116 protein-coding genes and 2 tRNA genes (2 of these 118 only partly in view) are annotated in these 111514 nt (G+C 67.3%); 65 read left to right on the top strand and 53 right to left on the bottom strand.

The genetic code is table 11. The features are described from left to right. Nucleotides 1-176, bottom strand: partial view of a hypothetical protein gene (locus NS334_RS00275; protein WP_058753972.1) — the 5' portion only. The gene continues 70 nt to the left of window position 1, outside the view; 176 of the gene's 246 nt are visible here — the first part of the coding sequence; the start codon lies at nt 174-176; the stop codon falls past the left edge of the window. 76 nt (nt 177-252) lie between these two features. Next, entirely contained in the window at nt 253-1011 is a 759-nt protein-coding gene (locus NS334_RS00280; RefSeq protein WP_058753973.1) for a metallophosphoesterase family protein, read from the bottom strand. A gap of 167 nt (nt 1012-1178) precedes the next feature. On the opposite strand from NS334_RS00280, the gene galU reads away from it, so the two are divergent. Continuing rightward, the gene (galU, locus tag NS334_RS00285; protein ID WP_058753974.1) at nt 1179-2048 is read left to right on the top strand and encodes a UTP--glucose-1-phosphate uridylyltransferase GalU; all 870 of its coding nucleotides are present in this window, start codon (nt 1179-1181) and stop codon (nt 2046-2048) included. 3 nt (nt 2049-2051) lie between these two features. Here galU and NS334_RS00290 read toward each other — a convergent pair whose 3' ends face one another. The 7 genes from NS334_RS00290 to NS334_RS00320 are packed head-to-tail and all read right to left on the bottom strand — an operon-like array spanning nt 2052 to nt 8094. Further along, nucleotides 2052-2816, bottom strand: a complete 765-nt coding sequence (locus tag NS334_RS00290) for a HesA/MoeB/ThiF family protein (protein ID WP_058753975.1) — start codon at nt 2814-2816, stop codon at nt 2052-2054. Continuing rightward, nucleotides 2813-3172: a hypothetical protein gene (locus tag NS334_RS00295; RefSeq protein ID WP_058753976.1), complete on the bottom strand. Its 360-nt coding sequence runs from the start codon at nt 3170-3172 to the stop codon at nt 2813-2815. The genes NS334_RS00290 and NS334_RS00295 overlap by 4 nt, the downstream gene beginning before the upstream one ends. Further along, nucleotides 3172-3621: a dUTP diphosphatase gene (gene dut / locus NS334_RS00300; RefSeq protein ID WP_058753977.1), complete on the bottom strand. Its 450-nt coding sequence runs from the start codon at nt 3619-3621 to the stop codon at nt 3172-3174. Before dut ends, NS334_RS00295 begins: the two co-directional genes overlap by 1 nt. Beyond that, on the bottom strand, nt 3611-4792 hold the full coding sequence (coaBC, locus tag NS334_RS00305) for a bifunctional phosphopantothenoylcysteine decarboxylase/phosphopantothenate--cysteine ligase CoaBC (protein WP_058753978.1): 1182 nt from the start codon (nt 4790-4792) through the stop codon (nt 3611-3613). Before coaBC ends, dut begins: the two co-directional genes overlap by 11 nt. Further along, the gene (locus NS334_RS00310; RefSeq protein ID WP_153002522.1) at nt 4789-5823 is read right to left on the bottom strand and encodes a hypothetical protein; all 1035 of its coding nucleotides are present in this window, start codon (nt 5821-5823) and stop codon (nt 4789-4791) included. Before NS334_RS00310 ends, coaBC begins: the two co-directional genes overlap by 4 nt. 7 nt (nt 5824-5830) lie before the next feature. Next, on the bottom strand, nt 5831-7366 hold the full coding sequence (gene ubiB, locus NS334_RS00315) for a 2-polyprenylphenol 6-hydroxylase (protein WP_058753980.1): 1536 nt from the start codon (nt 7364-7366) through the stop codon (nt 5831-5833). After that, the gene (locus NS334_RS00320; RefSeq protein WP_058753981.1) at nt 7363-8094 is read right to left on the bottom strand and encodes a class I SAM-dependent methyltransferase; all 732 of its coding nucleotides are present in this window, start codon (nt 8092-8094) and stop codon (nt 7363-7365) included. Before NS334_RS00320 ends, ubiB begins: the two co-directional genes overlap by 4 nt. A gap of 46 nt (nt 8095-8140) precedes the next feature. Here NS334_RS00320 and mutM point away from each other — a divergent pair, with 46 nt between their 5' ends. The 3 genes from mutM (at nt 8141) to dnaA (ending at nt 11160) form a co-directional block, all read left to right on the top strand. Further along, nucleotides 8141-8956, top strand: a complete 816-nt coding sequence (gene mutM, locus NS334_RS00325; protein ID WP_058753982.1) for a bifunctional DNA-formamidopyrimidine glycosylase/DNA-(apurinic or apyrimidinic site) lyase — start codon at nt 8141-8143, stop codon at nt 8954-8956. Between the two features lie 97 nt (nt 8957-9053). Next, the gene (gene rpsT, locus NS334_RS00330) at nt 9054-9317 is read left to right on the top strand and encodes a 30S ribosomal protein S20 (protein WP_058753983.1); all 264 of its coding nucleotides are present in this window, start codon (nt 9054-9056) and stop codon (nt 9315-9317) included. Between the two features lie 427 nt (nt 9318-9744). Further along, entirely contained in the window at nt 9745-11160 is a 1416-nt protein-coding gene (gene dnaA, locus NS334_RS00335; RefSeq protein ID WP_058754101.1) for a chromosomal replication initiator protein DnaA, read from the top strand. 152 nt (nt 11161-11312) lie between these two features. Here the strand turns inward: dnaA and NS334_RS00340 are convergent, their stop codons facing one another. From NS334_RS00340 to secB, 4 genes are all read right to left on the bottom strand, one after another. Then, nucleotides 11313-11597 (bottom strand): PspC domain-containing protein, encoded by a 285-nt coding sequence (locus tag NS334_RS00340; protein WP_058753984.1) that lies wholly within the window; start codon nt 11595-11597, stop codon nt 11313-11315. 145 nt (nt 11598-11742) lie between these two features. Next, on the bottom strand, nt 11743-12750 hold the full coding sequence (gene trpS, locus NS334_RS00345) for a tryptophan--tRNA ligase (RefSeq protein ID WP_058754102.1): 1008 nt from the start codon (nt 12748-12750) through the stop codon (nt 11743-11745). A 5-nt stretch (nt 12751-12755) separates the two neighbouring features. After that, nucleotides 12756-14345 carry a murein biosynthesis integral membrane protein MurJ gene (gene murJ / locus NS334_RS00350; RefSeq protein ID WP_058753985.1) on the bottom strand — a complete coding sequence of 530 codons (1590 nt, stop codon included), beginning with the start codon at nt 14343-14345 and terminating at the stop codon, nt 12756-12758. 27 nt (nt 14346-14372) lie between these two features. Beyond that, nucleotides 14373-14876: a protein-export chaperone SecB gene (gene secB, locus NS334_RS00355; RefSeq protein WP_058753986.1), complete on the bottom strand. Its 504-nt coding sequence runs from the start codon at nt 14874-14876 to the stop codon at nt 14373-14375. Nucleotides 14877-15024: 148 nt separating this feature from the next. Here secB and NS334_RS00360 point away from each other — a divergent pair, with 148 nt between their 5' ends. From NS334_RS00360 to NS334_RS00370, 3 genes are read left to right on the top strand one after another with little or no spacing between them, the layout of a single operon-like run. Beyond that, a complete protein-coding gene (locus tag NS334_RS00360) occupies nt 15025-15669 on the top strand; it encodes a Tim44/TimA family putative adaptor protein (protein ID WP_153002527.1) in 645 nt (214 codons plus the stop codon). Between the two features lie 22 nt (nt 15670-15691). Further along, nucleotides 15692-16996, top strand: a complete 1305-nt coding sequence (gene mltA / locus NS334_RS00365; RefSeq protein WP_083500146.1) for a murein transglycosylase A — start codon at nt 15692-15694, stop codon at nt 16994-16996. Nucleotides 16997-17039: 43 nt separating this feature from the next. Continuing rightward, nucleotides 17040-17498: a Smr/MutS family protein gene (locus tag NS334_RS00370; RefSeq protein ID WP_083500158.1), complete on the top strand. Its 459-nt coding sequence runs from the start codon at nt 17040-17042 to the stop codon at nt 17496-17498. Here NS334_RS00370 and dapE read toward each other — a convergent pair. Continuing rightward, on the bottom strand, nt 17481-18614 hold the full coding sequence (gene dapE, locus NS334_RS00375; protein WP_058753989.1) for a succinyl-diaminopimelate desuccinylase: 1134 nt from the start codon (nt 18612-18614) through the stop codon (nt 17481-17483). The two genes, NS334_RS00370 and dapE, sit on opposite strands and share 18 nt — an antisense overlap. A 14-nt stretch (nt 18615-18628) precedes the next feature. Here dapE and NS334_RS00380 point away from each other — a divergent pair, with 14 nt between their 5' ends. Then, entirely contained in the window at nt 18629-19060 is a 432-nt protein-coding gene (locus NS334_RS00380) for a cupin domain-containing protein (protein WP_058753990.1), read from the top strand. A 2-nt stretch (nt 19061-19062) separates the two neighbouring features. On the opposite strand, the gene NS334_RS00385 is transcribed toward NS334_RS00380, so the two are convergent. Beyond that, nucleotides 19063-19725, bottom strand: coding sequence for a glutathione S-transferase family protein (locus NS334_RS00385; RefSeq protein WP_058753991.1), 663 nt, complete (start codon nt 19723-19725; stop codon nt 19063-19065). Between the two features lie 161 nt (nt 19726-19886). Here NS334_RS00385 and NS334_RS18475 point away from each other — a divergent pair, with 161 nt between their 5' ends. Further along, nucleotides 19887-20063, top strand: a complete 177-nt coding sequence (locus NS334_RS18475) for a hypothetical protein (protein WP_193752960.1) — start codon at nt 19887-19889, stop codon at nt 20061-20063. 19 nt (nt 20064-20082) lie between these two features. On the opposite strand, the gene yihA is transcribed toward NS334_RS18475, so the two are convergent. From yihA to NS334_RS00415, 6 genes are all read right to left on the bottom strand, one after another. Further along, entirely contained in the window at nt 20083-20715 is a 633-nt protein-coding gene (gene yihA, locus NS334_RS00390; protein WP_058754104.1) for a ribosome biogenesis GTP-binding protein YihA/YsxC, read from the bottom strand. Nucleotides 20716-20732: 17 nt separating this feature from the next. Next, nucleotides 20733-22436, bottom strand: a complete 1704-nt coding sequence (gene yidC / locus NS334_RS00395; RefSeq protein WP_058753992.1) for a membrane protein insertase YidC — start codon at nt 22434-22436, stop codon at nt 20733-20735. 18 nt (nt 22437-22454) lie between these two features. Further along, nucleotides 22455-22667, bottom strand: a complete 213-nt coding sequence (gene yidD / locus NS334_RS00400; protein WP_058753993.1) for a membrane protein insertion efficiency factor YidD — start codon at nt 22665-22667, stop codon at nt 22455-22457. Beyond that, the gene (gene rnpA, locus NS334_RS00405) at nt 22664-23017 is read right to left on the bottom strand and encodes a ribonuclease P protein component (RefSeq protein ID WP_058753994.1); all 354 of its coding nucleotides are present in this window, start codon (nt 23015-23017) and stop codon (nt 22664-22666) included. The genes yidD and rnpA overlap by 4 nt, the downstream gene beginning before the upstream one ends. Before the next feature lie 47 nt (nt 23018-23064). Beyond that, the gene (rpmH, locus tag NS334_RS00410) at nt 23065-23199 is read right to left on the bottom strand and encodes a 50S ribosomal protein L34 (RefSeq protein WP_028056723.1); all 135 of its coding nucleotides are present in this window, start codon (nt 23197-23199) and stop codon (nt 23065-23067) included. An 87-nt stretch (nt 23200-23286) separates the two neighbouring features. Next, complete coding sequence (locus NS334_RS00415) at nt 23287-23562, bottom strand: hypothetical protein (RefSeq protein WP_241491758.1); 276 nt, start codon at nt 23560-23562, stop codon at nt 23287-23289. 100 nt (nt 23563-23662) lie between these two features. On the opposite strand from NS334_RS00415, the gene NS334_RS00420 reads away from it, so the two are divergent. Then, nucleotides 23663-25171 (top strand): YifB family Mg chelatase-like AAA ATPase, encoded by a 1509-nt coding sequence (locus NS334_RS00420; protein ID WP_058753996.1) that lies wholly within the window; start codon nt 23663-23665, stop codon nt 25169-25171. Between the two features lie 75 nt (nt 25172-25246). On the opposite strand, the gene NS334_RS00425 is transcribed toward NS334_RS00420, so the two are convergent. Continuing rightward, the gene (locus NS334_RS00425; protein ID WP_058754105.1) at nt 25247-26569 is read right to left on the bottom strand and encodes a dicarboxylate/amino acid:cation symporter; all 1323 of its coding nucleotides are present in this window, start codon (nt 26567-26569) and stop codon (nt 25247-25249) included. A 75-nt stretch (nt 26570-26644) separates the two neighbouring features. On the opposite strand from NS334_RS00425, the gene NS334_RS00430 reads away from it, so the two are divergent. Next, nucleotides 26645-27901: a M24 family metallopeptidase gene (locus NS334_RS00430; RefSeq protein WP_058753997.1), complete on the top strand. Its 1257-nt coding sequence runs from the start codon at nt 26645-26647 to the stop codon at nt 27899-27901. Here the strand turns inward: NS334_RS00430 and NS334_RS18995 are convergent. Then, entirely contained in the window at nt 27898-28599 is a 702-nt protein-coding gene (locus tag NS334_RS18995; RefSeq protein ID WP_241491759.1) for a choice-of-anchor E domain-containing protein, read from the bottom strand. The two genes, NS334_RS00430 and NS334_RS18995, sit on opposite strands and share 4 nt — an antisense overlap. Nucleotides 28600-28799: 200 nt before the next feature. Between NS334_RS18995 and alaS the strand changes: the two genes are divergently transcribed. Continuing rightward, nucleotides 28800-31463, top strand: coding sequence for an alanine--tRNA ligase (gene alaS, locus NS334_RS00440; RefSeq protein ID WP_058753999.1), 2664 nt, complete (start codon nt 28800-28802; stop codon nt 31461-31463). An 84-nt stretch (nt 31464-31547) separates the two neighbouring features. Here alaS and NS334_RS00445 read toward each other — a convergent pair whose 3' ends face one another. Further along, entirely contained in the window at nt 31548-32252 is a 705-nt protein-coding gene (locus tag NS334_RS00445) for a hypothetical protein (RefSeq protein ID WP_193752961.1), read from the bottom strand. Nucleotides 32253-32414: 162 nt separating this feature from the next. Here NS334_RS00445 and radA point away from each other — a divergent pair, with 162 nt between their 5' ends. The 7 genes from radA to NS334_RS00480 all read left to right on the top strand — a co-directional run bounded on the left by radA (nt 32415) and on the right by NS334_RS00480 (nt 39464). Further along, nucleotides 32415-33782: a DNA repair protein RadA gene (radA, locus tag NS334_RS00450; RefSeq protein ID WP_058754000.1), complete on the top strand. Its 1368-nt coding sequence runs from the start codon at nt 32415-32417 to the stop codon at nt 33780-33782. Nucleotides 33783-33833: 51 nt separating this feature from the next. After that, complete coding sequence (locus NS334_RS00455; RefSeq protein WP_058754001.1) at nt 33834-34397, top strand: CvpA family protein; 564 nt, start codon at nt 33834-33836, stop codon at nt 34395-34397. Continuing rightward, nucleotides 34394-34828, top strand: coding sequence for an iron-sulfur cluster assembly scaffold protein (locus NS334_RS00460; RefSeq protein ID WP_058754002.1), 435 nt, complete (start codon nt 34394-34396; stop codon nt 34826-34828). Before NS334_RS00455 ends, NS334_RS00460 begins: the two co-directional genes overlap by 4 nt. After that, nucleotides 34828-36591, top strand: a complete 1764-nt coding sequence (locus NS334_RS00465) for a cation:proton antiporter (protein WP_058754003.1) — start codon at nt 34828-34830, stop codon at nt 36589-36591. Before NS334_RS00460 ends, NS334_RS00465 begins: the two co-directional genes overlap by 1 nt. 11 nt (nt 36592-36602) lie before the next feature. Continuing rightward, nucleotides 36603-36920 (top strand): DUF423 domain-containing protein, encoded by a 318-nt coding sequence (locus NS334_RS00470; RefSeq protein ID WP_241491760.1) that lies wholly within the window; start codon nt 36603-36605, stop codon nt 36918-36920. 22 nt (nt 36921-36942) lie between these two features. Next, nucleotides 36943-39033: a prolyl oligopeptidase family serine peptidase gene (locus NS334_RS00475; RefSeq protein WP_058754005.1), complete on the top strand. Its 2091-nt coding sequence runs from the start codon at nt 36943-36945 to the stop codon at nt 39031-39033. An 89-nt stretch (nt 39034-39122) separates the two neighbouring features. Then, nucleotides 39123-39464, top strand: coding sequence for a hypothetical protein (locus NS334_RS00480; protein WP_058754006.1), 342 nt, complete (start codon nt 39123-39125; stop codon nt 39462-39464). Nucleotides 39465-39523: 59 nt separating this feature from the next. Here NS334_RS00480 and NS334_RS00485 read toward each other — a convergent pair whose 3' ends face one another. Both NS334_RS00485 and NS334_RS00490 read right to left on the bottom strand, forming a co-directional pair. Next, nucleotides 39524-41158 carry an inorganic phosphate transporter gene (locus NS334_RS00485; protein ID WP_058754007.1) on the bottom strand — a complete coding sequence of 545 codons (1635 nt, stop codon included), beginning with the start codon at nt 41156-41158 and terminating at the stop codon, nt 39524-39526. Nucleotides 41159-41304: 146 nt separating this feature from the next. Then, nucleotides 41305-41619: a UrcA family protein gene (locus NS334_RS00490; RefSeq protein ID WP_058754008.1), complete on the bottom strand. Its 315-nt coding sequence runs from the start codon at nt 41617-41619 to the stop codon at nt 41305-41307. Nucleotides 41620-41812: 193 nt separating this feature from the next. Here NS334_RS00490 and NS334_RS00495 point away from each other — a divergent pair, with 193 nt between their 5' ends. From NS334_RS00495 to NS334_RS00505, 4 genes are all read left to right on the top strand, one after another. Beyond that, complete coding sequence (locus tag NS334_RS00495; RefSeq protein ID WP_428835026.1) at nt 41813-44131, top strand: ATP-dependent helicase; 2319 nt, start codon at nt 41813-41815, stop codon at nt 44129-44131. A gap of 50 nt (nt 44132-44181) precedes the next feature. Further along, nucleotides 44182-44355 carry a hypothetical protein gene (locus NS334_RS18795; protein WP_206542622.1) on the top strand — a complete coding sequence of 58 codons (174 nt, stop codon included), beginning with the start codon at nt 44182-44184 and terminating at the stop codon, nt 44353-44355. 185 nt (nt 44356-44540) lie between these two features. Beyond that, complete coding sequence (locus NS334_RS19240; RefSeq protein ID WP_275044666.1) at nt 44541-44669, top strand: hypothetical protein; 129 nt, start codon at nt 44541-44543, stop codon at nt 44667-44669. 257 nt (nt 44670-44926) lie between these two features. Continuing rightward, complete coding sequence (locus NS334_RS00505; protein WP_058754010.1) at nt 44927-46189, top strand: MFS transporter; 1263 nt, start codon at nt 44927-44929, stop codon at nt 46187-46189. Here the strand turns inward: NS334_RS00505 and rsmD are convergent. Both rsmD and NS334_RS00515 read right to left on the bottom strand, forming a co-directional pair. Next, nucleotides 46176-46715, bottom strand: coding sequence for a 16S rRNA (guanine(966)-N(2))-methyltransferase RsmD (rsmD, locus tag NS334_RS00510; RefSeq protein WP_058754011.1), 540 nt, complete (start codon nt 46713-46715; stop codon nt 46176-46178). The two genes, NS334_RS00505 and rsmD, sit on opposite strands and share 14 nt — an antisense overlap. Next, nucleotides 46712-47740, bottom strand: coding sequence for a pseudouridine synthase (locus tag NS334_RS00515; protein WP_058754012.1), 1029 nt, complete (start codon nt 47738-47740; stop codon nt 46712-46714). Before NS334_RS00515 ends, rsmD begins: the two co-directional genes overlap by 4 nt. Before the next feature lie 93 nt (nt 47741-47833). On the opposite strand from NS334_RS00515, the gene NS334_RS00520 reads away from it, so the two are divergent. Then, the gene (locus NS334_RS00520) at nt 47834-48268 is read left to right on the top strand and encodes a response regulator (RefSeq protein WP_058754013.1); all 435 of its coding nucleotides are present in this window, start codon (nt 47834-47836) and stop codon (nt 48266-48268) included. Between the two features lie 76 nt (nt 48269-48344). Then, a complete protein-coding gene (locus NS334_RS00525) occupies nt 48345-49679 on the top strand; it encodes an AmpG family muropeptide MFS transporter (RefSeq protein WP_058754014.1) in 1335 nt (444 codons plus the stop codon). Here NS334_RS00525 and NS334_RS00530 read toward each other — a convergent pair. From NS334_RS00530 to phhA, 11 genes are all read right to left on the bottom strand, one after another. Continuing rightward, complete coding sequence (locus tag NS334_RS00530) at nt 49676-50113, bottom strand: DUF6628 family protein (protein ID WP_058754015.1); 438 nt, start codon at nt 50111-50113, stop codon at nt 49676-49678. The two genes, NS334_RS00525 and NS334_RS00530, sit on opposite strands and share 4 nt — an antisense overlap. A 68-nt stretch (nt 50114-50181) precedes the next feature. Further along, a complete protein-coding gene (locus tag NS334_RS00535; RefSeq protein ID WP_058754016.1) occupies nt 50182-51516 on the bottom strand; it encodes a bifunctional folylpolyglutamate synthase/dihydrofolate synthase in 1335 nt (444 codons plus the stop codon). 30 nt (nt 51517-51546) lie between these two features. After that, entirely contained in the window at nt 51547-52413 is an 867-nt protein-coding gene (gene accD / locus NS334_RS00540; RefSeq protein ID WP_058754017.1) for an acetyl-CoA carboxylase, carboxyltransferase subunit beta, read from the bottom strand. Further along, the gene (trpA, locus tag NS334_RS00545) at nt 52410-53210 is read right to left on the bottom strand and encodes a tryptophan synthase subunit alpha (protein WP_058754018.1); all 801 of its coding nucleotides are present in this window, start codon (nt 53208-53210) and stop codon (nt 52410-52412) included. Before trpA ends, accD begins: the two co-directional genes overlap by 4 nt. Next, the gene (trpB, locus tag NS334_RS00550) at nt 53207-54436 is read right to left on the bottom strand and encodes a tryptophan synthase subunit beta (RefSeq protein WP_058754019.1); all 1230 of its coding nucleotides are present in this window, start codon (nt 54434-54436) and stop codon (nt 53207-53209) included. The genes trpA and trpB overlap by 4 nt, the downstream gene beginning before the upstream one ends. Further along, nucleotides 54433-55071 (bottom strand): phosphoribosylanthranilate isomerase, encoded by a 639-nt coding sequence (locus NS334_RS00555; protein ID WP_058754020.1) that lies wholly within the window; start codon nt 55069-55071, stop codon nt 54433-54435. The genes trpB and NS334_RS00555 overlap by 4 nt, the downstream gene beginning before the upstream one ends. Before the next feature lie 150 nt (nt 55072-55221). Next, on the bottom strand, nt 55222-55896 hold the full coding sequence (gene pyrF / locus NS334_RS00560; RefSeq protein ID WP_058754021.1) for an orotidine-5'-phosphate decarboxylase: 675 nt from the start codon (nt 55894-55896) through the stop codon (nt 55222-55224). Further along, a complete protein-coding gene (locus NS334_RS00565; RefSeq protein ID WP_058754022.1) occupies nt 55896-56225 on the bottom strand; it encodes a lipopolysaccharide assembly protein LapA domain-containing protein in 330 nt (109 codons plus the stop codon). Before NS334_RS00565 ends, pyrF begins: the two co-directional genes overlap by 1 nt. Nucleotides 56226-56270: 45 nt before the next feature. Beyond that, entirely contained in the window at nt 56271-57566 is a 1296-nt protein-coding gene (gene hmgA / locus NS334_RS00570; RefSeq protein ID WP_058754023.1) for a homogentisate 1,2-dioxygenase, read from the bottom strand. Between the two features lie 155 nt (nt 57567-57721). After that, nucleotides 57722-58780, bottom strand: a complete 1059-nt coding sequence (gene hppD, locus NS334_RS00575; protein WP_058754024.1) for a 4-hydroxyphenylpyruvate dioxygenase — start codon at nt 58778-58780, stop codon at nt 57722-57724. Nucleotides 58781-58806: 26 nt separating this feature from the next. Beyond that, nucleotides 58807-59658 (bottom strand): phenylalanine 4-monooxygenase, encoded by an 852-nt coding sequence (phhA, locus tag NS334_RS00580; RefSeq protein ID WP_058754025.1) that lies wholly within the window; start codon nt 59656-59658, stop codon nt 58807-58809. Nucleotides 59659-59752: 94 nt separating this feature from the next. Here phhA and NS334_RS00585 point away from each other — a divergent pair, with 94 nt between their 5' ends. Continuing rightward, on the top strand, nt 59753-60223 hold the full coding sequence (locus NS334_RS00585) for an Lrp/AsnC family transcriptional regulator (RefSeq protein ID WP_058754106.1): 471 nt from the start codon (nt 59753-59755) through the stop codon (nt 60221-60223). 86 nt (nt 60224-60309) lie between these two features. Here the strand turns inward: NS334_RS00585 and trmFO are convergent, their stop codons facing one another. Continuing rightward, nucleotides 60310-61680 (bottom strand): methylenetetrahydrofolate--tRNA-(uracil(54)-C(5))-methyltransferase (FADH(2)-oxidizing) TrmFO, encoded by a 1371-nt coding sequence (gene trmFO / locus NS334_RS00590; protein WP_058754026.1) that lies wholly within the window; start codon nt 61678-61680, stop codon nt 60310-60312. A gap of 59 nt (nt 61681-61739) precedes the next feature. Here trmFO and NS334_RS00595 point away from each other — a divergent pair, with 59 nt between their 5' ends. Beyond that, a complete protein-coding gene (locus tag NS334_RS00595) occupies nt 61740-62183 on the top strand; it encodes a DUF488 family protein (RefSeq protein ID WP_058754107.1) in 444 nt (147 codons plus the stop codon). A 287-nt stretch (nt 62184-62470) separates the two neighbouring features. On the opposite strand, the gene NS334_RS00600 is transcribed toward NS334_RS00595, so the two are convergent. The 4 genes from NS334_RS00600 to yaaA form a co-directional block, all read right to left on the bottom strand. Further along, nucleotides 62471-62824, bottom strand: coding sequence for a DUF952 domain-containing protein (locus tag NS334_RS00600; protein WP_058754027.1), 354 nt, complete (start codon nt 62822-62824; stop codon nt 62471-62473). Next, complete coding sequence (gene gyrA, locus NS334_RS00605; protein ID WP_058754028.1) at nt 62821-65592, bottom strand: DNA gyrase subunit A; 2772 nt, start codon at nt 65590-65592, stop codon at nt 62821-62823. Before gyrA ends, NS334_RS00600 begins: the two co-directional genes overlap by 4 nt. Nucleotides 65593-65673: 81 nt before the next feature. Continuing rightward, the gene (locus NS334_RS00610; protein ID WP_058754029.1) at nt 65674-66330 is read right to left on the bottom strand and encodes an SDR family NAD(P)-dependent oxidoreductase; all 657 of its coding nucleotides are present in this window, start codon (nt 66328-66330) and stop codon (nt 65674-65676) included. Continuing rightward, complete coding sequence (yaaA, locus tag NS334_RS00615) at nt 66330-67076, bottom strand: peroxide stress protein YaaA (protein WP_058754030.1); 747 nt, start codon at nt 67074-67076, stop codon at nt 66330-66332. Before yaaA ends, NS334_RS00610 begins: the two co-directional genes overlap by 1 nt. 161 nt (nt 67077-67237) lie before the next feature. Between yaaA and NS334_RS00620 the strand changes: the two genes are divergently transcribed. Continuing rightward, nucleotides 67238-68503, top strand: coding sequence for a tetratricopeptide repeat protein (locus tag NS334_RS00620; RefSeq protein WP_058754031.1), 1266 nt, complete (start codon nt 67238-67240; stop codon nt 68501-68503). Nucleotides 68504-68563: 60 nt separating this feature from the next. On the opposite strand, the gene NS334_RS00625 is transcribed toward NS334_RS00620, so the two are convergent. Further along, a complete protein-coding gene (locus tag NS334_RS00625) occupies nt 68564-69025 on the bottom strand; it encodes an Lrp/AsnC family transcriptional regulator (RefSeq protein WP_058754032.1) in 462 nt (153 codons plus the stop codon). Nucleotides 69026-69222: 197 nt separating this feature from the next. On the opposite strand from NS334_RS00625, the gene NS334_RS00630 reads away from it, so the two are divergent. The 4 genes from NS334_RS00630 to NS334_RS00645 all read left to right on the top strand — a co-directional run bounded on the left by NS334_RS00630 (nt 69223) and on the right by NS334_RS00645 (nt 72973). After that, nucleotides 69223-70830 (top strand): histidine kinase dimerization/phospho-acceptor domain-containing protein, encoded by a 1608-nt coding sequence (locus NS334_RS00630; protein WP_058754033.1) that lies wholly within the window; start codon nt 69223-69225, stop codon nt 70828-70830. 59 nt (nt 70831-70889) lie between these two features. Continuing rightward, nucleotides 70890-70965: transfer RNA gene (locus tag NS334_RS00635), tRNA-Ile, on the top strand. Between the two features lie 176 nt (nt 70966-71141). Continuing rightward, nucleotides 71142-72668: a diguanylate cyclase gene (locus NS334_RS00640; protein ID WP_058754034.1), complete on the top strand. Its 1527-nt coding sequence runs from the start codon at nt 71142-71144 to the stop codon at nt 72666-72668. 101 nt (nt 72669-72769) lie between these two features. Then, complete coding sequence (locus tag NS334_RS00645) at nt 72770-72973, top strand: DUF5818 domain-containing protein (RefSeq protein ID WP_058754035.1); 204 nt, start codon at nt 72770-72772, stop codon at nt 72971-72973. Nucleotides 72974-73017: 44 nt separating this feature from the next. Here NS334_RS00645 and NS334_RS00650 read toward each other — a convergent pair whose 3' ends face one another. Beyond that, nucleotides 73018-74238, bottom strand: coding sequence for an NADP-dependent isocitrate dehydrogenase (locus NS334_RS00650; RefSeq protein WP_058754036.1), 1221 nt, complete (start codon nt 74236-74238; stop codon nt 73018-73020). Between the two features lie 107 nt (nt 74239-74345). Between NS334_RS00650 and NS334_RS00655 the strand changes: the two genes are divergently transcribed. Both NS334_RS00655 and NS334_RS00660 read left to right on the top strand, forming a co-directional pair. After that, nucleotides 74346-75068, top strand: coding sequence for a phosphatidylserine decarboxylase (locus NS334_RS00655; protein ID WP_058754037.1), 723 nt, complete (start codon nt 74346-74348; stop codon nt 75066-75068). A gap of 14 nt (nt 75069-75082) precedes the next feature. Further along, the gene (locus NS334_RS00660) at nt 75083-75892 is read left to right on the top strand and encodes a CDP-alcohol phosphatidyltransferase family protein (RefSeq protein ID WP_058754038.1); all 810 of its coding nucleotides are present in this window, start codon (nt 75083-75085) and stop codon (nt 75890-75892) included. On the opposite strand, the gene NS334_RS00665 is transcribed toward NS334_RS00660, so the two are convergent. After that, complete coding sequence (locus tag NS334_RS00665; protein ID WP_153002523.1) at nt 75831-76070, bottom strand: hypothetical protein; 240 nt, start codon at nt 76068-76070, stop codon at nt 75831-75833. The two genes, NS334_RS00660 and NS334_RS00665, sit on opposite strands and share 62 nt — an antisense overlap. A gap of 292 nt (nt 76071-76362) precedes the next feature. Here NS334_RS00665 and rpsB point away from each other — a divergent pair, with 292 nt between their 5' ends. The 14 genes from rpsB to NS334_RS00735 all read left to right on the top strand — a co-directional run bounded on the left by rpsB (nt 76363) and on the right by NS334_RS00735 (nt 89527). Then, nucleotides 76363-77139, top strand: a complete 777-nt coding sequence (gene rpsB / locus NS334_RS00670) for a 30S ribosomal protein S2 (RefSeq protein ID WP_058754109.1) — start codon at nt 76363-76365, stop codon at nt 77137-77139. A 117-nt stretch (nt 77140-77256) separates the two neighbouring features. Further along, complete coding sequence (tsf, locus tag NS334_RS00675; protein ID WP_058754039.1) at nt 77257-78192, top strand: translation elongation factor Ts; 936 nt, start codon at nt 77257-77259, stop codon at nt 78190-78192. A gap of 204 nt (nt 78193-78396) precedes the next feature. Beyond that, on the top strand, nt 78397-79140 hold the full coding sequence (gene pyrH, locus NS334_RS00680) for a UMP kinase (RefSeq protein ID WP_083500148.1): 744 nt from the start codon (nt 78397-78399) through the stop codon (nt 79138-79140). Continuing rightward, nucleotides 79127-79684: a ribosome recycling factor gene (frr, locus tag NS334_RS00685; RefSeq protein WP_058754040.1), complete on the top strand. Its 558-nt coding sequence runs from the start codon at nt 79127-79129 to the stop codon at nt 79682-79684. Before pyrH ends, frr begins: the two co-directional genes overlap by 14 nt. A 28-nt stretch (nt 79685-79712) precedes the next feature. Next, entirely contained in the window at nt 79713-80444 is a 732-nt protein-coding gene (locus NS334_RS00690; RefSeq protein ID WP_058754041.1) for an isoprenyl transferase, read from the top strand. Nucleotides 80445-80454: 10 nt separating this feature from the next. Then, on the top strand, nt 80455-81288 hold the full coding sequence (locus tag NS334_RS00695) for a phosphatidate cytidylyltransferase (RefSeq protein ID WP_058754042.1): 834 nt from the start codon (nt 80455-80457) through the stop codon (nt 81286-81288). Continuing rightward, the gene (gene dxr / locus NS334_RS00700) at nt 81285-82442 is read left to right on the top strand and encodes a 1-deoxy-D-xylulose-5-phosphate reductoisomerase (RefSeq protein ID WP_058754043.1); all 1158 of its coding nucleotides are present in this window, start codon (nt 81285-81287) and stop codon (nt 82440-82442) included. The genes NS334_RS00695 and dxr overlap by 4 nt, the downstream gene beginning before the upstream one ends. Beyond that, entirely contained in the window at nt 82439-83572 is a 1134-nt protein-coding gene (gene rseP, locus NS334_RS00705) for an RIP metalloprotease RseP (RefSeq protein ID WP_058754044.1), read from the top strand. Before dxr ends, rseP begins: the two co-directional genes overlap by 4 nt. A 139-nt stretch (nt 83573-83711) precedes the next feature. Then, nucleotides 83712-86372 (top strand): outer membrane protein assembly factor BamA, encoded by a 2661-nt coding sequence (bamA, locus tag NS334_RS00710; protein ID WP_083500161.1) that lies wholly within the window; start codon nt 83712-83714, stop codon nt 86370-86372. After that, complete coding sequence (locus NS334_RS00715) at nt 86372-87028, top strand: OmpH family outer membrane protein (RefSeq protein WP_058754045.1); 657 nt, start codon at nt 86372-86374, stop codon at nt 87026-87028. Before bamA ends, NS334_RS00715 begins: the two co-directional genes overlap by 1 nt. Continuing rightward, complete coding sequence (fabZ, locus tag NS334_RS00720; RefSeq protein WP_058754046.1) at nt 87025-87513, top strand: 3-hydroxyacyl-ACP dehydratase FabZ; 489 nt, start codon at nt 87025-87027, stop codon at nt 87511-87513. The genes NS334_RS00715 and fabZ overlap by 4 nt, the downstream gene beginning before the upstream one ends. A 93-nt stretch (nt 87514-87606) precedes the next feature. Continuing rightward, a complete protein-coding gene (gene rpmE / locus NS334_RS00725) occupies nt 87607-87837 on the top strand; it encodes a 50S ribosomal protein L31 (RefSeq protein ID WP_028965840.1) in 231 nt (76 codons plus the stop codon). Between the two features lie 51 nt (nt 87838-87888). Then, entirely contained in the window at nt 87889-88212 is a 324-nt protein-coding gene (locus NS334_RS00730; RefSeq protein ID WP_058754047.1) for a PilZ domain-containing protein, read from the top strand. A 412-nt stretch (nt 88213-88624) separates the two neighbouring features. Beyond that, nucleotides 88625-89527 carry a LysR family transcriptional regulator gene (locus NS334_RS00735; RefSeq protein ID WP_083500149.1) on the top strand — a complete coding sequence of 301 codons (903 nt, stop codon included), beginning with the start codon at nt 88625-88627 and terminating at the stop codon, nt 89525-89527. Here NS334_RS00735 and NS334_RS00740 read toward each other — a convergent pair. Next, nucleotides 89483-90742 (bottom strand): cation:dicarboxylate symporter family transporter, encoded by a 1260-nt coding sequence (locus NS334_RS00740; protein WP_153002524.1) that lies wholly within the window; start codon nt 90740-90742, stop codon nt 89483-89485. The two genes, NS334_RS00735 and NS334_RS00740, sit on opposite strands and share 45 nt — an antisense overlap. Nucleotides 90743-90902: 160 nt before the next feature. Between NS334_RS00740 and NS334_RS00745 the strand changes: the two genes are divergently transcribed. The 6 genes from NS334_RS00745 (at nt 90903) to NS334_RS00770 (ending at nt 97298) form a co-directional block, all read left to right on the top strand. Further along, on the top strand, nt 90903-91736 hold the full coding sequence (locus NS334_RS00745; protein ID WP_058754049.1) for a substrate-binding domain-containing protein: 834 nt from the start codon (nt 90903-90905) through the stop codon (nt 91734-91736). Beyond that, nucleotides 91733-93043, top strand: coding sequence for an MFS transporter (locus NS334_RS00750; RefSeq protein ID WP_058754050.1), 1311 nt, complete (start codon nt 91733-91735; stop codon nt 93041-93043). Before NS334_RS00745 ends, NS334_RS00750 begins: the two co-directional genes overlap by 4 nt. A 94-nt stretch (nt 93044-93137) precedes the next feature. Beyond that, the gene (locus tag NS334_RS00755; RefSeq protein ID WP_083500150.1) at nt 93138-94589 is read left to right on the top strand and encodes an OprO/OprP family phosphate-selective porin; all 1452 of its coding nucleotides are present in this window, start codon (nt 93138-93140) and stop codon (nt 94587-94589) included. 161 nt (nt 94590-94750) lie between these two features. Beyond that, complete coding sequence (locus tag NS334_RS00760) at nt 94751-95842, top strand: GGDEF domain-containing protein (RefSeq protein WP_058754052.1); 1092 nt, start codon at nt 94751-94753, stop codon at nt 95840-95842. A 58-nt stretch (nt 95843-95900) separates the two neighbouring features. Further along, nucleotides 95901-96320: an acyl-CoA thioesterase gene (locus tag NS334_RS00765; RefSeq protein WP_058754113.1), complete on the top strand. Its 420-nt coding sequence runs from the start codon at nt 95901-95903 to the stop codon at nt 96318-96320. Nucleotides 96321-96473: 153 nt separating this feature from the next. Next, on the top strand, nt 96474-97298 hold the full coding sequence (locus tag NS334_RS00770) for an NIPSNAP family protein (protein ID WP_206542623.1): 825 nt from the start codon (nt 96474-96476) through the stop codon (nt 97296-97298). A 27-nt stretch (nt 97299-97325) separates the two neighbouring features. Here NS334_RS00770 and NS334_RS00775 read toward each other — a convergent pair. Beyond that, a tRNA-Ser gene (locus NS334_RS00775) sits at nt 97326-97415 on the bottom strand. Between the two features lie 139 nt (nt 97416-97554). On the opposite strand from NS334_RS00775, the gene NS334_RS00780 reads away from it, so the two are divergent. The 8 genes from NS334_RS00780 to NS334_RS18480 all read left to right on the top strand — a co-directional run bounded on the left by NS334_RS00780 (nt 97555) and on the right by NS334_RS18480 (nt 104715). Then, nucleotides 97555-98583 (top strand): lytic murein transglycosylase, encoded by a 1029-nt coding sequence (locus tag NS334_RS00780; RefSeq protein WP_058754053.1) that lies wholly within the window; start codon nt 97555-97557, stop codon nt 98581-98583. Nucleotides 98584-98660: 77 nt separating this feature from the next. Beyond that, nucleotides 98661-99836 (top strand): D-alanyl-D-alanine carboxypeptidase family protein, encoded by a 1176-nt coding sequence (locus NS334_RS00785; protein ID WP_058754054.1) that lies wholly within the window; start codon nt 98661-98663, stop codon nt 99834-99836. 2 nt (nt 99837-99838) lie between these two features. Beyond that, nucleotides 99839-100468 carry a dTMP kinase gene (tmk, locus tag NS334_RS00790; protein WP_058754055.1) on the top strand — a complete coding sequence of 210 codons (630 nt, stop codon included), beginning with the start codon at nt 99839-99841 and terminating at the stop codon, nt 100466-100468. Continuing rightward, a complete protein-coding gene (locus tag NS334_RS00795) occupies nt 100465-101454 on the top strand; it encodes a DNA polymerase (RefSeq protein ID WP_058754056.1) in 990 nt (329 codons plus the stop codon). The genes tmk and NS334_RS00795 overlap by 4 nt, the downstream gene beginning before the upstream one ends. Nucleotides 101455-101463: 9 nt before the next feature. Continuing rightward, entirely contained in the window at nt 101464-103014 is a 1551-nt protein-coding gene (gene metG, locus NS334_RS00800) for a methionine--tRNA ligase (protein WP_058754057.1), read from the top strand. After that, nucleotides 103014-103793: a TatD family hydrolase gene (locus tag NS334_RS00805; protein ID WP_058754058.1), complete on the top strand. Its 780-nt coding sequence runs from the start codon at nt 103014-103016 to the stop codon at nt 103791-103793. Before metG ends, NS334_RS00805 begins: the two co-directional genes overlap by 1 nt. Further along, nucleotides 103790-104554: an MBL fold metallo-hydrolase gene (locus NS334_RS00810; protein WP_058754059.1), complete on the top strand. Its 765-nt coding sequence runs from the start codon at nt 103790-103792 to the stop codon at nt 104552-104554. Before NS334_RS00805 ends, NS334_RS00810 begins: the two co-directional genes overlap by 4 nt. Then, the gene (locus tag NS334_RS18480) at nt 104551-104715 is read left to right on the top strand and encodes a hypothetical protein (RefSeq protein WP_193752963.1); all 165 of its coding nucleotides are present in this window, start codon (nt 104551-104553) and stop codon (nt 104713-104715) included. Before NS334_RS00810 ends, NS334_RS18480 begins: the two co-directional genes overlap by 4 nt. A gap of 134 nt (nt 104716-104849) precedes the next feature. Here NS334_RS18480 and NS334_RS00815 read toward each other — a convergent pair whose 3' ends face one another. From NS334_RS00815 to pdhA, 4 genes are all read right to left on the bottom strand, one after another. Then, complete coding sequence (locus NS334_RS00815) at nt 104850-105317, bottom strand: EF-hand domain-containing protein (RefSeq protein ID WP_058754060.1); 468 nt, start codon at nt 105315-105317, stop codon at nt 104850-104852. Nucleotides 105318-105383: 66 nt separating this feature from the next. Then, nucleotides 105384-106067 (bottom strand): squalene/phytoene synthase family protein, encoded by a 684-nt coding sequence (locus NS334_RS00820; protein WP_058754061.1) that lies wholly within the window; start codon nt 106065-106067, stop codon nt 105384-105386. A gap of 171 nt (nt 106068-106238) precedes the next feature. Then, entirely contained in the window at nt 106239-107648 is a 1410-nt protein-coding gene (locus tag NS334_RS00825) for a pyruvate dehydrogenase complex E1 component subunit beta (protein ID WP_058754062.1), read from the bottom strand. 1 nt (nt 107649) lies between these two features. Then, nucleotides 107650-108705, bottom strand: coding sequence for a pyruvate dehydrogenase (acetyl-transferring) E1 component subunit alpha (pdhA, locus tag NS334_RS00830; RefSeq protein WP_058754115.1), 1056 nt, complete (start codon nt 108703-108705; stop codon nt 107650-107652). A gap of 113 nt (nt 108706-108818) precedes the next feature. On the opposite strand from pdhA, the gene NS334_RS00835 reads away from it, so the two are divergent. The 3 genes in view from NS334_RS00835 to NS334_RS00845 are tightly spaced (at most 16 nt apart) and all read left to right on the top strand, a layout consistent with a single transcriptional unit that may run on beyond the window. Beyond that, a complete protein-coding gene (locus NS334_RS00835; protein WP_058754063.1) occupies nt 108819-110177 on the top strand; it encodes an MFS transporter in 1359 nt (452 codons plus the stop codon). After that, complete coding sequence (cysK, locus tag NS334_RS00840; protein WP_058754064.1) at nt 110174-111094, top strand: cysteine synthase A; 921 nt, start codon at nt 110174-110176, stop codon at nt 111092-111094. The genes NS334_RS00835 and cysK overlap by 4 nt, the downstream gene beginning before the upstream one ends. Nucleotides 111095-111110: 16 nt before the next feature. Then, nucleotides 111111-111514, top strand: the beginning of a protein-coding gene (locus NS334_RS00845; protein WP_342585524.1) for a cell wall hydrolase. 832 nt of this gene lie beyond the right edge of the window; 404 of the gene's 1236 nt are visible here — the first part of the coding sequence; the start codon lies at nt 111111-111113; its stop codon lies beyond the right edge, outside the window.

The following is a 111514-nucleotide window of genomic DNA, read 5'->3' on the forward strand; positions in this document are numbered from 1 at the left end:
AGGATGGCAACGATCACGCCGCCACCGGCCAGCTCGTTCTTCTTCGCCGACGGAGCGGCAGCGCGCACCGACTTGGCGACCGACAGGCTCGCCGCCGAGTTGGCGGGGGCGGCCATCGCCGGAGCAACCGCCATCGTGGCGGCAGCAGCAGCGAGCATATACTTAGCAATACGCATAATGAACTCCCTTTGCGTGCAGGTTCACCTCATAGCCACGCTTCACCAAATTGCAAGCGCGGAATGCCGCAGCGCATCAGGTGTTCAATATCCAGCTCTCGCTCCCCTCAAGTGCCAGGGCGGTCAGGCGTCCGGACGCATAAGCCCCGGTATCAACGCCGATCCGGTTAGGACGGCGATCCACCTCGGCAGTAATGGTGTGACCATGGACGATCATCTTGGGATGGCTGCCGCGATGATCCAGGAACGGCTCGCGGATCCAGCGCAGATCACTGCCGCGTTGCGCGTCGAGCGGAACGTCGGGCCGAATGCCGGCATGAACGAAGGCATAGTCACCCGAGACGATCAGATCCTCGAACCCGGCCAGGAAGGCGCGATGCGCGGCGGGAACAAGCGTCAACAGTCGCGCTGCCAGCTCCGGATAGCCCAGGGCATCATATTCGTCCCTGGCCATGCCGTAGCTGAGGATGGTTTCCTTACCACCGACCCGGCAGAACATCCGCAGCGCGTCCTTCGCGCCATCCAGAGCGTGCAGGAACAACTCCTCGTGATTGCCTTTCAGGAACCGCACGTTGCGTCGCTGCTGCGACAGGGTGATCAGCCGGTCGATGACACCGGCCGAATCGGGGCCGCGATCCACCAGATCGCCGAGAAAGATCAGTCGCGTATCAGCGGGTGCGCGCTGCGCGTCGTCGGCGTCGATCATCAGCAACAGGCGATCGAGCTCAGCGCGACATCCGTGAATGTCGCCAATGGCATAAATGCGCACCCCATTTTCCACCGCCGACAAGGCCGGCGACGGGGCGCGGGTTGAACGAAGCAGCTTCCTGAGCATAAGCGAGATGGCAGAACCAGCGATGTCGGGGATGGGCGCGGTCTAGGCGCGTCGCCGCTCCATCGCAAGCGTCGCCCGACCCATCGCGGGCGATCGTTTCCAATCTGTTATGGAATTGCCGTGGCTTGCGCCGCCCGGTACACACCGCCGGCCAACAGGAGGATCGAATGACCATCAAGCCGGTACGCAAGGCGATTTTCCCCGTGGCGGGGCTGGGGACGCGCTTCCTGCCCGCCACGAAAGCAATGCCGAAGGAAATGCTGACGGTCGTCGACAAGCCGCTGATTCAATATGCCGTCGAAGAGGCACTGGAGGCGGGGATCGAGCAGATCATCTTCGTCACCGGTCGCGGGAAAGGCGCGCTGGAGGATCATTTCGACGTCTCCTTCGAGCTGGAGACGACGATGCGTGCGCGCGGCAAGAGCCTGTCGCTCATCGAGAATATCCGTCAGCAGCCGGGTTCGCCGGTCTATGTCCGTCAGCAGGAGCCACTCGGGCTGGGCCATGCGGTCTGGTGCGCGCGTGAGATCGTCGGCGACGAACCGTTCGCGGTGCTGCTGCCCGATGAGTTGATGGTCGGCACACCCAATTTCATGGCGCAGATGGTGAACGCCTATAACAAGGTGGGCGGAAACGTGATCGGCGCGCTAGAGGTCGGGGCGGATGAAACCGACAAATACGGGATCATCTCGCCGGGCAAGCGCGATGGCGCGCTCACCGAGGTGACCGCGCTGGTGGAAAAGCCCGCCAAGGGCAGCGCGCCGTCGAACCTGATGATCCCCGGCCGTTATATCCTGCAGCCGGAGGTGATGAAGATCCTCGACGCCAAGGAGACCGGTGCAGGTGGGGAGATCCAGCTGACCGACGCGATGGCCAAGCTGATCGGCAACCAGCCGTTTCACGGCTTCACCTTCGATGGCGAGCGTTATGACTGCGGCGACAAGACCGGATTCGTCACCGCCAATCTCGCGCTGGCGATGGCCCGCGCCGACATCGGTCCGGCAGTCCGCGCCTTCGCGGAGAAGCGGCTCGGCTGACGTTCAGACGACCGGGGTGCCGCAGGCGCGGCATCCCGGATCGGCGGGCAGCATCAACGTGCGGAACCGCAGCGACAGGAAGTCGAGCAGCAGCAGGCGACCCGCGCTGTCGTCGCCGAAGGGAGCGATCTGCCGGATCGTTTCCAGCGCCGCCATGCTGCCGACGATCCCGGTCACCGGCCCCAGCACGCCTTCCTCGGCGCAGGTCAGCCCTTCACGTTGCGGCGCATCGCCGACGAAGCAACGATAGCAGGGCCGCCCGTCTTCCCATCCCCGGTAGACGCCGATCTGTCCCTCGAACCGTCCGACGGCGGCCGAGACGAGGGGTATGCGCCGCGCGAGCGCGGCATCCGCCACCGTCAGCCGGGTCGCGAAATTGTCGCATCCGTCGATCACGACGTCCGGGTCAGCGGCGAAGATCGTTCCGATGTTGCCGGCGTCGATCCGCAGGACGTGGGCCGTGACGGCGACATGCGGGTTCAACCGCGCGACAGCCTCGGCCGCAACCCGCGCCTTGGCGCGGCCGATGTCGCCGGTGGCGAACAGCGTCTGGCGTTGCAGATTGCTGAGATCCACGCCGTCGTCGTCGACGATCGTCAAGCGTCCGACACCGGCCGCCGCTAGATACTGGATCACCGGGGATCCGATCCCGCCCGCGCCGATCACCAGGACATGCGCCCTGGCCAGCCGCTGCTGCCCGACGCCGCCGATCTCAGGCAGGACGATATGCCGCGCGTAGCGCGCGAGTTCGTCGGAACCGAGCGTCATGGCCGGGGAAGCGGCACGGTCCAGCGGAACCAGGTGTCCACGGCCGGCGGGATGATATTGCCCCTTGCCGCGCGCAGCACGGTGCCCGCGGCAAACTGCTCGACGGTTGGGCAGCCGATCGCACGAGGTACGATGCGGCGGACCTGTCCCTGCGTCGACACCAGCACTGCCAGATCGAGCATGGTCATGTCGTCGCGCAGCACGCATCGCCCTTCGCGCACTTCGTCACGCACGAAATCAGGAATTTGCGGCGCTTGTTCGCGCGCCTCCCGTAGCGGAAGGCGCGGCAGCGTCTGCCACTCGGCAGGCGGCGTGACGGCCGACGCCTGCATCGCGACGATCAACAGGGGCAGCATCACCGACCCGTCGACCCGAAACCACCGGCGCCCCGCTCGGTATCGTCGAGGGCGTCGACCTCCGTCAGCGTCGCGGTCTGTACGGGGGCGGGGACCAGTTGCGCGATCCGCTCCCCCCGTACCACCGCGAAGGGCGCGTCGCCCAGATTGGCCAGGATGACCTTCAGCTCGCCGCGATAGTCACTGTCGATCGTGCCCGGCGTGTTGAGGCAGGTGATGCCATATTTGAGCGCGAGCCCGGAGCGTGGGCGGACCTGCACTTCGTAGCCGGAGGGGATCGCCATCGCGAAGCCGGTCGCCACCGCGTGGCGTGCGCCCGGGGCGAGCGTGACGTCCTCCGCCGCGACCACGTCCATTCCCGCCGCGCCGGGCGTGGCGTAAGCGGGAAGGGGAAGGTCACGGCCGTGCGGCAGCCGCCGGACGGCGATCCGGATCGGGTCAGAGCTCATCGGCGATCCTGTCGGCAAGTCGTTGCGCAACCTCAGACTTAGGTAGCGATTCCCAACTTTCCACACCAGCATCGCTGATGAGGTGCACGCGATTTGCGTCTCCGCCCATCACATCTCCGGAAACGTCGTTCGCGACGATCCAGTCAGCCCCCTTGCGGAGGCGCTTGGCAATGGCGTGGTCGACAACCTGCTCGGTCTCGGCGGCGAAGCCGACCAGGAGCCGCGGTCTGCGCGGATCGCGCGCCAGCGTGGCGAGGATGTCGATGTTGCGCTCCAGCCGCAGCGGGGCCGGATCGGCGTCGTTCTTCTTCAACTTCTGAACCGCGATGTCCGCCGCCCGCCAGTCCGCGACCGCGGCGACCATGACCGCCGCGTCCGCCGGCAGGGCTGCGAAGACTGTCTCCGACATTTCTCGCGCTGTCTCAACATCGTATCGCTCGACATTGGCAGGCGTCGCCAAGTCGACCGGGCCAGTGACCAGTGTCACCCGCGCGCCCAGCGTCGCCAGCGCCCCCGCGATCGCAAATCCCTGTTTTCCCGACGATCGATTGGCGATGTACCGGACCGGATCGATGGGTTCGTGGGTCGGGCCGGCGGTGACGATAATGTGCCTTCCTGACAGTCGTTTCCGTGCCGTCGTGCCCAGCGCTCGTTCGATCCGTTCGAGGATCACGACCGGTTCGGGAAAGCGGCCGGCACCGAATTCGCCGCAGGCCATCGCGCCCGCGTCAGGTTCCATCACGTCGAGCCCGTCGGCACGCAATTGGGCGACGTTGCGCCGCGTGGCGGGATGGTGCCACATCCGCACATTCATCGCCGGCGCCACGAGCACCGGCTTGTCGGTCGCCAGCAGGAGCGTGGTTGCAAGGTCGTCCGCAACGCCGGCCGCCATCCGGGCCATCAGGTCAGCGGTGGCGGGCGCGACCACGACGAGATCAGCTTCCCGGCTGAGCCTGATATGGCCCATCTCGGCTTCGTCCTTCAGGTCCCACAAGGTCGTGTGAACCTTGTTCTCACTCAGCGCCGCCAGCGTCATCGCGGTGACGAAATGCGCGCCGCCATCGGTCAGCACGCATCGCACGTCATGCCCGTGGCCACGAAGGCCACGCACCAGCTCGCACGCCTTGTACGCGGCGATGCCACCCCCGACGATCAGCAATATCCGGCTCATCGAACGACCCTTGTAACCGTGATCCGCCGCCTGTCGAGCGCGCCGCGCATCAGATCGGCGAGCGCACCGGGCGCCAGCGCGATCCCCGGCGCGACGAACGCCGCCGCCAGCGTCGCGGAGCGCATTCCGCACACGCCGTCGAGCGCAACCCCGGCGAGCATCAGCGCGACGACGCGCGGACCCAGCGGCTCACCGATCGTCGCCCAGCCAAAAGCCGACAGGATCAGCAACGGCGCGGCGATCATCTGCGAGAGGCCCGGAAGGCCGGCGTTGACCAGCCTTGCCAGGGCCTGGCCGGAAAGGGCGGGATCGGGCGCGGCGATCGCGACGCCGGACAGGGCATGGAGATGCACCGCCAACACGACGGATGCGATGCCGCCGGCGGTCAGCCATCCGATCGTCTCGCGTCCTTCGCGCTCGGCCGACGCCAGAGCCCCCATGACTCCGATCGTGATCAGCGCGGCGGGATCGATGATCGCGGCGGCGCACGCCGTGGCGCAGCTTGCAACGCAATGCGTCCGCGCGCGCGCGACGAGCGCCAGTGCCGACAGCGCCGCCGCCGCCGCCGCATGTGGGGCGGACAGCCACAAGCCGGCGAGCGCGGCGATCGCTGCCGCCAGCAAGCTGACCACCATCACCACGCCGGATGTCCGCGCGAACAGGGCGCCGAACCGCAAACCACCGGCCCACATCAGGATCGTCAGCACCGCGGCGACCAGTGCCAGCATCCCCCAGCCGGGCATAGCGGCATCGATCACGGCCAGCGCCGGCGGCAGAAGCCGGGCCGCATCGGCGTCCGGCTCGGTTCTGAGGAGGTCGCGAGTGCTGTCGTAGAATTCGCCCCCGTGTCGCAGGGCCGCGACGATCGCATCGTGCAGGAATTCCGGCGGAGAACTAGCGGCGGGCACCGTCAGGCCGACGAAGACCATCGCCATGGCCAGTACGGCGAGCCACGCCCGCGCGGCCCGGCGGCCGATGCCAGCGCAGCGGCCGGGCACCGCCAGCCACGGCGCCGGAGCCGTCCATGCCATCAGACCCTCACCATCCCGCGAGCAACATGCCCGCCACGCCGACCAGCGCGCCAGCCGCGACCGCGAGCGCATAGCGCCAGCCGCCGCCGACGCGAACGCGTTCGATCTCGCGTAGCGGCGGGCGCGGCGGGGCGCCGCCCGGCGCGGGGAAGCGCGCCTCGATACGACGGACCAGTTCGGGCAGCCGCGCCAGCGTCCGCACGTCGGCGACCAGCCGGTCGGCGATCGCCGCTTCAGGCCCCAGTTCGGTGCGAATCCAGTCTTCGACCAACGGCGCGGCGGTGACCCAGAGATTGATGTCCGGATCGAGCGTGGTCGCCACGCCTTCCACCATCACCATCGTCTTTTGCAGCAGCAGCAGGTGCGGCTGGGTCACCATGTCAAAATCGCGCGTGATCCCGAACAGGCCGTCCAGCATCATCCCGATCGACATGTCCTTGACCGGCAGCCCGCGCATCGGCTCGCCGACCGCGCGCAGGGCGGTCGCGAACTCCTCGACACTGTGATGAGCCGGGACGTACTGCGCCTCGAAATGGATTTCCGCGACGCGCCGGTAGTTCCCGGTGATCAGGCCATAGAGAATCTCGGCAAGCCACGCCCGTGCGCGACGGTCGATTCGGCCCATGATGCCGAAATCGATCGCCGCCACCCGGTTCCCGGGCAGGGCGAACAGATTGCCCTGATGCATGTCCGCGTGGAAGAAGCCATCCGCGATCGCCTGCCGCAGGAAGGCATGGACCAGCACGCGCGCCAGCTCGGGGAGGTCGTACCCCGCCTCGACCAGCGCCGCGCGGTTCGAGAGCTTGATGCCGTCGATCCATTCGATCGTCAGCACCTTGCCGGTCGTGCGGGCCCAATCGACCGCCGGCACCTCGAAATTCGGCTCCGCCGTCATCGTCTCGGCAAGTTCGGATGCCGAGGCCGCCTCGCGCGTGAAGTTCAGCTCGCGCGCGGTCCAGCGCTTGAACGTCTCGATCACCAGCCGTGGCTGCAGGCGCGCAATCTCGCCGCCCATCGGCTCGATCTGCGCCGCGGCCCATTCATAGGTCTCGATCGCGCGCGCGAAATCCTCTTCGACGCCCGGTCGCAGCACCTTCACCGCGACGTGCCGCCCGTCCGTGGTGACGGCGCGGTGCACTTGTGCGATCGATGCGGCGCCGACCGGTATCTCGTCAATCGAAGCGAACAAGGTTTCCAGCGGCCGGCCGAAGCTGGCCCGCATCGTCTGTGCGATCGTTGCGAACGGCACCGGCGGCACGGCATCCTGAAGCCGCAGGAGGTCGGCGGCCGCCTCCTCGCCGACCAGATCGGGCCGGGTGGCCAGCGTCTGACCGAACTTGATCGCCGCCGGCCCCAGCGCCTCGAACGCATCGGCATAGCGCGGCACGTCCGGTACGCGCGCGCCCAGCCGCGCGAGCCGCAGCAGCCGCCGCAAACGCGGCGGGGTGTTGAGGTCGCGCTCCAGCCCGCGCAGCGCACCGTGGCGCGCCAGCGTCCGCCCCCAGGTCAGGAGCCGCCAGGTGTGGACGAGCGGAGAGGTCAAATCTTCCAGCCGCTATGGATCGCGACCAGACCGCCCATGATCGGCTCGACCTTCGTCTGCACGAAGCCGGCGTCGGCGATCATCCGTTCGAAGGTCGGCATGTCCGGGAAACGACGGATCGATTCGATAAGATAGCGATAGCTGTCTTCGTCGTTCGCCAGCAGCTTGCCCAGTTTTGGCACCAGATGATGCGAATAGGCGTCATAGACGTCCGCGAACCCCGGCCAGACGTTGGTCGAGAATTCCAGGCAGAAGAAGCGCCCCCCGCGCCGCAGGACGCGGTGCGCCTCGTGCAGTGCCTTCGGGATGTCGGTCACGTTCCGAATGCCGAACGCGATCGTATAGGCATCGAAGAATCGATCGGGGAAGGTGAGCGTTTCGGCGTTCGCCTCGGTCCAGACCAGCCCGTCGATCCCGCGTTGCTGCGCGCGGCCGATCCCGACTTCCAGCATTTCCGGATTGATGTCCGCGACCGTCACCGCGGCGCCGCTTTCGGCCAGCCGAAAGGCGATGTCGCCGGTGCCGCCCGCCATGTCGAGGATCTGCTCATGCCCGCGCGGCTTCACGCGACGGACGAACCGGTCCTTCCACAGCCGATGCATGCCGCCGGACATGGCGTCGTTCATCAGGTCGTAGCGGCTGGCCACGTTGGAAAACACGCCACGCACGCGGGCGGTCTTCTCGGTGGGGGTGACATCTTCGTAGCCGAAGGAGACGGTATCGCTCATGCCCGCCGCTCTAGCGGGCGCGTCGGCGAGCGGCTAGAGGGCAGACATGCCGGAATTGCCAGAGGTCGAAACCACGGTGCGGGGCTTGCGCCCGGTACTGGAAGGACAGGTACTGACCGAGGTCGCCACGCGCCGCGACGGCCTGCGCCGCGCCTTCCCCGTCGATATGCGGCAGCGGCTGAGCGGTGCGCGGGTGACGGCGCTGGGGCGGCGTGCGAAATACGGACTGATCGAAACCGATCGCGGTGACACGCTGATCTTCCATCTCGGCATGTCAGGCCGGTGGCGGGTCGATCCCGGGGAGCTGTTGCCGCACGACCATCTCGTGATCGAGACGGGTGAGGGGAGGCGGCTGGCGCTCAACGATCCGCGTCGGTTCGGATCGGTCGATCTGGTGCGGACCGAGACGGTGCCGGATTTCTCCGCGTTCCGATCGCTGGGACCCGAGCCGCTGGGACTGGACTTCACGCCCGAGCATCTCCGCCGCGCGCTGGCCGGACGGCGGCTGTCGATCAAACTGGCGCTGCTGGACCAGAGGATCGTGGCGGGACTGGGCAACATCTATGTCTGCGAGGCGCTGTATGACGCGCGGATCGATCCGCACACGCCCGCGGGTACGCTGACGTCCGTCGCGCTCGAGCGGCTGGTGCCGGCGGTGCGCGTCGTGCTGGAGGCGGCGATCGAGGCCGGAGGATCGAGCTTGCGCGACTATGCCAGGCCCGATGGTGAGCTGGGATATTTCTCCAAGCAGTTCGCGGTCTATGGCCGGGCGGGGGAGGCCTGCGCGTGCGGGGGGACGGTCGAGCGTTATGCCGAGGGCGGCCGGTCGACCTTCTGGTGCCCGTCCTGCCAGCGCGGTTGACGCTGGCGCATGGCCGGGGTATGGGCCGCGCCTTACGAGGGTGCAGGGCTGTCCCCGCCTCCTTTTCCATCGATTCGTAACTTATCAGAGGACGTTCATGGCGAACACGCCGCAAGCCAAGAAGCGCATCCGCCGCAACCAGCGTCGGGCCGAGATCAACGGGGCCCGCATCGGTCGCATCCGCACCTTCGTGAAGAAGGTCGAGGCCGCGCTGGCAGCGGGTGACAAGTCGGCGGCGTCAACCGCGCTGGCGGCGGCGCAGCCGGAAATGGCGCGCGGCGTGGCGAAGGGCGTGCTCCACAAGAACACCGCCTCGCGCAAGTTCTCGCGTCTGACCAAGCGCGTCGCCGCGCTGGCCTGACCCGTTTCCGCAGAGCGGACATCGCGCCCGTCGGGACTTCCCGGCGGGCGTTTTTGCGTCTGCGCGCCCACTGGGCTGGAACAAAAAGGAGCCATCCGGAAAGCCGTGGATTCTCCGCGATTCGCGGCCTGTAAAAACGGGCTAGGCTGAAAATAACGACCTAAAAACAGATGCTTGCAAGAAATATGACGCATTTGTGCCGCTGACGATGAGTCAATCCGCTTTATTTCGGAATCGTACCCGATCCCGGGCTTGATCGACTCACGTACCTGTTCCTAATCCTGTCGAACCGCGCCGCCGTTCGTGCAGCGTGGCACAAGAACACCGTCTGGACGCCGACGCGCTGTGTGGCCGCGGACGGGGACGTTTGACTTTGTAACCAGGGGGACCGCGAGCAACGTCGTTCGCGGTAACGGGAGACGTGTGCGTGACGCAAGTGGGTGGGCAGGACGTGGGAACGAGCGAACTGGCACGGGCATGGGCCCGGGTTCGTACGAACCTGCGCCGGTCCGCCGGCGCGCGCCTGTTCGATCAGTGGCTGGCGCCGATCGCGCTGGTCGATGGTGACGATCTGGCCGATGTGCGCCTGACGCTGCCATCGGCATTCATGACCAACTGGGTGAAGAGCCACTACGCCGATCGGCTGCTGCACGAGTTTCGCGCGGTGCTGCCGGGCGTGCGCAGCGTCGAGATCGACACGGTGAGGCGGATGGCGCTGCCGGCCGTCACCACCGCGGCGACGGCGATCACCGCATCGGTTGCCGCGCCGGCTCCAGCGCCGCTGGCCCCCCAGCCCGCTCCGGTGCGAGAGTCGGCGGAGCGTCCCGTGCTCGATCCGCGACTCACCTTCGATCGGTTCGTCGTCGATCCGTCCAACATGGTGGCGGTCAATGCCGCACGCGCGCTGGCCGCGCCGGGGGCGGTGCGCTTCAGTCCGCTGTTTCTCCACGGCGGAACCGGGCAGGGCAAGACCCACCTGATGAACGCCATCGCCCATGAGTTTCTGGCGGCGCACCCGCAGGCGCGCGTCATGCTGTTGTCGGCCGAGCGGTTCATGTTCGAGTTCGTCGCCGCGATGCGCGCCAAGGACACGTTCGCGTTCAAGGCCAAGCTGCGCGGTTGCGACCTGCTGCTGATCGACGATTTGCAGTTCATCGCCGGCAAGGACGTGACGCAGGAGGAATTCTTCCACACCGTCAACGAGATCATGGCGGCGGGCAAAAGGCTGGTCATCGCCGCCGACCGTGCACCGCAGGCGCTGGACGGTATCGAGCCGCGCATTCTGGGCCGACTTGGTTCGGGGCTGGTTGCGGACATCAAGCCGTCGTCGCCCGACCTGCGCCGCGCGGTGCTCGCGCGGCGGGTTGCCGACATGCCCGAGGTGCGGGTGCCCGCCGATGTGCTGGACCTGCTGGCAGAGCGCATCACCAACAGCATTCGCGAACTGGAAGGCGCACTGACCCGCGTCACCGCTTATGCGATGCTCACCAATCAGCCGATCGACCTGGCGTTCGCGACGCAGACGCTGGGCGACATGCTGCGCGGGCATCAGCGCCGCGTGACGATCGACCAGATCCAGAAGCTGGTGTGCGAGCATTTCGAGCTGAAGCCGCTCGATCTGGTATCCTCGCGGCGCGCCCGCGCGGTGGCACGCCCGCGCCAGATCGCCATGTATCTGTCGAAGCGGCTGACCACCCGCTCGCTGCCCGAAATCGGGCGCAAGTTCGGCGGGCGCGACCATTCGACGGTGATCCATGCGGTGCGACGGATCGAGGCGCTCCGTGACAGCGACCGCGATGTCGATGGCGCGGTACGCGTCCTGCTCGGACAGCTTGAGGGCTGACCTGAACGCAGCGCTCGCTGTCCCCCGTGAGCGCGGATAGAGAGGCCGGTTGCACGCACCTGTACCGGCATCCCTGGTAGAGCGGGATCCGCGCAGAATGAATGCGTGGAACCATGGACCCCGAAACATGTCCGGGGTTGTGACAGGTGGGATCAGGCGGCCTCGCGGTACTCGGGCATGTCGATCTCGGGAACGACGTGTGCCGCCGGAGCTTCGATCGCGACCGTCCGGTTCGGAAAGAGCAGGCGGCTGACCAGCACCAGCACGCCAAGCGCGGCATAGGTCACCAACACCTTCTCCAGGTCGAACAACAGCGCTACGGCGAAGGCCATCCGCAACCACATCGGGTTGAAGCCAAAATCCTCGCCGAGCGCGGCGCAGATGCCGAACAGATTGTCGCGCGGGGCGGGGGCGGTGGTGATGTCGTGGTCGGTCATGTCTCGCTCCGTTGGTTACGGGGCGATCAGCAAGGCCGATGCCAAGTGGCGAAAGGCGCAGAATCGCGTGGTCGCGGCCACCGCACGTTGCAAAATTCGCCGAAGATTGGCGCGCGTCTTGGTGTCACGCGCCAATCTGCAAAGCTCAGACCAGCAACCCCATTGCCGTCTGCGCGCCGTGCAGCGTCGGCGCGGCCAGCGCGGCCGCCCGCTCCGCACCGTCGCGGAGGATCGCGTCGATCGCACCGCGGTCGTTGAGCAGCCGGACCATCTCGTCACGGATCGGCCCCAACTTTGCGACGGCCAGATCGGCGAGGGCGGGCTTGAACTGGCCGAAGCCCTTGCCCGCATAATCGCCCAGCACGTCATCGGGTGCGCGATCGGACAGCGCCGCGAAGATCGTCAGCAGATTGCGTGCCTCCGGCCGTTCAGCCAACTCCGCCATGGTCGCAGGGAGCAGGTCGGGATCGGTCTTGGCCTTGCGGAACTTGTCGGCGATCGTCTCGTCCGAATCGATCAGTTTGACCAGCGATTGCTCGGACGGGTTGGACTTGGACATCTTCGCATTCGCATCGCGCAAGCTCATGATGCGCGGCGCGGCCTTGCTGACCAATGGCTCTGGCAGGGTGAACAGCTCGGTGCCGTAATCGGTGTTGAACTTGGTGGCGATGTCGCGGGTCAGTTCCAGATGCTGCTTCTGGTCCTCACCGACGGGAACGTGCGTGGCGTTGTAGAGCAGCACGTCGGCGGCCATCAGCACCGGATAGTCGTATAGCCCGACCGACGCGCCCTCGCGGTTCTTGCCCGCCTTGTCCTTGAACTGCGTCATGCGGTTCAGCCAGCCGACCCGCGCGACATTGTTGAGCAGCCACGCCAGCTCGGCATGCGCCGGCACGCGCGCCTGGTTGAAGATGATCGAGCGCGCCGGATCGATGCCGGCGGCGATCAGCGTCGCGGTCATCTCGATTGTGTTGGCGGTCATCCTGGCCGGATCGATCCACTCGGTCAGCCCGTGGAGATCGGCGATGAAGTACATGGTTTCGCCGCCCGACGCCTGGATGTCCTCCTGCATCGCCACCCACTGCTTCACCGCGCCCAGGTAATTGCCGAGGTGAAGGTCGCCGGTCGGCTTGATACCGGAGAGAACGCGCATGTTGGTCATCGTGTGGAGGCTCTGCGACGGAGAAGGGAGTTGATATCGGCGAGGCGATAGGCCCCGGTGACAACGCATGCCAGCGCATAGATGGCGACCCCCGCGCCGACCAGCACGATCAGGCCCATGACGCGCGGCAGGAGGGCGCCGGTCAGATATGGATCGACAAAGGGCGCCACCAGCAGCAGCGCCGCCCCCATCAGCAGCGCGGCGATCGCAAGGCGCGGCACCTTGCGCTTCACCTGCGGGTCGAGCGCGAAATGGCCGCGGCGGGATAGGACGATGTACAGCGACACGACGTTGACGGTAGAGGCGAGCGCGGTGGCGAGCGGCGGGCCGATCTGGCCGATGTTCCAATGCGCCAGCGTCGGGATCAGGATCAGATTGCCGACGAGGTTGATCGCGACCGAATACAGCGCCAGCCGTACCGGCGTCTTCGTATCGGCGCGGGCATAGAAGCCCGGAGTCAGCACCTTCACCAACACATAGCTGGGCAGGCCGAGCGAGAAGGCCGCGAGCGCCTGCGCCGCGCGGATCGTATCGCCACCGTCGAACGCGCCATGCTGGAACAGCCCGCGCACGATCGGTTCGGCGGCGAAGACGAACGCGGCGGTCGCGGGCAGAGTGAGGAACAGCGCCAGTTCCAGCCCGCGATTCTGCGTCTCCATCGCCTCCTCCTCGCGGCCCTGGCTCAGCAGGCGCGAGACGACCGGGAGCAGGATCGTGCCCAGGCCGATGCCGATCAGCCCGAGCGGCAGCTGGTTAAGCCGATCGGCATAATAGATCGCCGAAATCGACCCCGCCGACAGCAGCCCGCCCGCCAGCGCGGTGGAGATGGCGAGGTTGATCTGCGCCGCGCCCGCGCCGGTCGCGGCGGGGACGATCAGCTTCAGCATCTGCTTCACGTCGTCGTCGATGCGCGGGCGGCGCAGCGTCAGGCTGACGCCCGCGCGCCGACACGCCCACCACAGCCACGCGAGCTGCAACGCCCCGCCGACCGTCACCGAAATCGCCTGCGCGCGCGCGGTCGCATAGGGGTCGCCGCCGTGGAAGAAGATCAGCGCGCCCACCATCGCGATGTTGAGCAGGATGGGGGCGGCGGCGTTGACCCAGAAACGGTGTAGCGAATTGAGGATACCGCCCAGCAGCGACACCAGCGAGATCAGCAGCAGATAGGGGATGGTGAAGCGCGACAGCATCACCGCGAACGCGAATTGCTCCGCGCTTGGGTGCTGGCGTTCGAACCCGCCCGACAACGCCCAGGTCAGCGGCCACGCCGCCGCCAGCATCAGCGCGGTCATGAGCAGCAGGACGGGGAAGAGCAGCGCCAGCGCGCGCTCGGCGAAGTCGACCCCCGCCGCCGTCCCGCCGCCTTCCGCCACCTTCTTGTTGAACAGCGGGATGAATGCGGCGGAGAATGCCCCTTCCGCGAACAGCGCGCGGAACATGTTGGGCAGGCGGAAGGCGACGAAAAAGGCGTCCGACGCGAAGCTCGCGCCGACATAGCTCGCCTGCAACGTGTCGCGGACCAGCGCCAGCACGCGACTGACCAGCGTCAGCCCGCCGATCGAGCCCAGAGCGCGGGCGAGGTTCATTCGCCGATCCTCACCCGCCCGTCGGTCTTACGCGTGGCCGATGTCGCCCGCGCCGAACTGCACGCCCTGCGCCTCGGCCTGTTGCAGGAACAGCGCGTTGAAGTCGATCGGCTCGAGCAGCAGCGGCGGGAAGCCGCCGTCGCGGATCGCATCGGCGACGACCCGGCGCGCGAACGGGAAGAGCAGGCGCGGCCCCTCGCCCAGCAGGAACGGCTGAACATGCTCGGCGGGCACGTTGCGCAGCCCGAACAGCCCGGCATAGGACAGTTCCGCGATGAAGGCGGTCTTGCCGCCGGTGGTGGCGCGAACCTCGATCTTCAACGTCACTTCATGCACTTCATCGGCGACCTGCGCGGCACCGATGTCGAACTGCACGTTGATTTCCGGCGGCTGCTGCTCCTGATAGATCGCCGGCGCGTTCGGGTTCTCGAACGACAGATCCTTTACATATTGCGAGATAAGGCCAGCTGCCGGGGCATTGTCCGCGCCGTTCGCCAGCGCCTCATTGCCCGTGTTGCCCAAATCGTCCATCGTCGATCCCCTAGGTCGTCCGGCCGCACGCGACCGTGAAAGTGTCGGGCGGTTAGCAGCGCGAACCGTTGGATACAATGCGGGCCTTAGCGATTTGATGTTCGGTGCCCGCGCGCCTATGTACGCACACCAGCATACTGGAGTTGCCGTGTTCTACGTTGTCCTGCTCGCCATGGTCGCCGGTTTCCTGGCCCTGCGGCTCTACTCGGTTCTGGGCAAGCGCTCCGGCCACGAACAGCCGCTGCCCAAGCCGGCGGAGGAGCGCATCGGCAACGTGGCGGTGCCGCGCACCATCGAGGCTGCGGCCGAATCGCGGGAAGCGATGGCGCGACCGTTCGACAGTGCGACCGAGCCCGGCCTGCGCGCCATCATCGCGGCCGAACCGCAATTCGACGTCGCCCGTTTCCTGGAAGGCGCAAAGGCGGCATACCGGATGATACTGGAGGCGTTCTGGCGCGGTGACGAGGCGGCGTTGCGCGATCTGGTGAGCGATGATGTTCACGCTGCGTTCGCCGAGGCGATCGAAGCGCGTCAGGCGGCGGGGCAGGTGCTCGACAATCGGCTCATCACGGTGGAGCGCGCGAGCATCGTCTCGGCGGTGATCGCCAATGGCGAAGCGCGGGTGGCGGTGCGGTTCGATGCCGACATCGCGGCCGTGACCCGCGACGCCGATGGCCATGTGATTGCGGGTTCGACGAGCGATGCGGTACAGACGCATGATGTCTGGACGTTCGTGCGTCCCGTACGCGCCACCGATCCGAACTGGATCCTTGCCGACACCGACGAAGCCTGATCGCGAAGTACCGGGGGGCGGAATGCGGATGAGAGCGACGCTCGCGACGGCGGGCGCCCTGTTGATGGCGGGCTGCGTCGGTCCGGGCGACCGGCCCGCGCCGCCTTCGTCCCGGCCGGCGACTATTGTACCGCGCCCTTCCGCGGCGCCGGTCAGTCAGCGTCCCGCGCGTCAGCCGGTCGCGTCGATCCCCTTGCGCGCCGTGCCGGTGCCGGCGGTCGTCGCGCCAGCGAATGCCGCGGCGGCGGGGCTTGCGCTCGGCGCTGACTTGGCGACATTGCCGTTGGACACGGAGCAGGCGGCTGCGGCGTTCGATGCGTTTCGTATTTCTTGCCCCAGCCTCATTCGGCGTGTCGATACCGCAGGTCTGACCACTGGCACCGACTGGCAGCCGGCGTGCGCCGACGCCGCGCGCAGCCCGCGTGGCGATGCCCCCGCATTCTTCCGCCGCTGGTTCGAGGCGGTGCAGGTTGGCGACGGGCGTGCTTTCGCGACCGGCTATTACATCCCCGAGATTGCCGGTTCGCGTGCGCCGCGTTCCGGCTATGTGCCGATCTACGCCAGGCCGACCGATCTGATCGAGGTCGATCTGGGCGCCTTCTCGCCGACCTGGACCGGTAAGAAGATCCGGGGGCGGGTGCAAGGGCAGGCGTTGGTCCCGTACTTCGATCGTACCGCGATCGAGGAAGGGGCGCTGACCGGGCGCGCGCGCATTCTGGGCTACGCTGCCGATCCGGTCGAGCTGTTCTTCTTGCAGGTTCAGGGTTCGGGGTTCGTCCGCCTTGATGAAGGCGGGGAACTGCGCATCGGGTACGACAGCCAGAACGGGCGCGACTACACCGGGATCGGCGCGCTGATGAAAAGCCGCGGGCTGCTGGGGCCCGGCCAATCATCGATGCAGGGGATCGTCGCCTGGCTGCATGCCCATCCCGACGAAGGCCGCGCGATCATGCGCGAGAACAAGAGCTACGTGTTCTTCCGCGAATTGAGCGGCGCACCGCTGGGGGCGCTCGGCCTGCCGGTCAGCGGCGGGGCGACGGTCGCGGCGGACCCGAAGTTCGTGCCGCTCGGCGCACCCGTGTTCCTGTCGATGGATCGCACCGACGCCAACGGTATCTGGATCGCGCAGGACACCGGTGGAGCGATCAAGGGCAGCAATCGCTTCGACACCTTCTGGGGTGCGGGCGAGGAAGCGCGCGCGATCGCGGGCGGGATGAGCGCGCGCGGGACCGCGTTCGTGTTGCTGCCGCGCGGCAGCTATGATCGCTGGCGTGCGGCGCAAGCGGCGACGGGGCAGGTGAGTGGCGGGTCGACGCCTCGGCGCTGAGGAGGAGGCGCTTTGGGCGCGCGTGCGCGCGACGGTTCGCGCAATGCCGGGGCGCAAGACCGTCGCCCCGGCGCCCGAACGCCACCCGGTGCCGCCACCCGGTGCGGTCTATGCCAGTGTCACGACTCCGCCGCCCGCTTTCGCACGCCGCGATCCGGGACACACGTTGGACGGCGGCTGGGACCGGCGGCTGGCTGGCGGGACAATCGCCCCCGATCGAACGATCGATCTCCATGGACATACGCTTGCCACTGCGCATCACGCGCTGGAAATGGGGCTGGGACAGGCGGTGGCGCGTGGCGACCGCGTGATCCTGCTGGTCACGGGCAAACCGCCCCGCCCGGAAAGCCAGCGTCCGCACGCGCGCGGTGCGATCCGCGCGTCGGTCGCCGACTGGTTGAAGCTGTCGGTACATTCCGGTGCGATCGCGGCGGTCCGGAACGCGCATCCCCGGCATGGCGGGGCCGGCGCGCTCTATGTGATCCTACGCCGGCGCCGCTGAAAGGGCGCGCTGGATGATGCGCGTGTAGATGTCGGTCAGCTGGTGAAGGTCGTCGATCGCCACGGCCTCGTCGGCCTTGTGCATCGTCGCATTGAGCAAGCCGAATTCGACCACCGGGCACAGCGCCCGCAGGAAGCGCGCATCGGAGGTGCCGCCGGTCGTCGACAACTCGGGCGTCCGCCCAGTCACTTCCAGCACGGCGGAGGATACCAACGCCGACAGCGTGCCGGGTTCGGTCAGGAACGCCTCGCCCGAGATACGCGATGTCACGATCGCGTGGCGGTCATGCGCATGGACGATCGCGGTGACCCGCTCGACCAAAGCCGCGCCGCTTTGCAGGTCGTTGAAGCGGATGCTGATCCGTGCGGTCGCCCGGGCCGGTATGACGTTGGTCGCCGGATTGCCGACAGAGATGTCGGTGATCTCCAGATTCGACGGCTGGAACCAGTCGCTGCCGTCATCGAGCGACAGCGCGTCGAGGTCGGCCAGCATCGCCACAAGTCGTGGAATCGGATTGTCGGCGAGATGCGGATAGGCGACATGCCCCTGTCGCCCCGGCACCTCGATCCAGATGTTCACCGAGCCACGCCGCCCGATCTTGACCATGTCGCCCAGCGCCGCGACCGAGGTCGGTTCTCCAACGACGCACAGGTCGGGGGTGAGCCCGCGCGCGCCAATGCGCTCGATCAGCGCGACGGTGCCATGGGTCGCCGGGCCTTCCTCGTCCCCGGTGATGATAAACGTGAGCCGCCCCGCCTCCTTGGGCACGCGCGCGGCCGCAGCGACGAACGCCGCCACCGCTCCCTTCATGTCGACCGCCCCGCGCCCGTGGAGCAGTCCGTCGCGCACGACCGGCACGAACGCGCCGTTGCTCCATCCGTCACCCGGAGGCACGACATCGACATGGCCGGCAAAAGCGAGGTGCGCCCCCGAGTCGCCGCGCGTTGCGAGCAGATTTTCGACTGGTCCGTCCGGTGCGTCGCCGCTGACCGAACGTTCCACCTCGAAGCCCAGCGGCACCAGCGCCGCCTCCAGCACGTCGAACACCGGCCCGCGCGCGGGCGTGACGCTTTCCGCGGCGATCAGGTCGCTGGCGAGTTGTACCACGTCGGTCATGAAAGGAACTCGTGATGCCGAAACTAGATCTCGAACGCGTTTCGGTCGCGCAAGGCAGCGACTATCCGGCGCCGTTCGCCAAAGCCGCCTCGAACCGGCTGGTTCGCGATCTGAGCACTGCGGGCGGGTTGACCGATTTCGTTGCGACGCATGTGGTGGTGCCGCCGGGCGGATGGTCGTCGCAGCGCCACTGGCATGAGGGCGAGGACGAGATTCTCGTCGTTCTGTCCGGCGAGGCGACGCTGGTCGATGACACCGGTGCGCATCGCCTGCGGGCGGGCGAGGTGGCGGTGTTCCCGAAAGGAGACGGCAACGCCCACCACCTGCGTAATGACAGCGACGCGCCCGTTGTGCTGTTCGCCGTCAGCCTTCCCGAGCGGTCGCGCGTCCATTACCCTGACATCGCGATGCGCTGGTCGCCCGCAGACGGTTATGCCGCGGATTGACATCAGGCCGCGGGCTGCTCGAATTTCTCGATCACCCACTCTTCTTCCTGAGCGCCCGCGATCCAGTCCTGCATGAACGGATGCTGGAGCACGGCCAGGACATACGCGGCCGCGAAGCGCGGCGTGGGCAGCGAGTAGGTGGCGATCCGGGTGCAGACCGGCGCGAACATCATGTCGGCCGCGCCGAACTCGCCGAACAGGAAGTCGCCGCCGTGTCCGAACCGCGCACGCGCCTGCGCCCATAGCTCGAAGATGCGTTCCAGATCGGCGCGAACATCCGCATCGGGCATGACCGGCGGGTAGACCTGCCGGACGTTCATCGTGTGCTTGCGGCGCAGCGCGGAGAAGCTGGAATGCATCTCCGCCGCCATCGAGCGGGCCATCGCACGCGCGGCCTCGTCCTCAGGCCAGAAGCGCGCCCGGCCTACCTTGTCGGCAAGATATTCAACGATCGCCAGGCTGTCCCATACCACGGCGTCGCCATCCCACAGGATCGGCACCTTTCCGGAAGAAGGCGCGAACTCGTCGCCTTCGCGGCGGCGATCCCATTCGGCGTCGTACAGCGGGACGACCACTTCCTCGAACAGCAGCCCGGATTGCTTGCACGCGAGCCAGCCGCGCAGCGACCAGGAGGAATAGGCCTTGTTGCCGATGATGAGCTTCATGCCGCCGGGTTAGGCGGCATCGCGGCGGAGGGCAACGTCCGAGCGCGATATGTGCCCAGCGGGAAATTAACCGCTGTCATCCACCCGGTGTCAGCCATGCGCAGGTTATCTCCGTAACCGACGGATCGTCACAGCCAGATTGTCAGTGGGAGATACGAACCATGCCGCACAAGACGCTCTCGACACCCTGCGCCGCGAACCTGGGTGCCCATACGCCCGCTTTCGTCCACGCGCCGACCTTCGTGTTCGGGCAGGACGCACCGGCGCTCAGCCGGTCGGAAATGCTGCGGCTTCAGATCATCGCCGCCCAGGAAAGCCGCCGCCCGCTGGGTTGGTGACGGCAGCGGGTCGGGGCGATCAGCCGATCGCCTCGACCACCGCCGCGCGCAGCTCGGGGATGCCCATTCCGCCTTCGCTGGACGTCACGATGATGTCCGGATGCGCTGCCGCCCGCTTGCGCGCCTCAGCCCCGGTTTCCGCGACGATCTGCGCCAGATCGGTCGCCTTCATCTTGTCGGCCTTGGTCATTACGAGTCGATAACTGACCGCCGCCCGGTCGAGCATCTCCAGGATCTCGCGATCGACGTCCTTGATGCCATGACGGCTGTCGATCAACACCAGCGCACGCTTCAGCACCTGCCGTCCGCGCAGGTAGTCGTTGACCAGGAAACGCCACTTCTTGACGATGTCTTTCGGCGCCTTTGCGAAGCCGTAGCCGGGCATGTCGACCAGACGGAACGCCAGCGGATCGCCGACGTCGAAGAAGTTCAGCTCCTGCGTGCGCCCCGGCGTGACCGAGGTGCGCGCCAGCGCCTTGCGCCCGACCAGGGCATTCAGCAGCGAGGACTTGCCGACATTCGACCGTCCCGCGAACGCCACCTCCGGCACGTCCGGAGACGGCAGGAAGTTGAGCGCTGGTGCGGACTTCAGGAACTCGACGCGACCGGCAAAGCGCTTGCGCGCCACCTCGATCGCGTCCTCGTCGAACATCGGTTGCGGATCGTCGGTCACTTGGCGGGCGCGTTCTTGAGCTGCGGGTGACGGCTGTACAGCCACTTCTGCTGAAGGATCGAGATGCAGTTGGTGGTGATCCAGTAGATCTGCAGACCGACCGCGAACGGCGCCATCACGAACATCAGCACCCACGGCAGAATCGCGAATACCTGCTGCTGCGCCGGGTCCATCTGCGTCGGGTTCAGGCGGAACTGGTAGAACATGGAGATGCCCAGCAGCACCGGCACGACGCCGATCGCGAGGAAGTGCGGCGGGGTGAAGGGCAGGTAGCCGAACGCGTTCAGGATCGTCGCGGGATCGGGCGCGGACAGATCCTTGATCCACAGAATGAACGGCTGATGCCGCATTTCGATGGTCAGCATCAGCGCCTTGTAGAGGGCATAGAAGATCGGGATCTGGATGAGCGACGGCAGGCAGCCCGCGAGCGGATTGACCTTCTCCGCCTTGTACAGCGCCATGATCTCCTGCTGCTGGCGCTGCTTGTCGTCCTTGTAGCGCTCCTGGATCGCCTTCATCTTCGGCTGGAGCACGCGCATCGCCGCCATGCTGGCGAACTGGCGCTGAGCGATCGGAAAGACGAGGAGCCGGATCGTCAACGTCAGGATGATGATCGCGACACCGAAATTGCCGATCAGGTGGAACAGCCAGTCGAGATAATAGAAGATCGGCTTCTCGACCAAGCGGAACCAGCCCCAGTCGATCGCATAGTCCAGCTTCACGACCGCGCCGGTATCGGTGTAGCGGTCCAGCAGCTTCACTTCCTTGGCGCCCGCGAACAGCTTGGCGGTCTGCGTGAGCTGACGGCCTGGCGGCAGCAACTGCGGCGCGCTGGTGAAGTCGGCTTGGTAGGACCGGTTCGCGCCCGCGCGGAACTGTCCGTCGAACGCACGGCCCTGATCGGGGACCAGTGCGGCAAGCCAGTATTTGTCGGTGAAGCCCAGCCAGCCGCCGGTGGTGGTGAAGCTGCTCGGCGCCTTGTCGAGGTCCGAGAAGTTCGGGTTGTAGTGGGCGCCGCCGTTGTTGACCGACATCGGGCCGGTGTGGATCGTCCAGCTATCCGGGTCCTTCGACACACCGACGCGATTGACCAGACCGTATGCCGCGACCGGCACCGCGCCGCGCCCGCCGTTGGCGACGGTCTGCTTGACGGTGAACAGATAGTCGTTGTCGATCGCGATCTCGATTGTGAACCTCTGACCCTGGGCGTTGGTGGCGGTCAGCGTCACCGGCTGCGACGGAGTGAGGATGGGGGCGGAGCTTGCCCAGACGGTGTCCGGGGCGGGGGGCGCCAGCCCGTCGCCGCGCCAGCCGAAGCCGGCGAAATAGGCGTCCTGCGTGCCGCCCGGTGAGAACAGGCGGATCGGCGGCGAGTTTTTCGCCACGGTTTCATTGTAGCGGGTCAGCACCAGATCGTCGATCCGCGCGCCTTTCAGGTTGATCGACCCCTTCAGCGCGGGAGTGTCGATGCGGACGCGCGGGCTTTCGGCCAGCACCACCTGACGGTCGCGGATCGCAGCGGGCGAATCGGCGGTCGGGTCGGCGGCCGGATTGGCGACGGGCTTGTTCTTGCCATCGACCATTTTCGTCGCGGGCGGGTTCGCCGTGGGGAAAAAGCGGCTCTGGATCAGCGGCCATCCGAACAGGATGAGCGCCGCGATCACCGCGAACACCACGAAGTTCTTGCTCTCGTCCTTCACCAGCGTCCCACTTTTTCCTTATGGCACCGGATCATGGCCGTGCCCGCCCCAGGGATGACAGCGCGCGATCCGGCGCACCGCCAGCCAGCTTCCCTTGCCCGCGCCATAGCGGCGAAGCGCCTCGATTGCATAGGCGGAACATGAAGGCTGAAACCGGCACGACGGCGGCAACAGGACCGATGGACCGAGTTGCCAGCCACGTGCCAGCAGGATCAGCGCGCGCGCGATCACTTGCGCGGCCGCGACCGATTGCCGCCGGGTGCGACGGTGCGACTCTTCGCCAGCGCCTTCGCCAGATGCTCGCGCAAGGTCGCCCAATCGGCGGTCAGCGCCGCCTCGCGCCCGATCAGGACGTGATCCGCACCGGGCCAGCCATGATCAGGCAGGATGTCGCGCGCCAGGGCACGAAAGCGGCGCTTGATGCGATTGCGCACCACCGCATTGCCGACCTTCTTCGTGACGGTGATACCAATGCGCATGGCGGGATCGCCATCGTCGCGCGGGTTCACCAACAACACGAAGCCGGGCATCGGAGCCCGACGCCCGGCATTCGCGGCCAGATAATCCGGCCGGTTGGTCATCCGCCCGACCGCGACCCGAGTCGCGGTAGGGCGGGTTCCGGTCGTGCTTACGCCGACAGCTTCTTGCGACCGCGCGCGCGACGCGCCCGGATCACCGCCCGGCCGCCGACCGTGGCCATCCGCGCGCGGAAGCCGTGACGGCGGGCGCGCACCAGATTGCTCGGCTGAAAGGTCCGCTTCATCGTTCATGTCCCGAAATCGAATGTCGAAGGGCCGCCCATGCGGACGGCCCGAAAGAAGGACGCCGTTAGGGGAGGACGGCATGGAAGTCAACGTCGCCCGGCACGATCGCGTGCGCGCCGCCGGAGTGCACTGCGCCGTCGCATGGCGACATCGGCGGCATGGCCGATCCGCGGCCAGCGCCGCTTGCCACGCGCGAACCAGCCGCGCGCGCGTCGTGAGTTGCGCAGTACCAGCACCATCCCGCCGGCAAACGGAAACACGCCGCCCGGCCCCGGCAGCGGGGCGATCACTGCCGCGCAAAGCAACAACAGCCCTCCCAATGCAAGCTGCGTCACGCGCATCGCGGGGTGGCGGCGGGTCATGCAGAGCGATGTGGCGCACGTGTATTGCGGTTACAAGTCACCACTTGCTGTTCCACCACGCGCCAAAGCCGCTATGACGCACGCCGGGGACGGGGGACACATGGTCGCGATCGTATCGACGGTAGCCTATCTGGGGCTGGAGGCGCGCAGCGTCGAAGTGCAGGTGCAACTGATGGCGGGTCTCCCTGCGTTCAATGTCGTGGGGCTGGCGGACAAGGCGGTCGGCGAGAGCCGCGAGCGGGTGCGTGGCGCGATCGCCGGCATGGGCTTGTCGCTGCCGCCGAAGCGGATCGCAGTGAACCTGTCGCCCGCCGACCTGCCCAAGGAAGGCTCGCATTTCGACTTGCCGATCGCGCTCGGGCTGCTGGCAGCGATGGGCGTGGTCGATGGCGAGACGCTGGCCGATTACGTGATCGTCGGCGAACTCGGGCTCGACGGGCGGCTGGCGCCGTCACCGGGCGTGCTGCTCGCCGCGCTTCACGCCGCCGAGACGGGCAGGGGACTGATCTGTCCCGCCGCGCAAGGGAGCGAGGCGGCGTGGAGCGGCAGTATCGAGGTGGTCGCCGCGCCGGATCTGCTGGCATTGCTCAATCACCTGAAGGGGCAGGGGCTGCTTGCCCTGCCGAAGCCGGGGGACGTCGTTGAGACACGCACGGGCCCGGACCTTCGCCAGGTGAAGGGGCAGGAAGTGGCCAAGCGCGCGCTCGAGATCGCGGCCGCAGGTGCGCACAATCTGTTGTTCGTAGGCCCCCCTGGAGCGGGCAAGTCGTTGATGGCGGCGTGCCTGCCCGGCATCCTGCCGCCGCTAGACCCCGGCGAGGCGTTGGAGGTGTCGATGGTCCAGTCGGTCGCCGGGACGCTGCCCGGTGGCACGCTTACCCGGACCCGGCCGTTCCGCAGCCCGCACCATTCCGCCAGCATGGCCGCGCTGACCGGCGGCGGGCTGAAGGTGAAGCCGGGCGAGGTCAGCCTCGCGCATCACGGCGTGCTGTTCCTCGACGAATTGCCCGAGTTCCAGCGCGCCGTCCTCGATTCGCTGCGTCAGCCGCTGGAAAGCGGCACGGTGAGCGTCGCGCGGGCGAATGCGCACGTATCCTACCCTGCGCGGGTTCAACTCATTGCGGCGATGAACCCGTGCCGCTGCGGCCATCTCGCCGATGCGTCGCTGGCCTGCGCGCGTGCGCCGAAATGCGCGGTGGACTATCAGGCGAAAGTGTCCGGCCCTCTCCTGGACCGCATCGATCTTCACGTCGAAGTGGCGGCGGTCAGCGCGATCGACCTCACGCTCCCGCCTCCCGCGGAGGGATCCGCCGATGTCGCCGTCCGCGTCGCCGCCGCCCGCGCGCTTCAGGCCGAGCGGCTGGCGGGCAGCGGCTTGCGCACCAACGCCGAGCTCGATGGCGACACCCTCGACCGCTTCGCCTCTCCGGATGATTCGGGGCGGGCATTGCTGGCGCAAGCGGCGGTGGCGATGAAGCTGTCGGCGCGCGGCTACACTCGCATCCTGCGTGTGGCGCGGACCATCGCCGATCTGGCAGGAGCGGAAACCGTCGGCCGTATCCATGTCGCGGAGGCGCTCGGCTATCGTCGGCAGCCGCCGCGCAACTAGGCGATTCCGTTCACGCGGTCATCCCCAAGGCGAGGAATGATCCCGGGAGCAGAGCGCTCGGGAGCAGAGCGCACCTCACACGTCGTGGAAACTCTCCACCGCGCGCGCCGGCCCATGACCGGACGGCGCCGTAGCCCCCACGACCACCGGCGATTCGCGCGGATCGAACCCACCTTCCCATTTCGCGATCACCGCGCTCGCCACCGCATTGCCGATCACGTTGGTCGCGGTGCGGCCCATGTCGAGGAAATGGTCGATGGCCAGGACCAGCAGCAGTCCCGCCTCGGGCAGCTTGAACATCGGCAGCGTCGCCGCGATCACCACCAGGCTGGCGCGCGGGACGCCCGCGATCCCCTTCGACGTGACCATCAGCACCAGCAGCATCGTCACCATGTGTCCGACCGACATGTCGATGCCATAGGCCTGCGCGATGAAGATCGACGCGAAGGTCATGTAGATCATCGACCCGTCGAGGTTGAACGAATACCCTAGCGGCAGCACGAAGCTGGCGATGCGCGGGGGTACGCCGAAGCGGTCGAGCGCCTCCAGCATCCGTGGATAGGCCGCCTCCGACGAGGCGGTCGAGAAAGCGACCAGCAACGGCTCGCGGACGTAGCGGATCAATTCGCGCACCCGCGAACCGATGAACAGGAAACCGATGCCGAGCAGCAATACCCACAAGGTCAGCAGCGTCAGGTAGAAGCTGCCCATGAAATAAGCGAGTTGGCCGATCACCGCCGGGCCGCGCTCGGTCAGCGTTCCCGCCACCGCCGCGAACACCGCGACCGGGGCCACGCGCATGACATAATCGGTCACCTGCAACATGACGTGCACCAAAGCGTCGATCGCCTTGACCAGCGGCCGCGCCTTTTCGCCGACCGCCGTGATCGCAACGCCGACAAACACCGACATCACGACGATCTGGAGGATCTCGTTCTTCGCCATCGCATCGACCATCGAGGCGGGTACGATATGCGCGAAGAAATCCTTCAGGTTGAACGCCGCGGTCGCCAGACCCGTGGCCTCTCCGGCGGGCGGCAGCGGCAGGCCGATCCCGACGCCAGGCTTCAGCACATTGACCATCACGAGGCCCAGCGACAGCGACAACAGGCTGGCGGAGATGAACCATGCCAGACTGCGCGCGCCGATCCGCCCCAGCGCGGCGGTATCGCCCATCTGCGCAATCCCCGACACGAGCGTCGCGAACACCAATGGCGCGATGATCATCTTGACGAGGCGCAGAAAGATCGTCGTCAGGATCGAGAAATAGCCTGCGATCTCGGTAAGCCGCGCCTGCGCGGCTGGCGTGCCGTCGTCGAGCCAGCTGTTGAGCACCAGCCCGACGATGAGGCCCAGCACCAGCCCGGCCAGTATGTAAAGGGTCAGCCGCTTGGCCATCATTCGCTCCACGCATCCGTGCGCGAGGTGAAGGGGATTGCGGCGGCGCGGTCAAGCGCCCTAACGTCCGAAACCATGAGCCTTCCCGCCATCCAACCGTCCCGCCGCCTCGTTCTCGGCGGGGCGGCCGCGTTGCTCGCTACCACGATCGTCCGCGCGGCCGAGCCCGATCTGGCGGGGTTGTCGGACATGACGACGCGCGCGGTCCCGATCGGTCGCGAAGAGCGGGCGGCACGACTGGCGCGCGCGCAGGCGTTGATGCGGGCCAACGGTATGGGCGCGGTGCTGATCGAACCGGGGGCGAGCCTTACATACTTCACCGGGGTCGAATGGTGGCGCAGCGAAAGGCTGACCGCCGCGATCCTGCCGGTCGAGGGCGAGGCGTGCATCGTCACACCGTTCTTCGAGGAGCCCTCGGTACGCCAGACGCTGGCAATCCCCGCCGAGGTGCGCGTGTGGCAGGAGGATGCGGATCCGTTGCGTGTGGTGGCGGGTTTCCTGCGCGATCGCAAGCTGACGGCGCGCGCGATGGGGATCGAGGAAAGCGCGCGCTTCTTCGCCTTCGACGGGCTCGCCCACGCGCTGCCCGGCATACGTCTGGTCAGTGCCAACCCCGTCGTGCGCGGCTGTCGCATGATCAAGTCACCCGCCGAGATCGCGCTCATGCGGCTTGCCACCGACGTGACGGTCGCCGCCTATCGCTGGACGCATCCGCGCGTCGAGACCGGTATGACCGGCGCGCAGATCGGCGCACTGATGAATGCCGCGACAAAAAGGCTGGGCGGCGCGCCCGAGTTCGCGCTGGCCCTGATCGGCCCGGCCTCGGCATTGCCGCACGGCAGTCGCGAGGTGGTGCGCGTCGCGGACGGGCAAACGGTCTTGATGGACTGCGGCTGCACCGTCGAAGGATATCAGTCGGACGTGTCGCGCACCTGGGTCCATGGAACCGCGACGGCCGAGCAACGCCGGGTCTGGGATCAGGTCCGGCGTGGACAGGCGCTGGCGTTCCGCACGGCGCAGGTCGGAGTCGCGGCGGGCGCCGTCGACGATGCAGTGCGCCATTTCTATGAGCGGCTCGGCTACGGCCCGGGCTATCGCCTGCCGGGGCTGTCGCATCGTACCGGACACGGCATCGGGATGGACGGCCACGAACCGGTCAATCTGGTGCACGGTGAGGCGACGCGGCTGGCACCCGGCATGTGCTTCTCCGACGAACCCGGCCTGTATCTGTCGGGCAAGTTCGGAGTGCGGCTGGAGGATTGCTTCCATATGACGGCCGGCGGGCCGGCGTGGTTCAGCACGCCGCCGGCCTCGCTCGACCGCCCGGTTTAGGCGGCTGCGGCGGCGCGCCGCCGACGGCGACGCAGCGCCGCGCCGGTCGTCGCGAAACCGGCGAGCATCATCGCCCAGGTCGCCGGCTCCGGCACCGCCCCGGTGGGCGCACCGGCCGGCGTATAGTCGAAGGTCAGTTTATAACTCGCGCTTCCGCAGAAGTCCTCGCCCGCCGGGGACGATGGACTGCCGCTGGTCGTGACGAAGCACGACCCGCTCAACTGCCGAAGCTGGCTCGACGACGGCAGCAACGAGAAGCTCGTGTCGCCGACATCGCCGTTATGACCCAGGTCGAAGCCGTTGAACGACGTCGCCGTGTCCACGAACAACGTAGGATCGAGCGACAGCGACGCGCCCCCGGTCGCGATGACGTCGAAGAAGCCGAGCGCACGCCCGTCCTGAATGCGCGTCATGTCGACGGTGTCGCTGCCGGACCCGGCGAGCCGGACCAGCAACCCGTCCAGCGACGCGATGCTCGACCCGAGTCGCCAGTTGCCGTCCACGGTCCAGCGCACGGTCTTGATACCGGCGTTGGCGGCCGGAACGTTGATCGCCCACACCCGCGATTTCGACAGCGAAATGTCGAGCGAGACCTTGTTCAGCGTGCCCAGCGCGCTATCGAAGCCGCGGAAGCCACGGGATCCGGCCTGTTCGCTGTCAGTCTGGATGATGGTTGCCGCGGACGCGGCGTTTGCCATGCAGGCCGCAATGATCGCGGCCGTCCACAACGGACCCTTCATTAACCCAACCCCCATGTCCTGCTTGATTAAAGAGCGTTTACACATTCAGGTTTCATTCACAAGGCAACGGCGTCTTTGATGCTGGCGGTGGCTTTCCTGCCACAGCGATCTTCCAGAGCGACTAGGCAGGGCGGACTTCGCGGATTAAGTCAGCCGGCATGACCGCTACCAACGACATCCGCCGCTCGTTTCTCGACTATTTCGGCTCGACCGGGCACCAGATCGTGCCCTCGGCACCGCTGGTGCCGCAGAACGATCCGACGCTGATGTTCGTCAACGCGGGCATGGTCCCCTTCAAGAATGTCTTCACCGGGTTGGAATCGCGGCCGTATTCCACCGCCACCTCGTCGCAGAAGTGCGTCCGCGCCGGTGGCAAGCACAATGATCTCGACAATGTCGGCTACACGGCGCGCCATCATACGTTCTTCGAGATGCTGGGCAATTTCAGCTTCGGCGATTACTTCAAGGAACAGGCGATCACCAATGCGTGGGCATTGCTGACGAGGGAATGGGGGCTGCCCGCCGACAAGCTGACCGTCACCGTCTTCCACACCGACGATCAGGCATTTGACCTCTGGAAGAAGATTGCGGGACTTCCCGATCACCGCATCATCCGTATCCCGACAAAGGACAATTTCTGGGCGATGGGATCGGACGGTCCGTGCGGGCCGTGCTCGGAAATCTTCTACGATCATGGCGAGCATATCCCTGGCGGTCCTCCGGGCAGCCCGGATGAGGATGGCGACCGGTTCGTCGAGATCTGGAATCTCGTGTTCATGCAGCATCTGCAGGAGGCGGATGCGATCGTCGGCGACCTGCCGCGCCCGTCGATCGACACGGGCATGGGGCTGGAACGCATCGCTGCTGTCCTGCAGGGCGTGCACGACAATTACGACACCGACACGTTCAAGGCGCTGATCGCCGCCTCTGGCGCGCTCACCCATACGCATACGACTGGCGACAATCAGGCGAGCCACCGCGTCATCGCCGATCACCTGCGCTGTTCGGGCTTCCTGGTCGCCGACGGCGTGCTGCCCGCCAACGAAGGGCGCGGCTATGTCCTGCGGCGTATCATGCGCCGCGCGATGCGCCACGCGCACCTGCTGGGTGCGAAGGAGCCGCTGATGCACCGGCTGGTTCCGGCGCTGGTTGCGGAGATGGGCGCGGCCTATCCCGAACTGATCCGCGCGCAGCCGCTGATCGAGGCGACCTTGCAGCAGGAGGAAACCCGCTTCCGCCAAACGCTCGACAAGGGCCTGCGGCTGCTCGACGATGCGACCATCGGCATGAAGCCCGGCGACACGCTGGCGGGCGACACGGCTTTCCGTCTCTACGATACCTTTGGCTTTCCCTACGACCTGACCGAGGACGCGTTGCGTGCCCAGGGGTTCAAGGTCGATCGCGCCGGGTTCGATGCGGCGATGGCCGAGCAGAAGCGCGCAGCGCGCGCGGCCTGGAAGGGTTCGGGGGCGAAGGCATCGGACGAACTGTGGTTCGACCTTGCCGAGGAAGTCGGCGCAACCGAATTCACCGGCTATGCCAGCGACGTCGGAGAGGGCGTCGTGCTGGCGCTGGTCAAGGACGGACAACGCGTCGAGCAGGCCGCAGCGGGCGAGAAGGTGGATGTCGTCGTCAACCAGACGCCGTTTTATGGTGAGAGCGGCGGGCAGGTCGGCGACGCCGGTTTCATCAGCAATGACAATGGCTTGAGCGGCGATGTTGCCGACACGTCGAAGCAGCTCGGGAAGCTGTGGGTCCATCATACCACGCTGACCGCAGGGACGATCAAGGTTGGCGACACGGTGAAGCTGGCGATCGATGTCGCGCGCCGCGCCGCGATTCGCGCCAATCACTCCGCTACTCATCTGCTGCATGAAGCGCTGCGGCAGCGGGTCGGCACCCATGTCGCGCAAAAGGGGTCGCTGGTTGCGCCGGAGCGGTTGCGGTTCGACGTATCGCACTCGGCTGCGCTCACCCCAGAGGAACTGGCGGGGGCCGAGGCGGCGGTGAACGCGCAGATTCGCGGAAACGGGACCGTTGAGACGCGCCTGATGACTCCCGACGATGCGATCGCGATGGGTGCGATGGCGCTGTTCGGCGAGAAGTACGGTGACGAGGTCCGTGTCGTGTCGATGGGGAGCGAGGACGACGGCAAGATCTATTCGATCGAGCTGTGTGGAGGCACCCACGTCCGCGCGCTCGGCGACATCGGCCTGCTCAAGATCGTCGGCGAAAGCGCGGTGTCCTCCGGCGTGCGGCGTGTCGAGGCGCTGACCGGTGAGGCGGCGCGTGCCTGGCTGAACGCTCGCGACGAAAAGCTGCGCGAGGCGGCGGTGTCGCTCAAGACCTCGCCCGACGAGGTGCCGGCGCGCGTGGCGGCGCTGGTCGAGGAAAAGCGCCGGCTGGAGCGTGAACTGGCCGAAGCGAAGAAGGCACTGGCGCTTGGCGGCGGCAACGGCGGGGCGGCTCCGGGGTTGGAGACCGTCGGCGGCATCGGCTTCGTTGGCCAGGTGCTCGACGGCTTCGAGGCCAAGGGGCTGCGCGGCGCGGTCGACGAAGCGAAGAAGCGCGTCGGCTCCGGTGTCGCGGTGATGGTCGCGGTCAATGAGGGGCGGGCCTCGGTCGCGGTCGGCGTGACTGATGATTTGGTCGCGTCGATCAGCGCGGTCGAGTTGCTGCGCCGTGCGGTCACCGCGCTCGGCGGGCAGGGCGGCGGCGGTCGACCCGACATGGCACAAGGCGGTGGGCCCGACGGCGCAAAGGCGGGCGAGGCAGTCGCCGCAATTCGCGCGGTGCTGGAGGAGCGTCAGGTAACGGCCTGACTGCGTACGACGATACGCGAGCGACATAATGGAAGCGCCGCCCGTGTCCCATGACACGAGCGGCGCCTCTTCATTCAGGGCCGATCAGCGCGGCGCGCGCTTGGCCTTCGCCTTCACCGAGGCACCAGCGTCGGCGCGCAACCCGCCGGTGGCGGCGCCCACGGCACCCGTGGCGGCCGTCGCGGCGTCGCCGACCGTCGAGCCGACCGCACCCGCGGCCTCACCCGCTGCGCTGGTAGCAGTGCCGGCGGCACCGCCCGCAGCGCTCATCGCCGCTTTGAGCTGTGCGGCCGTCATACCCAGCAGGATACCCTGCGGTCCGGGGCCGAAACCCGTTACCGGCAGCACGGCATCACCATCGGCGGTAGTGAGCGTCACGCCGCTGGCATCCACCGACTTGATCGTGCCCAACTGCGCGCCACCAGTGCCATACACGGTCGCGCCCGGAACCAGCTTCGACTTGAACTCGGCATTTGCCTGCGCCTGCTGCTGGCCAGCGGCGGCGTCGAGCTGTGCCTTGGTCATGGCCAGGACCGGCCCCTGAGCGCCCTTGCCGAGCGAGGTTAGTGGAACGGCGGCTTTAACCGTGCCGGTGTTGATGACCGCATTGGTGCCATCGGTGCTGTCGATCGTTCCGACCACGCCACCCGACGTGTCATAGACGGTCGCGCCCGCAGACACGGTCACACCCGCAGTGGCGGTCGCGGGAGCCTGGGCCGGTGCCTGAGCGATCGCGGCGCCGGGAATCAGCGCGACAGAGGCCAGTGCGAAAACGGCGAAGTGCTTCACGAGGAACTCCTATACTCGTTGGCAGAAACCGAAAGGTCGGGAGCGAAACGGTCGGTCCCGATCAGGGTTCCGAATCTGTCAGGATGCACCTGCACCCTGCGTGAACGACTTGTTCATCGTAATGATGTTCCCCTATCGTTCCTGATGCGCTAGGGATCGATCATGGCGAAGGTTCAGAAGAGATTTGTCTGCCAGTCGTGCGGATCGGTCAGTCATCGCTGGCAGGGCCAGTGCGTGGACTGTCAGGAATGGAACACGCTGGTGGAAGAGGCGCCGCTCAACGCCACGCCATTCCAGGCGAAGCACAATCTGCAAGGGGGCGGGCGCATGATCGCGCTGACCGCGCTGGATGCCCAGGCGACGCTGCCGGACCGGCTGCCGTTCGGGATGGCGGAACTCGACCGGGCGCTGGGCGGTGGGCTGGTCGCGGGGTCGGCGACGCTGATCGGCGGCGATCCGGGTATTGGCAAGTCGACCCTCCTCTTGCAGGCGGCCGCCGCCTTGGCGCGAAAAGGCCACGATGTGGCATATGTCTCCGGTGAGGAAGCCGCCGATCAGGTACGCCTCCGTGCGCAGCGACTGGCGTTGGGTGATGCGCCGGTCCGCCTCGCGGCTGCCACGTCGATTCGCGACATCCTGACGACGCTGGGCAACGGCACGCCTCCGCGCCTGTTGGTGATCGATTCGATCCAGACGATGCATTCCGATCTGATCGAGGGTGCGCCCGGTACCGTCAGCCAGGTGCGCGCCACCGCGCAGGAACTGATCCGCTTCGCGAAGGAGCGAGGGACGGCGGTGGTGCTGGTCGGGCATGTCACCAAGGACGGGACGATCGCCGGCCCACGCGTGCTGGAACATATGGTCGACACGGTCCTCAGTTTCGAGGGCGAGCGCAGCCATCAATATCGCATCCTTCGAAGCCTAAAGAACCGCTTCGGCGGCACCGACGAGATCGGCGTATTCGCGATGGCGGGCGACGGACTGGTCGAGGTATCCAACCCCTCCGCGCTGTTCCTGACCCAGCGTGAGGAAGGGGCGACGGGAGCGACCGTCTTCCCGGCGCTGGAGGGGACACGACCCGTGCTGGTCGAGATCCAGGCGCTGGTCGTGCGCGTGGCGAGCGGCGCCACGCCGCGACGCTCGGTGGTCGGCTGGGACTCCGGGCGGCTGGCGATGATCCTGGCGGTGCTGGAGGCACGTTGCGGGCTCAGCTTCTCGACGTGCGAGGTCTATCTGAATGTCGCTGGTGGCTATCGGATCCAGGATCCGGCGGCCGATCTGGCGGTGGCGGCGGCGCTGGTGTCGGCGCTCAGCGAACGGCCGGTGCCGGCGGACGCCGTGGCGTTCGGTGAAATCGCACTGTCGGGCGAGTTGCGCCCCGTCGCGCATGCGCCGTTACGGCTCAAGGAATCAGCGAAGCTGGGGTTCGAGCGGGCATTGTTGCCGTCGGCGGTCGACAAAGGTGCGATGCGACAGTCCGCGTTCCGCACGCTGGGCCAGTTCGTCGACCATATGTTGGGGCGCGGTTGATCGGCCGTCTGCACTAGCCGCGTCGCGCATCGCGCCATATGGAGGACGGTGATGGATCTGCAGCCGCTCGACATCGTCGTCCTCGTGCTGGTCGCACTGACGGCGATCGGCGGTGTGCGGCGCGGCTTCGTCGGCGAGGTACTGGCGCTGTTCGCCTGGGTGGCGATGATCTTCGCGCTGAAAATCCTCCACCTGCCGCTCTCCAAGGTTCTGGCGGGAACGATCGCCAGCGTGTCCGGCGCTGCCGTGCTGGCGTTCGTGATCCTGACCGGCGTGACCTATCTCGTCAGCCGGCTGATCGTCAACGCGATCGCGTCGCGGACGCGCACGTCGGTGCTGGGGCCAATCGACCGAGCGCTCGGCTTCGGCTTCGGTGCGCTCAAAGGATTGATTCTGGCCAGTCTTGCCTATCTCTTCCTGGTGCTGGCGCTTGATCTTACCGGCGGCGGGCCCACGCGCCGTCCCCTTTGGCTGAAGCAGGCGCGGACCTATCCGTTGCTGGCGGCGACCAGTAGTGCGATGGCGGATTTCGTCGATCGTCGCCGCAAGGGACAGCCGGTGTTCGGCCCGCGCACACCACCCCATACCTCTTCCACAAGCGACCCGACGTCATGAGCCTCGACCTGTACACCCCGGAGATCAGCGCGCTCGCGATCGGCAATCCCTATCCGGAGCGGCTGTCCGATCCCGCCGGGTCGGCGGAGCGCCGCTCGCCGATCTGCGGCAGCCGGGTGACCGTGGATGTCGATCTCGACGACGACGGACGGGTCGCGGCGGTAGGGACATTGGTGCGTGCCTGTCTGCTCGGGCAGGCGTCCTCGACGCTGATGGCCCGACATGTCGTCGGCCGCACCCCGGAGGAGATCGCCGCCGCGCGCGACGCGTTGACCGCCTGGCTGGCGGGCGAGGGCGATATGCCCGGCTGGCCGGGTCTCGACATCTTCACACCGGGGTTGAAGCTGACCGCGCGCCACCCGTCGATCCGCCTGGCGTTCGAGGCGGCCGCCGACGCCGCCGAACAGGCGCGCGCGCCGGTGGCCGGCTGATGGAGCACGCCGACGTGTCGATGGTGCGCGACGGCACGATCCTGCTCGGCTCGGGGCTGCTCTTCGTCCTGCTGTTCCGGCGGCTCGGATTGGGCGCGACGCTCGGGTTTCTGGTCGCCGGCGCGCTGGTCGGGCCGCAACTGCTGGGGCTGGTCGGCGATGCGGAAACGAAACTGGGTTTTGCCGAACTCGGCATCACGCTGCTGCTGTTCATCGTCGGGCTGGAGCTGAGCCCGCAGCGGCTGTGGCGACTGAAGGAAGATATCTTCGGGCTGGGCCTGATCCAGGTCGTCGCGTGTGGCGCGGCGCTGGCGGGCATATTGGCATTGGCCGCGCATTTCTCGCTCGCCGCGGCACTGGCGGTCGGGATGCCGCTGGCCCTGTCATCGACGGCGCAGGTGCTGCCGATGCTGCAATCCTCCGGGCGATTGCGGACCCCCTTCGGAGAGCGTGCCTTTTCGATCCTGCTGTTCCAGGATCTGTCGATCATCCCGATGATCACGATCATCGCCGCCATGAGCCGGAATCCGGCCGACGCGGCGGGGCCGTCCGGCTGGGTGCTCGGCCTCTACACGGTCGGGGCGATCGTGGGGCTGGTCGCGGTCGGTCGCTTCGTGCTGCGGCCGTTGTTCCGACTGATCGGCAATCTGGGCGAGCGCGAGATGTTCGTCTTCGCGGCGTTGTTCACCGTGATCGCGGCAGCGGCGGTGATGGAGTTCCTGGGTCTTTCGACCGCTCTGGGCGCCTTCATCGCCGGCGTGATGCTGGCCGACAGCCCTTATCGTCACGAGCTGGAGGCGGATGTCGAACCGTTCCGCGCGATCCTGCTCGGTCTCTTCTTTCTCGCGGTCGGCATGATGCTCAACCTCCATGCCATCGCGGAGCGGCCCGCGTTCGTGGTGGCGATGGCGGTGGCGCTGATCGTCGCGAAGGGCACGATCATCACGCTGCTCGGCCTCGCCTTCCGTATGGGCTGGCGGCAGGCGCTCGCGCTGGGCCTGTTGCTCAGCCAGGGCGGCGAGTTCGGGTTCGTGCTGCTGGCGCAGGCGCAGAACGCGTTTCTGATCGCGCCGGAGGCAGCGAGCCTGTTCGGGGCGATCATCACGTTGTCGATGGCGACCACGCCGTTCCTGATGATGTTCACGCGGCGGTTTCGCGAGCAGCCGATTGCGGCGCAGACCGATCGGGACGGGCCGAAGGCGGACGGGGCGAATGCGATCATCGTCGGCTACGGTCGCTTCGGCCAGACGGTCGGCCAGATGCTGATGACGCAGGACATTCCCGTCACGCTGATCGACACCGATATCGAGATGATCGATATCGCCGCCGAATTCGGATCGAAGGTCTATTACGGCGACGGCACGCGGCTGGACCTGCTGCGGCAGGCCGGGGCGGCGGAGGCGGAACTGATCCTGTTCTGCATGGATGGCGACCAGTTGATGCCGGACCAGCTGGAGGCTGTGCACGAGGCCTTCCCGCAAGCCACCATCTACGTTCGTGCCTATGACCGTCGCGCGCTCGTCAAGCTGAAGAACGGGCCGGCGCGCGCGGTGGTGCGCGAGGTGCTCGAGTCCGCGATCCGCATGGCGCGGTTGGCAATGGATGGACTCGGCATCGCGCCGGGCGACATCGATCGTGCCGAGCAGATGTATCGCGCGCGCGACAAGGAACGGCTGCGCATACAGATCGAGACGGGCGATTTGCGCGTCGCGCGCGCGATCGTCGCCGAACAGCATCCATGGGGCGGAGGCGCACGCGAGTGAATGTCATTGTGATGCTGGCGGCCTTATCGGGTGCGATCGCGGTCGCGGCGGGCGCATTCGGGGCGCATGGCGCGTCGGGCGCGGCGGTGGAGTGGCTGAAGACCGGGGCTCATTATCAACTGGTTCATGCGGTCGCCGCATTGGTCGCGCTGCGCGTGGATGCGCGGGGGGCCGCATGGTTGTTCGTCGCGGGCGGCGCGGTTTTTGCCGGAACGCTGTATCTGATGGCCCTGGGCCTGCCGCGCTGGCTGGGGGCGGTGACGCCGATCGGGGGCACGCTGCTGATCGCCGGGTGGCTGTGGCTGGCGTGGATCGGCGCGCGCGCTTGAACGACGAGCGGGAGCGGAAAGTATGAAGGTCCGGCGGATCGCGCGCATGGTGGTGGGAGTGGCGGCACTGGTGACGGGTTCGACGGCGATGGCGCAGGGCGACGACCCATATATCTGGCTGGAGGACAAGGACGGGGCCAAGGCGCTGTCCTGGGTCGCGGAGGAAAACGCCCGCACCCTGCCGCGACTTCAGGGTGATCCGCGGTACAAGGGCTTCTATGCCGATGCGCTGGCGATCGCCGCGGCCAAGGATCGTATCCCGATGCCCGCGCAGGTCATGGGGCGGATCGTCAATTTCTGGCGCGACGCCGATCATCCGCAGGGATTGCTGCGCTGGACGACGGCTGCCGATTATGCTGCCCCGCAACCGGCGTGGATGACACTGCTCGACCTCGATGCGCTCAGCAAGGTGGAAGGTCGCAAGTGGGTGTACAAGGGCATGTCATGCCTGTCGCCCGGGGAGCGGCTGTGCCTGATCGCCCTGTCCGAAGGCGGCGAGGATGCGATCACGTATCGCGAGTTCGATCTGGCCGCCGGGCGTTTCGTCGCCGACGGCTTCGTGCTGCCGACGTCCAAGCAGGGCGCGGTCTGGCTCGACAAGGATCATCTACTGGTCAGCCGCGACTGGGGCGGCGGGACGATGACCACGTCCAGCTACCCCTTCGTGGTGAAGCTCGTCGCACGGGGCCAGCCGCTTTCCGCCGCGACGGAGGTGTTCCGTGGGGCGCCCGACGACCAGCTCGGCACGTATGCCAGCGTGCTGACCGACGGGCACGGGCACCGTGCGGTGTTCATCGAGCGCCAGAAGACGTTCTTCGGGGCCGATCGCTTGCTGTGGACGCCGGAAGGCGTTCGTCCGCTTGATCTGCCGGCGCGCACCGCGCCCGTCGCGATGGTGCATGGCCGGATCGTGTTCACCACCAGCGAGCCTTGGGGCGGCATTCCGACCGGCGCGGTCGCGTCCGTTCCGCTTGCCGAAATCGAAGCGGGCCGCATGTCACCGACGCTGGTCTTCGCGCCGAGCGCGCGACAGGCGGTGGCCGGGACCGATAAGACCCGTGACCATCTGATCATCGACTATACCGACAACGTGCGCGGCCGCATTGCCATCCTCACGCCGACCGCGACCGGCTGGACCACGCGGCAACTGGCATTGCCCGACAATGCCAGCTTCGGGATCGTGGGCACGTCGCCGCACAACGACAGCGCCTATCTGACGACGACCGGCTTCCTGACCCCCACGACGCTTGCGCAGTTCGACGTCGGTAGCGCCGCGCCGCCGAGGCAGATCAAGGCGCTGCCGGCGAAGTTCGATCCCGCCGGACTGGTCGCGGAGCAGTTCGAGGCGATCTCCAGCGACGGGACCAGGGTGCCGTATTTCATCGTCCACCGCCGCGCGGCCGCGCGCGACGGGACGACCCCAACGATCATGACTGCCTATGGCGGGTTCGAACTGCCGATGCTGCCCAGCTATTCGGCGATCACCGGCAAGCTGTGGCTGGAGCGCGGGGGCGCATTCGTGCTCGCCAATATCCGCGGCGGCGGGGAGTTCGGTCCGGCGTGGCATGACGCGGGTCGCAAGACGAGGCGGCAAGTAATCTACGACGACTTCGCGGCCGTCGCCAAGGATCTGATCGCGCGCCGGTTTACCAGCCCGGCCCGATTGGGGATCTATGGCGGATCGAACGGGGGCCTGTTGATGGGGGTCGAGTTCAACCAGCATCCCGAATTGTGGAAGGCGGTGACGATCCAGGTGCCGCTTCTGGACATGCTCCGGTACGAAAAGATCGCGGCCGGCGCGTCATGGGTCGACGAATATGGATCGGTGTCGGTGCCGGAGGAGCGCGCCTTCCTCGCCGGCATTTCGCCCTATCATAACATCCGGCGCGGCGTCGTTTATCCGGAGCCGTATATCTGGACGACCACGAAGGATGATCGCGTCGGACCGCAGCACGCCCGCAAGTTCGCCGCGAGGTTGAAGGAATATGGGCTGCCCTATCTATTTTACGAGGATACGGCGGGCGGCCACTCGGGTGACGTCGATATCGAACAGGGCGCGCGGTTGCAGGCGTTGCAGATGACCTATTTCGCGCAGAAGCTGATGGGGAAGTAATCCGTGGCGGCGGAGTGTGCCGTGCCAGTACGACGCATCCTCATCGGAAATCTTGCTGCGATGCAACGAAGGCGATAAAGGCGCGCGCGATGACTGCCGAACCCGAAACCCGGCCCGCGCCGGCCGTCCCCGATACCGTCCCCGTCGTCTTCGAGGCGATCGTCAAGCAACAGGCGATCGCCGCGATGTACAATCGCGGTAGCGTGACGCTCGCCCCGCACATCCTTTATACCAAGCACGGCGAGATCTATCTCGACGCGCTGACGCTGGAGCGCGACGGTCAACCGCCCAAGGAGCCGAAGATCGGCGCGTTCAAGCTGGCCGGGCTGACCTCGCTGCGCATCACCCCGCGTCGCTTCAAGCCGAGCGAGTTGTTCGTACCCGACGACGCAAGGTATGAAGGTGTGACGTTGCTGTCGGTCGAGATCTGATCGTCACGACGCCACCGGATGTTGGCATGAGGGCGGCCCGCGTGGCCGCCCTTTTCACGTCAGAAGCCGCCCGCGCGTACCAACGCCAGCAGCATCCAGTACAATAATCCCGACAGCAACATCGCCACGGGCAGCGTCAGCAGCCACGCGGCGGCGAGTTGCAGCAGCGTGCGGCGTTGCAGTCCGAAGCCGCTGGCCACCGATGCGCCGGCGACCCCCGACGACAGGATGTGGGTGGTGGACACCGGCAACGCGAACCGGTCGGCGGCGAGAATCGTCCCGGCAGCCACCAGTTCGGCGGACGCGCCCATGCCATAGGTCATGTGCTGCTTGCCGATCCGCTCGCCGACCGTGACCACGATCCGTTTCCAACCGACCATCGTACCGAGCCCGAGCGCGAGCGCGACCGCGACCTTCACCCACAGCGGGATGTAGCGCGTGCCGCTTTCCAGCCGCTTCTGATAGTCGGTCAGCACGGTCTTCTCGCGATCGGTCAACCCGTTGCCCGGCGTCTTGGTGATCATCCGCGTGGCGTCGAGCACGAGGTACATGTCGTTGCGGATGTTGGAGGCGGCGCTCGCTGGTACCTTGCCCAGCGAGCCATAGCTGGCGACACGCTGCGCCAGATCCTGCGATACCGTGATCACCGCGCCGTAGGTGGCGCCGTTCAGGACCTGCCGTCGCATCAGCGACTGCTTCAACACGTCGCGCGCCAGAACCGGAGCAACTGGACGCGCACCATGACGGATCAGAGTCGCGCCGGTGTCGGCCACGCTGCGCACGAAGGCGGGTGTTTCGCTGGCCGGTAACGTGCGGTTCAGCGCATAGGCGGTCGGCGCGCAGCCGATGAGGATGAGCATGATGAGCCCCATGCCCTTCTGCCCGTCATTGGATCCGTGACTGAACGACACGGCGGTGCAGGTGAAGATCAGCAGCGCCCGGATGCCGCGCGGCGGCGTGGCATCGCCCTCCGGCGGGGTCATGAGCGTCGGCTTGCGCGCGATATGACGCAGCACCAGCAGCAACAGCGCAGCGGCGCCAAACCCGATCAGCGGCGCCATCCACAGTCCGGTCAACACCTTGCTCGCCTGGCTCCAATCGACTCCGGATGTGCCGCCGGTGCCGCGCGTCAACATCTGGTTGGCCAGTCCGACGCCCAGCACCGATCCGATCAGCGTGTGGCTGGAACTGTTCGGCAGGCCGACATACCACGTGGCGAGGTTCCAGATGACGGCCGCGAACAACAAGGCGAAGATCATCGCGAAGCCCGCTCCCGAACCGACGTTCAGGATCAGTTCGACCGGCAACAGGGTGATGATCGAATAGGCGACCGCTCCCGACGACAGCATGACGCCCAGGAAATTGAAGAAGCCGGACCAGATCACCGCGACATTGGCGGGCAGCGCGTTGGTGTAGATGACCGTCGCGACCGCATTGGCGGTATCATGAAACCCGTTCACGAACTCGAAACCGAGCGCGATCAACAACGCCAGCCCCAGAAACAGGAAGACGCCCAGCTCCAGCGTCTCCCCCACCTGTTGCGTGTCGATCATTACGCTGACCCCCGCATAGGTGAGGCCAGCGAGCACCACCCCGAGGAAGACGCGGCGCGCGTAGGGATGGATGGAATCGTCGAACGCGCGGGTGGCCGCGGGCGGGGACGATGGCGACGTCGCTAGGACAGTGGAAGCCATGATGGCCCGCCTCTCCACCTGAACGGTGACAGTTTGATGACGGAGCGTAAGCGACGACTTACCCATGGTGGTGATGCGGGTTGTCCACGCCAGCGTCGAGCCGCGAGCCGCTGCCCAGGCACGCACACGGCGGCTCGCGGCGGCGATCAACGCGCGGCGAGTTCGGTGCCGCGCGCGCGCGTCAGTGCCGCTAGCCGCACCTCGCCGTCCTTCATCATTTCGCCACGGCACCGCAGCATGTCGGATCGGCCGCGCAGGTCGTAGCTGGTGCCGCACGTATGTCGTGCGGCGCGGCGGACACGCGCTTGAAAGGCGCTGCGGCCCGCCGATGTCGAGAAATCGATATCATGTACCGAAACGCTGGCGGATACGTGTTCGCGCATGGCCTCGGCGCTGGCCGCCGTCGAAATCGGGGCAAGCGCGAGCGCAGCCGCGAGCGCGGCACGATCGAAACGGGTCATCGAGATTGCTCCTGCTGTGGATCGGCCGTCGCGACATCCGCCGCCTCTTCGCTCGGGCGGCGTTCCGGCGCGACGTGGCTGCCGATGCGCGCGCCGTAGGAGGACTGATTTACCGTGGCGCGACGTGGTGGCGACAATTCGATGACTGTGACGAATCGCCGTTTCGCTTGCCCCGAGGAACGTCGTTCCCTACCTGTTCGGCGTGACCGACCTTCGCGACGCCGTTCAGGATCCGCCGTATCTCGCCGGACTCAATCCCCCGCAGCGCGATGCTGTGCTGACCACCGAGGGGCCGGTGTTGGTGCTGGCGGGCGCAGGGACGGGCAAGACCGCCGCACTGACCGCGCGGCTGGCGCATCTGTTGTGGACGCGGCGCGCCTATCCGTCGGAGATCCTGTCCGTCACCTTCACCAACAAGGCGGCGCGCGAGATGCGCGAGCGGGTCGGCCGTCTGGTCGGTGACGCGGTGGAGGGGATGCCGTGGCTGGGGACGTTCCATGCGATCGGCGCGAAGATGCTGCGCCGCCATGCCGAACTGGTCGGGCTGCAGAGCAATTTCACGATCCTCGACACGGACGACCAGCTGCGACTGCTCAAGCAATTGATCGTTGCCGCGGATATCGATGAGAAGCGCTTTCCGGCGCGCTCGCTGGCCGGGTTGATCGACGAGTGGAAGAACAAGGGACTCGTCCCCGCCGACGTCGATGCCGGGGAGAGCGAGCGCTATGCCAACGGGCGCGGCGGCGAGCTGTACCAGCAATATCAGGAGCGGTTGAAGGCGGTGAACGCCTGCGACTTCGGCGACCTGCTGCTGCATGTGCTGACGATCCTGAAGCGCGATCGCGGTGTGCTGGAGCAATATCAGCAGCGCTTCCGCTACATCATGGTGGACGAGTATCAGGACACGAATTCGGTCCAGTATCTCTGGCTGCGCTTGCTGGCGCAGGAGCGGCGCAACATCTGCTGCGTCGGTGACGACGACCAGTCGATCTATTCGTGGCGTGGCGCGCAGGTCGAGAATATCCTGAAGTTCGAGAAGGATTTTCCCGGTGCCAAGGTGATCCGGCTGGAGCAGAACTATCGCTCCACCCCGCACATTCTCGGCGCGGCGTCGGGGGTGATCGCCAACAATGGCGGGCGGCTGGGCAAGCAATTGTGGACCGAGCTGGACGCGGGCGAAAAGGTCCGCGTGCTGGGCGTCTGGGACGGGCCGGAGGAGGCGAGGCGGGTCGCCGACGAGATCGAGGCGGCGCAGCGCGGCGGGACGAGCCTCGACGATGTCGCGATCCTTGTCCGCGCGCAGCACCAGACGCGCGAGTTCGAGGACCGCTTCATCTCGATCGGGCTGCCGTACCGGATCGTCGGCGGCTTCCGCTTCTACGAGCGCGCCGAGATTCGCGATGCGCTGGCTTACCTGCGCGTCGTCAACCAGCCTGCGGACGATCTGGCTTTCGAGCGGATCGTCAACACGCCGAAGCGCGGTCTCGGCGACAAGGCGATCGCCAAGCTGCACCAGCTCGCGCGCGGGGAGGGCGTGCCGCTGTCGATCGCGGCGGCACGCATCCTCGACACCGATGAACTGACCCCGCAGGCGCGCAAGGCACTTGGCCGGTTCGTCGGCGATGTCGCGCGCTGGCGCGATATGGCGCGCGACCTACCGCACCCGGAACTGGCGCGGCAGATCCTCGACGAGAGCGGCTATACCGCGATGTATCAGGCCGAGAAATCGACCGAAGCGGCGGGACGGCTGGAGAATCTGACCGAGCTGGTGCGCGCGATGGAGGAATATGAGAGCCTCGGCGCGTTCCTCGAGCATGTCAGCCTGGTCATGGACAATGAGGCGACGCGCGAGGACCCCAAGGTGACGATCATGACGATCCACGCCGCCAAGGGACTGGAGTTCGACACGGTTTTCCTCGCCGGTTGGGAGGAAGGGCTATTCCCGTCGCAGCGTTCGCTGGACGAAGGCGGCACGCGCTCGCTGGAGGAGGAGCGCCGGCTCGCCTATGTCGCGATCACGCGCGCGCGGCGACGCGCGACGATCCTCCACGCCGCCAACCGCCGCATCTATGGCCAGTGGACCAGTTCGATCCCGTCGCGCTTCGTCGGTGAACTGCCACCACACCATATCGAGAGCGAGACCAGCATGTCGGGCGGCGAGAGCCTGTGGCGCGCGAACTGGTCCGAACGCGCCGACCCGTTCGCCGACGTGGCGCGCGGCACGGGACGTGGTCCGGGGTGGCAGCGCGCGGCGGGCGCGCTGGGTTCGAGGCCCGGCGGCGAATGGTCGAGCCGTACCTTCACCCGCGAACCGACACGGATCGTCGAAAGCCGCAGTTCGGCGGTCAGCCTGGGCAACAAGGGCCGCAGCGACCTGTCGACGGGGCAGCGCGTGTTCCACCAGAAGTTCGGCTATGGCATCATTGCGGAAATCGAGGGCAACAAGCTGGAAATCGACTTCGAACAGGCGGGCCGCAAGCGCGTGATGGACAGCTTCGTCAGCGTGGGGTGAGCGGCGTTTTGTGCGCGCCGCGCGTTGACGCGCGCGAAGGAGCGCTGCCGATGTCCGAAACCGCCGACAAGACCGATCCCGCGCTTTGGGAGAAGGTGCAGGATGAGGTCACCGTCGGGGCGAAAGGCGGCGTGATGGGGCAATGGTCGGCGCGCCAGGCGCAGATGGCGGTCACCGGGTACACGGTGCGGCGATGGCTACAAGGGTGCGAGAAACGAGGATAACTCGCTCCATCGATGGGCCGGGAGGCGTGGGGTACGAAGTCCGGCAAGCGCAGCGGTGAGGCGGGCCCGCGCGATCTGCCCAAGGCGGCGCGCGCGGCGCTGTCGGATGCGGACTAGGCCCGAACCACCGCGAAGAAGCGCACGGATACCAGGAAGGGCAGCAATCCTCCGCCCAGCCGGGTGACGTGGCGAACAAGACCCGGGTCCATCGCGACCATCGCAACCGCGATCAATTCTATGCCGAGGCGAAGAAGCGCAACATTGTCGGACACTCGCGGATGACGAAGGCCGAGCTGCTGGACGTGCTCGCTTGATGACGACCGACGGGCTTGGGCTGAAAAGACGGGGCAGCCGCGCGGCTGCCCCATAGTTCAGGGAATAGCCGGGCGAGGGGGCTGCCCGGTCATGCGACGTCCGCCAGGGGAGCGACGTCACCCGGCCTGTCTAGCGCGGCGACATTGCTGTCTTGTGTCGGTGCACCACACTTTGATGGCTGAGTGGCAGAAATTCCGGCGTTGACGAACGAGGTACCGCGGTTGGAAAGGGGCGCATGTCCGCATCCTCCACGATTATGGCCGGCGCCGCGTCACACCGCCGCATCCTGTTGGCCAGCCTGGTCGGCACGTCGGTCGAATTCTACGACTTCTACATCTACGCGACCGCCGCCTCGCTGGTGTTCGGGCCGTTGTTCTTCCCGGCTGGGGATCCATCCGCGCAGCTGTTGGCGGCCTATGCCAGTCTGGCGGTGGCGTTCTTTGCGCGGCCGGTGGGCGCTTGGGCGTTCGGCCATTACGGCGACCGCATCGGGCGCAAGTCGACATTGGTCGCCAGCCTGCTGCTGATGGGCGGCTCGACCCTGGCCATCGCGTTCCTGCCCACCTATGCGCAGGCCGGCTATCTCGCCCCGGCGCTGTTGTGCGCCTTGCGCTTCGGACAGGGTTTCGGACTGGGCGGCGAGTGGGGCGGTGCTGCGTTGCTGGCGGTGGAGAATGCACCACCGGGCAAGCGTGGCCGCTATGGCATGGTCCCGCAACTGGGTGCGCCGGTCGGCTTCATCGCCGCGAACGGCCTGTTCCTGGTGCTGGGGCTGGTCATGACACCAGCGCAGTTCCTGGCGTGGGGGTGGCGCATTCCGTTCGTCCTGTCGATCGTGTTGGTGGGGCTCGGGCTCTGGGTGCGGCTCAAGATCACCGAGACACCCGCCTTCGCCCGCGTGCTGGAAGAGGGTCCGCCGCCGCAGGTGCCGATGGGCGAACTGTTGCGCGATCACTGGCGCGCCGCGCTCGGCGGAACGCTCGGGGCCGTCGCCTGCTTCGCGGTCTATTATCTCGCGACCGCCTTTACGCTGGGGTATGCGGTGACTCGGCTGGGCATCGATCGTGAGACGGTCCTGGCGATGCAGTTGGGCGCGATCCTGTTCATGGCCGCCGGTATCGTGCTATCCGGCATTTGGGCGGACCGCAGTTCCCCGCAGCATGTCCTGAAATGGGGATGCGTGGGCGCGGTCGTCGCAGGGTTCGTGCTCGCCCCCGGCCTGGGATCGGGTTCGCTGCCGCTGATGTTCGCCAGCCTTGCCTTCGCGCTGTTCGTAATGGGGTTCGTCTATGGCCCGCTGGGCGCATGGTTGCCGGGGCTGTTCCCGGCGCGGGTGCGCTACACGGGGGTCAGTCTGGCGTTCAACATGGCGGGGATCATCGGTGGCGGGCTGACCCCCGTGGCGGCGGAAGCGCTGACGCGGCGCGGGGGATTGCCGTTGGTGGGGGGCTATCTCGCGACGATGTCGCTGCTCAGTCTGGCGGCGTTGCTGGCGATGCGAAAGCCTATGCGCGCCTGAGCAGCATCAACCGCGCGCGACCGTGGGTACGGTCGGCGTCCACCACGAAGCCGGATGGCGCGTCGCCCTCGCCCTTCGCCGTTTCGATCGATACCCAGGTGGCAGGACCGATCCAGCCAAGCCGCGCCAGCTTGTCTGCCGCGACCGCGCCGGCTCCGGTGGTATAGGGCGGGTCCATCATCACGATGTCGAGAGGCGCCCGCGCCGGTCCAAGCGCCAGCACCGACGCCGCGCGCACATCGGCCCCGGTCGCGCCGAGCTTTGCGATATTGGCGCGGAGTGCGTCCAGGGCAGCCTTGTCCTGTTCGACGAACAGGCATGATGCCGCGCCACGCGACAGCGCCTCAAGACCCAAAGCGCCAGAGCCGGCGAACAGGTCGGCCACCGACAACCCCTCGAAACTGCCGACGCGGCTGGCGAGCATTGAGAACAATGCCTCACGCGTGCGATCGGCGGTCGGGCGGGTGGCGTCGCCCTTTGGCGCGACCAGCGGGCGGCCGCGCCACGTTCCGGCGATGATCCTCACTTACGCCCCCGCGGCCTGGTCGTCGCCTTGGGCTTGGGTTTGGCCCAGCCGGGTTTGCGCTTGATCTGGGCGGGACGCGTCGCCGTGGCGGGCACATCGACCACCGGCGCCGGTGGTGTCTTGGCGGGGACCGGATCCCGAACCGGTGAAGCGACGCGAGGCTGAGCCTTGGCGGAGCGGGTCGGCGGGGCAGCGCGTTGCTCCCCCAAGCGGTTCGGCGCCGGCCGTCGTACCGGGGCGCGCCGAGCGCCGCCGACGCTGACATCCTGCACCGGCTCGCGCAGCTTCGGCGCGGCCTTCAGCGTCTGGCGGAACGCGATGAGGTCGGCGACGCGGACCTCGCCGATATCCCCGACCGGCAGATCGCCGAGTACGAACGGGCCGTAACGGGTCCGGATCAACCGGCTGACGCGCAGCCCGAGATGCTCCAGAACGCGACGCACCTCACGGTTCTTGCCCTCGCGCAAGGTCATCTCGATCCAGACGTTCGCGCCGGTCCGTCGCTCCAGGTTCGCGTCGATCGGGCCGTAGCGGATGCCGTCGATCTCCACGCCGTGGATCAACTCCTCGAGCTGCTCCTGACTGACCTGACCGTAGGCGCGCGCGCGATAGCTGCGCTCCACCCCCGTGACGGGAAGCTCAAGCTGGCGCTTCAATCCGCCGTCGGTGGTCATCAGCAGCAGCCCCTCGGTATTGAGGTCGAGCCGCCCGACCGGCACCAGCCGCGGAAGATCCTTCGGCAGGCGGTCGTAGATCGTCGCGCGACCGGCGGGATCGCGTTCGGCGGTCAGAACGCCGGTCGGCTTGTGGAACAGGAACAGCCGCGTCGGCTCGGCGGCGGCGACGGGGTTTCCGTCGACCGTGACGCCATCGAGCGAGGGCAGGACGGTGGCGGCGGTGTCGAGCACCACGCCGTCCTTCGCCACACGACCCTCGACGATCATGCGTTCGACCTCGCGCCGGGACGCGACGCCGGCGCGGGCGAGCAGTTTGGCGATGCGGTGCGAGGATCGTTCGTCGGCCATATGGAAGCGCTTAGCGGATCGCGAACGAAGATGCGGGAAATAATTGCACGGTGTCGAGTTTGGAAGGCGAGGGTGGCAGCAGCGAGACGGTACATGTTGTTCGGACGGCGGGAACGAACGATCGAGAAGCTGCTGGTGGTGGAGGACGAGCCGCTTGTGGCGTTCGACACCGAGCACATGCTGAGCGAGCAGGGCTTCGATGTGGTGGCGACGGTCGACCGGGTCGCGCATGCCGTGCATCTGATTGACAATGGTGCGGCGATCGATCTGGTGCTGGCGGATGTCCGGCTGGCCGACGGGACCGGGCTGGATGTCGCACGCGCCGCCTCGGCGCGGGGGATTCCAGTGTTGTTCGTAACGGGCGCATGTCCGCCCGAGGCGAAGGATGTCGCGATCGGTTGCTTGACCAAACCTTATACGCAGCGAGCGCTGCTGGACGCGATCGGGGCTATCGAAACGACGGTCGAAGGCAAGATGCCGCCGAAGTTGCCGGGGGGATTGCGGCTCTTCGGCGCCGCCGCCGGCTGATCGCCGGATCGTACAGGCTTACGCCGCGCCATTTTCACGCTAAGTCCGCCAGAAGCTTTTGAGAGGCGGAGGATTGATGGCGGCGCGGGCGGATGGAAGGACATGGGTGGACGGCGTGCGTCCGTATCTTGAGCGAGGCCCGCTGGCGGCCTTCGCGCTCGGTGTCTCATCGGGCTTCCCCTATGCGATGATCGCCGCGACGCTGACGACGCGATTGGCGCAGGACGGCATCGACAAGAAAACCGTCACTGCCTTCAGCCTCGCGTTCCTCGTCTACAACATCAAGTTTCTGTGGGCCTGGGTGGTCGACGGCGTACGGCTGCCCGTGATCGGACGGCTGGGGCAGCGCGTGTCGTGGCTGATCTTCGCGGGACTGTTGGTGATCGCGGCGGTCGCCAACCTCGCGCTTGCCGATCCGCGTGCCAGCATCGCGGCGACCGCCACAGCCGCCGTACTGGTGGGGATCGCCGGATCGACGTTCGATGTGGTGATCGACGCGTATCGGATCGAGATCCTGGAACCGCGTCAACTGGGCGTCGGATCGGGCATGAGCCAATATGGCTGGCGGATCGGCTCGGCGGGGGCGGCGTCGCTCGCGCTGGTCGTCGCGGCGCGATACGGGTGGGAGGCCGCGTATCTCTCCACCGCCGCGCTCGCGCTCCCCGCGATCCTCGCCGGGTTGATCATCGGAGAGCCGCGCCGCCACCGCGAGCCGCAGCAGCGCGCCGGCCTGTCGGCGGCGGTCGCGGCGATCTGGCGCCCGTTCGTGCAATTCTTCGCGCGGCCCGGCGCCGTCGTCGTGCTGGCGTTCATCCTGATCCACAAGATCGGCGACACGCTGGGCCAGCTGGTGTTGCGGCTGCTGCTCGACGATCTGAAGTTCAGCAATGATGAGATCGCGCTCTATGATGTCGGCGTCGGCTTCTGGGCCTATCTGATCGGCATCTTCATCGGGGGGGCGCTCTATGCCCGGCTGGGACTGAAACGATCGGTGCTGATCAGCCTGATCCTGATGGCGTTGTCGAACGCCAGCTTCGCTCTGCTGGCGGCGGCCGGGCATAGCAACGAAGGGCTGGCCGGCGCGATGATGTTCGAGAACATCGCCTCCGGAATTGGTGGCGTGACGGTCGTCGCCTATTTCTCGGCATTGTGCGACCTGCGCTTCACCGCCGCGCAATATGCGCTGATTTCTGCGGCGGCGAGCGTGGTCGGGCGGGTCGTGACCGGCACGACGGCGGGTGCGATCGTCGAGCGCGTCGGGTTCGTGAACTTTTATCTGCTGACGGTGGTCGTCGCACTGCCGGGTATCGCGTTGTTCTGGTGGATGAGCCGCTCCGGCCTCGTCGATCGCTCGGTGGGCAGCGCCGGAACCGAGGGGCCCGGCGATGCGCGGGACGGGGCGAGCGGTTAGAGGACGACCGGCCGCCCCTCGTCGGCGAAGGCGGTGGCGACCGCCGCCGCGCTGGCGAGGACGCCATCGACATGGCGCTGGCCCAGCAGATCCTGCATCAGCAGGCGCGCGCTGTCGGGTCGGATCTCGACCCGCGCGAGGATCGCGAGCAGCACCTGCTCCGACGCGGTCATGCGCGCGCAGCAACATGGCGCGATCGAGATCGCGGCGGCGGCATGGGCCGCCATGTCCGCCATCAGCCCACGCATCAACGTCAACGGCCGACGGAACGCCTCTCCGAACATCGTAAACATCGCATGCGCCGCCCGCGCGTCGGAAAGGCCGTTCGCTCCCATTCGCCGCATGGCGAACAACAGGACGCGCGCGCTCGGGCATTCGGGCAAAGCGTGCGGAAGAACGGTGATGGTCGTGGCGGCAGCGGGAAGCTGGGTCATGAGCAGGCGACTCCTCTTACACCCGCAAGGTCGCCTGTCCGCTATTGCAAGTCAATCGCATATTTCCGTCATTCCGGCAGTTCGTCGTTCGCCTTCAGCACCTCACCGGCGAGATAGAGCGATCCCGCGATCAATATCGTGCGTGACGAACCCGGTGCTCTGGCCAGCATCGTCAGCGCCGATCGGACCGAATCCGCCGGGAGGGCAGTGGAAATACCCAGCGTCGCCGCGATCCTTGCGAGATCGTCGGGATGGTGATGATCGTGTCCCGGGACCGGCAGGGCGATCAACCGTCCGACCCGCGACGCGATCGGAGCGAGCACCCCGGCCACGTCCTTGTTCGCCAGCATCCCCAGGATTACCGCCAGCGGCCGATCACCGTCCGCCGGCACAATCCGGTCGAGCGCCGCGCCGATCGCCGCGCCGGCGGACGCGTTGTGCCCGCCGTCCAGCCAGATCGACGCGCCCGGCACCAGCGCGGTCAGCGGGCCATCGCCTAGCCGCTGCAAGCGCGCCGGCCAGCGCGCGCCGCGCGCCGCCGTGGCGATCGCGGCGTCGGAGACCGGCACCTGCCGCTGGTGCCGGAGCATCGCGGTGGCGAGAGCGAGATTGGCGGCCTGATGCGCGCCGGGAAGCGACGGCAGCGGCAGGTCGAGCGGGCCAGCGGCATCGGCGTACCGGATCAGGTCACGGTCGCGATCGACATGGTAGCGCCACGCGATCTCCTCGACCATGAGCGGCGCACCGGCCCGACGCGCCGTTCCGGCGATGACCGCGGCGATCGCATCGGGATAGCGCATCGTGACCAGCGGCACGCCGGCCTTGGCGATGCCGGCCTTCTCGCCTGCGATCGCCTCCAGGGTGTCGCCCAGGAACGCCTGGTGATCGATCCCCAGCGCGGCGATGCCGCATACCGCCGGCGCCGGCAGGACGTTCGTCGCATCGAGCCGCCCGCCCAGACCGACTTCGATCACGCAGGCCTCCGCCGGCACGCGGGAAAAGGCGAGGAAGGCGGCGGCGGTCGTGATCTCGAAGAAACTCGCGCCGACATCCCCGCCCGCGTCGAGAACCTCGGCCAGCAACGGGGCCAGCGCGTCGTCCGCGATCAACCGCCCGGCGAGGCGTATACGCTCGTTGAAGCGGACGAGGTGCGGGCTGGTATAGGCGTGGACGCGATATCCCGCCGCTTCGAGCGCCGCGCGAAGATAGGCGCAGGTCGATCCCTTGCCATTGGTGCCCGCGACATGGAACACCGGCGGCAGGCGGCGGTGCGGATCACCCAGCCGCGCCAGCAGCCGCGTGATCCGCTCCAGCCCCAGCACGTCGGCACCGGGCGACAGCCGCCACAGTCGGTCGAGCTGCGCTTGCACCGCCGCATCGGCGGAAACGGCGTGATCGGCCATGACGGTCCTGCCAGCCCGCCAGCGTGCCGGTCAGGCCGCCTTGCGCTCGGCGCAGAGGTAGCCGATCACGGTCGCCAGCCGCTCGCGCAGTTCACGGCGGTGCACGACCATGTCGATCAGCCCATGTTCCAGATAATATTCGCTGGTCTGGAAATCGTCGGGCAGCTTCTCGCGAATCGTGTTCTCGATCACCCGCCGCCCGGTGAAGGCCAACGTCGCCTTCGGCTCGGCGATATGCACGTCGCCCAGCATCGCGTAGGCGGCCATCACGCCACCGGAGGTCGGATCGGTCAGCACGACGATATAGGGCAGCCCGGCGTCATGGAGCATCTGGATCGCCACGGTGCTGCGCGGCATCTGCATCAGGCTGAGGATGCCTTCCTGCATCCGCGCGCCGCCCGAGGCGGTGAAGACGATGAACGGCGCGCGATCCTTGATCGCGGTTTCCACGCCCTGGATGAACGCCTCTCCGACCGCCTGGCCCATCGAGCCGCCCATGAAGGCGAAGTCCTGGACGCCGATGACGACGCGCTGCCCGGCGATCGTGCCCCGCGCGTTGACGAACGCGTCCTGTTCCCCGGTGCTGGTGCGCGCCGCCTTCAGGCGATCCGCATACCGCTTCGAATCGCGGAACTTCAGCGGATCCTCGCTGGATCGCGGGGCGGGGAGCACATCGACGCTGTCGTCGTCGAGCAGCTGCGCGAACCGCTCCGACGGACCGATCCGCTCGTGATGATCGCAGGTCGGGCAGACGTAGAGGTTCTCGGCCAGTTCCTTGGTGAAGACCATCGTTCCGCACCCCTTGCACTTGTGCCAGAGATGATCGGGGGTCTGTGCCTTCGCGGCACCGGGAACGATCCCCGACAGCGCGTTGCGGACGTTGCTGAGCCAGCTCATGCCGAAACCTTTCGAGCGTCGGCGAGCGCCGCCGACAGCGATTGTACGTAGGCCGCGACCGGGGCCGCGGCGGCGGTGCCATGATCGGCGACGATCTCGACGATCGCCGAGCCGACGACCACGCCGTCCGCGACCCGCCCGATCGCGCGCGCCTGATCCGGGGTGCGCACGCCGAAGCCGACCACGACCGGCAGGTCGGTCGCGCCCTTCAGCCGCGCCACGGCTTCCTCGATCGAGGATTGCTGCGCCTGTTGCTTGCCGGTGATCCCGGCGACCGACACGTAATAGACGAACCCGCCCGCGCCGTTCAGCACCGTCCCCAGCCGCGTACCCACCGTCGTCGGGGTAGCCAGCCGGATCAGATCGATGCCGGCGTTGCGCAACGCCGGTCCGAGCGCATCGTCCTCCTCGGGCGGCACGTCGACGCAGATCACGCCATCGACCCCCGCGTCGCGCAGCGCATCGGCGAACCATTCCGGCCCGCGCCGCAGCATCGGATTGGCATAGCCCATCAGGACGAGCGGCGTGAGTGGATGGCGCGCACGAAAATCCTTTGCGATCCGCAGGATATCGGCCGTCGTTACGCCGCCTTCGAGCGCGCGGATGTTGGCCGCCTGGATCGCCGGGCCGTCCGCCATCGGATCGGTGAAGGGCATTCCCAACTCGATCACGTCCGCACCGCCCTCGACCAGCGCGTCGAGGATCGCGGGGGTGGCGGCGACCGACGGATCGCCGGCCGTGACGAAGCAGACCAGCGCCGGGCGATCGGCGATGAAGGCGTCGGACAGGCGGGTCAAATCTGCACTCCCAACGCTTCGGCGACGGTGAAGATATCCTTGTCGCCGCGACCGCACAGATTGGCGAGGATGATCGAATCGCTCTGCATTTCCTTGGCCTTGCGGGCGACCGCGGCGATGGCGTGCGAGGGTTCGAGCGCGGGGATGATCCCCTCCACCCGACACAGCAGCTGGAAGGCGTCGAGCGCCTCGCGATCGGTGACGGCGGTGTAATCGACGCGGCCGCTGTCCTTCAGCCACGCATGTTCCGGCCCGATTCCGGGATAGTCGAGCCCGGCCGAGATGGAATGCGCCTCGGCGATCTGCCCGTCGTCGTCCTGCAACAGATAGGTCTTGTTGCCGTGGAGCACGCCGGGGAAACCGCCGGCGAGGCTGGCGGCATGTTTCGCCTCCAGCCCTTCGCCTGCCGCCTCGACGCCCAGCATCTTCACGTCGCGATCGTCGAGGAACGGGTGGAACAGCCCGATCGCGTTCGATCCGCCGCCGATCGCGGCGACCAGCAGGTCGGGCAGCCGCCCGGTGCGGTCGAGCAATTGCGCACGCGCCTCACGCCCGATCACGCTCTGGAAATCGCGCACCAGCTCCGGGTAGGGGTGCGGGCCGGCGGCGGTGCCGATGATGTAGAAGGTGTCGTGGACGTTGGCGACCCAGTCGCGCAACGCCTCGTTCATCGCATCCTTCAGCGTTCGCGCGCCGCTTTCCACCGCCCGCACCTCGGCGCCGAGGAGCTTCATGCGGAACACGTTCGGCTGCTGCCGCTCGACGTCCTTGGCGCCCATGTAGATCACGCAGGGCAGGCCGAAGCGCGCGCAGACGGTCGCGGTCGCGACACCATGCTGCCCCGCGCCCGTCTCCGCGATGATCCGCGTCTTGCCCATGCGGATCGCGAGCAGGATCTGCCCGATGCAATTGTTGATCTTGTGCGCGCCGGTGTGGTTCAACTCGTCGCGCTTGAACCAGACCTGCGCGCCCATTCCCGCCGGCGCGCCATCGCGCAGCGTCTCGGTCAGCCGCTCCGCATAATAGAGCGGCGAGGGGCGGCCGACATAATGTTCGAGCAGGTCGTCGAACTGCGCGGCAAAGGCCGGATCCTCCTTGGCGGCGCGATATTCACGCTCCAGGTCGAGGATCAGCGGCATCAGCGTCTCGGCGACATAGCGGCCGCCATAAGGGCCGAAATGACCGCGCTCGTCGGGATAGGCCCGGAAGGAATTGGGTGCGTTCATGATGCGGAAACCCGTTGCAGGAAGGCGGCGATCTTGTCCATGTCCTTGACGCCCGGCGCGCTCTCCACGCCCGACGATACATCGACCAGCGGCGCGCCGGTCCGTGCGATCGCCTCCGCCACGTTGGCGACGTCGAGACCGCCGGACAAGGCCCAGGGGAGCGGATGGCGGAAGCCGCGCAGCACCTCCCAGTCGAACCGCACGCCCATTCCGCCCGGCAGCGCCGCGCCTTCGGGCGTCTTGGCATCGTAGAGCAGGCGGTCGGCCGCGCCGACGAAGCCCGGCGCGCCGTCGAGATCGGCGCGCGTCTTCACCGCGATCGCCGCCCATGCCTGCGCGCGCGAGAGGCCGCGACAATGCGCGACGCGTCCGGGCGTGGTCTTGTGAAGCTGGACGACATCGAGTCCGCCGGCCGCCACCGAGGCCATCAGGAGGTCGTCGTCGGGATCGACGAACACGCCGACCTTGCGGACATGATCCGGCACGCGCGCGGCCAGCCCGGCGAGTCGATCGAGGCCAAGGTGCCGGGGCGAGGGCGGGAAGATGACGAAGCCGACATGGCTCGCGCCTCCGGCGATGGCGGCATCGAGCGTCGCGGCGGTGGACAGGCCGCAGATCTTGGCGGTGACGGGCATGGCGCGGCCTTAGCGTATCATGACGAGGAGCCAAGCCGTTCGTGATCGAACGGCCGTCATTGCGACCCCGGCGCAGGCCGGGTGAAGCAATCCAGCGCCGGATCAGGACGCCCTGGATTGCTTCGCTACGCTCGCAATGACGAATAGCGCCTACAAAGTGGCGACGATCGCGCGCGCGGCGGCGTCGGGGTCTTCGGCCTGGGTGATCGGGCGGCCGATCACCAGCATCGACGCACCCGCGTCGATCGCGGCGCGCGGGGTGACGACGCGCTTCTGGTCGCCGACCGCGCCGTCCGCCAGGCGGACGCCGGGAACGACGAAGTACCCCTTCGGCCATGCCTGATGCGCGGACTTCACCTCCGCACCCGAGCAGACGATCCCGTCCAGACCGGCCTCCCGCGCCAGATCCGACAGGCGCAACACATGGTCGTGCGCGCTGCCCGACACGCCGGTCGCGGCGAGATCGCCGTCATCGAGACTGGTCAGCATCGTGACCGCGACCACCTTGGTCGATGGGTGGGCGGCGGCCTTCGCATCTTCCAGCATCGCGCGACCGCCACTGGCGTGCACGGTCAGCACGGCGGGGGCGAGCGGGGCGAGCGACTGCACCGCCTTCGCCACGGTGTTGGGGATGTCGTGCAGCTTCAGGTCGAGGAAGACCGGCAGGCCGATCTCCTCCATGGCGCGCACGCCGGCCGGGCCATGCGCGCAGAAGAATTCCAGTCCCAGCTTGATCCCGCCGACATGGTGGCGGACGCGCTGCGCCAGCAGGCGCGCGCGTTCCAGATCGGGCGTGTCGATCGCGACGAAGATACGATTGCCCATCATGCCGCTCCGGTCGGGACAGGGGGAGTGACCGGGTCGGTCGGGGTGATCGGGGTGACGGGTTCCGGCCCGCGCGCCGCCGCGAGCGCGCTCTCCATCGCGCGCTCGGCCGCGGTCAGTCGCTGGCGCAGGCGGAAGCGGGCCCAGCGCTGGTAGACCAGCGTCGGCAGGAAACCGAGGAGAAAGGTGGCCAGCAGAAGCAGCGGCAGGTTCACCTCGGCGACCAGGCCGCCGAACAGCTTGATCGACACGTTGGTCCAGTTGCCGAAGGTGAACACGGCGGCGACGAAGGCGAGCAGGCACCAGAACAGGATCTTCAGAAACTGCATGGCCGGCACGCTAGCAGGGTCGGCGGGTTTTGCCAGCCTCGTGGCTCATTCGGGGAGTGTCGCTTTGGGAAAGCCGCCCCATACCGCATCGTAATCGAGCTGCGATGTCGGCGAGGTCGTCGCCCATCGGGTGGTGCGCACGACATGCCGGGTCTCGAACATGAAGGCCATCGTTCCGTCAATTCTGACCGGTTTCAAGTCACTTCCGACGGCCTTCTCATAGCTGGCCTGATCCGGGCCATGGCCGTTCATCTGGTTGTGGAGGCTGGCGCCGCCGGGCACGAAGCCGCCGCCTTCCTTGGCATCATAGGCGCCGGCGATCAGACCCATGAACTCGCTCATGACGTTGCGATGGAACCACGGCGGGCGGAACGTCCCCTCCGCCACCATCCAGCGCGGCGGGAAGATCACGACATCGCAATTGGCGGTGCCGGGCGTGTCGCTCGGGCTGGTCAGGACGGTGAAGATCGACGGATCGGGATGATCGTACGACACGGTGTTGATCGTGTTGAAGCGTGTCAGATCATAGCGATAGGGGGCAAGGTTGCCATGCCATGCGACCACGTCGAACGGCGAATGGTCGAGCGTCGTCTGCCACAGGCCACCCTGGAATTTCTGGACGACGGTGCAGGGGCGGTCGCGATCCTCGAACCACGCCACCGGCACCTCGAAATCGCGCGGATTGGCGAGCCCGTTCGCGCCGATCGGCCCGAGATCGGGAAGCCGAAACGCCGCACCATAGTTTTCGCAGACGTACCCTCGCGCGCGTCCCCCGCGGAGTGTGACGCGGAATCGCACACCGCGCGGGATCACCGCGATCTGGAGCGGGGCGACGTCGAGCCGGCCCATCTCGGTGTCGATCGCCAGCGCGCCCTCCTGCGGCACGATCAGCAGTTCGCCGTCCGCGGAGAAGAAGGCGCGATCCATGTCGGCGGTCGCGGCGTAGAGGTGGATGCCGACGCCGGTCTGGTCGGCGACGCTGCCTGTGCCGCCATAGGTGATGAGACCGTCGACCCAGTCGGTCGGCGTGTCGGGCCACGGGAGCGGGTCCCAGCGCAGGCGATTGGGGGACGGGGGCGTGTCGAAGGGGGCGGATTGGAGATGCGGTGCGCCGTGGTACGGCGTGAAGGCGGGGTGCTGCGCGGTCGGGCGCAGGCGGTAGAGCCAGGTGCGCCGATTTTCGTGCCGGGGCGCGGTGAAGGCGGTGCCGGAGAGTTGTTCGGCATAGAGGCCGAACGGCACCTTCTGCGGAGAGTTGCGGCCGATCGGCAACGCGCCCGGCACCGCCTCGGTCGAGACGTGGTTGCCGAAGCCGGGGAGGTAGCGGGAGGCGTCGGTCACGGTTCTCTCTCCTGTTGCAACCGGCTGTCTTGTCGACGTGTCGGGAGGCTTCAACCCGCCGGGGCGTCGGACCCGGCAAAGCCGGGGCCTATGCCCCGGCTTGCCGTGCCGGCCGGGCGCGGGCGCGCAGATGCCTGCGCGCGTTTGGTGGACGCTTAGGCGTCCACCTTCACCACGCCGCGCCGGATCTGATCCAGTTCGATGCTCTCGAACAACGCCTGAAAATTGCCGTTTCCGAAGCCCTGATTGCCCTTGCGCTGGATGATCTCGAAGAAGATCGGCCCGACCATGTTCTCGGTAAAGATCTGGAGCAGGATACCTTCGTCGCCGACGTTGCCGTCGATCAGGATGCGGTTCTTCTTCAGCCGCTCCAGATCCTCACCGTGGCCGGGCACGCGCTTGTCGACCAGTTCGTAATAGGTCTCGATCGTGTCCTGCAACCGCACGCCGCGTGTGCGCAGTTTCTCGACCGTCTCGTAGATGTCGTCGGTGGTCAGCGCGAGGTGCTGGATACCCTCGCCGTTATATTCGCGGATGAACTCCTCGATCTGCGAGGTTTCGTCCTTGCTCTCGTTCAGCGGGATGCGGATCGCCATGTCGGGGGCGATCATCGCCTGGCTGAACAGGCCGGTCGCCTTGCCCTTGATATCGAAAAACTTCTGTTCCTCGAATCCGAACAGCCGGCCGTAGAAGCTCGACCAGGTCCGCATCTCGCCGCGGCGGACATTGTGGGTCAAATGGTCGAGGATATCGAGGCCGACGTTGTTCTCCTCCGCCGCCTCGCGCCAGCCGGGGACTTCCTCCCAGTCGGCGTACAGGTCCGCGCCCGCCTTCACGAGATAGAGGTAGCTGCCGCCGATCCCCTCGATCGGATAGCTGCCGTCGCCCAGCGTGCCCGTTGCGGCGTCGACGGCGGTCGCGCCCTCGGCGAGCGCATGGTCATAGGCCGCCTTCGGGTCGGCGACGCGGAACGCCATGCCGCTCGCCGACGGGCCGTGGAGCGCACGGAAGTCGGCGGCCTGGCCGGTCGGCTCGCGATTCAGCAACAGGTTGATGCGGCCCTGCACGTAGCGGGTCACCTGCTTCGTCGGGTGACGATGCGATGCGACGAAGCCCATTTGCTCGAACTGTCCCGCCAGCGTGTCGGGGTCGGGCGAGGTGAACTCGCAGAACTCGAAACCGGCGAGGCCCAGCGGGTTGGTGGGGTCGGTCATGGTCTTGGCCTTTCAGGTGATGGGGTTCAGCCGCGCGCGTGCGCTTGCGTGCCACGTGTGAAGACGCGGTCGTCGGGCAGGATCGTCTCCGGGTCGTGATCCGGCTGGCCTTCCAGCTCGGCATAAAGGGGCGCGAAATTGGTGTTGAGCGTCTGGTCGAGCAGGTCGTCGAAACTGTCGATGACGAAGTAGCTCTGCTGGAAATCGTCGATCCGGTAGCGGGTGCGCATCACGCGGCGGAGGTCGAAGCCGATCCGGTTGGGCGACGGATCATCGAGCGCGAAGATCGATTCGGAACGCGACGACACGATGCCGGCGCCGAACAGCGCAAGGTCATCGCCGGAACGGACCAGCCCGAACTCGACCGTGTACCAGTAAAGCCGCGAAAGCCGGTCGATCGCCCCCATCGCCGCGGCGCGCTGCCCGCCCTGACCATAGGCCTGCATGTAATCGGCGAAGACCGGATGCGCGAGCAGCGGGACATGCCCGAAGACGTCGTGGAAGACGTCCGGCTCCTGCAGGTAATCGAGCTGGTCGGGTCGGCGGATGAAGTTGCCCGAGACGAAGCGGCGGTTGGCGAGGTGATCGAAGAACACGTCGTCGGGGACGAGGCCGGGGACCGCCACGACCTGCCATCCGGTCGCCTTCATCAGCCGGTCGGACAATTCCTCGAAATCGGGGATGCCGGGTCTGGAGAGGCGGAGGACGTCGAGTCCCGCCATGAATTCCGGCGTGACCCGACCCGGCAGCATCTCCACCTGCCGCGCGAACAGCGTGTCCCAGGTGGCATGGTCCTCTGGCGTGTACGCGTCCCACCCCTGCGGGATCGTCCAGTCGGCGGCGGCCTCCGGAGGGCGGGTGAGTGCTGCGTCTGCCATGCGAGGACGATGGCAGATGTGCGTGAGCGGCGCTTATCAGATTCGCGGGCTTTTGCCCTGTCGGTGAAGAATGTTTATCACTATGGCAGGCATCATGAAACAGGCCGTTCACCTCGACCCGATCGATCGCCGTATCGTCTCAGCGTTGCAAGCCGATGGAACGCTCAGCAACGCCGACCTCGCGCAATCGGTCGGCGCGTCCCCCGCGTCGTGCTGGCGGCGGGTGAAGGCGCTGGAGGCGGCGGGCGTGCTGACGGGCACGGTGCGGCTGGTCGATCCGGTCGCGGTCGGGCGCGGGGTCAACGTGCTGTGCAACGTGCGGATGCGCAGCCACGCGATCGAGGCGCGGCAGGATTTCGAGCGCTTCGTCGACGGGCGGCCGGAGATCGTCGAGAGCTTCTCGATGTCGGGGGAATGGGACTATCTGCTGCGGATCGTCGTGGCGGACGTCAGCGATTACAATCACTTCCTGATGCAGGTGATGCTCGGGCACCCGTCGGTGGCGGGGGCGTCGTCGCACTTCGCGCTGTCGATGACGAAATATACGACCGCGTTGCCGGTGTGATCGTCATTGCGAGCGTGGCGAAGCAGTCCAGTCACTGACCTAGACGCCCCGGATTGCTTCGCTGCGCTCGCAATGACGGGATGGTGTCAGGCCGCCAGCCATTCCGCCAGCGCGATGCGGGCGCGGTCGGTGTACATCTTCTTGCGGTCGGCCTTCTTGGTGCGGCCGGGGATCGGCGGGAAGAGCCCGAAGTTGACGTTCATCGGCTGATAGCTGTCCGCCTCCGCGCCGCCGGTGATGTGCGACAGCAGCGCCCCCAGCGCCGTCTCGACCGGCGGCGGGGTCAGCGTCGCGCCACGCAGCTCCGCCGCCGCGAAACGCCCGGCGAGCAGCCCGATCGCCGCGCTCTCGATATAGCCCTCGCACCCGGTGATCTGCCCGGCGAAGCGGACGTTTGGGCGCGAACGGAGCCGCAACGTCGCGTCCAGCAGCTCCGGCGAGCGCAGGAAGGTGTTGCGGTGCAGGCCGCCCAGCCGTGCGAACTCGGCCTTCTCCAGCCCCGGAATGGTGCGGAAGATGCGCACCTGCTCGGCATGCTTCAGCTTGGTCTGGAAACCGACGATGTTCCAGAGCGTGCCGAGCGCATTATCCTGCCGCAACTGCACGCACGCATAGGGCCAGCGTCCGGTGCGCGGATCGTCGAGACCGACGCCCTTCATCGGGCCGAAGCGCGGCGTGTCGATCCCACGTTCCGCCATCACCTCGATCGGCATACAGCCCTCGAAATAGGGCACATTTTCCCACTCGCGATATTCGGTCTTCTCGCCCGCCAGGATCGCGTCGATGAAGGCGAGATACTGCTCCTTGTCGAGCGGGCAATTGATGTAGTCGGAGCCAACATCGGGTGAAGACAGCCCCCGGCTGTCTTCAGTCTGCCCGGGGGGCAGACGGCCCGCTGTTCCCTTGTTCCAGCGGCTCTGGAACCACGCCACGTCCATGTCGATCGAGTCGCGGTGGACGATCGGCGCGATGGCGTCGAAGAAGGCGAGCGAGTCGCGGCCGGTCTCGGCGGCGATGCTGTCCGACAGCGACGGCGCGGTCAGCGGGCCGGTCGCGACGATCGCGGGTGTGTCGGGCAGCGTGTCGACCCGCTCGCGCACGACGGTGATGTTGGGATGCGCGGCAATGGCGGCGGTGACGCTGGCCGAGAAGCCGTCGCGGTCGACCGCAAGTGCCGATCCGGCGGGGACGCGGTGCCGGTCGCCTTCGCGCAGGATCAGCGAGCCGAGCGCGCGCATCTCCTGATGGAGCAGGCCGACGGCGTTGCTTTCGGGATCGTCGCTGCGGAAGGAATTGGAGCAGACCAGCTCGGCGAGATCGTCGGTGTGGTGCGCGGGCGTGGTATCGCCCGAACCGCGCATCTCGGACAGGCGGACCTTGAACCCCGCCTCGGCGAGCTGCCACGCGGCTTCCGATCCGGCGAGGCCGCCGCCCACGATATGAATGTCATGCGTCATGCCGCGCGGATAGCGGCTGCGGCTTGTCTTGTCAGGTGGGCGTGGCCACCTCGTCGGCCATGACGATCTATACCATCGGATATGAGGGCGCGACCATGGCCGGGTTCGTCGCGACCTTGCAGGAAGCGGGCGTGCGGCGGGTGATCGACGTGCGCGCGCTGCCGCTGTCGCGGCGGCCGGGGTTTTCGAAGTCGCCGCTGGCGGCGTCGCTGGCCGAAGCGGGGATCGGCTACGTCCACCTCAAGGCGCTGGGGACGCCCAAGCGCGGGCGGGATGCGGCGAAGAAGGGCGACGTCGCGACGCTGACCGAGGTGTATGACGGGCAGCTGGAACTGCCCGAGGCGCAGGGACAGGCGGCGCAGATGCTGGCGCTGGCGGATGAGATGCCGAGTGCGCTGCTGTGTTATGAGCGGGAGCCGTGCCATTGCCACCGGACGCTGTTGTTGCGCGCGGTGGGGGATGGGCGCGAGGTGGTGGATTTGTTCGTGCCGTTCGCGGGGTGAGGGGGCGGTACTACGGGTGAGCCGTCGCCCCTGCGGAGGCAGGGGCCTATCTCTGTCGATTTTGGGCGAAGTGGCGGTTACCGACGACGACGCTTATGTGTCCACGTCAGGTCAGGACGACGCAGACATGGGCCCCTGCCTTCGCAGGGGCGACGGTGGCCCAAGTATTGTCATCCCAGCGAAAGCTGGGATCTCGTTGTTATGAAGCGCTCCGATCGCCAGAGACCCCAGCTTCCGCTGGGGTGACGATTGTGGCGGGTCGAAAATTCGACGGTTGCGGGTGCGCCTCAGCCCGCGACCGGCAGCTTGACCTTACCGTCGTCGTCGCGCTGCAAGGGGCCATAGGCGACGACCGTCTCCAGCAGCATCTCGTCGTACAGATGCGGGAAGAGTTGCCCGCCGCGCGACTCCTCCCACTTCACCTTGTCGCCATGCGCGGCCAGATCGACCGCCGCGACATGCAGATCGCTCTGCCCGGCGAAATGCTTGTCGACCGTCTCGGTCAGTTGCACCGCCGTGGACAGATGGATGTAGCCATCCGCCACGTCGATCGCAGCGCCGCCGAACCGCCCGTCCTGCTCCAGCGCCGCCATCTGCTCGGCGGTCAGCACCTTATAGGCGGTCAGCGGCGTGTCGGTCATTCACCATCCTCCGGGCCGGCGGCGGCATCGTCGCCGATCGTCGCGCCATCTTCCGGGGCAACTGCCTGATCGCCGACCAGTTCCTCGGCGACCAACGCCTCGGCGGCATCCTCGGGCTCGGGTTCCTCGTCGATGCGCGCGGCGGAGACGACATGTTCGTCCTTCGCCACGTTGAACAGTCGCACGCCCGCCGAGCCACGCCCGATGACGCGCAAGCTGCCGAGCGGCATGCGGATCATCTTCGCCTGATCGGTGACCAGCATCAGCTGCTCCGCCTTGGTCGACGGGAAGCTCGCGACGACGGGGCCGTTGCGCCCGATATTGTCGATGTTGGTGATGCCCTGACCACCGCGCCCGGTGCGGCGATATTCATAGGCCGAGCTGATCTTGCCATAGCCGTTGGCGCAGACCGTCAGGATGAACTGCTCCTTGGCGCGCAATTCCTCGAATCGGTCGAGCGGCATGGTCAGGTCGCCCTCGCGATCCTTCCACGGCGCGTTGCGGAGATATTCGTCGCGCTCCTCCTGATCGCGCACGCCGACGCGGTGCAGCACCGAGAGCGAGATGACGGTATCGTCGCCCTTCAGCGAGATACCGCGCACGCCGGTCGAGTTGCGGCTCTGGAACTCGCGCACCTCGTCGGCGGCGAAGCGGATCGCCTTGCCGCTGCGCGTCGCCAGCAGCACGTCGTCGCCCTCGTCAAGCAAGGCGACGCCGATCAGACGATCGTCGGCATCCTCGCCCTCGAACTTCATCGCGATCTTGCCGTTCGACGGCACGTTGGTGAACGCGTCCATCGAGTTGCGGCGCACCGACCCCTTGGCGGTCGCGAACATGACGTGCAGCTTGCCCCAGTCGGCCTCGTCCTCTGGCAGCGGCAGGACGGTCGAGATCGTCTCGCCCTGTTCCAGCGGCAGCAGGTTGATCATCGGACGGCCGCGCGTGGCGGGGCCACCCTCCGGCAGGCGCCAGACCTTCATGCGATAGACGCGGCCCAGCGTGGAGAAGAACAGCACCGGCGTGTGCGTCGAGGTGACGAACAGCTTGGTGACGACGTCCTCGTCCTTGGTCGCCATCCCCGCGCGCCCCTTGCCGCCGCGCGCCTGAGCGCGGAAGGCGTCGAGCGGGGTGCGCTTGATGTAGCCGGCCATCGTGACCGTGACGACCATGTCCTCGCGCTCGATGAGATCCTCGTCATCGATGCCATCGGCGGCGGCGGCGATCTCGGTGCGGCGCGGGGTCGCGAACTGCTCGCGGACGTCGCGGAATTCCTCGCGCATCACCGCATAGAGCTTCGCGCGGTCGGACAGGATCGCCAGCAATTCGGCGATCGAATCGGCCAGCGTCTTGAGTTCGTCGCCGATCTCGTCGCGGCCCAAAGCGGTCAAGCGATGGAGCCTGAGGTCCAGGATCGCGCGGACCTGCACCTCGGTCAGGCGATAGCTGTCGCCAGCGACATCGGTTTCCAGCGCCTCGACCAGCCGCAGATACGGCGCGATCTCGGCGATCGGCCATTCGCGCGCCAGTAGCTTGGCGCGTGCCTCCGCCGGGCTGGACGAGCCACGGATGATCCGCACCACTTCGTCGAGGTTGGTGACCGCGATCACCAGACCCAGCAAGATGTGCGCGCGTTCGCGGGCCTTGTTCAGCTCGAACTTGGAGCGGCGGGTGATGACCTGCTCGCGGAACTGCACGAACGCGCTGATGATGTCGCGCAGGTTGAGCAGTTCCGGGCGACCGCCACGGATCGCCAGCATGTTCGCCGGGAACGACCCCTGCGCGGGGGTGTGCCGCCACAGCTGGTTCAGCACCACTTCCGGGGTGGCATCGCGCTTCAGGTCGATGACGATGCGGACGCCTTCGCGGTTCGATTCGTCGCGAATGTCGCTGACGCCCTCGATGCGCTTGTCCTTCGCCGCCTCGGCGATCTTCTCGACCAGCGCGTTCTTGCCCTGCTGGAACGGAATTTCGGTGAGGACGATCGAGGTGCGATCGCCGCGCCCGGTCTCGATCTTGTGGCGGCTGCGCACGATCACCGAGCCGCGCCCGGTTTCGTAAGCGGAGCGCGCGCCCGCGCGGCCGAGGATGATCGCGCCGGTCGGGAAATCCGGCCCCGGCACGATCTCCATCAGCTCTTCGGTGGTGATGGCACCGTTATCGAGATACGCCAGACACGCATCGACGACCTCGCCGAGGTTGTGCGGCGGGATGTTGGTCGCCATGCCGACCGCGATGCCGCCCGCGCCATTGACCAGCAGGTTCGGGAAGCGCGCCGGCAGCACCTGCGGCTCGCGTTCCGAGCCGTCATAGTTGGGCTGGAAGTCGACCGTATCCTTGTCGAGATCGTCGAGCAGGAAATTGGCGACCTTCGCCAGCCGCGCCTCGGTATAGCGCATCGCGGCAGGGGGATCGGGGTCCATCGAGCCGAAGTTGCCCTGACCGTCGATCAGCGGCACGCGCATCGCCCAATCCTGGGTCATGCGCGCCAACGCTTCGTAGATCGAGCTGTCGCCGTGCGGGTGATATTTACCGATCACGTCGCCGACGATGCGCGCCGACTTGCGATACGGGCGATTGTAGAGGAACCCGCTTTCGTTGGCGGAGAACAGGATGCGGCGATGCACCGGCTTCAACCCGTCGCGCACGTCGGGCAGCGCGCGCGCCACGATGACGCTCATCGCATAGTCGAGGTAGCTGGTCTTCATCTCCTCGACGATGGAGATGGGGGCGATAGCGGAAGGATCGGCGAGGACGGTGTCGTCGGCCAACGTTGGATTCTTTCTGTTGTACGGATTCGTTTCAGATGTGTGTCTAGGCCGCGTGGGCGGCAAAGTCACGCATGTGACGGCTCAGGGCGCGATCTCCGCGCCGTCCCAGGCGAACAGCCTGCCGCTGTCGGTTGGCTTCAGTCCGTCGAGCACATCGAGCAACTGCACGGCGGCGCGCCCCGGCTGGAACAGGTCGCGGCCGCTCTGCTGGAACGGCTTCGACAGCTTCGTGTCGACCGTGCCGGGGTGGAGCGCGACGACGATGCCGCGATCGTTGCGGCGCTTGTCCTCGACCGCCAGCGTGCGGATCAACTGGTTCAGCGCGGCCTTGCTGGCGCGATAGCCGTACCAGCCGCCGAGCCGGTTGTCGGAGATGCTGCCGACCCGCGCCGACAGCGCCGCGAACACCGAGCGGCCGGTGCGCGGCAGGATCGGCAGGAAATGCTTGGCGACCAGCGCCGGGCCGATCGCGTTGATCGCATATTGCCGTGCCAGCCAGACCGGATCCAGGTCGCGCAGCGCCTTTTCCGGGCCGTGTTCGGCATCGTGGAGCAGCCCGGTCGCGACCACGACCGTCTCCGCCGTCGCGACCTTTGCCGCCGTCGTCGCGATGGTGGCTTCGTCGGTCAGGTCGAGCTCGGCGCGGGTGAGCGCGACGACGTCATTCCCTTCCTCCGCCAGCGCCTCGACCAGTGCTGCGCCGATCCCGCCGCGCGCGCCAATGACGACCGCGCGCATCAGGCGACGCGCCGGAAGGACCAGCGCGCGTCGTCGCTGGCGTCGGCATCGAAGCGGTAACCGGCGGTGTCGAACGCTTTCATGCCCTCAAGCTCGGCGATGTGATGCTCGACCAGATAGCGCGCCATCATGCCGCGCGCCTTCTTCGCGTGGAAGCTGACGAAGCGGCCGTCGGCCTCGCGGAAGTCGACCGCGACGACGCGCACGGCACCGGGCAGCTTGCCCGACACCGCGTCCCAATATTCGTTGCTGGCGAGGTTCAGCACCACGCCCGATCCCTCCGCGCTTACATCCTCCGCCAGCGCGTCGGCGATGCGCGTACCCCACCAGTCGGTCAGCCGGTCACGTCGCGGTGCCCAGCGCGTGCCCATCTCCAGCCGGTAGGGGCGCATGCCGTCGAGCGGTCGGAGCAGGCCGTACAGGCCGGACAGCAGGCGCAGGTGATCCTGCGCGAACCGCACCGCCGGTTCGTCGAGCGTCGCGGCATCCAGTCCGCTGTAGACGTCGCCGGCAAAGGTGTAGAGCGCCGGGCGTTCCTCCGCCGTGTCGAAATCGCGAAAGCGATCGGCGTTGAGCTTCGCCAGCGCGGGCGAAATCTTCATCAGCTCCGACAGCCGCTTTTGCGACAGGTGCGACGCGGCCTTCGCCAGCGTGGCGGCTTCGGCGGCGAAGCGCGCGGGCGTGGGCGGGAAGGGCGGCGGCGTGTCGAGGTCCAGCGTCTTGGCCGGGGAGAGAACGGCGATCATGCGCGCGTCCGTACCGGGGCGGCGGCTCAGGTTCAATCAAGGCGTTCAATCAGGGTTCACCGGCAGTAACGCAATGACACCTCTGTTTCCTTGAACAGCCGTGCCGCTGGCACTAGAGCCAACGCCGAGCGTTAGCCCGCGAAATCTGGAGAGACGTGTCGATGAAGACTCTTTCGAACGCCGTGATGGCCGTACTTCTTGCCGGAGGCGCGACGGTCGCGCTGACGCAGCCCGCCGTGGCGGCGAAGAAGGAAGAGCAGAAGGGCGATCAGCTCAAGCTGAGCAATGAGGTACGTGGTCCCGCCGCGCAGGCGCAGACCGCGCTGGCCGCCAAGGATGTCGCGACCGCGACCCCGCTGGTCGCCGCCGTCGAGGCCGCCGCGAAGACCGACGACGAAAAGTATATCGCCGCCGCGCTGCGCCTGAACCTGGAGGTGATCCGCCCCGAGGGCGCGAACAACGCCGCCCTGGTCGCGCCGCTCGACGCGCTGATCGCCAGCCCGCGCACCCCGCAGGCCGACAAGGCGCGCTACACCTATCAGCGCGGCGTGATCGCGGCAAACGCCAAGGATCCGGCCGGGGCGATGCGCTTCTTCGAACAGGCGCAGCAGCTGGGCTATGCCGATCCCAACCTGCCGCTCCAGCTGGTCAAGCTGAAGATGGACTCGGGTGACATCGCGGGCGGCTCGGCCGCGCTGGCCAAGCTGGTCGATGCGCAGATGGCCGCCGGGCAGAAGCCGTCGGAGGATATCTTCCGCTACGCGATCGCGCGCAACAACAGCGCGAAGAACACCGCCGAGGCACGGGCGTGGATGCGCCGCTACCTGACCGCCTATCCGACCGCGAAGAACTGGCGCGACATGCTGGTGTTCTGGGGCATCCAGCCGCAGTCGATGGTGCCGCTGGACAAGGCGCAGAAGGTCGATCTGTATCGTCTGCTGCGCGCCGGCAAGGCGCTGGCCGATCAGTATGACTATGAAATCTATGCGCAGTGGACCTTCGATCAGGGCCTGCCGTGGGAATCGAAGGCGGTTCTGACCGAGGGCAAGGCGGCGGGCAAGATCCCGGCGAACAGCCCGGATGCGGGCAGCCTGCTGGCGGCGGCCAACAAGTCGATCTCCAACGAAGGATCGATGGCATCGGTCGAGGCGCGCGCGCTGAAGGCGGCGGACGGCAAGCTGGCCGCCAGCACCGCCGACGCCTATCTGGGCTCGGGAGAGTATGCCAAGGCGATCACGCTGTATCGCGCCGCGCTGGAAAAGGGCGGGGTGGATGCCAACACCGTCAATACCCGCCTGGGCATCGCGCTCTACAATTCGGGCGACAAGGCCGCCGCGAAGACCGCGTTCCAGGCGGTAACCGGCTCGCCGCGCGCCGACATCGCGGGCTGGTGGATCGATCTCATCGACCATCCGCCGGTGGGCTGACCGGCTATCGCTTGGAGAGACGGAAAGGGCGCCCCGGCTGGGCGCCCTTTTTTATGTCGGTCAGTTGATCGGGACGCCGGTCTGCGCCTTGAACGTGCGAATCGTCAGCGACGACTTCACGCTGGTGACGTTCGGGGCCGAGGTCAGTTTGGTCGTCAGAATACGCTGGAAGCTTTCCAGATCGGCGGCGACGATCTTCAGGATGAAGTCGATCTCCCCGTTCAGCATATGGCATTCGCGCACCTCGGGGATCGCGGCGACATGTGCCTCGAACGCCGCGAGATCGGCCTCCGCCTGGCTGCGCAGGCTGACCATCGCGAAGACGGTGATCGGAAAGCCCAGCTTGGCGGCGTCGCATTCGGCGTGATAGCCGCGGATCACGCCCGCCTGTTCCAGCGCCCGCACGCGGCGGAGACACGGCGGCGCGGTCAGCCCGACGCGCTCCGCTAGATCGACATTGGTCATTCGACCGTCTTCCTGCAACAGCGCCAGGATTTCGCGGTCGATCCGATCCAGGGTCATGACACCTCACATTTTCCGCGATCGCGTATCTTCGCGATAGCTTCCTGCGGAGGGGCTATAGGAAAGTTGCGCTGAAACGCAATTGTTTAAAGCTGCTTCATTACGGGATGATGCCCCGAACTGGACGATATACCCGCCGCAGCGACGCTTCTAAGAGGGATCGGGGTGGCGGTCGCCATGGTTCGGGAGCTTTTGACGTGCGGTTCGACGACAGCCTGAAGACGGTTCTGGCGGCCGAAGCGACCACCGCACTCGGCGCACGCGCCGCATTTCGCCAGCTCGTCGATCTGATCGGCCGGGGGCGGGCGCCCGCCGATCCGCCGCTGATCGGGCGGCTGGCACTGTTGCGCGGGCGGGTGCCGGACGGTGTGCGCGTGACGTGCGCGCGATCGCTGGCGTTGATGGATCCGCCGGTGGCGCTGGTCGCCTTCTTCGCCGACGATACGCCCGATGTCGCCGCCGCGGCGTTGCGCGCCGCGCGCCTGCGCGGTGCGGATTGGGAAACGCTGTTGCCGCGGTTGCAGCCGCATGGCCGCGCGATACTGCGCCAGCGGCACGACCTTCCACCGTCGATCGAGCGCGCGCTGGCCAGCTTCGGCGGCAACGACCTGCTGCTCGGCTACCAGCCGCCCGTGGCGGTCGCGCCGGATATATCTCGTGCCGGGGCGGCGGAAAGGTTCGAGATCGCCGACCTCGTGCGCCGGATCGAAGGACATCAGCACGACCGCGCGGTCGCGGCAAACACGCCGGTCGCGCCACTGACCGCCTTCGAGTTCGAGGCCGATGCGGCGGGTGTCATCCGCTGGATCGACGCTACGCCGCGCGGCGCGGTTATCGGCCTGTCGCTCGACCATCGCGGGATCGGCTGGGGCGCGGCCGGGGCGGCGGTCGACGGTATAGCGGCTGGCGCCTTTCGCAAGCGGGCGCCCTTCTCCGGCGCACGGCTGGTGGTGCCGGGCGAATCGGCGATCGGCGGCGACTGGCGCATCGCGGGCGTGCCGATGTTCGATCACGCGACCGGCGCCTTTACGGGAATGCGCGGTCGGGCGCGTCGCCCGCGCGCCGAGGAGGACGCGGTTCGTTCCGCCGGGCGCGACCGCGCGATCGGTGCCGAGGGGCTGCGGCGGCTGGTCCATGAACTGCGCACTCCGACGAACGCGATCGCGGGCTTCTCCGAGCTGATCGAGCAGGGGCTGCTCGGCCCGGTCGCGGCCGAGTATCGCGATCGGGCCGCGCATATCCGCCGGCAGGTGACGGGATTGATCGGCGCGATCGAGGATCTCGACCTGGCGGCGCGGATCGAGGGCGGCGCGCTGCACCAGCGCGACGGCAGCGTGGCGGCCAGCGAGCTCCTGTCACGGGTCGGCGACGATCTGGCGCCGTTGGCGGCGATGCGCGGCGCGCAACTGGTATTGCCGGGCGAGCGCGAGGGAGCGTGGGCGCTCGATCCCCATAATGCGGAGCGGCTGGTGTCGCGGCTGCTGGCGACGATGCTGTCGGCGGCACGCCCCGGCGAGCGGCTGGCGACCGGGCTGATCGCGGGGGTGGGGACACTGGCGTTGACGGTCAGCCCGCCGGCCGCGTTCGCCGAGCGCGACGAGGCGACGCTGCTGGCGCTCGACGACGAGGAAGCGACCGTCAGCGATGGCGCGCCGTTGCTGGGCGTGGGCTTCGCCTTGCGACTGGTGCGCAACCTGGCGGCGGAGGTCGGCGGGCGCTTCGCCATGTCGCCGGAACTGTTCACGCTGCTGCTGCCGGCGGTCGAGGGCGACGAAACGGATCGCGCAACGACGACGGCGCCCTGACGCATCGAACAAGGCTTGCCAGCATGTGACCGGCGGCGCTACGGGGCGGGCCGGTGTCGGGGCCTGTAGCTCAATGGTTAGAGCTGGCCGCTCATAACGGCTAGGTTGCGGGTTCGAGTCCTGCCGGGCCCACCACCTTCTACCGTCAGCGCGTCGCGCGAGCCTCACCCATCACAGGCCATCTCCTTTCGGGGCGGGCGCGAGCGCCTCACCGGCCGTGGTGAGTGGCAGGAAGCGCGTCGCGTGCGGTATTAACGGAACAGTCGGAATCCGTAGCGACATCGAAAGGATACCCTTTACCAGCGGCCGCTATGGTGGCCGATGTGAAACCACCTGCCCAAGCCAGTTCCCATGATGTGCCCAGCGGCACGTACATCGAGCTTGTCATGAGCCTTTGCGACACGCGCATGCCGGCGGTGATCATGACCGTGATGTTCGTGGCGATCGGCCTGTGCACTATACGCGCCGCTCACGACGGGCTGCTAACCGGACTGGTCGTCTTGGGCACGCTGGCGAGCGCGATCCGCCTGATCGTGCTGCAACGCGGCCGGCAGCTGTGCGCCGGGGGCGCTCTATCCCTGGAGGATGCCACCCGCTTCGAAAAACGATTCGCGCTGACTTACTGCACGTTTGCGGCGATCTTCGGCGCTTATGCCGCGCGGGCGTTGTCCATGCCGCTCACTGAATGGCAAATGCCGGTCAGTATCGCGGTGGTCGGCTACGCCGCCGGCGCCGCATCGACGATCGCGCTTCGCCCGAGGATCCTCCTCACCAGCTTGATGGTGTCGGTGCTTCCGCCGGCGGGCGCTCTTCTTCTGAGGAACGAGATGAGCACGGCGGTGTCAGCCGCGGCGATGCTCGCGCTTCTCGCCGGCGGCTTGCGCAGCATCGACAAGCGGTATGTTGCGCAATCCACGACGACCACCAGACGTCACGATTTCGAACGTCAGGCCGAGACGGATCACCTGACCGGCGTCGGCAACAGGCTTGCGCTTTCCAACGCCTTGAACGACCGGATCCACGCCGACCGGATCGCCGGCACCGCCTTGCATTATGTCGATCTCGACGACTTCAAGGCGATCAACGATCAACTGGGCCACCAGATCGGGGACAGGCTTCTTCGCATGGTAGCCGAGAAGCTGCGGCAATGCGGTCGGCCGGACGATGTCATCGTCCGGCTGGGAGGCGACGAATTCGTCGTCTTTCAGCACGAGGCCGTTACTGAGAAGGACGTCGAGCTATATGCGGCGCGCATTTCCGCGACGCTGAACACCTCTTATCACGTGGACGGATTGACGGTCACTATAGGTGCCAGCGTCGGTTCACGGCGTTGCGCGGGCGCCATCGGAAGCATGGACGCGCTGCTGGCGAGCGCGGATACAGCCCTGCGGCAACAGAAGATCGAGCGGAAAGGCCGCAAGGCACTCCCAGCGTCGGCAACTGACACGGCCAGCCGGGACGCGGAAGGCGCACGACCGCAGCTCCTGCTGCTCGGCATCGCAAAAATGACGTGGGAGGCCGCCCCCGATGGCATGGGCGAAGTCGATAGTCCGATATGGCGAGCCTACACCGGGCAGAGTTACGACGACTGGAAGGGTTTCGGGTGGCTTACCGCGATCCATCCCGACGACCGGTTGCTGACCATGGGCCGGTGGCGAACCGCCGTGAGGGATAAAACCCCGTTCCATATGGAGTACCGTCTGAAAGGAAGCGATGGACGCTATCGCTGGATGAGCGTCCATGCGCTCCCGCTCCACAACGAGGACGGCTCCGTTGCCAAGTGGCTGGGGGTCACCATCGACATCGATGAAGCCCGGCACGCCGAGCAACCGCTGTAGCCACCGGATGACATGCGCCCCGGCGTCGGTACGGCAGGTGACGCGCCACCCGTTCGTGGCGATCGATTGCGCTTCGCGTGGCGCGGCACCATGTGGCGCCCATGACGGATATCGGCAGCGCGATCGATGAGACGGGGATGCTGGTGCGCGACGGCGGCGCGTTCGTGCTGCATCGCGACGCCGGCGGCCGCTACCTGCTGGAGTTGCAGCGCGTGCCGGTCGATCATGTGCAGAAGCGCGTGCGCATTCAGGGCGTGCTGAACGGCGAGGCGCGGGTCAGCGTCGATGGGGTCAGCGCTGCATAAGGCGCGGGCGGCGTGGGGAAGGTCCCGCGCCGCCCGCGGTCACATCAGGCCCAGCTGGCCATCTTCTTTTCGAGGTTGACGCGCACCGCCTCGAAGAACTGCTCGGTGGTCATCCACTTCTGGTCCGGGCCGATCAGGATCGCGAGATCCTTGGTCATGTCGCCGCTCTCGACCGTCTCGATGCAGACCTGCTCCAGCGTCTCGGCGAAGCGCGTCACGTCGGGCGTGCCGTCGAACTTGCCGCGGAACTTCAGGCCGCCGGTCCACGCGAAGATCGACGCGATCGGGTTGGTCGAGGTCGCCTTGCCCTGCTCGTGCTGGCGATAGTGGCGGGTGACGGTGCCGTGCGCCGCCTCGGCCTCGATCGTCTTGCCGTCCGGGGTCATCAGGACCGAGGTCATCAGCCCCAGCGAGCCGAAGCCCTGCGCGACCTGATCCGACTGGACGTCGCCGTCATAGTTCTTGCACGCCCAGACGAACTCGCCGTTCCACTTCAGCGCGCTGGCGACCATGTCGTCGATCAGGCGGTGCTCGTACACGATGCCGGCGGCCTTGAACTGGTCGACGAACTCGCTCTCGAACACCTCGGCGAAGATGTCCTTGAAGCGGCCGTCATAGGCCTTCAGGATCGTGTTCTTGGTCGACAGGTACACCGGCCAGTTGCGGCCCAGCCCGTAGTTCATCGACGCGCGCGCGAAGTCGCGGATCGAATCGTCGAGGTTGTACATGCCCATCGCGACGCCCGCCGATGGGAAGTCGAACACTTCGTGCTCGATCGTCTCGCCGTTCTCGCCTTCCCACTTCATGGTCAGCTTGCCCTTGCCGGGCACCTTGAAGTCGGTCGCCTTATACTGGTCGCCGAACGCGTGACGGCCGACGACGATCGGGTGCGTCCAGCCCGGGATGAGACGGGGGACGTTCTTCATCACGATCGGTTCGCGGAAGACCACGCCGCCCAGGATGTTGCGGATCGTGCCGTTCGGCGACTTCCACATCTTCTTCAGGCCGAATTCCTCGACGCGCGCCTCGTCGGGGGTGATCGTCGCGCACTTCACGCCGACGCCGTACTTCTGGATCGCCTTGGCGCTGTCGACGGTCACCTTGTCCTCGGTGTCGTCGCGGTGGCGGATGCCCAGGTCGTAATAATCGAGTTCGATGTCGAGGTACGGCTTGATCAGGCGCTCGCGAATCCATTCCCAGATGATCCGCGTCATCTCGTCGCCGTCGATCTCCACGACGGGCGTCTTCACCTTGATCTTGGCCATGCTCGCTTGTCCTTCGAGTGGGTGGTTTGGTGCGGCGATAGGGGGAAGGGGCGGGCGGATCAACCTGCGGCGTTGTCACCGCGCCTCCGCGTCGATAGGACGAAGCGATGACTTCGCTCGACAAGCCGCCGGTCGTCACGACGACCGTCAAATGGCGTTTCCCCGCCGTCCACCCCGAGGGCCAGAAATTCACTGCGATCGCGTTCGGCATCACCTTGCTGATGACGATCGTGTCGAAGGTGTTCTTCTGGCCGTTCCTGGCGCTGACCGTCTGGGTCGCGGCCTTCTTCCGCGATCCGATCCGCACGACGCCGGTCGGCGACGACCTGATCGTGTCGCCCGCCGACGGGCTGGTTACGCTGATCGAACGCGTGCCCGTGCCGCGCGAGCTGATCGGCGATCTGGGCGAGGCGCCGATGGTGCGCGTGTCGGTGTTCATGTCGGTATTCGACGTCCACATCAACCGCGCGCCGATCGCCGGCACGATCCGGCAAGTCGTCTATATCTCCGGCAAGTTCCTGAACGCCGATCTCGACAAGGCCTCTGAGGAAAACGAGCGACAGCATTTCGTGGTCGAGGGCTTCGATGGCCGCCGCGTCGGTTTCACGCAGATCGCCGGGCTGGTCGCGCGGCGGATCGTCGCCTTCGCCAAGATCGGCGATATCGTGGCGGCCGGACAGCGGGTAGGCCTGATCCGGTTCGGCAGCCGCGTCGACGTCTATCTGCCGGAAGGTTACGCGCCGCAGGTGGCGCTGGGCCAGCGCGCGGTGGCAGGCGAGACGGTGCTGGCGCGGTTCGGCGCGGAACGCATTACCGGCGTGGCGCAGTAAAGGCCGCACCGACCATGCGCTCCCCGATCCGTCGCCCGCTGCGGCGCCCTCCCGGTGGACTGCCGCTCCGCGCGGTCGCACCCAATGCCGTGACCGCGCTGGCGCTGTGTTCGGGGCTGTCCGGGATCCGCTTCGCGATATCCGGGCATTTCGAGCTGGCGGTGGTGATGGTGCTGGTCGCCGGCGTGCTCGATGGTCTCGACGGGCGCGTCGCGCGCATGCTCCACGGTGAGAGCCGGTTCGGCGCCGAGCTCGACTCGCTGTCGGACGCGATCTCGTTCGGCGTGTCGCCGGCGCTGATCCTGTATCTCTGGTCGTTGCGCGAACTGCCGCGCTTCGGCTGGATGGCGGCGCTGGTGCTGGCGGTATTCTGCGCGTTGCGACTGGCGCGATTCAACGCCCATATCGATGCCGACGATCAGCCGCACAAATCGGCCGGGTTCCTGACCGGCGTACCGGCCCCGGCGGGGGCGGCGCTGGCGTTGCTGCCACTGTTCCTGTGGTTCGTGACCGATGCGCCATGGGTGCGCGATCCACGGCTGGTCGCGCCATGGACGGTGCTGGTCGCGCTGTTGATGGTGTCGAGCCTCGCCACCTTCTCCTGGGGATCGCTCAAGCTGCGCCCCAATATCCGGTTCGAGGCGATTGCGATCGTCGTCGCGGTCGGTGCGGCGGCGGTCAGTGCACCATGGCAGACCGCTGCCGCCGCCAGTATCGCCTATCTGCTCGCGCTACCGTTCAGCGTCGCCGCCTATGCGCGGGTCAAGCGGCTTCGCGCAAGCGGTACGACGGAGCCATCGTCGCTCCCGCCGCCCAGCGCCTGACCGCGATCCGGCGTTCGGCGCGCACCAGCGTCGACAGCGGTTCGAACCGAGGGCCGGCGGCTTGTCCGCGCAACACGGCGACGATCCGGTCCGCCTGCGGCATGATCGTTGCGACCAGTGCGTAACCCACCGCCAGCATCGCGCCGCCGAATACCAGAATGGCCATCATCGTCATCATGCGTGCCTCCTCGCACCATGTGCGAACCGTGCATCTGTAAATTCCTGCACGGCCCCATGGTTCCTAAATCAGTGACGGAGCGGACCTTCCTCAATCATGGTTCCCGCTCTGTTCTTCGTGTTGTTCCATCTATGTTCGCAACTGTCAAGCGTGGGTTTACCGATTGCATCGTGGTGCGACATTCGCTAAGGCGCGCGCTCTCAACCCCGCATGGGGAGCATCAGCAACCGGTGCGCCGCCTTTCAGGTCGCGTCACTCGCTCCCCAGAGGCTCAACCGGAAGGAATATGATCATGGCGGCTCCCGTCGTCACCATGCAGCAGCTCATTGAAACCGGCGCGCACTTCGGCCACCAGACCCACCGCTGGAACCCGAAGATGAAGCCCTACATCTTCGGCGAGCGCAACGGCGTTCACATCATCGACCTGTCGCAGACCGTGCCGCTGTTCGCGCGCGCGCTCGACTTCGTCAGCCAGTCGGTCGCGGCTGGCGGCAAGGTGCTCTTCGTCGGCACCAAGCGCCAGGCGCAGGAGCCTGTCGCCGAGGCCGCGCGCCGCGCGGGCCAGCATTTCGTCAACCACCGCTGGCTGGGCGGCATGCTCACCAACTGGAAGACGATCTCCAACTCGATCAAGCGCCTGAAGGCGCTGGAAGAGCAGCTGTCGGGCAACACCGCCGGCCTGACCAAGAAGGAAGTCCTGCAGCTGACCCGCGAGCGCGACAAGCTGGAGCTGTCGCTGGGCGGGATCCGCGACATGGGCGGCATCCCGGACGTGATGTTCGTGATCGACGCCAACAAGGAAGAGCTGGCGATCAAGGAAGCCAACACGCTGGGTATCCCGGTCGTCGCGATCCTGGATTCGAACGTGTCGCCGGACGGCATCGCGTTCCCGGTGCCGGCGAACGACGACGCGGCGCGCGCCATCCGGCTGTATTGCGAGGCGATCGCGATCGCTGCGACCCGTGGCAACCAGCAGCAGCAGGCGAGCCGCGGCGTCGACCTGGGCGCGATGAGCGAACCCCCCGCCGAGGAGGCGCTGGCCGCCGAGGGCGAAACCGCCGCCGCGTAAGCGACGCGCGAATGTCATGGAGGCTTCGTAAGGCGCGAAGCCTCCCTGTTTCCCGTTCGGCGCGCGGCGGTCAGGCGATCGTCGCGCGCCGACGCAATCAAAGCTGAGGACAGTGAAATGGCCGATATCACGGCAGCGATGGTCAAGGACCTGCGCGAGAAGAGCGGCGCGGGCATGATGGACTGCAAGAAGGCGCTGAACGAGACGAACGGCGACACCGACGCGGCGCTGGACTGGCTGCGTACCAAGGGCCTGGCCGCCGCGCAGAAGAAGTCGAGCCGTACCGCCGCCGAGGGTCTGGTCGGCGTCGCCGTCGCCGGCACCAAGGGTGCGGTCGTCGAGGTGAACTCGGAAACCGATTTCGTCGCCAAGAACGAGCAGTTCCAGGGCTTTGTGCGCGACGTCACGCAGATCGCGCTGGCGACCGGCGGTGACGTCGACGCGATCAAGGGCGAGACGATGCCGTCGGGCAAGACCGTCGAGGAAGCGCTGACCAACAATATCGCGACGATCGGCGAAAACCAGTCGATCCGCCGCGCGCGTCAGCTGAGCGTCGGGAAGGGCGCGGTCGTTGCCTATGTCCACAACCAGCAGGCGCCGGGCCTGGGCAAGATCGGCGTGCTGGTCGCGCTGGAATCCGAAGCGTCGGACGAGGTGCTGCAGGGGCTGGGCAAGCAGCTGGCGATGCATATCGCCGCCGCTTTCCCGAAGGCGCTGAACGAGAACGACCTGGATGAGGCCGAGATCGAGCGCGAGCGCGCGATCGCGACCGAAAAGGCTGCCGAATCGGGCAAGCCGGCCGACATCATCGCCAAGATGGTCGAAGGCTCGATCGCCAAGTACCGCAAGGAGCATGCGCTGGTCAGCCAGCTGTTCGTCATGGACGGCAAGACCAAGATCAGCGACGTCGTCGCCAAGGCGGGCAAGGACGCCGGCGCGACCATCGTGCTGAAGGACTATGTCCGCTTCCAACTGGGCGAAGGCATCGAGAAGGAAGTGTCCGACTTCGCCGCCGAAGTCGCCGCCGCCTCGGGCGTGCCGCAGTCGGTGTAACGCATCGGAGCCGCGCGCCGGTCGCCCGCTCATCGGGCGACGGACACGCCAGAAGAACCGCCGCCCCGGCCGATCGTGCCGGGGCGGCGGTTTGCGTTCGGGCGTGGGGCTGATCGGTGTGTCGCATGTGTCAACCCATTGCCAGCCGCGCACCCGCCGCCTAGGGTCCGCGCCGCTTCGCCTCCCCAGATCAGTGGATTTCGTGTGACTGAACCTCGCTACAAACGCATCCTGCTCAAGCTGTCGGGCGAGGTCCTGATGGGTGAGGGCGGTCTGGCGATCGATCCGGCGGTGACCGCGCGGGTGGCCGAGGAGATCGCCGACGTGAAGGCGCAGGGTTATGAACTGTGCGTCGTCGTCGGCGGGGGCAACATCTTCCGCGGGCTGGCCGCCGCCGCCAAGGGCTTCGAGCGCGGCACCGCCGATTACATGGGAATGCTGGCCACCGTCATGAACGCGCTGGCCGTGCAGAACGCGCTGGAACAGATCGGCGTCGATACGCGCGTCCAGTCCGCGATCCCGATGCAGTCGGTGTGCGAGCCGTTCATCCGCCGGCGCGCCGAGCGCCATCTGGAAAAGGGCCGCGTGGTCATCTTCGCGGCGGGTGTCGGGTCGCCGTTCTTCACGACCGACAGCGGCGCGGCGCTGCGCGCGGCGGAGATGAATTGCGACGCGCTGTTCAAGGGTACGTCGGTCGATGGCATCTATGATGCCGACCCGAAGAAGGTGCCGAATGCGAAGCGTTTCGAGACAGTCAGTTACGATATGGTGCTGGCAAAGAACCTGAAGGTCATGGATGCCAGTGCCGTGGCGCTGTGCCGTGATTCGAACATTCCGATCGTCGTCTTCAACATCCGCGAGCATGGCAACTTCGCCGCGGTGCTCGGCGGGAATGGCATCTCGACGGTCGTGCAGAAGCAGATGGAGAATACCGATGCCCGCGTATGACAAGGCCGATCTCGAGCGTCGCATGGCCGGCGCGGTCGAATCGCTGAAGGGGGATCTGTCAGGCCTGCGCACCGGCCGCGCGTCGACCTCGCTGCTCGATCCGGTCACGGTCGAGGTCTATGGCGCGCACATGCCGCTCAACCAGGTCGCAACGGTCTCCGTACCGGAGCCGCGCATGCTGTCGGTGCAGGTGTGGGACAAGAGCAATGTCGGTCCGGTCGAGAAGGCGATCCGCTCGGCCGGGCTGGGCCTCAACCCGATCAACGACGGCCAGACGCTGCGCCTGCCGATTCCGGACCTGACCGAGGAGCGCCGCAAGGAACTCGCCAAGCTGGCGGGTCAATATTCGGAAAAGGCGAAGGTCGCGGTCCGCAACGTCCGCCGCGACGGGATGGACGCGCTGAAGACCGACGAAAAGAAGAACGTCATCTCCGAGGACGATCGCAAACGGCTGGAAACCGAGGTCCAGAAGCTGACCGACGCCACGATCGCCGATATCGATGCGGCAAGCGCGGCGAAGGAAAAGGAAATCCTCAACAAGTGACGCCGGTCTCGCTTCGGGAAACGATCTGATGGCGACCGCGGCGATCCCGCAACCTGTCGCGGCGATCCTGCCGCGGCATGTGGCGATCATCATGGACGGCAACGGGCGCTGGGCTGCCGCGCGCCGCATGCCGCGCGCGATGGGGCATCGCGCGGGCGTCGAGGCGGTGCGGACGGTGACGCGCGCCGCGCGCGCGTTGGGGATCGAGGCGCTGACGCTCTACGCCTTCTCGTCGGAGAACTGGCGTCGGCCGGCCGAGGAGATCGGCGGGCTGATGAAGCTGTTGAAGCTTTTCATCCGCAACGATCTGGCCGAACTGGTGCGTGAGAACGTCCGGTTGCGGGTGCTGGGCGATTACCGGCGATTTCCGGAGGATGTCGTCGCCCTGATCGACGACGCGCTGGCGCGGACCGCCGGGAACAGCGGCCCGATCCTGGCGATCGCGCTGAATTACGGCGCGCAGGCCGAACTGGTCGAGGCGGCACGCGCGCTGGCCGAGCGCGCCGCGACGGGCGCGATCGATCCCGCCAGCATCGATGCCGACGCGATCGAGGCGCAACTGGCGACGCGTGATCTGCCCCCGCTCGACCTGATGATCCGGACGTCGGGCGAGCAACGGCTGTCGAACTTCCTGCTCTGGCAGGCGGCCTATGCCGAACTGCTGTTCGTCGACACGCTATGGCCCGACTTCGGTGCCGACGAACTGGCGGCGGCGGTCGAGGCGTTCGGGCAGCGGCAGCGCCGCTACGGCGGGTTGTGATCCGTAAGGCATGAGCGACGACACCCCTTTTCCGCCAACCCCCGATGCCAAGCTGCGCACGCCGTCGAACCTGCGATTGCGGATGATCGCGAGCGTCGGCATGATCGCCGTCGCATCGGTGGCATTGATCATCGGCGATATCGCTTTCTGGCTGTTAGCCATTGTGATCGCGCTATTCATGATGGCGGAATGGTCCGATCTCCATCATGTCGAACCAAAGACCAAGCGGCTGGCGCAAATGGCGCTCAGCGTGCCGCTGGCGACGATGGCGCCGGCGTGGTTAGTCATTGAGCCGCATGACTTCTTCACGCTGGGCCTGATCGGCGGCGCGGCGTTCTTCGTCGTGATCGTCACGCGGTTGCCGCGACTGGCGCTGGGTGTCGTCTATTGCGGACTGCCGGTGCTCGCGCTGGTCGTGTTGCGGCGGCACGACGACCATGGGCTGCTTTACGCCTTTTGGGCGATGGCGCTGGTATGGGCTTGCGATATCGGCGCTTTCTTTGCCGGACGGTCGATCGGCGGGCCGAAGCTGGCGCCGCGCCTGTCGCCCAACAAGACGTGGGCCGGGCTGATCGGCGGGATGATCGCGGCGGGCGCGCTGGGGCTGGTGCTGTACGACGCCGCCGGTTTGCCGCTGCACCTCGCGCTGTGTTCGCCGGTGCTGGCGGTGCTGGCACAAATGGGTGATCTGTACGAAAGCTGGCTGAAACGGCGGGCGGGCGTGAAGGATTCGGGCAATATCCTGCCCGGTCATGGCGGGGTGCTCGACCGGCTCGACGGACTGGTGCCGGTCGCCCCGGTCGCCGCGCTGCTGGTGGTGACGCTGCCGAGTCTGTTCGCGTGAGGACCGTCAACATACTGGGGGCGACCGGCTCCGTCGGCACGTCGACGCTCGACCTGGTGGAGCGCGCCCCCGATGCGTTCCGGGTGCGGGCGCTGACCGCCCACCGCGATGTCGCCGGGCTGGCCGCGGCGGCGATCCGGACGCGCGCGGAACTGGCGGTCGTCGCGGACGAACGCTCTCTGCCCGCGCTGCGCGAGGCGCTGGCCGGGACCGGCATCGCCACGGCGGGCGGCGCGGAGGCGGTGTGCGAGGCGGCGGCGAACGGTGCCGACTGGACGATGGGCGCGATCGTCGGCTGCGCCGGACTGCGCCCGACGATGGCGGCGATCGCGCAGGGCGGCACCGTGGTGCTGGCCAACAAGGAGCCGCTGGTATCGGCGGGCGATATCATCACCGCTGCCGCCCGCGCATCGGGCGCGACGCTGCTGCCCGCCGACAGCGAGCATAATGCGATCTTCCAATGTCTCGATCCGGCGCGCGTCGCGCGCGTGCGGCGGATCATCCTGACCGCCAGCGGCGGGCCGTTCCGCGACTGGACGCTGGACGACATGGCCGCCGTCACCCCGGCGCAGGCGGTCGCGCATCCCAATTGGTCGATGGGCGCCAAGATCTCGGTCGACAGCGCGACGATGATGAACAAGGGGCTGGAACTGATCGAGGCGGTGCGGCTGTTCCCGGTGCCGTCGGAACGGATCGAGATCGTCATCCATCGCCAGTCGGTGATCCACAGCCTGGTCGATTATGTCGACGGATCGATGCTGGCGCAGCTCGGCCCCAGCGACATGCGCGTGCCGATCGCGCATTGCCTGGCCTGGCCGGACCGCATGGCGACGCCGATGGAGCCGCTCGATCTGGTCCGGCTGGGGCGGCTGGATTTCGAGGCCCCCGACCCGGAGCGCTTCCGCGCGCTGGCGCTGGCACGCGCGGCGGCGGAGGCGGGCGGAGCGCGTCCGGCGATCATGAACGCCGCCAACGAGGTGGCGGTCGCCGCGTTTCTGGCCGGCGCGATCGGCTTTCTTGAAATCGCCGCAATCGTGGATGATACCCTGCAGCGCTACGACCCGGCAGCGCCGGAAACGATCGACGCGGTACTCGACGTCGACGGAGAGGCGCGACGAATGGCGGGTGAGCGCGTGAAGGATGGCGTCGCTTGATCGAAACCCCGGGAGTGCTGCTGACCGTCCTCGCCTTCGCCTTGGTGATCGGTCCGCTCGTCTTCATCCATGAGATGGGCCATTATCTCGCCGGGCGCTGGTTCGGGGTGAAGGCGGAGGCGTTCTCGATCGGCTTCGGTCGCGAGATCGCGGGGTGGACCGACAAGCGCGGCACGCGGTGGAAGATCGCCTGGCTGCCGCTGGGCGGCTATGTGCGCTTTGCCGGCGACATGAACCCGGCCAGCCAGCCGACCGCCGAATGGCTGGCCTTGCCCGCCGAGGAGCGGCGGCAGACCTTCCAGGCCAAGCCGGTGTGGCAGCGCGCGATCATCGTCGCGGCGGGGCCGTTCGTGAACTTCGTGCTGGCGATCCTGATCCTCGCCGCCTTCGCGCTTGCCTATGGCGACGCGCGGACTCCGAGCGTGGTGGGGCAGGCGATCCCCGGCACCGCCGCCGCGACCGCCGGCCTGCGCGCGGGCGACCGGGTGACGGCGCTGGGCGGACGCGAGATGACGACGTTCGAGGACATGGTGCGGTTCGTGAAGATCCGCGCCGGGGAACGGGTCCGCGTCGATTACGTCCGCGGCGGCACGCCCGCGACCGTCGAGGCGGTGATCGGGACACAGGAGCAGCGCGACCGTTTCGGCAACGTCTATCGCGTCGGCCTGCTGGGGATCGCGCCCGCCGCACCGGTGATCGAGCCGGTCGGCGTGCTGGAGGCGCCGGTCGTCGCGGTGCAGCGCACCGGCGATATCGTCGGCATGATGGTGGAGACGATCGGGCAGATCATTTCCGGCCGACGTTCGGTGAAGGAACTCGGCGGGCCGCTGTCGATCGCCAAGGTATCCGGCGAACAGATCACGCTGGGTGCGGATGCGTTCGTTTTCCTGATCGCCTTGGTGTCGATCAATCTCGGGTTCATCAACCTGCTGCCAGTGCCGATGCTGGATGGCGGGCATCTGTTGTTCTACGCGATCGAGGCCGTACGCCGGAAACCGGTGGCCCCGGAGGCGGTGGAATGGGCGTATCGTGGCGGATTGGTGGCGGTGCTGGCGCTGATGTTGCTCGTGACCTTCAACGATCTGGGCAACTTCGGCCTCTGGCGGCAACTGGCCGGGTTGATCGGTTGAGCAAGGTAAGGCAGGGCGGCGGCTGCGTCGTCGACAGGGTCGTTACGGACGGCATTTACTCTCTGGTGGGATTTCAGTGACGGTGTTGAACGCTTCGACTTCGCGGGCGCGCGCCTCGGCGACCTTGCTGGGCTGCACGATGCTGGCCGGCGTGCCGCTGGCCGCCACGGCCCAGACCCGGCCGGCCACCCCGCCCGCCACGGCGGCGACCCCGGCACCGGCGGTGACCGCCCCGGCGGCGCCGGTCACCCGCACGATCACCTCGCTGCGCGTCGAGGGCACGCAGCGGATCGAGCCGGAGACGGCGCTGAGCTATACCAAGCTGCGGCAGGGTGACGCGTACACCAACGAGACGCTCGATCAGGCGATCAAGGACCTGTACGCCAGCGACCTGTTCGCCGACGTGCAGATCGATGGCGCCTCGACCGGTAACATCGTGATCCGCGTGCGTGAGAACCCGATCATCAACCGCGTGATCTTCGAGGGCAACAAGCGGCTGAAGGAAGACAAGATCGGCAAGGAGGTCCGCCTCAAGCCGCGTCAGATCTTCACCCGTTCGGCGGTGCGCGCCGACGTGGCGCGGATCATCGAGCTGTATCGGCGGCAGGGCCGCTTCGCCGCGACCGTGCAGCCGAAGATGGTCAGCCTCGACCAGAACCGCGTCGACGTGATCTTCGAGGTCAGCGAGGGGCCGAAGTCGAAGGTCCGCCAGATCAACATCATCGGCAACAAGGTGTTCGACGCCGGCAAGCTGCGCGCCCAGATGGCGACCAAGGAGGCGCGCTTCTATCGCTTCCTGTCGTCGGGCACGTCCTATGACCAGGACCGGCTCGCCTATGACCAGCAGAAGCTGCGCCAATTCTACCTGACCGAGGGCTATGCCGATTTCCGCGTCACCTCGGCGGTCGCGGAGCTGACGCCCGACCGCAAGGACTTCATCATCACCTATGTGGTGGAGGAGGGGCCCCGCTACAAATTCGGTGACGTGACCGTCGACAGCGACATCCGCGACTTCGACGGCAAGAAGCTGGCCGCCGGTCTGCCGATCAAGAAGGGCGACTGGTACAACGCCAAGATGGTCGAGGACACGATCGACAATCTGAGCGAGACCGCCGGGCTGTTCGGTTACGCGTTCAGCGAGGTCCAGCCGGAATATCAGCGCGACAAGGACGCGCTGACCATGTCGATCAACTTCCACATCGGCCAGGCGCAGCGCACCTATGTCGAGCGCGTCGACATCAGCGGCAACACGCAGACGCAGGACAAGGTGATCCGCCGCGAGGTGCGCCTGGCGGAAGGCGATGCGTTCAACAGCTTCCAGGTGAAGCGGTCGCAGGATCGTATCAACAGCCTGGGGTTCTTCCAGGACAAGTTCGAGATCAAGCAGACCCCGGGCTCCGCGCCCGATCGCGTCCTGCTGGAAGCGAATGTCGAGGAGCGGTCGACGGGTGAATTGCAGCTGTCGGCGGGCTTTTCCAGCCTCGAACGTTTCATCATCCAGGCGAACATCACGCAGAACAATTTCCGCGGCAAGGGCCAGACCCTGAGCGCTGGTGTGAATTACTCGACCTATTCCAAGTCGGTGCAGCTGAGCTTTACCGAGCCGTACATCTTCGACAAGAATATCGCGATGGGCGTCGACGTGTTCCGTCGCGACTATAACGCGTTCAACTTCATCGGCACCAACCGCAACACCACGTACAGCAACGTGTCCACCGGGTTCCTGGTGCGCGCGGGCGTGCCGCTGACGGAATATTGGCAGCTCGCGGGCCGATACAATTTCACCTATGACGAAGTGGGGCTGGACCAGAACAGCTTCTATACGAACGGCAAGTGCGACCCGTTGAAGGCAGGACGCTATCTGTGCGACGCGATCGGCAACCGGTTGACCTCGGCCGTCGGCTATTCGCTGATCTACGACAGCCTCAACAGCCGCCTGCGTCCGACCGCCGGTCAGCGGTTCGTGTTCAGCCAGGATTTCGCCGGGCTGGGCGGCGACGTGAAGTACATCCGGTCGAAGCTGGATTTCTCGAAGTTCGTCAATCTCGGCGGCGGGTTCATCGGTTCGTTCGTCGGCGAGGGCGGCTATATCAAGTCGCTGGAGAAATCGCGCGGCGAGGGGATCGACGGCGTCCGCATCAACGACCGCTTCTATCTGGGCGAACCGCAGTTCCGTGGCTTCGACATCCGCGGCGTGGGCCCGCGCGTGCAGCGGCGCTATTTCACGACGGACAGCAGCGGCAAGCAGATCCTGATCACCGATCGCGACCAGCTGGTCGACGACGCGCTGGGCGGCACCGCTTATTATCTCGGCCGCTTCGAGCTGGAGCTGCCGCTGGGGTCGGGCGCGCGCGAGATGGGGCTGCGACCCTCGATCTATGCGCAGTTCGGCAGCCTGTTCAATATCACGCGGCCGTTGCCGACGGCGGTGTTCCCGACGACGACGGACGCCAATGGCAATACCGTCGTCCTGCCGCTGCCGGTGAAGGATACCGCGGGCAACCCGCTGTATTCGTACGTCAACGCGGCGGGGCTGGCGGTGAGCACGACCTGCGCCGCCGGTATTCCGACCGGCAACGGCGGCTGTAACGGCATCGTGCCGAACAGCCCGCAGATCGCATCGCAGCCGTTCGACGAACGCTTCCTCGGCAATTCGGCGCGGCCGCGCGTGTCGGTGGGTATCGGCGTCAACTGGAACTCGCCGTTCGGGCCGCTGCGCATCGATCTTGCCAAGGCGCTGATCTCGCAGCCGGGCGACGACCGCAAGCTTATCACTTTCAACGTAGGGACTCAGTTCTGATGACCAAGTTCAAGCACCTCCTGCTCGCCGCGGCGCTGGCCGCCCCGGCGACCTTTACCGCCGCGACCGCGACCGCGCAGGTGGCCGGGATCGCGGTGGCCGATCCGGAAGCGGCGGTCGCCAATTCCAAGGCGTGGGCGACGGCGCGCACGCAGATCCAGACCACCTACAAGGCGCAGATCGACCAGGCGAACGCGCGTCGCCAGGCGATCACCACCGAGCTGCAGCCGTTGGTCGCCGCCTATCAGAAGGCCGCTGCCGCTCCGGGCGCGACCGAGGCGTCGCTGCGGACGCAGGCGCAGGCGATCCAGACCCGCGAGCAGTCGGCCAATGCCGAGCTGCAGCGGCTGACCGCGCCGGCCTCGCGCGCGCAGGCCTATGCGCTGGAGCAGATCTCCGCGAAGCTGCCCGACGCGGTGAACGCGGCGGTGCGCGCCAAGAACGTCAGCCTGCTGATCCGCCCGAACGCGGCGCTGTTCGCGCAGCCGACCGCCGACGTGACCTCGGCTATCACCGCCGAGCTCGACCGGCTGGTCCCGACCGTCGGCATCACGCCGCCGGCCAACTGGCAGCCGGGCCAGCAGGGCGAGGCGGCACCGGCCGCCGCACCGGCCGCGCCGGCGGCGAGCAACAACCGCGCCCCCACCGGCCGGTGAGCGAGGCGTCGACGGACGCGACGGGCGGCTCTTCGGGGCCGCTCGACATCGCGGGCGTGATGGCCGCGCTGCCGCACCGTTATCCGATGCTGCTGGTCGATCGCGTCGAGGACATCGTTCCCGACCGGTCGATCCGCGCCATCAAGGCCGTGACGATCAACGAAGGCTTCTTCCAGGGGCATTTCCCGGGCCGTCCGATCATGCCGGGCGTGCTGATCGTCGAGGCGCTGGCGCAGGCGGCGGGTGTGCTGGCGGTCCAGAGCCTGGGGCTCGCGGGATCGGGCAAGCTCGTCTATTTCATGGCGATCGAGGGCGCGAAGTTCCGCAAGCCGGTGGAGCCGGGCGTTTTGCTCGCGCTTGAGGTCGAATTCGTCCAGAAGCGATCGTCGGTCTGCAAGTTCGCCGGGGTCGCGAAGATCGACGGGCAGGTCGTGGCCGAGGCCAATTTCACCGCGATGATCGCCGATCCGCCCAAGGCGGGCTGAGGCCACTGCGGCTTTGACTTTGGCGCGCGTTGCCTGTACGCGCGCGCCTTCTCTTCAGGCTGGTCGGAACCAGCCATTCCAGGAGCATGAGACATGAAGAAAGACACGCACCCCGACTATCACATGATCAAGGTGCAGATGACCGACGGCACCGTGTACGAGACTCGCTCCACCTGGGGCAAGGAAGGTGACACGATGACGCTGGAAATCGATCCCCTGGCGCACCCGGCATGGACCGGCGGTCGCGGTCAGGTTCTGGACGCCGGCGGTCAGGTTGCGCGCTTTAACAAGCGCTTCGGTGGTGGCCTTACCCTGCGTAAGTGATTTGCGTTCGGGGTAAGACTTCGTTAGGCATGGCGGCCTAGGATTGCCGCCATGTTCGCTGCTGAATATGCCCCTGCTGCTCGCCCTTTCCGCCGCAGTAAACGCGCGCGGGTCGCCCTCGATGCGCCTGCGGAGCAGAGCGGGATGTCGCGTACGCTTTGCAAGGTCGTCGACCTGTCGGTGCACGGTTGCCGGCTGCTGACTTTCTCCAGCATGGACAGCAACCAGCCGATCTGGCTGAACCTTCCCGGTCTGGGCATGATCGCGGCCGTGGTCGTCTGGGCGGACGATCTGGTGGCGGGTTGCGTGTTCCAGGCGCCGTTGTCGAACGAGTCCTTCGACGCGCTGGTCAGCCGCCACGGGTTGACCCATTAGGCATCGAAAAGGACGCGACGCCGGGCGGGGAGGGGCTTCCGGCAGGGCCGATCGCCGCTCAGCCGTTCCGTTGACGTCGTTGATCCACGATCGTTACCGAAGTCGCTTGCGCGCCACGACGCGGCGATCGCGGTAGGCGACTTTCGAACGAGAGCGTTCGCAGCCTGCCGAACCCCGGATCACGTCCGGGACGACGAAAAGGGGTTGGCAGACGGCGCCTCCCACTTCGGGTGGACGACGCGCTGATGCGGCTGTCTGCCGGGTTGCGGGGACGCCTTGCCCGATTTGCCCCCACTCCCCGCGCACGCCCGAGCGCCAGCCTACGCGATGCTCAGGCCGGTGCCGTGCCGCGCGGCGAGGATGACGTCGGTAACGCTCGCCGCTCGCGCCGATCCTTGCTATCGCGCGGTGCATGATGCCGCTCAACTGCGAGCTTTTGGACCTGCGCGCCCTGATTGCGGTCGCCGAGGGCAAGAGCTTCCTGCGTGCCGCCAAGCAGCTCAACCTGTCGCAGCCGGCGTTGAGCCGCCGCGTCCAGAAGCTGGAGGCGACGATCGGCACCCCGTTGCTGGAGCGCACGACACGCAGTGTGCGGTTAACCCCGGCCGGACAGGAGATCGTCCCGCTGCTGCGGCGGTTGATCGAGGAGATCGACAGTTCGCTGCTGGGGATGATGGCGCTGGGCGAGCGGCAGGCCGGGCGATTGACGGTGGCCAGCATCCCCAGCGCGACGGTGCGGTTCCTGCCCGACGTGCTGGAACGGTTCGGACGCGAGTATCGCAACGTGCGCGTGCGCGTGCTGGACCTGTCGGCCACCGAATGCGCCGAGGCGGTGCGGACGGGCGAGGCGGAGTTCGCGATCAGTCTGCCGGTGACCTCGGACGGCGACCTGTCGTTCGAGCCGCTGACCGACGACCCCTATGGCCTGGTGTGCCGCCGGGACGATCCGCTGGCCGAGCTGCCCGACCCGACATGGACCGATCTGACGGGATTGCGGTTGGTGACGGTGCATATGGGGAGCGGCAATCGCACCGCGCTGGACGCGGGGTTGACGCGCGCCGGGATCGAGCTGCGCTGGTTCTATGAAGTGACGCGGCTCACCTCGGCTCTGGCGCTGGTTCAGGCGGGGCTGGGGCCATCGGTGCTGCCGCGCCTCGCCTGTACGGGGCCGGACGCGCGCGACCTGTTGTGGCGACCGTTGCGCGGGGCGGAGGTGGTGCGGACGATCGGCGTGCTGCGGCGTGCCTCCGCCACGCTGTCGCCGACCGCGTCACGGCTGATGGCGCTGCTCGCCGCCGCCTGGGTCGATCGCTGACGCCAGTCGGGCCCCGCTCCAGCGCGACACGAGCAGGGAGGCGGCCACGTTGGCGGTGGCGCTGGTCAGCGCGCGCATTTCCGAGAGGAAGCGGTCGATCGCGATCAGCAGCGCCGCCGCCCCGACCGGGATGTCGGGCAGGAGCGACAGCGTGAGCAGAAGCGCCGAGAAGCCGCTGCCGGTCACACCGGCGGCCGCCTTCGACGTGACGAGCATCACGAGCAGGAACACGCCGATCCGCTCCGGCGGCAGCGCGACGCCGAGCGCTTCACCAAGGAACATCGTGGCGACGATCAGGTACACCGCCGTTCCGGCAAGGTTGAGCGAGTAACCGAGCGGCACGGTAAGCCCGACGATGCTGCGCGGGCAGCCCAGCGCTTCCAGTTTGACGATGAGGCGCGGCAGCACCACCTCGGTGGAGGAGGTGCCGAGTACGATCAGGATTTCCTCGCGGAAGGTGCGCGACAGTCGTCCCGCGCCCAGCCCGGTCGTCAGCCACACGCTCGTCACCAGCGCCGCGATGAGCGCTCCGCACGCCAGCGCGAGCGTCGCGGCGAGCAGGCCGAGCGAGCCGATGAAGCCGAGCCCGTAGGTGCCGACCGTGTAGGCGATGGCCCCGAAGGCACCGATCGGCGCGGCGCGGATCAGGAAGCCGAAGATGGCGAACTGAAGGCGGGTCAGCGCCTCGATCGCGCGCACGATGGGCGCGCCCGCCTCCCCGATCCTGAGCAGACCGAACCCGACCAGCCCGGCGACGAACAGCACCGGCAGGACGTCCCCTGCGGTGAACGCGGAGAACAACGTTTCCGGCACCATGCGGATCAGGAAATCGCCCGCGCCGGTGACATGCCGCCCCGCCAATTGCCGTTCGAGCTCGGCCGCCGCATCGCCATAGGACGGCAGCGGCAAGCCATCGCCCGGCCGAAGGAGCAGCGCCGCCGTCAACCCGATCATGAGCGCCGCGACGGTGATCGCCACGAAGACGATCAGGCTGCGCAGTACCGTCGTCCCCGTATCGCGCGCCGCGCCGTGGCGGACGATCCCTTCGACGATCGTGCAGAACAGCACCGGCGGCACCATCATCCGCATCGCCTTCACGAACGCGATACCCAGCGGTCCGAGATCACGCCCGAAGGCTGGCGCTGCGTAGCCGATCGCGGTGCCGGCGAGGATGCCGAGCAGCATCTGGACGTACAACCGACGGAACGCCCGCACCTCGCCCTCCCACTGTATTCATGCGCCCGGCGCATCAAGCGCCCCGATCATTGCATTTGATCGCACGCCGCCGCCTGGTGTCTAGTGAACCGCGAGGCACGATGGCTCAAGCCTTTGCCGACGCGAAAACCGCCGACGAGCGGGACAGAGAGAGGTTTGCATGAAACCCCCATCACGATCATCGACGCGGCGCCGCGCGCTGGGTCTCGGCCTGCTGGTCGGCATCGCTTCGCTGGTGACACCGGCGCAGGCGCGGGAGGCGACGCCGGTCGCGGTCCGCGAACTGCACGTCGTCACCTCGGGCGGCTTCACCGCCGCGTTCGAGGCGCTGGCCGACCGCTACCAGCGCGCCACGGGCATCCGCATCGTCACCGAACACGGCCCGTCGATGGGCGAGACGCCGCAGGCGATCCCGCATCGGCTGGCGCGGCATGAGGACGCCGATGTCGTGATCCTGGCGCGCAGCGGGCTCGACAAGCTTGCCGCGCAGGATCTGGTCGCGCCCGCCACCGTCACCGATCTCGGCCTGTCGAAGATCGCCGCGGCGGTGAAGGCCGGCGCTCCGGTGCCGAATATCGCGACCCCCGACGCGTTGAGGTCCACGCTGCTGAACGCCAAGTCCGTCGCATGGTCGGACAGCGCGTCGGGCGTCTATATCCAGTCGACGATGCTCGAACGGCTGGGCGTCGCCGATCAGGTCCGCCCGAAGGGGACGATGATACCGGCGACCCCGGTCGGACGGATCGTGGCCGAGGGCAAGGCGGAGATCGGCTTCCAGCAGCTCAGCGAGTTGAAGGCGGTCAAGGGCATCCGCATCCTCGGCCTCATTCCCGAGTCGCTGCAAAAGGTCACGCCCTTCTCCGCCGGGGTGGTCGCCTATTCGCCGCATCAGGCGGAGGCGCGTGCGCTGATCGCGTATCTCGCATCCCCCAAAGCCTATCCGATCATCCGCGCCAGCGGACTGGAACCCGCATCGCAAAGGGCCGAGCCATGACCGCTGCCACCGCATCCTTCGACGCCGCGGCGCCGATCTCCGCCGAGCGCAAGCGCTCCGCCTTCAAGTCGATCTTCATCGTCGCCAGCGGCAACTTCCTGGAGATGTTCGACTTCATGGTGTTCGGCTATTACGCCACCTACATCGCGAAGGCGTTCTTCCCGACCGGGAGCGAGTTCGCCTCGCTGATGCTGACCCTGATGACGTTCGGCGCCGGCTTCCTGATGCGGCCGGTCGGCGCGCTGGTGCTGGGCGCGTATATCGACAAGCACGGGCGGCGGCAGGGGCTGCTGCTGACGCTGGGCCTGATGGCGCTGGGCACGCTCGCGATCGCGATCACCCCGACCTATGCCCAGATCGGCGTCGCCGCGCCGGTCATCATCCTGCTCGGACGGCTGGTGCAGGGCCTGTCGGCGGGCGTCGAGGTCGGCGGCGTGTCGGTCTATCTGAACGAGATCGCACCGCCCGACCGCAAGGGCTTCTTCTGCTCGTGGCAGTCGGCCAGCCAGCAGGCGGCCGTGGTGTTCGCGGCGCTGATCGGGCTGATCGTGTCGACCAGCCTCGATCCCGTGACGATGCAGGCGTGGGGGTGGCGCATTCCGTTCATCATCGGCTGCGTGATGATCCCGTTCCTGTTCGTCATCCGTCGCCACATGGAGGAGACGGAGGTGTTCCTGAAGCGCAAGGATCACCCCAGCCTGGGCCAGATCATACGCACGATCGGCGGCAATTGGGGCGTGGTGTTGCAGGGGACGCTGATGGCGGTGATGACGACCGTCTTCTTCTACATGATCACCGCCTATACCCCGACCTATGGCAACAAGGTGCTGTCGCTGACGCCGGGATCGGCGCTGTTCGTCACCGCCTGCGTCGGCATCACCAATTTTGTCCTGCTGCCGGCGATGGGCGCATTGTCGGACCGCGTCGGGCGCAAGCCGCTGCTGATGACCGCGACGGTGCTGGGCGCGGTGCTGGCCTATCCGATGATGAGCTGGCTGGTCGCCGCGCCCAGCTTCGGGCGGCTGTTGACGGTCGAGCTGCTGCTCGCCGCCATCTACGCCACCTATAACGGCGCGTTCATCGTCTATCTGACCGAGGTGATCCCGCCGCATGTCCGCACCGTCGGGTTCAGCCTGGCGTACAGCCTGGCGACCGCGATCTTCGGCGGCTTCACGCCGGCGATCAGCACCGCGCTGATCGGCGCGACCGGAGACAAGGCGATCCCCGGCGCCTGGTGCGCCGCCGCCGCCGTGCTCTCGCTGGTGGCGCTGCTGATCGGCGCGCGCCTGCGCCACCGCGCCGACTGACCGATCCGCCGCCGGGCGCCGCGAAGGCGTCCGGCGGCTCCGTTTCGAGGCGGCGGCCACGCAGCCGCGCCCGCTTCCCCGAGAGGATGCCGTCATGTATCGAGGAGCGTTGCTCGTCGCGGGACTGTGCGCGTCGCTGCCGGCCGGGGCGCAAGACTCCGGGGACGTCGCCCGGCTCTCGCGGCTGGTCGAGGCGCAGCAGGCGCAGATCGCGCGGCTGGAGGCACGGCTCGCCGCGCTGGAGGGCGCGCCCGCGACGACGACATCCGCCGCGCGGCAAAGCGCGCAAGCCACCCCGTCGCAGCGGACGCCCGCGCCGCTGGGCCAATCGCTTCCCTCCGACGCGCACCCGCCGTCGCTCGACGCGCGGCTGGCGCGGATCGAACAGGCGCAGAAGGAAAATGTCCATGTCGACTGGTCGAAGGGGACCCCCGAGTTCACCAGCGGGGACGGCAGGCTGTCGTTCCGGCCGCGCGGACGGATCCTGCTCGACTGGGGATCGACGACCGGCAGTACGGTCGCGGCGCGCAACCTGACCGCGACGCAGGCACGGTCGCTGCGCCTCGGGTTCGAGGGCTCGGTCGGCAAGCATCTGTCCTACCTGCTGGAGGGGGACTTCGCCGACAATGAGATCGCGATCAAATCGGCGTATCTCGCCTGGACGACGCGGGTCATGGGACAACAGGCGGAGTTTGCGCTGGGCAACCGGCTCAACGATCGCGGGCTCGACGGGTCGAGCGGCACGATCTCCGTGCCGTTCCTGGAGCGCAACGTCGTCGGTGCGGGGATCATCCCGGTACGCGGCTTCTTCGGGCTGGGCGCGGCGGCGCGGCTGTATGGCGACGGCTGGCACGTCGGCGTGCAGGTGTCCGGAGACGACATCAACAACCCCGGCACGGCGGGCGACGGCCTGACGATCGGCGCCCGGGCGCACTGGAACCCGGTGAAGACCGCGCGCTGGATCCTGCATCTGGGCACTTGGGCCTTCCACGAACGGCTGGCCAGCGACGTGAGCCGGCCGACGCGCAGCATCGCGATCGGCGGCTTCTTCAACGACAACCTCCGCGTCGCGCCCGGTACGTTCAGGGAAGCGCGCGAGGGCGACGGATATGGCGTGGAGCTGGGGACGTTCCACAAGTCCGTATGGGCGTATGGCGAATATGGCGCGCGGCGTCTGGAGAATGCGGCGGGCGCCGCGACCGGGCAGTCGGCGTGGGCGGTGCAGGGCGGCTGGTTCGTTACCGGTGAGACGCCGCCTTACCTGACGCGCGGCGGCGTGTGGAGCCGGCCGCGCGTGCTGCGTCCGTTCACCTCCGGCGGCGGCGGCGCGATCGAACTGGCAGCGCGGTATGAGGCGATCGACTTCAGCGACAATCCGACCGCCGGACGCGGCACCGCCGCGACGTTCGGCATCAACTGGTATCTGAACAACTTCGTTCGGCTGCAACTGAACGCGATCGACTGGGCGGTCACCAATCCCACGCCGGCCACGATCGGGGAGGATCGTGGGCAGACGGTGATCGGACGCGTGCAGGTGGCGTTCTGATGCCGGGGCGTCGCGTGAGGACAGTGCGGCGACGCCATCGGTGAGACGTGAGCGCGTCGCGCCCCGGGAGCGTGAGGGCGCAATGCCATCTACCGGCTGGTTAACACATGATATTTTCACGAAAGAGCGCTATCGGAAGAACGATAGCTCCCTGGATATGAATGTTGCCGACGCTCGATTCCGCCACCGTCCACCTGTGCACCGTCCTGTCGAGCCTGTCGTTCGGGGTGCTGTTCGTCGCGCTGTGGGTGCTGCGGGGCGGGCGCGCCTTCTACCTGCTCTGTGGCGGCGCGGCGTTGACTTATGCCGCGACGCTGGCCGGCTTCGGCATTCCGGCACGCGGGCTCGCCTTCTCCACGCTGCTGTGCGTCGGTGTCGGCGCCTACAACAGCTACATGCTGGCGGCCCTCCGAAAGTTCGAAGGTGGGCGCGCCGTGAACTGGCTCGTCCTCGCGTCGCCGATCCTGTCGGGGCTGTCGTACCTCGTCGTTACCCTATGGCTTGGCGATGAAGCGGCGGGGCGCATGGCCAATTCCGTCGTACTGGGCGTGGCGACGGCGGCGGTCGGGCTGGTCTTCCTGCGCGCGACCGGATCACGGGCTCCCCGCAGCCGGCGCATCGTCGGCGTGATCCAGATGGCCTATGTCCCGTCCTATGTGGTGTCGGTCGGCCTGGAGATGGCCGGAATGGTGCAGCGCGACTGGCTGTCGCTCATCCCGTTGCTCAGCGATCAGGTGCTGCTGGGCGTCCTGAACGTCGCGCTGCTGTCGATGCCCGGTGAACGCGCCGAAGCGGAGCTGCGGGAGAAGGCGCTGCGCGATCCGCTCACCGGTGCGTGGAACCGGGCGGGCCTCGACCGCATCGGCAAGGACGCCGTCGGACCGATGGAAGTGATCGTGTTCGACGTCGACAATTTCAAGCAACTGAACGACCGACATGGCCATGCCGCCGGCGACGCCGTGTTGCAGTCGCTGGCGTCCAAGGCGACCGCGGCGATGCCGAGCGACGCCCATCTGATCCGGCTGGGTGGCGATGAATTCGCCGCCCTGGTGCCGTTCGTTCGTAGCGGTCTCCGCGCGGCGCGGATTGCCGAGACGCTGCGGATCGTCGCCCGTGACGAAACGCTTTGTACCATCAGCGTCGGGCTGGCCGCCACCGGCAGCGATGCCGCGGATCTTGCGGGCGCTTTCGAGCGCGCCGACCAGATGCTGTACCGCGCGAAGCGGGAGGGGCGGGACCGCGTCGCGGCGTGATCGTGTTGTGCGTGCGCGAACGGATGCCCAATCGCTCCACGATGTGATACACGGGCGCGTGTCCACCGCTGTACCCCATCGCTTCGCCATCGGCATCGAGTCGGCCGACATCGACTTCATGGGTCACGTGAACAACGCGAGCTATCTGAAGTGGGTGCAGGCGGCGGTGCTGGACCATTGGCGCGCCCTGGCCCCGGCCGAGATCGCCGCCCGGCACCTGTGGGTCGCGCTGAAGCATGAGATCACCTACCGCAAGCCGGCGTTCCTGGAGGACGATGTGATCGCGACCGTGCTGCTGGAGAAGGTGCATGGCGCACGGGCGTTCTACGATACGGTGATCCGCCGGGGTGAGGAGGTGCTGGCCGAGGTCAAGTCGAGCTGGTGCTGTCTGGACGCATCGACGATGCGCCCCGCACGATTGGCGCAGGACGTGATCGAGCATTTCTTTCCTCGTCCCGATCCGCACACCGGCTCCTGAACGCCGAAGCGCCGCCCTTTCGATGCTGTCGTTCGGCAGGGCGCGGCAAGGCCGGGCATCAAGCGGCGCGGCGTTTCGCGCCCTTTCATAAGTAGTTGTTATCGATCGATAACCAAATCTCGTTGATTGACGACAGCGGTCAGATGCGCTCCCTTGGCGGCGTTACAGCCTGAAGGGGGAGCGATGCCAATGTCGATGGACCGACGTTCGATACTGGGGGCGGCCGCGATCGCCGGCCTTGCCCTCACGACCGAGGACGTGACGGCACAGCCGCGGGCGACGCAGCGCGAGGTCTATGAACTTCGTTCCTATCGGCTTGTGAACGGGCCGATGCGGGAGCGGCTGGACACCTACCTTCGGGACGCGTTCATCCCGGCCGCCCGGCGCGCCGGAAGCGGCCCGGTGGGGGTATGCACCGTGACGATCGGCCCGGATGCGCCCAGCCTGTACGTCCTCGTTCCGCATCCCACCATCGCCGACTTCGTGGCGATGCCGGGCAGGCTGACCAGCGACGCGGCTTATCTGCGTGCCGCCGCCTCGTTCCTGCGCGCCACGCCGGCCGATCCGCCTTATGCCTCTCTGGAAATCAAGCTGATGCAGGCATTTCCTCACCTCCCGCGTATGGAAGTGCCCGGCCAAAGCGCACGCATCTTCGAACTACGGACCTACCACAGCCATGCCGAAACGGCGGGCGCGACCAAGATCGACATGTTCGATACCGGTGGCGAACTGGACATCTTCCGACGCACCGGCCTTGCCCCGGTCTTCTTCGCGCAAGACCTGACCGGCGTGCGCCTGCCGAGCCTGACCTATATGCTCACCTTTCCGGACATGCCCACTCGCGAGCGGGCGTGGCGCACCTTCGGTTCCGACCCGGCGTGGAAAAAATTGATCGCGACGCCGGGCCTGACCGACCCGGAGATCACCACGGGGATCGACAATCGCATCCTCAGCCCGACGCCCTATTCGCAGATCTAGGATGGCGGTCATTTTGCGGGAGAGAATTGGCGGAAGAGGTGGGATTCGAACCCACGGACAGCTTGCACCGTCGCCGGTTTTCAAGACCGGTGCCTTAAACCGCTCGGCCACTCTTCCGCGTCGCGTCGGCGACGCCGCCTATGGCAGCAAGGCTTCGCCCTGTTCAAGTCCCCACGCATCGCTGCGTTCATGCGTGCGTGGCGGGCGATGATTGGCGGTTCCGCATCCTCGCCGCCTGTGCCAGAACGCCGGCATCATGACACGATCCGCAACTCTCGCGCGCGGCGTCGCCGCAGTGGCGTGCCTGATCGCGCCGGTGTCCGCCGCCGCGCAGGACGCCAGTGGTTTCCCGGCCTATCTGCAACAGGTCCGTGGGCGGGCGCTGGCGGCCGGCGTTCGTCCCGCGACCGTCGATAGCGTCCTGCCGACCCTGACCTTCAACCCGCGTGTCGTCGCGCTGGATCAGCAGCAGCCGGAGGCGCGGCCGAATGCGCCGGTGCCGCGCTTCGCGCCCTATCGGATCGCGCATGTCGATGCCGCGCGTATCTCGCGTGGGCGGGCCGCCTATGCGGCGCAGCGCGGGCGGCTGGCGGCGATCGCGGGCGAGACCGGCGTGCCGGCCGAGATCATGGTCGCGATCTGGGGGCATGAGACCAATTACGGCTCCTACACCGGCAATTTCGACCTGCTGCGCAGCCTGGCGAGCCTGGCCTATGAAGGCCGGCGGCGACCGTTGTTCGAGGGTGAGTTCATCGCCGCGCTGAAGATCATCGATCGCGGCATTCCGCGATCGCAACTGACCGGCAGCTGGGCGGGCGCGATGGGCAATCCGCAGTTCCTGCCGTCCATCTATCTGCGGCTCGCCCGCGACGGGGACGGCGACGGGCGCGCCGACATCTGGAACTCGGCGGCGGATACGCTGGCATCGATCGGCAGTTATTTCGTCCAGGCCGGCTGGCGACGTGGGCAGCCGTGGGGCATCGCGGTATCAGTGCCCGCAGGCTATTCACGGGCCGAGGTGCGCAACCGGCTCGTCTCGCCGCGCTGCCCGCGCGTGTTCGAGCGGCATAGCGGCTGGCGATCGATGGCCGAGTGGCGCGCGCTCGGCATCGCGCCGCAGGGGCGGACGCTGGCCGACGATGTGCAGGCGACGCTGATCGAGCCGGACGGGCCCGATGCGACCGCCTATCTGCTGACCGGCAACTATCGCGTGATCCTCGATTACAATTGCTCCAATTTCTATGCCTTGTCGGTCGGATTGCTGGCCGATGCGATCGCCCCGTAGAGGCGGGTGACGCAGGCGTATCGCCTCGCTATGGCTGGCGTCGCACTTCCTCTTCCCGCTTCGACACGGAACCCTTGATGACCAAGCTGCTGACCCTCATCGCGCTTCCCGCCGCCGCCGTGGCGCTGGCGGTGCCCGCCATCGCCGCCGCGCCGCAGTTCGACACGCCGGCCCCGGTGGCGTTCATGGAGGATCTGTCGTCGGGCGCGGTGCTGTTCGCGCGCGACGCCGATCGCCGCATGCCGCCGGCGTCGATGGCGAAGATGATGACGGTCTATACCGCGTTCCAGATGATCGCGCGCGGCGACCTGAAGCTGGATACCGAATTCGAGGTGCGGCCCGAGACGTGGGCGAAGTGGCACGGCCCGCAGGCGGGATCGACGATGTTCCTGTCGTCGGGGGAGCGCGTGTCGGTCGCCAACCTGCTCTACGGCATCGTCACCTTGTCGGGGAACGACGCCTGCATCGTGCTGGCCGAGGGTATTTCGGGCACCGAACAGGCGTTCGTCGAGCGGATGAACGAGGACGCCGCGAAGCTGGGCCTGAAGAACAGCCACTTCGGCACCGCCAACGGCTGGCCCGACGGCGGCGTCACCTATGTCACCGCGCGCGACCTCGCGACGCTGGCGGCGGCGACGATCCAGCAGCATCCCAAGCTCTACAAGCAATTCTATTCGCGCCGTGATTTCACCTGGGGCAAGACGATGGGCGGTGGTCAGGCGATCACCCAGGCCAATCGTGATCCGCTGCTGGGCCGCGTCGCGGGGGCCGACGGTCTCAAGACCGGGCACACCGAAGAGGCCGGTTACGGCTTCACCGGCTCGGCGGAGCAGAACGGCCGCCGTCTGGTGATGGTGCTGGCCGGGCTGACCAGCTTCAACCAGCGCGCCAGCGAGTCCGTTCGCTTCATGGAATGGGGCTTCCGCGCGTGGCAGGCCAAGCCGGTGGTGAAGGCGGGCAAGGAAGTCGGCACCGCGAAGGTGCAGATGGGCAGCGACAGCACCGTGAAGCTCGTCGCTCCCAAGGACCTGACCGTCTCCATCCCCTCGGGCAGCCGGCCGCAACTGTCGGGCAAGATCGTCTATGACGGCCCGATCAAGGCGCCGATCAAGCAGGGCGCGCATATCGCCGATCTGGTCGTGTCGTCGCCCGGTCTACCCGAGCAGCGGATGCCGCTGGTCGCCGCCGCGGATGTCGGCGAGGCCGGCTTCTTTGGCCGCGCGTGGCAGGGCCTGACCGGGCTGTTCGGCTGACCGTGAAAGACGGGCGTTTCCTGAGCCTCGAAGGCGGGGAGGGGGCGGGCAAGTCGACGCAGGCGCGCGCGCTCGCCGCCGCTTTGGGGGAACGCGGCGTCCATGCGATCGTCACCCGCGAGCCGGGCGGCAGCGAGGGCGCGGAGGCGATCCGCGCGCTGCTGATGCAGGGCGAGGCGGCACGCTGGAGCCCGCATACCGAGGCGTTGCTGTTCGCCGCCGCGCGCGCCGATCATGTCGAAAAGGTCATCCGACCCGCCATCGGTGCCGGGCAATGGGTGATCTGCGACCGCTTCATCGACTCGACCCGCGCCTATCAGGGCGCAGCGGGCGGCGTCGATGACGCCGCGATCCTGGCGCTCCACGCCTTCGGGACGCGCGGGTTGTTGCCCGACCGGACGTTCCTGCTCGACCTGCCCGTCGCGGTCGGCGCGGCGCGCGCCACGCAGCGCGACGGCGCGCCGGCCGATCGCTTCGCGATGCGCGGCGAGGATTTCCACGCCGCCGTCGCGGCCGCCTTTGACAGGTTCGCCGCGCACGACGCCGACCGCTTCCGCCGCATCGACGCGACGCAGCCGCCGGAACAGGTGACACAGGCGATGCTGGACATGCTGGAGGACTGGCTGCCGTGACGTCCTTGCGCGGTCAGCAGGCCGCGATCGACGCCTTCCTGGCCGCCAGCGCGGGCGGGGCGATGCATCACGCCTGGCTGCTCGCCGGGCCGCAGGGCGTCGGCAAGGCGACCTTCGCGCAGGCGGCGGCGTTGCGCCTGTTGGCGGAGGGGATGACGCCGGGTGCGCTGCCGCCGGGGCTGGACGTCCCGGCCGCGCATCAGGCGGCGTCGCTGATGGCGGCCGGCTCGCATCCCGATCTGCGCATCCTCCGACGCTTGGCGAAGAAGGACAAGGAGGACGAGTTCGCGCGTTCGATCACCGTCGATCAGATCCGCAGCCTCGGGCCGTTCCTCGGGACCATGCCGTCGCTGTCGCCACGCCGGGTGATCGTGATCGACGCCGCCGACGATCTCGAACGCCCGGGCGCGTCGAACGCGCTGCTCAAGAGTCTGGAGGAGCCGCCGTCGGGCACGGTCTTCCTGCTGGTCAGCCACGCGCCGGGCCGCCTGCTGCCGACGATCCGCTCGCGCTGCCGGGTCCTGCGCTTCGATCCGCTGAACGATACCGACATGGCGGCGGTGCTGTCGCGCGAGCTGCCCGATGCCGATGCCGACGAGATCGCCGCATTGGTGAGGAGCGGCGATGGCGCGCCGGGCCGCGCGCTCGGCTATGCCGGGCTCGATCTCGCCGCGATCGACAGCGCGCTGGAGGCGATCGGGCGCGACGGCGATCCCGGCCTCGCGCGCCGCGCCGCGCTTGCCAAGGCGTTGTCGCCCAAGGCTGCGCAGGCGCGTTACGAGGCGTTTCTCGATCGCGTGCCGACCGTCATCGCCCGCATGACCGCGCTGCGGGTGGGTTCCGACTTACGCGCCGCGCTCGACGCCTATGACGAGGCGCGCGGCGTCACCGCCGCCGCGCGCAGCCTGTCGCTCGATGCGCAGGGCACCGTGTACGAGCTCGCCGGGATCGTTGCGCGGCTGGCGTCCCCGGATGGAGCGCGTTAGGAGGGCGCCATGCGCGACCCTTATTATATCACCACCGCCATCAGCTACCCCAACGGGCGCCCGCACATCGGCCACGCCTATGAAGCGATCGCCGCCGACGCGATCGCCCGGTTCCAGCGGCAGGCGGGCCGCGACGTCCGCTTCCAGACCGGCACCGACGAACACGGGCTGAAGATGGTGCAGACCGCGCGCGACAAGGGTGTCGAGGTCCGCCTGCTGGCCGACGAAATGTCGGGCTATTTCCGGTCGATGTGCGACGCTCTGAACATCAGCTATGATCGCTTCATCCGCACCACCGATCCGGATCATCACGCCGCCAGCCAGGCGCTGTGGCGCGCGATGGCGGCGTCGGGCGACCTCTATCTCGATCGTTACGAGGGCTGGTATTCGGTCCGCGACGAAGCCTTTTACGACGAAAAGGAACTGGTCGACGGGGAAGGGGGCGCGAAGCTCTCGCCGCAGGGGACGCCGGTGACCTGGACCGCGGAGGAGACGTGGTTCTTCCGCCTGTCGAAGTACCAGCAGCCTTTGCTCGATTTCTACGCCGCCAACCCGGAATTCATCCGACCGGAATCGCGCCGGAACGAGATCCTGCGCTTCGTCGAGGGCGGGTTGTCGGACCTGTCGGTGTCGCGGACCAGCTTCGACTGGGGCGTGCCGGTCCCCGACAGCCCCGGCCATGTCATGTACGTCTGGGTCGATGCGCTGACCAACTATCTGACCGGTGCCGGCTACCCGGAGGGCGAGATGCCGCACTGGCCCGCCGACCTGCACCTGATCGGCAAGGATATCGTGCGTTTCCACGCGGTCTACTGGCCGGCGTTCCTGATGTCCGCGGGGGTGGCGCTGCCGAAGACGGTGTTCGGGCATGGCTTCCTGCTGCATCGCGGCGAGAAGATGTCGAAGAGTCTCGGCAACGTGGTCGATCCCATTGATCTGGCTGGCGCTTTCGGGGTCGACGGGCTGCGATATTTCCTCTTGCGCGAGGTCAGTTTCGGACAGGACGGCAGCTACGCCGCCGAGGCGATCGTGACCCGCGTCAACGCCGAACTCGCCAATGCGTTCGGCAATCTGGCGCAACGCACACTGTCGTTCATCGGCAAGAATCTCGGCGGTGCACTGCCGGGGCCCGGACGCGCCGACATTGCCGACGGTCAGCTGATCGAGGAGGTCGTCGTGGCCTGCGCGGGCTTCAAGGCGGCGTTCGGCGACCTGATGCTCAGCCAGGGGATCGAGGCGTGGATGCGTGGCGTCTTCGCCTGCAACCAATATATCGACGCGCAGGCGCCGTGGTCGCTCCGCAAGACCCATCCGGAGCGGATGCACGCCGTGCTGGGTACGCTGGTGCGCGCGATCCGGATGCTGGCGATCACGATCCTGCCGGTCGTGCCGGAAGGGGCGGGGCGCGTCCTCGACCTGCTGGGGGCGGAACAACGCGACCATGCGGCGATCGATGACGATGGCTGGTATGCGCGGCAGGCCGCGGCGGGGTTCGCGCTCGCGACGCCGGCGCCGGCGTTCCCGCGCCTGGAGATGCCCGCCGAGACGGAGCACGCCTGATGCTTGCCGATAGCCATTGCCATCTCAATTACAAGGGCTTGGCGGAGGAACAGCAGGCGGTGCTCGAACGGGCCCGTGCACGTGGCGTGACCGCGATGCTCAATATCGCGACCCGCGAAAGCGAATGGGACGCGGTGCTGGCGACCGCCGAGCGCGAGCCGGACGTCTGGGCCACGGTCGGCATCCATCCCCACGAGGCCGACCAGCATCCGCACATCGACACCGCGCGGCTGGTGGAGCGCGCGCGTCATCCACGTGTGGTCGGTATCGGGGAAAGCGGGCTCGACTATCACTACGACCATTCGGACCGGACGCGGCAACAGACGAGTTTCCGGGCGCATATCGCGGCGGCGCGGGACGCCGGCGTGCCGATCGTCGTCCACACGCGTGATGCCGAGGACGACACCGCCGCGATCATGCGCGAGGAAATGGAGCAGGGGGCCTATGCCGGGGTCATCCACTGCTTCACCGCCAGCGATGCCTTTGCCGACAAGGCGCTGGAACTCGGTCTTTATATCTCCATTTCCGGTATCGTGACCTTCCGCAATGCCACCGACCTTCAGGCCACCGCCGCGCGTCTGCCGCGCGAGCGGCTGTTGATCGAGACGGACGCGCCGTTCCTTGCCCCCGTGCCGCACCGGGGCAAGACCGGCGAACCCGGCTTCGTCGCGGATACGGCCGCGTTCCTGGCCAAACTGCGCGGCGAAGATGTGCTGGACTTGCAGGATTATACCGCGCGCAATTTCCATGCGCTCTTCAGCAAGACGCGCGCGGCGTGAAGGTCCGCATCCTCGGGTCGGGCACGTCGTCGGGGGTGCCGCGGATCGGCAACGATTGGGGAGCCTGCGACCCGAGCGAGCCGCGCAATCGCCGCTTGCGATCATCGCTGCTGGTGGAACATGAGGACACGCGCATCCTGGTCGACACCAGTCCCGATATGCGCGAACAGTTGCTGGAGGCGCAGGTCGGTCGCGTCAGCGCGGTCGTCTGGACCCACGAACATGCCGACCATGTGTTCGGCATCGACGACCTGCGACAAGTGTATCACGCGCTCGGGCACCCTGTGCCGGGCTATGCACGTCCGCGCACGGCAGCGGCGCTGCGGCGTCAATTCGGGTACGTATTCGAGGGGAATGGCGGTTATCCGCCGATCGTGGCGCTGCACGATCTGCCCGATCACTTGCGGATCGGCACCATCGAGATCCGGGTCGTCGATCAGCCGCACGGCGGCATCACATCGGCCGGCCTGCGTTTCGAGGCCGGCGGCAAGGCGGTGGGATACGCGACCGATCTGCACGAGATGACCGTGGCGATGGAGCCGCTGTACCACGGGTTGGACGTGTGGATCGTCGATGCTCTGCGCCGCCGCCCGCATCCGACGCATCCAGATCTGCCGACCGTGCTCCGCTGGCACCAGCAGTTCGCGCCGCGTCGCACCGCGCTGGTCCATATGGATCAATCCATGGATTACCGTAGCTTGTGCGAGGAACTTCCTGAGGGAGTCGAGCCCGGCTATGACGGACTGGAGTTGATGGCGTGAGCGACACGACGCTCCGCGCGATGCTGTTGCTGCTCGTATTGATCTTGCCGGTGTCCGCGCTGTTGGCGCGTCGTGTGGCACCGATGATGGTGCTGCGCTACGCGGCGGCGTGGGCCGGTATCGCGGTACTGCTCTATATCGGGATAACTGCATTTACATAATGTAGATTATCGGGTTTGCGAGTTGAATGATCGAAGCGGTCGCGTGCACGTCAGGTGGTGCAACGACACCGTGCATGACCGTCGCCGGCTATCGATCACGTTGGTCCGTTCGCCGCGTGTGGCTTGACGCCACATCAGGCACCGTCGTCCCCAGCCGGTGCCGGACAACGACAGGCCGGTTTGGCATGGCGCTTCGGTGCGGTGGTGGCGAATTCCTCGGGGCTCATCGCGGCCGACCGGTCACGATCCGCCTCGGCGAAGCGTTTGGTGGTCTTTATCGCCCATTCGTCGAAGCTTAACCGGCCGTCGCTATTGGTATCGAGCTTCGCGAAGGCCTTGCGTCGCGCAATCAGATACTCGTCGCGCGTGATCCGTCCATCTCGATCCTTGTCATAGCGGTCGAAGCGCTTCTGTTCACGGCTGCGCACGGATGCCTCGGGTAGCGCGGGCTCCTCGCCGTCCGTCGTCTCTGCCGTCCGCGCTGCGGCGGACGGTGGCGTTCGGGGAAGGACATGCTCGCTCTGCGCCTGACCGTTGAAGATCAGCCACCCCGCCCCCACCATCAACAACGCCGCCGCGCCGCCGACCAGATATCGCCACATCTTGCCCCATCCCCCGTTGCATCGATCACGCTAGCGCGATGACGCGCCGGCGCAAGCGGGCGGTGCTCATCGCCCTGACAGGCGGTGCCATAGCAATCGCGCGGCACGAGCGGGATGGCCGGGCGGGCGTGCACGATCCTGGATGTCCATCCACGCCATCCGCGTCAACGCACCGATCGCGCGTGCGCGGGTGGGCCAGCGATCGATCATCGCCGCACGCAACGCGTCCTGCGCCAGATGGCGAGCCATCGGGGCCAATCGCGGATCGCGCACGTGCCGGGAGAGATCTGCCAGTGCCCAGCCGCGTCCGGCCAATGCTAGCTGCGGCACGGCGCTGTTACAGAGCGTGGCCATCGCGCCGAACAACGCACCGCCGCGCAGGTCGCCATGCGATTGAAGGGCTGCCCCGTCCAGCTCGGGGTCGAGCAGCACCTCCCACCCTTCGACCATCATGGCGAGGCGCGCGCCCGCCACATGGGGCACGACAAGATCGGCGAGGCGTTGCAACATCGGCTCGGCCGGCGGTGGCGCATGATCGAGGGCGACCAGCGCCTGGTGCCACCACGTCAATCGCATCTGACCGATCAGCGGCTCGCGCGTGGTGCGCAAGATCGCGCCCAACCGCGCGTCGAGCGCCAGCAATGCCGCCAGACCGTCACGCGCCGCGGCAGGCGCATAGCGGAGTGCGAGCGCACGCTCTTCCGCACGGCCATCCGGATCGTGGTATCCCGCCCCCTCGCCTGCGCCCATGATGCGATCCACCTTGCTAGACGTTGCGCGCCCCGGGGTTCGGTACATCATGAGCGGTGGACGCCACGCAACCGCCGTCGCGGACGGGTACGGTGGACGTCCGCGCCCGGGGGCGCGCGCGGCTCCCGATCGGCCGGGACGGGAGCCGCAGCCCATCCCGGCCGATCGCCATCAGACGATCTTCCTGACCGTCTTGACGATCTTGTCGGCGGAGATCAGCGCCAGCTTCTCGAGGTTGGCCGCATAAGGCAGCGGCACGTCCTCGTTCGTGACGCGCAGTACCGGCGCGTCGAGGTCGTCGAAGCCCTCCTCCATCACGATCGCGGTGATTTCGGACGCGATCGAACAGGTCGGCCAGCCTTCCTCGACCACTACCAGACGGTTGGTCTTGGCGAGGGACGTCAGCACCGTCTGCTTGTCGAGCGGGCGCAGCGTGCGCAGGTCGATGACCTCCGCCTCGATCCCCTCGCCCGCCAGCGTCTCGGCGGCTTCCAGCGCGAGCCCGACGCCGATCGAATAGCTGACCAGCGTGACATCGCTGCCCTCGCGCATGATGCGCGCCTTGCCGATCGGAAGCACCCAATCATCCAGCTTCGGCACCTCGAACGACCGGCCATACAGCAGCTCGTTCTCCAGGAACACGACCGGATCGGCCGAGCGAATTGCCGCCTTCAGCAGCCCCTTGGCATCCGCCGCGTCATAGGGCGCGATCACGATCAGGCCCGGAACGCTGGCGTACCACGGACCGTAGTTCTGCGAGTGCTGCGCGCCGACGCGGCTCGCCGCGCCGTTGGGACCACGGAACACGATCGGGCAGCGCATCTGGCCGCCCGACATGTAGTTGGTCTTGGCGGCCGAGTTGATGATGTGATCGATTGCCTGCATCGCGAAGTTGAACGTCATGAACTCGACGATAGGCTTCAGCCCGCCCATCGCCGCGCCCGCGCCGATGCCGGCAAAGCCATATTCGGTGATCGGCGTGTCGATGACGCGCTTGTCGCCGAACTCGTCGAGCAAGCCCTGCGTGACCTTGTACGCGCCCTGATATTGCGCGACTTCCTCGCCCATCACGAACACGCGCTCGTCGGCACGCATTTCCTCGGCCATCGCGTCGCGCAACGCTTCGCGGACCGTGACCTTCACCATCTCGGTGCCGGCCGGGATCGCCGGGTCGGTGACCTCGGCCTTGTTGGCGGCCGCGTCGAAGAGCTGGCGCGCGCCGGTGTCGACCTTTTCCTGCGCGGGGTGCGCCGAATCCTCGACCGTGTCGGGCTTCTTCTCGTCCGCCGCCGCCTGGGCCGCAGGCGAATCGTCCTTGGTCGCCTCACCGGCTTCCTCGCCCTCACCGGCGAGCTGCATGATGACGGTACCGACCTTCACGCCGTCCGTACCCTCGGCGACCAGGATCTTCGCGACGGTGCCTTCGTCGACCGCCTCGAATTCCATCGTCGCCTTGTCGGTCTCGATCTCGGCCATGATGTCGCCCGACTTCACCGTGTCGCCTTCCTTGACGAGCCACTTGGCGAGCGTGCCCTCCTCCATGGTGGGCGAAAGCGCCGGCATCTTGATGTCGATCGCCATCTCAGTACTTCTCCACCAGAACGTCGGTATACAGTTCGGCCGGATCCGGCTCCGGCGTGCTTTCGGCGAAATCGGCGGCCTCCGCCACCTGCTTGCGGATGCGCTGCTCGATCGCCTTGAAATCCTCTTCCTTGGCGCCGTGGCCTTCGGTCAGCAGCTTCTTGACGTGCTCGATCGGATCGGACTTGTCGCGCACCGCCTGCACCTCGTCGCGCGAGCGGTACTTGGCCGGATCGGACATCGAGTGGCCGCGATAGCGATAGGTCTTCATTTCGAGGATGATCGGCCCCTTGCCCGCGCGCACCCACGCCAGCGCCTCTTCCGCCGCGCCGCGCGCCGCCAGCACGTCCATGCCGTCGATCTGCAGCCCCGGGATGCGGAAGCTTTCGCCACGGCGATACAGCTGGTCCTCGGACGAGGCGCGGTTGACGCTGGTGCCCATGGCGTACTGGTTGTTCTCGATCACGAAGATGATCGGCAGCTTCCAGAGCTCGGCCATGTTGAAGCTCTCGTACACCTGGCCCTGATTCGCCGCACCGTCGCCGAAATAGGCGAGGCAGACGCCGCCGTCGTTGGTGTATTTGTGGCTGAACGCCAGCCCGGCGCCGAGCGAGACCTGCGCGCCGACGATGCCGTGCCCGCCGTAGAACTTATGTTCCACGCTGAACATGTGCATCGAGCCGCCCTTGCCCTTCGAGATGCCGGCGGCGCGGCCCGTCAGCTCCGCCATGACGTCCTTGGGCGGGATGCCGCACAGCAGCATGTGACCATGGTCGCGATAGCCGGTGATGACCGAATCCGCCTCGGTCAGCGCCGACTGCAGCCCGACTGCGACCGCTTCCTGACCGATATACAGGTGGCAGAAGCCGCCGATCAGGCCCAGGCCATACAACTGCCCCGCCTTCTCCTCGAAGCGGCGGATCAGCAGCATGTCCTCGTAGAATTTGAGCAGTTCCTCCTTGCTCGCCTCATACGGGCGCGGATCGGTGGGACGCTCGCGATTCGTTTTCTGCGGATCGGCCGCCGGTGCGGGGGTGCGTGCTGGCGCTTTTGCCACGATGGACACTACCTCGTTTCTTGGAAGACGTACCGGCCTATAGTCGCGGCTAGGGGCAGACTGCAAACCCCACCGGGTTGCAAGGGATTGGGGGTCGGTTTAGGCCAGCGTCGATGACCGCGCCGACCGACACGCCGCCGCCCCTCCACCCGCTGCGGATCGGGAATTTCCGGGCCTATTGGCTGTCGCGCTTCGCCGGCACGATCGCGATCAGCGCGCAGGCGATCATCATCGGCTGGCAGGTATACGGCATCGCGCGGCAGACGATGGACATACGCGAGGCGGCGTTCATGCTGGGCATGATCGGGCTGGTGCAGTTCGTCCCGCTGTTCCTGCTGACCCCCGTCGTCGGCCTGGTCGCCGACAGTATCGACCGACGCTGGATCGTTCGCGCCACGACCGGGTTGCTGGTCGTCAACGCCGCGACGCTGGGGCTGTTCACCTGGGCGGGCGCGCTGACGCTGCCGCATCTGTTCTTCGCCGCCGTCCTGATCGGGATCGCACGGGCGTTTTCCGGTCCGGCCTATTCGGCGCTCGCCCCCAATCTGGTGCCCAAGGAAAGCCTGCCGACCGCGATCGCGATCAGCTCGATCGCGTGGCAGTTCGGCACGATCGCCGGCCCGAGCATCGGCGGACTGCTGTATGCGATCCATCCGGATGTCGCCTATGGGGTGATTTCCGCGCTGCTGGCGCTGGCGCTGGCGACGATGTTCCTGATCGGCAAGGTGCCGCAGCCACCCGCACAGAAGGACCGCAAGCCGCTTCAGCGCATCCTCGACGGCTTCTCCTATGTCCGTCGCAACCGACTGGTGCTGGCCACGATCACGCTGGATCTCTTCGCGGTGCTGCTGGCCGGGGCCACGGCGCTGCTGCCGATCTATGCCCGCGATATCCTGCATGTCGGGGCAAGCGGGCTTGGGTTCCTGGCGGCGGGCATGGGGATCGGGGCGGCAAGCACGGCGATCTGGTTCTCCTTTCGCCCAATGAAGACCAATGTCGGGGTCAAGATGCTGACCTCGGTGGTCGTCTTCGGGCTGGCGATCCTGACCTTCGGCATCGCGACGCGCGTTACCGACGCGCTGGGCATCACCCGGCTGACCGTCGCGGGTCTGCCGGTCGCCACGGATTTCGCGATCAGCCTGATCGCGCTGATCGTCGCGGGCGGGGCCGACATGGTGTCGGTCTACGTCCGTACCTCGCTGATCCAGCTGCACACGCCGGATGCGATGCGCGGGCGGGTCAGCGCGGTGTCGCAGCTCACGATCTCGGCCTCCAACGAACTGGGCGAGGCGGAGAGCGGGCTGATGGCCTCGCTGCTCGGTCCGGTCGGCGCGGTCGCCGTCGGCGGCGTCGGCGCGATCGCCATCACCCTGCTCTGGGCGCGGCTGTTCCCGGAACTCCGCCGTGCGCGGACCTTTGATCCGCCCGACATGATCGATACCCAACCACAACATGGAGTAGCGCAGCCATGAAGGCACAGAACGTCCTGGCGACGATCGGCAATACGCCGCACATCCGCGTGCAGAAGCTGTTTCCCGGCTCCGAGGTCTGGATCAAGTCCGAGCGCGCCAATCCCGGCGGCTCGATCAAGGACCGGATCGCGCTGGCGATGGTCGAGGCCGCCGAAGCATCGGGCGCGCTGAAACCGGGCGGCACGATCATCGAGCCGACCAGCGGCAACACCGGCATCGGCCTGGCGATGGTCGCGGCGGTCAAGGGCTACAAGCTGGTGCTGGTGATGCCGGAGAGCATGAGCCTGGAACGCCGCCGGCTGATGCTGGCCTATGGCGCGCAGTTCGATCTGACCCCGCGCGAGAAGGGCATGAAGGGCGCGATCGAGCGTGCGCTCGAACTGGTCGAGCAGACGCCCGGCGCCTGGATGCCGCAGCAGTTCGAGAACGAAGCGAACATCGACGTGCATGTCCGCACCACGGCACAGGAAATCCTCAACGACTTCCGCGACACGCCGATCGACGTCATCATTACCGGCGTCGGCACCGGTGGCCATATCACCGGCGTCGCCGAGACGCTGAAGAAGGAATGGCCGAACCTCAAGGTGTTCGCGGTCGAACCTCAGGCGTCGCCGGTAATCTCCGGCGGTCAGGCCGGCCCGCACCCCATCCAGGGCATCGGCGCCGGCTTCATCCCGGCCAACCTTCACACCCGCGCCTTGGACGGCGTGATCGAGGTGGATGCGGCGGTCGCCAAGGATATGGCGCGGCGCTCGGCACGCGAGGAAGGGCTCCTGGTCGGCATCTCCTCCGGCGCGACGCTCGCGGCGATCCTGCAGAAGCTGCCCGACCTGCCCGACGACGTGCGCGTCCTCGGCTTCAACTACGATACCGGCGAGCGTTACCTGTCGGTGCCGGACTTCCTACCGGAGAACTGACCTGACGCCGTTCAAGTTGAACGCGATCCTCGCCGGGATCGCGACGGTGGCGCTCGCGGTGCCGACATGGGTGGTCACCCGGCCGCCCACGGTGCCGCGCGCCATCGCCGCGAAGGTGACCAAGCCCCGGCGCGTGGTGGCGCAAACCGAAATCCCCGAGGTCGAGCCGGTCGCGTTCCAGGACCTGACGCCGGAGGATGCCCGCCTCTACAACGCCGGCATCCCGTTCGTGCGTGGCCCGAATCCGGCGGCGCGCCCGTTCCGCTTCGTCGGCGACGAGGCGCAGCGCGCGCGTGCCACCGACTGTCTGGCTGCGGCGGAATGGTATGAGGCGGGCGACGACCCGGTCGGGCAGCGCGCGGTCGCGCAGGTGGTCCTCAACCGGCTTCGCCATCCGGCCTTCCCCAAAACCGTTTGTGG

It is taken from the genome of Sphingomonas endophytica (assembly GCF_001476895.1).
Classification (GTDB): domain Bacteria; phylum Pseudomonadota; class Alphaproteobacteria; order Sphingomonadales; family Sphingomonadaceae; genus Sphingomonas; species Sphingomonas endophytica_A.

Bases quoted from the DNA above. Each gene is read 5' to 3' on its own strand.
- NS334_RS00520 (WP_058754013.1), top strand. From the start codon at position 47,834: ATGTTGTTCGGACGGCGGGAACGAACGATCGAGAAGCTGCTGGTGGTG.
- NS334_RS00695 (WP_058754042.1), top strand. From the start codon at position 80,455: ATGAGCGACGACACCCCTTTTCCGCCAACCCCCGATGCCAAGCTGCGC.
- galU (WP_058753974.1), top strand. From the start codon at position 1,179: ATGACCATCAAGCCGGTACGCAAGGCGATTTTCCCCGTGGCGGGGCTG.
- NS334_RS00665 (WP_153002523.1), bottom strand. From the start codon at position 76,070: ATGATGACGATGATGGCCATTCTGGTATTCGGCGGCGCGATGCTGGCG.
- yihA (WP_058754104.1), bottom strand. From the start codon at position 20,715: ATGTTCGACGAGGACGCGATCGAGGTGGCGCGCAAGCGCTTTGCCGGT.
- phhA (WP_058754025.1), bottom strand. From the start codon at position 59,658: ATGGCAGACGCAGCACTCACCCGCCCTCCGGAGGCCGCCGCCGACTGG.
- NS334_RS00290 (WP_058753975.1), bottom strand. From the start codon at position 2,816: ATGACGCTCGGTTCCGACGAACTCGCGCGCTACGCGCGGCATATCGTC.
- NS334_RS00820 (WP_058754061.1), bottom strand. From the start codon at position 106,067: ATGGGCGCAGGCGAGGGGGCGGGATACCACGATCCGGATGGCCGTGCG.
- murJ (WP_058753985.1), bottom strand. From the start codon at position 14,345: ATGAACCTCGCCCGCGCTCTGGGCTCGATCGGCGGGCTGACGCTGGTC.
- accD (WP_058754017.1), bottom strand. From the start codon at position 52,413: ATGAGCTGGCTCAGCAACGTCCGCAACGCGCTGTCGGGGATCGTTCCC.
- NS334_RS00525 (WP_058754014.1), top strand. From the start codon at position 48,345: ATGGCGGCGCGGGCGGATGGAAGGACATGGGTGGACGGCGTGCGTCCG.
- dut (WP_058753977.1), bottom strand. From the start codon at position 3,621: ATGAGCTCTGACCCGATCCGGATCGCCGTCCGGCGGCTGCCGCACGGC.
- NS334_RS00780 (WP_058754053.1), top strand. From the start codon at position 97,555: ATGACACGATCCGCAACTCTCGCGCGCGGCGTCGCCGCAGTGGCGTGC.
- rpmE (WP_028965840.1), top strand. From the start codon at position 87,607: ATGAAGAAAGACACGCACCCCGACTATCACATGATCAAGGTGCAGATG.
- NS334_RS00805 (WP_058754058.1), top strand. From the start codon at position 103,014: ATGCTTGCCGATAGCCATTGCCATCTCAATTACAAGGGCTTGGCGGAG.
- NS334_RS00755 (WP_083500150.1), top strand. From the start codon at position 93,138: ATGTATCGAGGAGCGTTGCTCGTCGCGGGACTGTGCGCGTCGCTGCCG.
- trpS (WP_058754102.1), bottom strand. From the start codon at position 12,750: ATGCGCGTTCTCTCCGGTATCAAGCCGACCGGCGACCTTCACCTCGGC.
- tsf (WP_058754039.1), top strand. From the start codon at position 77,257: ATGGCCGATATCACGGCAGCGATGGTCAAGGACCTGCGCGAGAAGAGC.
- NS334_RS00610 (WP_058754029.1), bottom strand. From the start codon at position 66,330: ATGCGCGCGGTCGTCATTGGCGCGCGCGGCGGGATCGGCGCAGCACTG.
- NS334_RS00420 (WP_058753996.1), top strand. From the start codon at position 23,663: ATGGTCGCGATCGTATCGACGGTAGCCTATCTGGGGCTGGAGGCGCGC.
- NS334_RS00835 (WP_058754063.1), top strand. From the start codon at position 108,819: ATGACCGCGCCGACCGACACGCCGCCGCCCCTCCACCCGCTGCGGATC.
- NS334_RS00565 (WP_058754022.1), bottom strand. From the start codon at position 56,225: ATGCAGTTTCTGAAGATCCTGTTCTGGTGCCTGCTCGCCTTCGTCGCC.
- NS334_RS00425 (WP_058754105.1), bottom strand. From the start codon at position 26,569: ATGGCCAAGCGGCTGACCCTTTACATACTGGCCGGGCTGGTGCTGGGC.
- NS334_RS00625 (WP_058754032.1), bottom strand. From the start codon at position 69,025: ATGACCCTGGATCGGATCGACCGCGAAATCCTGGCGCTGTTGCAGGAA.
- NS334_RS00370 (WP_083500158.1), top strand. From the start codon at position 17,040: ATGCCGGGGCGCAAGACCGTCGCCCCGGCGCCCGAACGCCACCCGGTG.
- NS334_RS18995 (WP_241491759.1), bottom strand. From the start codon at position 28,599: ATGGCAAACGCCGCGTCCGCGGCAACCATCATCCAGACTGACAGCGAA.
- NS334_RS00585 (WP_058754106.1), top strand. From the start codon at position 59,753: ATGAAACAGGCCGTTCACCTCGACCCGATCGATCGCCGTATCGTCTCA.
- NS334_RS00280 (WP_058753973.1), bottom strand. From the start codon at position 1,011: ATGCTCAGGAAGCTGCTTCGTTCAACCCGCGCCCCGTCGCCGGCCTTG.
- NS334_RS00430 (WP_058753997.1), top strand. From the start codon at position 26,645: ATGAGCCTTCCCGCCATCCAACCGTCCCGCCGCCTCGTTCTCGGCGGG.
- hppD (WP_058754024.1), bottom strand. From the start codon at position 58,780: ATGACCGACCCCACCAACCCGCTGGGCCTCGCCGGTTTCGAGTTCTGC.
- trpB (WP_058754019.1), bottom strand. From the start codon at position 54,436: ATGAACGCACCCAATTCCTTCCGGGCCTATCCCGACGAGCGCGGTCAT.
- NS334_RS00620 (WP_058754031.1), top strand. From the start codon at position 67,238: ATGAAGACTCTTTCGAACGCCGTGATGGCCGTACTTCTTGCCGGAGGC.
- pyrF (WP_058754021.1), bottom strand. From the start codon at position 55,896: ATGGGCAATCGTATCTTCGTCGCGATCGACACGCCCGATCTGGAACGC.
- bamA (WP_083500161.1), top strand. From the start codon at position 83,712: ATGCTGGCCGGCGTGCCGCTGGCCGCCACGGCCCAGACCCGGCCGGCC.
- NS334_RS00415 (WP_241491758.1), bottom strand. From the start codon at position 23,562: ATGACCCGCCGCCACCCCGCGATGCGCGTGACGCAGCTTGCATTGGGA.
- NS334_RS18795 (WP_206542622.1), top strand. From the start codon at position 44,182: ATGTCCGAAACCGCCGACAAGACCGATCCCGCGCTTTGGGAGAAGGTG.
- rpmH (WP_028056723.1), bottom strand. From the start codon at position 23,199: ATGAAGCGGACCTTTCAGCCGAGCAATCTGGTGCGCGCCCGCCGTCAC.
- NS334_RS00340 (WP_058753984.1), bottom strand. From the start codon at position 11,597: ATGACCGACCACGACATCACCACCGCCCCCGCCCCGCGCGACAATCTG.
- NS334_RS00475 (WP_058754005.1), top strand. From the start codon at position 36,943: ATGAAGGTCCGGCGGATCGCGCGCATGGTGGTGGGAGTGGCGGCACTG.
- NS334_RS00735 (WP_083500149.1), top strand. From the start codon at position 88,625: ATGATGCCGCTCAACTGCGAGCTTTTGGACCTGCGCGCCCTGATTGCG.
- NS334_RS00815 (WP_058754060.1), bottom strand. From the start codon at position 105,317: ATGTGGCGATATCTGGTCGGCGGCGCGGCGGCGTTGTTGATGGTGGGG.
- NS334_RS00750 (WP_058754050.1), top strand. From the start codon at position 91,733: ATGACCGCTGCCACCGCATCCTTCGACGCCGCGGCGCCGATCTCCGCC.
- NS334_RS00785 (WP_058754054.1), top strand. From the start codon at position 98,661: ATGACCAAGCTGCTGACCCTCATCGCGCTTCCCGCCGCCGCCGTGGCG.
- NS334_RS00535 (WP_058754016.1), bottom strand. From the start codon at position 51,516: ATGGCCGATCACGCCGTTTCCGCCGATGCGGCGGTGCAAGCGCAGCTC.
- metG (WP_058754057.1), top strand. From the start codon at position 101,464: ATGCGCGACCCTTATTATATCACCACCGCCATCAGCTACCCCAACGGG.
- NS334_RS00555 (WP_058754020.1), bottom strand. From the start codon at position 55,071: ATGCCCGTCACCGCCAAGATCTGCGGCCTGTCCACCGCCGCGACGCTC.
- NS334_RS00745 (WP_058754049.1), top strand. From the start codon at position 90,903: ATGAAACCCCCATCACGATCATCGACGCGGCGCCGCGCGCTGGGTCTC.
- trmFO (WP_058754026.1), bottom strand. From the start codon at position 61,680: ATGACGCATGACATTCATATCGTGGGCGGCGGCCTCGCCGGATCGGAA.
- NS334_RS00295 (WP_058753976.1), bottom strand. From the start codon at position 3,172: ATGCTGCCCCTGTTGATCGTCGCGATGCAGGCGTCGGCCGTCACGCCG.
- NS334_RS00530 (WP_058754015.1), bottom strand. From the start codon at position 50,113: ATGACCCAGCTTCCCGCTGCCGCCACGACCATCACCGTTCTTCCGCAC.
- NS334_RS00515 (WP_058754012.1), bottom strand. From the start codon at position 47,740: ATGGCCGACGAACGATCCTCGCACCGCATCGCCAAACTGCTCGCCCGC.
- mutM (WP_058753982.1), top strand. From the start codon at position 8,141: ATGCCGGAATTGCCAGAGGTCGAAACCACGGTGCGGGGCTTGCGCCCG.
- NS334_RS00655 (WP_058754037.1), top strand. From the start codon at position 74,346: ATGACTTCGCTCGACAAGCCGCCGGTCGTCACGACGACCGTCAAATGG.
- NS334_RS00470 (WP_241491760.1), top strand. From the start codon at position 36,603: ATGCTGGCGGCCTTATCGGGTGCGATCGCGGTCGCGGCGGGCGCATTC.
- secB (WP_058753986.1), bottom strand. From the start codon at position 14,876: ATGGACGATTTGGGCAACACGGGCAATGAGGCGCTGGCGAACGGCGCG.
- NS334_RS00690 (WP_058754041.1), top strand. From the start codon at position 79,713: ATGGCGACCGCGGCGATCCCGCAACCTGTCGCGGCGATCCTGCCGCGG.
- mltA (WP_083500146.1), top strand. From the start codon at position 15,692: ATGCGGATGAGAGCGACGCTCGCGACGGCGGGCGCCCTGTTGATGGCG.
- alaS (WP_058753999.1), top strand. From the start codon at position 28,800: ATGACCGCTACCAACGACATCCGCCGCTCGTTTCTCGACTATTTCGGC.
- rpsT (WP_058753983.1), top strand. From the start codon at position 9,054: ATGGCGAACACGCCGCAAGCCAAGAAGCGCATCCGCCGCAACCAGCGT.
- NS334_RS00380 (WP_058753990.1), top strand. From the start codon at position 18,629: ATGCCGAAACTAGATCTCGAACGCGTTTCGGTCGCGCAAGGCAGCGAC.
- NS334_RS00310 (WP_153002522.1), bottom strand. From the start codon at position 5,823: ATGGCATGGACGGCTCCGGCGCCGTGGCTGGCGGTGCCCGGCCGCTGC.
- NS334_RS00650 (WP_058754036.1), bottom strand. From the start codon at position 74,238: ATGGCCAAGATCAAGGTGAAGACGCCCGTCGTGGAGATCGACGGCGAC.
- NS334_RS00465 (WP_058754003.1), top strand. From the start codon at position 34,828: ATGGAGCACGCCGACGTGTCGATGGTGCGCGACGGCACGATCCTGCTC.
- coaBC (WP_058753978.1), bottom strand. From the start codon at position 4,792: ATGAGCCGGATATTGCTGATCGTCGGGGGTGGCATCGCCGCGTACAAG.
- cysK (WP_058754064.1), top strand. From the start codon at position 110,174: ATGAAGGCACAGAACGTCCTGGCGACGATCGGCAATACGCCGCACATC.
- NS334_RS00485 (WP_058754007.1), bottom strand. From the start codon at position 41,158: ATGGCTTCCACTGTCCTAGCGACGTCGCCATCGTCCCCGCCCGCGGCC.
- NS334_RS18475 (WP_193752960.1), top strand. From the start codon at position 19,887: ATGCCGCACAAGACGCTCTCGACACCCTGCGCCGCGAACCTGGGTGCC.
- NS334_RS00660 (WP_058754038.1), top strand. From the start codon at position 75,083: ATGCGCTCCCCGATCCGTCGCCCGCTGCGGCGCCCTCCCGGTGGACTG.
- NS334_RS00825 (WP_058754062.1), bottom strand. From the start codon at position 107,648: ATGGCGATCGACATCAAGATGCCGGCGCTTTCGCCCACCATGGAGGAG.
- NS334_RS00460 (WP_058754002.1), top strand. From the start codon at position 34,394: ATGAGCCTCGACCTGTACACCCCGGAGATCAGCGCGCTCGCGATCGGC.
- NS334_RS00600 (WP_058754027.1), bottom strand. From the start codon at position 62,824: ATGACCGACACGCCGCTGACCGCCTATAAGGTGCTGACCGCCGAGCAG.
- rnpA (WP_058753994.1), bottom strand. From the start codon at position 23,017: ATGACCAACCGGCCGGATTATCTGGCCGCGAATGCCGGGCGTCGGGCT.
- NS334_RS00455 (WP_058754001.1), top strand. From the start codon at position 33,834: ATGGATCTGCAGCCGCTCGACATCGTCGTCCTCGTGCTGGTCGCACTG.
- radA (WP_058754000.1), top strand. From the start codon at position 32,415: ATGGCGAAGGTTCAGAAGAGATTTGTCTGCCAGTCGTGCGGATCGGTC.
- NS334_RS00480 (WP_058754006.1), top strand. From the start codon at position 39,123: ATGACTGCCGAACCCGAAACCCGGCCCGCGCCGGCCGTCCCCGATACC.
- yaaA (WP_058754030.1), bottom strand. From the start codon at position 67,076: ATGATCGCCGTTCTCTCCCCGGCCAAGACGCTGGACCTCGACACGCCG.
- NS334_RS00715 (WP_058754045.1), top strand. From the start codon at position 86,372: ATGACCAAGTTCAAGCACCTCCTGCTCGCCGCGGCGCTGGCCGCCCCG.
- NS334_RS00760 (WP_058754052.1), top strand. From the start codon at position 94,751: ATGTTGCCGACGCTCGATTCCGCCACCGTCCACCTGTGCACCGTCCTG.
- NS334_RS00595 (WP_058754107.1), top strand. From the start codon at position 61,740: ATGACGATCTATACCATCGGATATGAGGGCGCGACCATGGCCGGGTTC.
- frr (WP_058754040.1), top strand. From the start codon at position 79,127: ATGCCCGCGTATGACAAGGCCGATCTCGAGCGTCGCATGGCCGGCGCG.
- NS334_RS00730 (WP_058754047.1), top strand. From the start codon at position 87,889: ATGTTCGCTGCTGAATATGCCCCTGCTGCTCGCCCTTTCCGCCGCAGT.
- NS334_RS00645 (WP_058754035.1), top strand. From the start codon at position 72,770: ATGACGGATATCGGCAGCGCGATCGATGAGACGGGGATGCTGGTGCGC.
- NS334_RS00320 (WP_058753981.1), bottom strand. From the start codon at position 8,094: ATGAGCGATACCGTCTCCTTCGGCTACGAAGATGTCACCCCCACCGAG.
- NS334_RS00640 (WP_058754034.1), top strand. From the start codon at position 71,142: ATGGTGGCCGATGTGAAACCACCTGCCCAAGCCAGTTCCCATGATGTG.
- NS334_RS00490 (WP_058754008.1), bottom strand. From the start codon at position 41,619: ATGACCCGTTTCGATCGTGCCGCGCTCGCGGCTGCGCTCGCGCTTGCC.
- dapE (WP_058753989.1), bottom strand. From the start codon at position 18,614: ATGACCGACGTGGTACAACTCGCCAGCGACCTGATCGCCGCGGAAAGC.
- rpsB (WP_058754109.1), top strand. From the start codon at position 76,363: ATGGCGGCTCCCGTCGTCACCATGCAGCAGCTCATTGAAACCGGCGCG.
- NS334_RS00505 (WP_058754010.1), top strand. From the start codon at position 44,927: ATGGCCGGCGCCGCGTCACACCGCCGCATCCTGTTGGCCAGCCTGGTC.
- NS334_RS00385 (WP_058753991.1), bottom strand. From the start codon at position 19,725: ATGAAGCTCATCATCGGCAACAAGGCCTATTCCTCCTGGTCGCTGCGC.